Genomic DNA, 102,221 nt, shown 5'->3' with positions numbered 1-102,221 from the left:
GAAGCTACACCGTATCTGATCTCACTACCATCCCACACCTTAAGGAGTGGGCTTTCCCGTTCGTGAAAATCTGTAAGTTCCTTTACCATTTTCTATAAGCACAAGGACATGCGTAGCATTCGAAGCCGTACCTTTTAGGTTTAAGGATTGAAACTAAACAAAAAAATTAGAAAATAGTAAACTTAGAAATAACAAAAGGGGGCCTGCGGCCCCCTCTACTTTTTTCATTTAGTTGCTTTCACATTAATTGTTACTCTTCGTTTTTTCATTAAAGCACGTATACATCCAGTGTTCTCATTCATACTGTCAGTAAACATAGCAACAATTTTTTCGAAAAGAACCTTACAATTAGACAGCTTTAGTAGATTTTGACTCATCAGCTTCGTGATTTTTGTATTCCTCTTCCCAAAAATCAGCACCTTCAATACCTAACTTGCTAGGGTTAAATACTGGATCCTTACCTGCTCTTTTCTGAGTTTCATAATCTTTAAGTACTCTTAACGCTGGTTTCGTCAACAGTAATATTGCTATTATATTTAACCATGCCATACTACCAACACCAACATCACCTAAGCCCCAAGCTAAATCTGCAGTTTTTACACTTCCATAAAAGACAACAAATAACAGCGCAACTTTTAATAAATATTCAGACCAAACCCGTCGCACTTTACGGTTAAGATATGCTAGGTTTGTTTCAGCCATATAGTAGTATGCCATAATTGTTGTAAAAGCGAAGAAGAGAAGTGAAATCGAAACAAACGGTGCTCCGAAGCCAGGTATTTGTGATTCTATTGCTTGTTGTGTATATACTGGTCCTGGTTCTACATCTGCTAAATTATTGACAATCGGCGCTTCCCCTTCTGGTGTAACATTATACATACCAGTAATAATAATCATAAATGCCGTTGCTGAGCATACAAACAACGTGTCTATGTATACTGAGAACGCCTGAACAAGTCCTTGTTTTGCAGGGTGTGAAACTTCAGCTGCTGCTGCTGCATGAGGTCCCGTACCTTGACCAGCCTCATTAGAGTAAATACCTCGTTTGACTCCCCATGCAATAGCTGCACCTAAAATACCACCAAAAGTAGCATCTGTCCCAAAAGCACTGCTAAAGATAAGACTAAACACTTCAGGAACCTGTGAGATGTTTGTAATTAAGATGTACATAGAAACTAAAATATATCCTATAGCCATAAATGGTACAACTACTTGAGCAACATGGACAATACGTTTAATTCCACCGAAAATAATTAACGCTAGGAATACAACTAAAAACACACCTGTAATCGTAGGGTTTATCCCAAATGCATTGTCCATTCCTGCCGCTATACTGTTAGCTTGTACACCTGGTAAAAGCATTCCAGTTGCAATAACAGTAACAAGCGCAAATAAAATTGCGTACCATTTTATTTTAAGACCTTTTTCGATATAGAACGCTGGTCCACCACGATATTCACCATCTTGTTTCGTTTTAAAAACTTGCCCCAAGGATGATTCTACGAAAGCGGAGCCAGCACCTAAAAAGGCAATTAGCCACATCCAGAACACTGCTCCAGGCCCTCCATATGCTATCGCAGAAGCAACACCAGCAATATTCCCGGTACCTACGCGCCCAGATAAAGATAGTGCTAACGCTTGGAAGGATGATACTCCTGATTTGGAGCTTTTTCCCTCAAACATTAATTTAATCATTTCTTTAAAGTATCTGACTTGAACAAATCTCGTAGCAATCGTAAAGAATAAGCCTGCTCCTAAACATAAATAAATCAGATAATTACTCCAAATATGATCATTTAGCCATCCTACAACACTTGTCATTACATTTTATCCCCCTTGTTTTTTAGTTTAGTAGAATAATAATAAAGTTTTATTCAAAAATCTTTTCTATGAAGATTTTTATAACTAAGTAGTGTATTAGTATGATTATTCATAATTCTCAGTTTATCAAAAACAATAGGGATATTTATTCATATAATAACATTATTATTCAAATTGTAAGAAGTGTCAAATAAAAGAAAATTTTGACTATTATTAGATATTCATCCATGTTTCGTCTTGAGGATTTTCACTCCATTTCAACAGTTTCGAAATATCTTCTTGAGTTATATACCCGTTCTTAGCAGCTACTTCAGTTAAAGCCGCAAAATCTGTTAACGAATAAGCTCTTACATTAGCTTCATCTAATTTTTGCTGACCTGCAAGTAGTCCATACGTAAAAATTGAAGCGATTCCTAACACATTACAGCCTTCTGCTCTAAGTGCCTCAACAACTGTTAACGCGCTTCCTCCAGTAGAGATTAAATCTTCAACCACGACAACATTTTGGCCTTCAGACACGACACCTTCTATTTGGTTTCCTTTCCCATGGCCTTTGGCCTTACCTCGAACGTAGCACATAGGTAGATTCATTCTTTCACTTACCAAAGCAGCATGTGCAATGCCGCCTGTAGCTGCACCAGCTATGACATCTGTTTCAGGGAAATGTTCTTTAATTAATTCTACTAAGCCGTCCGCTATATCTGTTCGAACACGAGGATAAGATAACGTTAAGCGATTATCACAGTAGATCGGTGATTTCATTCCTGAAGACCATGTAAAAGGGTTATTTGGTTGTAAAAAAACCGCTTTAATTTCTAATAAATGTTCAGCTATTTTTGCTTTCATATGGAGGCTCCTTCCCATCCTGCTTTCATTTTTTTATATGCTGCTATCGGATCTTGCGCTTTCGTAATACTTCTCCCGACGACTATAGCGGTGGAACCTAACTGGCGAGCCTTTTCTGGAGTTGCAATACGGACTTGATCGTCTTGATTGTCTGTTAATTGACGAATGCCTGGTGTTACAGTAGCAAACCCTTTTCCTAGTTCTTTCTGAATCATCGGTACTTCTAGTGTTGAACAAACAATACCATCTAACCCACTTTGTTTTGCGTTACTTGCATAATGAAGCACAACATTATCAAGTGAATGATCAATAAGTAGTTGCTCACTTAACATTTGTTGTGAGGTGCTGGTCAGTTGTGTAACAGCAATACAACTCGGACGATCATTTCCAGAAGGCGTACCCGCTTCAAGACCTTCCATCGCCGCTTCCATCATTTGCTTCCCACCAGCAGCATGAACATTGATAATATCGACACCTAATCGTGCGATTCCTTTCATGGCAGACTTTACTGTATTAGGAATATCATGTAGTTTTAAATCTAAAAAGATGTTGTGACCGGCATTTTTTAACTGTGCAACAATTTGAGGACCTTCCTGATAGAAAAGTTCCATACCTACCTTGAGATAAAGGTTTTCACCATGAAAATTCGCTAAAAATTGATTTACTTGCTCCTGTTCTGCAAAATCAAGAGCAATGATTAATGGTCTTTTCACGCTCTTTCCAGCTCCTTCCTATACAGTCTGATATATGATCAATACCAAGCTTATCAAGTAATAATGGCAGTTCTTCAATGATATTTGGACATACGAATGGATCCACGAAATTTGCTGTTCCTACAGCGACAGCACTTGCACCTGCATATAAATATTCAATAACGTCCTCAGCTGTTTGCACTCCTCCCATCCCAATGATTGGTATGGAGACCTTTTGACTCACTTCGTAAATCATTCTAATTGCAACAGGTTTAATCGCTGGCCCAGACAACCCACCTGTACGATTCGCTAAAATTGGCTTAGCCGTTCTTAGGTCAAGACGCATCCCTAAAAGTGTATTAATCATCGTTAAGCCATCAGCTCCGGCTTCTTCAACTGCTGTTGCCATATCAACGATATTCGCTACATTCGGTGAAAGCTTCACATATACTGGCACAGTAGATACTTCTTTTACTTGTTTTGTTAAATCATGCGCAACCTCAGGTATTGTTCCAAATGCTATGCCACCAGTTTTCACATTTGGGCAAGAAATATTCAGTTCCAGCGCATGAACATTTTTCGCTTTAGATATCTCTTGAGCAACTTCAACATAGTCTTCGACTTGTGAACCTGCTACATTCGCAATAATTGGGACATCATATTGTTCCAACCATGGTAATTCCTCAGCTAACACTTTTTCAAGCCCTGGATTCTGTAAGCCTATGGCATTTAACATGCCTGCTGAAGTTTCAGCGACACGTGGAGTAGAATTACCAAAGCGTGGCTCGAGTGTAGTTGCTTTAATCATTATTGCTCCAAGGTTACTTAAATCATATAGATTTGCATATTCCTTACCAAAGCCAAAGCAACCGGAAGCTGGCATAATTGGATTTTTCAACTTCAGTCCTGGTAACTCTATGTTAAGTCGATTCATAATACCACCTCTCCAACCTTAAACACTGGACCATCGCTACAAACCTTCTTGTACGATGTACCTTCAGGATCTTCTTGTGTATGACAAACGCATGCAAAACATGCACCGATCCCACAGCCCATACGTTCTTCAAGAGAAATAAAGGCCTTTTTATCTTGATAGCGGTCTTCTATCACTTTTAACATTGGGGTAGGACCACATGAGAAAAGAACATCAAAAGATAATTGATATTGATCGATTACATCAGTCACAAAACCTTTTATACCTAACGATCCATCTACAGTTGCAATATGTGTTGAGCCAAGCTCTGAAAACTGCTGTTCATAAAAAGCTACCTGTTTATCTTGAAAACCTAAAACATGTATAACCTTCACACCTTTTGCAACGAGTTGCTTTGAAAGCTCATATAATGGTGGAACTCCGATACCGCCACCTACTAATAGAGCTGTGTTTCCTCGTTTAGTTTCGTTAATTGGGAAACCATTGCCCAATGGCCCTAATACATTGACTGTCCCATTGTTTATTCTAGAAAGGACTCGTGTGCCGAGTCCTTCCTTACGATAAATCATTGTAAATTGGCTATTCTTTTTATCCACATTCGCAATACTAATTGGACGACGTAGCAAAGGCTCTGCCCCTTCTGAAACTTTAATATGCACGAACTGTCCTGGCTCTCCCATTTGTGTTACCAGGTCACCTTGTAATACCAATTCAAAAATATCTTGTGCAATTTCTCTTTGAGAAACTACCTGCATGTCCTCTTGCATTATCATGAATGTGTCACCTCTTTAGCTTGCTCAAATTGAGGCATCGCTTCTGCTGAAAATGTCATCGACTCGAGAACACGTAATATTGCTTGTGCTGTATCAAGACTTGTCAAGCATGGTACATTATTTTCAACTGATTCCCTTCTAATTCTAAAACCGTCTCGAGCAGGCTGCTTACCTTTCGTTAATGTGTTAATGACAAACTGGGCTTTTCCTTGTCTAATAACATCAAGCAAATTAGGTTTATCTGTTCCGATTTTGTTAACGACAGTCACAGGAATATTTTCTTTTGCTAGAAAATCAGCAGTACCACTTGTCGCTAATACTTGATAACCTATACGGTGAAATCTTTTAGCGATCATTAAAGCTTCTTCTTTATCTTTATCTGCTACAGTTAGAAGGACCGAACCAAATTGTTGGACTCTCATACCAGCTGCAACAAGCCCTTTATACAAAGCTTTTTCTAATGTATTGTCTTTACCCATTACTTCTCCAGTTGACTTCATTTCTGGTCCTAATGTAATATCAACGCGACGTAATTTCGCAAACGAAAAGACTGGTACTTTTACAAATACCCCTTTGCTTTCCTCATGTAAACCAGTTGAATAACCAAGCTGTTCTAGTTTCGCACCTAGTATTACTTTTGTTGCGATATTAGCCATAGGCACACCTGTGATTTTACTTAAAAACGGTACCGTACGACTTGATCGTGGATTTACTTCTATGACGTATACATCTTGCTTATACACGATAAATTGGATATTCAGTAGCCCGACGATGTTTAAACCTTTAGCCAGTGACGTTGTATAATCAACTATTTTCTGTTTTACATCAGACGATAATGTTTGTGGTGGATACACAGCGATCGAGTCACCTGAGTGTACACCAGCTCGTTCAATATGTTCCATAATGCCAGGAATGTATACACTTTCCCCATCAGAAATCGCGTCAACCTCTATTTCTTTACCAATCATATACCTATCAATTAGTACTGGATGCTGTGGATTTACTTTGACAGCATTTTTCATGTAATGAAGCAGCTCTTCCTTTTTATATACAATTTCCATTGCTCTTCCACCTAAAACGTAAGATGGACGAACAAGTACTGGATAACCGATTCTGTCAGCTACTTGTACAGCTTCCTCTACAGAAGTAGCCGTTTTTCCTTTAGGTTGTGGTATACCTAACTGTGTTATTGTATGTTCAAACTTATCTCGATCTTCAGCGCGATCCAAGTCTTCTAGTGATGTTCCTAAAATTTTCACTCCACGTTTTGCTAGTTCATTCGCTAAATTAATCGCTGTTTGTCCGCCAAACTGGACAACAACACCGATAGGCTTCTCTAAGTCAATAATATGCATGACATCTTCAATCGTTAACGGTTCGAAATAGAGCTTATCTGATACACTAAAATCTGTTGAAACCGTTTCTGGGTTGTTATTAATTATGATTGATTCATATCCTGCCTCTTTAATAGCCCAAACTGAATGAACTGTTGCGTAGTCAAATTCCACACCTTGTCCGATACGTATAGGACCAGAACCTAAAACAACCACGCTCTCTTTCTCAGAAACAATTGATTCATTTTCTTCCTCATATGTTCCATAATAATACGGTGTTGTAGATTCAAATTCTGCAGCGCATGTATCAACCATTTTATATACAGGAATGATGTTCGACTGTTTTCTAAATTCATATACTTGATGTTCTGTTTGATTCCATAGTTTAGCGATTGTTATGTCTGCAAAGCCAAGTTCTTTTGATTCATGTAACACGTCTTTATCACCAATGTTATTCTGCAGAACAGTTTCAAAACGAACGATATTTTGAAATTTTTGCAGGAAAAATAAGTCAATTGCACTCCATTCATGGAGCTGCTCAATTGTAATACCACGACGGAGTGCCTCTCCTACATAAAATAACCGCTCATCGCCAGCCTTACGGATGCGTTTTTCAATCATTGCATCACTATGAGCACTTGCTTCATCTAGCTCTAGATGAAATACACCAGCTTCTAGTGAACGAACAGCTTTTAAGATCGATTCTTCAAAGTTTCTACCGATTGCCATTACTTCCCCAGTAGCTTTCATTTGTGTGCCAAGATGACGATTCGCTGATTCAAATTTATCGAATGGCCATCTAGGAATCTTTGAAACGACATAATCTAATGCAGGTTCAAAACAAGCATATGTTTTTCCAGTAACAGGGTTAATCATTTCATCTAATGTTAGTCCAACTGCAATTTTTGCAGCTAGCTTTGCTATCGGATAGCCAGTTGCTTTTGATGCCAGTGCTGATGAGCGACTTACACGAGGGTTTACCTCGATGATAAAATAGTCAAAGCTGTGTGGGTCTAAAGCGAGCTGAACATTACATCCACCTTCAATTTTTAATGCTCGAATAATTTTTAAAGAAGTATTCCTTAACAATTGATACTCACGATCACTAAGTGTTTGGCTTGGTGCTACAACAATGGAGTCACCAGTATGGATGCCAACTGGGTCGATATTTTCCATATTACATACTACAATGGCATTATCATTAGAATCACGCATCACTTCATATTCGATTTCTTTAAAGCCTGCAATACTTCTTTCCACTAAACATTGATTAACTGGACTCATCTTTATTCCGCTTGATACGATTTCATGGAGCTCTTCCTCGTTATGACAAATACCTCCACCAGTGCCACCTAACGTATATGCTGGTCTAACGATGATTGGATAACCTACTTCTTCAACAAAACTTCGTGCCTCTTCAAGCGTATGAATAATTTCACTTTGTGGTACAGGCTCATTTAATTCATTCATTAAATTACGAAACAGTTCACGATCTTCTGCTTTTTCAATTGCATCAAGCTTTGTACCTAATATCTCAACATTGCATTCATCTAACACACCTGATTTTGAGAGCTCAACAGCTAAGTTTAAACCAGTTTGTCCCCCTAATGTTGGTACTAATGCATCAGGCCTTTCTTTACGAATAATTCTGCTTACAAATTCAGTAGTAAGTGGTTCAATATAAACTTTATCTGCTATTTCTGTGTCGGTCATGATTGTAGCTGGATTAGAATTAACTAGAATAACACGGTACCCTTCTTCTTTTAACGCTAGACAAGCTTGTGTCCCCGCATAATCGAATTCTGCTGCTTGTCCAATAATGATCGGTCCTGATCCAATTACTAAAATCGTCTCAATGTCTACACGTTTTGGCATACTTTTTCTCCCTCTCTCTTGTATGTTTCAATTAGGCTCATAAATTCATCGAATAAACCGTTAGCATCTTCTGGACCCGGTGAAGCTTCAGGGTGATATTGAACTGTAAAAGCTGGATAATCTTGATGAGCTAAGCCTTCTATTGTTCCATCATTTAAAGCGATGTGAGTAACATTTAATTTTGTATTTGAAATTGACTGTTCATTTACTGTATATCCATGGTTTTGTGAAGTAATATCTACTTTTCCAGTTTCAAGATTTTTAACTGGATGATTCGATCCACGATGACCAAACTTCATTTTTTCTGTGCTTGCTCCACAAGCTAGAGCAAATAATTGATGCCCTAAACAAATTCCAAATAGCGGTACTTTGCCGATAATGCCGTTAATCATATCGATTGCTTCAGGTACATCCATCGGGTCTCCTGGTCCATTACTTAACATGACACCATCAGGGCTAAGTCTTAATATCTCTTCAGCTGTAACATTATATGGAACGACAATTACATCACAATTACGATTGTTTAATTCTCGTAAAATCCCATGTTTCATCCCATAATCCACTAATACGACCTTATAACCACGGCCTGGGCTAGGGTATGGACTTTTCGTTGATACCTTCTGTACTTGATTTGTAGGAAGTGTAGTTGAAGATAAACGCTTGATCATTTCAGCTACATCAACGTCCATGGAGCAAATAGCACCTTTTAAAGCTCCATGATGACGAATAATTCTCGTTAGTTTCCTAGTATCTATTCCTGCTATCCCTGGAATGTTTTGCTCTTTAAAAAATTCATTTATTGTATATTGATTTCTCCAGTTAGAAGGGTGTTCACTAAATTCTTTCACAATGAACCCGTTTATCGCAGGAGTAATTGACTCAAAATCATCTCGATTTATGCCATAATTTCCGATTAAAGGGTAAGTCAAAGTTACGATTTGGCCACAATATGATGGATCTGAAAGTATCTCTTGATATCCTGTCATACCTGTATTAAAAACTACCTCACCAACCGTATCTTTCTCACTACCAAATGCTCTTCCAACAAACACTGTTCCATCTTCTAAAATTAATTGTCGTTTCATATAAGAATTCATCCCTTCTGCCATACAATTTTTCCGTTAACTAATGTCATTACAGGCCAACCTTTACAAGTCCATTCAGCAAATGGCGTATTTTTCCCTTTTGAAGCAAATGTTTCAGGGTCAATTGTTTGTTCCAATTCAAGATCTATAATTGTTAAATCTGCATGGGATCCTACTTGTAAGCTTCCAAACGGAAGATTAAACACTTCTGCTGGCTTTTTAGTTAAATAATTTATTAGCTCCTCTAAGGTAATAATGCCTTTTTCAACAAAATGTGTATAAAGAAGCGGAAACGCTGTTTCTAGACCTACAATTCCAAATGGTGCAAGCTCCATTCCTTCTGATTTTTCTTCTGCAGTGTGAGGAGCATGATCTGTAGCAATAAAATCTATTGTCCCATCTAACAATCCTTCAATTAATGCTTCTTTATCAGCCTTTGATCTAAGTGGTGGGTTCATTTTATAATTTGAATCTAGCCCTGGGATATCGTCATCTGTTAACAGTAGATGATGTGGAGTCACTTCGGCTGTAACATTAATTCCAGCGCGTTTCGCATCTCTAACTACTCTTACTGATTCCTTTGTACTAATATGACAAACGTGATAATGACAATTCGCTGCCTCTGCTAATAGTACGTCTCTCGCAATATGAACTGATTCACATACTGACGGAATGCCATTCAAGTGATGTTTTGCTGAAAAATCTCCTTCGTGCACAGCACCTTTATTAATCAACGTATTTTCCTCACAATGCGCAACGATCGACATATTTAAATCGGCTGCCCTTTTCATTGCCTCAAGCATTTTATGTGCTGATTGCACGCCTACTCCGTCATCTGTGAAGGCAAATGCGCCTGCCTCTTTTAGCTGTTCAAAATCCGTTAGCTCCTCTCCAAGCTGACGAGTTGTTATAGCTGCGTACGGTAAGACACGGACATGTGCTGTTTCTTCGATTCGTTTTTGGAGCCAATTCATTTGATCTTTCGTATCAGGAACAGGACGGGTATTAGGCATCGCTGCAATCGTCGTAAACCCACCTTTAGCTGCTGCTAATGAACCTGTCTCAATTGTTTCTTTATGTTCACCACCAGGCTCACGCAAATGTACATGTAAGTCAACAAATCCTGGTGATATGACCTTACCCTTAACATCAATCACCTGTGTATTTGTCGTATCAATACCCTCGCCAATTTCCACGATTTTCCCATCTTCAATTTTTAAATTTATCGATTCTAATGCCCCATTTTCGTTGAACCACTTACCATTAGTTAGTACAATACTCATTTGTTAATCCCCCTTGTACAGATTGTAATGCTCTTTGAATAACAGCCATACGAATATATACACCATTTTCCATTTGCTTAAAGATTCTAGATCGACCACATTCCACTAATTCACTAGCTATTTCCACTCCACGGTTCACTGGGGCTGGATGTAAAATAATACTATGTGCTTGCATTTGCTTTTCTCTCTCAATTGTTAATCCGTAAGATTCATGATAGCTTTGTGAAGCATGATCATTTCCTTCTTGATGACGTTCATGTTGAATACGTAATAGCATCAATACATCACTTGTCTGTACCGCCTCATCTATGTCAACATACTTACCAAATTGATTCGTTTCATCTCGCCATTCATCTGGTGCAGAGAACATCACATGAGCTCCAAGTCTTGTTAATACTTCAGAGTTAGAACGTGCTACACGACTATGACGAATATCGCCAACGATCGCAACCTTCAACCCTTTAAATGTTCCAAACTCCTCTTTAATCGTGTATAAATCAAGCAATGATTGTGTTGGATGATGACCACATCCATCACCTGCATTAATGATAGGGATGCTGATTTGTTCACGTAATTCATCATAATATTGGTCTTCTTCGTGTCTAATGACAACCGCATTTGCTCCGATTGCTTGTAACGTTCTCACAGTATCGTATAAGCTTTCGCCTTTTTGGACACTTGTGTTTGACGCATCGAAATTTAACACATGCGCTCCAAGCTTTTTCTCTGCTACTTCAAAGCTAAACTTCGTTCTTGTGCTAGGTTCGTAAAACAAATTAGCAATAAATTTGTTCTGCGCAATATCAGTCCATTCACCACTAGAAAACCGATGCGCATCTTGCAATATCATTTCAATATCATTCGTTGATAGCTGATTCATCGCGAGTAAATGTTTCATATTATGATCCCCTTTTTGGTTTTTAGTGTTACATTTATTTAAGAAAAAACACCCTACAAATTTGTGTAGGGTGTTTGAAAGACATTTCAGCGTTATGATACGATCATGATTCATTTTGCGTATCAAATACACTTATTACCTTACACCCTTACTAGTCTCACAGGACTTATTTAAAAGGTTTAGCCGCTTATTTGTTGCTTATCTACCGATAATCCAAACATTTCATTAGTACCATAACTAGACTCTTTGCCAGGTAGTATAAGATGAAGTATAACACCACAAATTGCTGCTAATGCCATACCAGCAATTTGCAACTGATCTGTAACTTGAACAAAAGCTCCACCAACACCGATGACTATAATAACTGACGAAATGATTAAGTTTCTTGTATTTCCTAAATCAACTTTATTATCTATTAACATACGTAAGCCTGATGATGCAATAATTCCAAATAATAATATTGATACACCGCCCATGACAGGAGATGGAATTGAACCAATTAATGCTGTTATTTTACCGATAAATCCAAAACATATTGCAAACACGGCTGCGCCTCCGATAACAAATACACTGAACACTTTCGTAATTGCTAAGACACCTATATTTTCTCCGTAAGTAGTATTAGGAGGCCCCCCTAATGTTGCTGCAATCATTGTTGCAATACCATCACCTAAGATTGAGCGATGGAGCCCAGGTTTTTCTATAAAATTCCGCCCTACAACTTTACTTAAGACCATCTGATCACCGATATGCTCTGCAATTGTTACTATAGCGACTGGAACCATGATAAGAGCAATTTCCCAGTCTAAGCTTGGTGTATAGTTTACAAATGGAATATAGAAATCTGGCACTTCGAAGAGCTTTGCTTCACGAATCGGAGTGAGATCAACAATGCCCATAAAAAATGCATATGTGTACCCGCCAACAATACCTATTAAAAGGGGAATGAGTCCAAAGAAGCCTTTTAAAAACACTGAACAAATAATTGTTAATGCGAGTGTCACTATAGCCACTGAGAAATACGTTGGATTGTAAATTAACTCTTTTGATGGTGCACCTGCATTTTCATACATTGCCATTCCAACAGCAACATTCGCTAAGCCTAGACCTATTACAATGATCACAGGACCTACAACTACAGGTGGTAAGATGCGCATAATCCACTTCAAACCAAAACCTTTAATAAGTAAAGCTACAATCCCATAGACGACACCTGCTAAAAAACTTCCTAACATTGCAGCCTGTGGACCTCCGGCTGTTTTTGCTAAAATAATAGGTACAATAAATGCGAATGAGGAGCCTAAATATGCAGGTATTTGACCTCTAGTTATTAATAAGTAGGCTAGAGTTCCGAGACCACTTGAAACAAGTGCTACTCCAGGACTTAAATCGACTAAAAAGGGAACTAGTATTGTAGCTCCAAACATTGCAAATAAGTGTTGGATACTAAATATAATCCATTTACTTAAGGGTGGGACTTCATGTACATTAAGAGTTACATCCTTTTGCTTCATCTCCAACTTTGTCTCCTCCTCTGTAAAACACTCACTAGAAAAATCCATATAAAAACCCTCTTTGTTTTATATACAAAGAGGGTGTGCAAACTACTCAAGTATCCACATACTTGAGGTTGTACCCTCTTAGTTATCTCACAGGATAACCTTTAAAAGGGGATTAAATTTCATAAATACCTACTTGATCAACTTGATCAACTTCTTCTAATTTAACAACTATTTTTTCGGCATTAGAAGTTGGAATGTTTTTACCTACAAAATCTGCTCTTATCGGTAGCTCTCTATGGCCTCGATCAACTAAGACTGCCAATTGTATTTGAGCTGGCCTACCTACATCGATTAACGCGTCCATTGCTGCACGAACTGTGCGTCCAGTAAACAACACATCATCGACTAATATTACCTTTTTATTTGTAATATCTATCGGTAAATGAGAACCTTTCACAAGCGGTTCTTTATTCGATGTCGTGTTTGTTAGATCATCTCTATATAATGTGATGTCTAGTTCACCTATTGCGATTTTGTCTCCTTCGATTTGCTCAATCTTTTCTGCCAACCTATTAACAAGATATATACCCCGAGTTTTAATTCCAACGAGGACACAATCCTTGATACCTTTGTTCTTTTCAATAATCTCATGTGCAATACGAGTTAGTGCTCTGCGAATAGCTTGATTATCCAATACTACAGCTTTTTGCATCGTTATCACCTCTGATTATAAATGGTGGTCAACAGCATAAAAAAATCCTCACACCTGTGGCGAGAGGATTCATAATTGTAGTGCTACTACAATTATTCTTAAATATAATTCCGTATCCTTCTCAGCCTCACGGGACTGGGTTAAAGATCTAGTATGCAACTACATTTAGAATATATTAACGGTTAGGTAATGTCAATATTATTTTTTAATCTCATTTAATACTGTGACAAATTCTGAAGGCAAAGGAGCTTCAAATTCCATATATTTATTCGTTCTAGGATGATCAAAACCTAGAATTGCCGCATGAAGTACTTGTCCATTTGTTTTTAATGTTTTCTTTGGACCATATTTTGGGTCTCCAACTAGAGGGTAGCCAATATATTTCATATGAACACGAATCTGGTGTGTTCTTCCTGTTTCAAGTTGGCATTCAATTAGAGTGTAATTATTAAATCTTTCAAGTACTTTAAAGTGCGTAACTGCATCTTTTGAATGCTCGTCAGTTACTGTCATACTTTGGCGATCACGTTTATCTCGTCCAATTGGTGCATCAATCGTTCCCTTATCATGAGGAATAACACCATGAACGATCGCCTTGTATTTACGTGTGACAGTTTTATTTACTAACTGATTGACTAATGATTCATGGGCTACATCATTTTTGGCTACCATTAAAAGCCCTGATGTATCTTTATCAATTCTATGAACAATTCCTGGCCTTAGCACCCCGTTAATACCAGACAAATCTGTACAATGTGCTAAAAGTCCATTTACTAATGTACCTTCCATATGTCCTGGTGCAGGGTGAACAACCATTCCACTATCCTTATTAACTACGATTACATCTGCATCCTCATAGTAAATATCTAATTCCATATCCTGTGGAATCACATCTAGTTCTTCAGCTGCTGGTACAATTATTTTCACAGCGTCCTCTATATTACATTTATAATTAGGTTTAACATTCTTGTCATTAACCGTAATATTTCCAGCTTTAATCCATTGCTGTACTTGAGAACGAGACCATTCATTTTCATGCTCTGAAATTACTTTGTCAAGCCTTTCGTTACGCTGTTCATTTGTTACAATTAACTCAATAACATCCATTAATTTTTCTCCTTCTCTCGTCCATCTAGTAGTGTATGGATAATTACCAGTATGACTCCAACAACTAATGCAGCATCTGCAATATTAAAGATTGGGTAATCATAACTAAAAATATTCGTAAAATTAATAAAATCAACAACTTCTTTTCTAAACAGACGGTCAATAAAATTACCGACGGCTCCTCCAAGCATTAATGCTAGTGCAACACGTATCAACACCTGTGTTTGAGGGAGTTTTTTCATATAATAAATAATACCAATGATGACAATCGTTGTGACAATATAAAAGAACCAAAGCTGTCCTTCCAATATACCCCAAGCCGCTCCTCTATTACGATGTGAAGTTATGTATAAAAAATTTTCTATAACTGGTAGATGATCACCATACTCCATTTTTGTAACAATCATCCACTTTGTTACTTGATCCATTAAAATAACGATTAATGCTAAGATATAATAATACACAGAAGTACCTCCATGAAATATAATGTACTTCTGCATTTTAGCATATTGTCTTGAAAAGAAACAACGAATTCATAATAATATATTCACCAATAATGCTATTGTTAAAATAATACGGTAATATTTTAATGTATATAATTGTTTGGATAATTTACTTCATCAATTGTTCTAACAGTCGGGAAGATTCGCAGTTTGTCTAGGGGGATTCTTTTACCTGTTGATTCGCATAAGCCATAAAGGCCTAAATCAATTTTCGCTAATGCTCTATTTACATCATCTAGGTCTTCTTTGACATAATGAATAATCTCCATATGTTTCTCATCATTTAATGTACATTCGTCATCTTTATCTACTTGCCCTAACCTTGTTTCTAGTTCCAACTTTGCAAGCTCTAATTCTGCTTTTATCTCTGCTGTTTGTTCATACATACATAAACCTCCTAAGATACGAAGCAGTTGTTATTGATGACAATAGTATATGCTTATTTACAACATATCCTGTAAACTACATTTTTCCATTACATTAACGGACAACAAAGAAAACCTTAGCAGATAAAACACTGCTAAGGTTGTTCATTTATTCAGTATAATGTTCCTTAACTACTGTTGCGCACCTCGAGCATATCGTTGGATGATCTTTATCCTCACCTACTGTTTGTGAAACAACCCAACAGCGTTCACACGTCTCTCCTTCAGCTGGTGATACAACAATTGCAGTCTGATCAAATTTTTGTGCATTCGCAGGTGCATCTTCTAGCATTCCTGCAATGTTAAATCCTGAAACGATAAATAGTTGCTTCACATCTTCTTCAATGGCATTTAAGAGATGTTTAGTATCATCAGTAGTATATAATGCAATATGAGCATTTAATGATTTACCTATCACTTTTTCATTCCGAGCCACTTCTAATGCCTTTAACACATCGTCACGAAGAGACATAAATGCATCCCATTTCTCTTCAATTTGTGTAGCATTTTGTAATTCCATTGCTTCAGGCATGTCGACTAACTGCACACTTTGCTCTGATACTGTATTAATATGCGACCATACCTCGTCTGCTGTATGAGGTAGTATAGGTGCTACAAGCTTCGTAAGTGCTAATAAAGACTCATACATGACTGTTTGAATTGCACGACGGTTCATATCATTTGGTGCATCAATGTATAAAATATCCTTAGCAAAATCTAAATAGAATGAACTTAAATCAATCGTACAAAAATTATGAACATCGTGGAAAATACTCGCAAATTCATATGTTTCATAAGATTTCTTTACTTTGTTAATGATTTTATTGAGTTTAATGAGCATATATCGATCAACTTCTCTTAAATCTTCATATGCCACTGTGTCTTTAGTTGGTTCAAAATCGAATAAATTCCCTAATAAGAAGCGGAATGTATTACGAATTTTGCGATATACTTCAGCTACTTGCTTTAATATAGCATCTGAGATGCGAACGTCTGATTGATAATCAACTGAAGCTACCCATAAGCGTAAAATATCGCCACCTAATTGTTTCATTACTTTCTCTGGAACGACAACATTCCCGATAGACTTACTCATTTTTCTACCTTCTCCATCAAGCACAAAGCCGTGGCTCAATACACCTTTATATGGAGCATGTCCAGTAACCGCAACAGATGTAGATAAGGAAGAATTAAACCAACCGCGATATTGGTCAGACCCTTCTAAATACAAATCTGCTGGACGTTGTAGGTCGTCTCTTTCGAGAAGAACGGCTTGATGAGAAGATCCTGAATCAAACCATACATCCATAATGTCTTGTTCCTTTGAAAACTTTCCATTTGGACTAGAAGGATGTGAAAAGCCTTCTGGGAGCAAGCCTTTTGCATCTTGTTCAAACCAAATATTTGAGCCGTGCTCTCTAAATAGGTCAGATACATGATTAATCGTTTCATCTGTAATAATAGGCTCTCCGTTCTCCCCATAGAACACAGGAATAGGTACACCCCAGGCACGTTGTCTAGAAATACACCAATCCCCACGATCTCTCACCATGTTATGCAAGCGGGTTTCGCCCCATTCCGGTACCCATTTTGTTTCTTTTACTGAGTTAAGTAAATCTTCTCGTATTTTATCTATTGAAGCAAACCATTGCGCTGTCGCTCTAAATATTGTAGGCTTTTTAGTTCTCCAGTCATGTGGATACGAATGCGTGATAAAATTAAGTTTGAGTAGAGCTCCAACTTCCTCTAATTTCTCAGTAATTGGCTTATTCGCTTGATCATAGAACAACCCTTCAAAGCCTGGTGCCTCAGTAGTCATATAACCCATTTCATTTACAGGGCAAAGCACATCTAAACCGTATTTTTTTCCTACGATAAAGTCATCTTCCCCATGACCAGGTGCAGTATGGACACATCCAATACCTGCATCTGTCGTTACATGATCTCCTAACATGACAAGACTATCACGCTCATAAAACGGATGTGCAGCAACGACATTCTCTAAAAGATGTCCTTTTATGGATTTTACTGTTGTCGTATTCTCCCAGCCAATTTCATTTTGTACAACTTCTAGTAAATCAGTTGCAATAACAAATTTTTGTCCATCTGCTTGAACAATACTATAATCAAGATCAGGATGAACAGTTATGCCAAGATTTGCAGGAAGAGTCCAAGGTGTCGTGGTCCAAATAATTATTTTTTCATCACCTTGGAGTACCCCTTTCCCATCTTTCACTTCAAATGCTACATAAATAGAAGGTGATCTTTTATCTTTATATTCAATCTCAGCTTCTGCAAGAGCTGATTCACTTGATGGTGACCAATTGACAGGTTTTAAGCCTTTATAAATTAGGCCCTTTTTAGCCATTTCGCCAAATACTTTAATTTGTTGTGCTTCATAAGCAGGCTCTAATGTAATATACGGATTTTCCCAATCCCCACGAACACCTAAGCGTTTAAATTGCTCGCGTTGATTATTGATTTGTTTATACGCATATTCTTCACAAAGCTTACGAAATTCAGCAATACTCATTTCCTTACGTTTTATTTTTTTATTTTTTGTTAGTGCGGTTTCTATAGGTAAACCATGTGTATCCCAACCTGGTACATATGGCGCATTATAACCGCTCATTGATTTGTAGCGTACGATAAAATCTTTTAATATTTTGTTTAAAGCATGCCCCATATGAATATCACCATTTGCATATGGAGGGCCGTCATGTAGAACATATAATGGTCTATCTTTTGTCCGTTCTTGAACCATTTCATATATATGTTGCTCGTCCCATTGCTGTTGAATTTGTGGCTCTCGATTCGGAAGATTTCCACGCATTGGAAAGCTTGTTTTCGGCATAAGTAATGTATCTTTATACTCCATTTTCCATTCCTCCAAAACTAACATAAAATAATTATCAAAAAGCTGTTTTCCATATGTAACTGTTTTTCGCTATAAAAGCATACAACTAGCATTCGTTGTGACACCTTGTGTTCTTTAGTATGCACAATACATTACATAGATGGCTTTTTTATTAAGAAGCTGTTTCCACATTTATTGTTGCTTTTTGTAATAAGAGCTATAGTGAATATAACTAACGTAAATGATACCTTTTCTTCTCTTCAGACTATAAAAATCATATCATCCACATTAGTTAATCAAATTTAAGTAACAATAGGCAACAAAGCTAACGAAAAAAGCCTTATAATAACACCAAGTAACGGATCAGAGCCTAAAAAAAGACCTTCTCATCCCTAAATAGGGACGAGAAGGTCTCCCGCGGTACCACCCTTGTAGACTGTTACTTGTTATAATACAAAAAACAATTAGTCCGCTTTCTATTCGTAACGTGAATAAACGCCATTGCTTACTTTATAATTTCAGCTAGGAACTCAAGGGTGATGTTCATTCCTTTTGTTTATATCGAGCTTCCACCGTCCTCGATTCGCTTTTTATAATAAACTCGTTAAAGAATTACTGTCCCTATCATCGTCTACATTTAAAGTTATGACACATATTTAGAAATTATATGCTATCGTGCTTCAGTTAGTCAAGTCCAGTTTTCCTATTTCACAACCGATTGTGGATCTTCTTCATACTCCATTAAGCTATCCCAATCGTTATGTTGAAGCATATCAAGTTGAGCTTCTATGAGCATTTTAAAACGATTTCTAAATACTTTTGATTGCTTCTTCAATTCCTCTATTTCCAAGGTAATCTTACGAGATTTAGAAAGTGATTCATTAATTATTCTGTCAGCATTCTTTTCAGCTTCCTTAATAATTAACTTTGCTTCCTTTTCAGCATTTCTTTTAACTTCCTCTGCTGTCTCTTGAGCAATAATGATTGATTTATTAAGTGTTTCTTCAATACTTGTAAAATGGTTTATTCTCTCAGTTAAATCTGTAACCTTGTCTTCTAACTCTTTTTTTTGTCTAATTACAATTTCATAATCTTTAATAACCTGATCTAAAAATTCATTTACTTCATCTTCATCATAACCTCGGAATCCTTTACTAAATTCCTTATTATGAATATCTAATGGTGTTAAAGGCACATGTGCCACCTCCACAAAATCGTATGTATGTTTTATGACGAAAAACTCTTGTTATACACTACGTAAATGTTTTTTTAAGTTATTCGACATATTATTAATAATTCCTGCTCTTATCGCAATTTATTTTTGTATTCCCACAACAATTCGCCATTTTTCTTTTTTTGTCTTACCTCCAATTGACAAAAGCTTCCCTCTACCAACTCCACGTACAGAGATGATATCCCCTTCTTTACATTCAAATGAAGTTTGCTCGATCATTTTCCAATTCATGCGAACAAGACCATTTTTAATAAGCTGTTGAGCTTTTTGTCTAGAAATTGAGAATATTGTTGCGATCATAATATCTAGCCGAAGTGAGGATGCAGTGACTACATTTTCTCTCCACAATTCCTTACGGTTTACTATGCTTGAAAAATTAATTCTTTTAACTGAGACTTTACTCTTACCAACTGATTGGAGATTCAACTGTATATAGTTTTCGACCTCTTCTGCGACGATGAATTGAACTACACGATCCTGTATCATTACATCACCAAATTTAGCTCTTCTCATCCCTAGCCCCATTAGCGAACCTAACATTTGTGGATGTTCAATCGTTACAAATTTTTCAGGGTATCCAAGTTCAAAAATAGCAAGCTTGAAGTCATCATTACTAGGAACATAATAATCAGGATAGATAAGCGCTCTCTTTCTTTCGGTCCACTCAGCACCACCAAATAATTGCACGTGAACATCTTGATTCTCGCCTACAATAGATTTCGTAATTTCTTGTTCTCTAGGGTCTAAAAAGTCTGTAAGTTTATAGCTATACGTATTTTGAACTGTATTCTTCCAATCTATCACCTGATCTATAAAATTGTGCTCCTCTTTGCGAAAATGTTGGTAAATATTCATGTGCAACTCAGTCCTTATCTTGCGTAAGAAAAAGGAATCTAAGAAAGATTCCTTACATCTATACTGCTATATTAAAGTAAAAAAGAGCTAAATAAAAATTGCAAACCATAACTTGCATACCGCAATACAAGAATTGCAACGATTGGTGATATATCAATCATACCAAGAGGTGGGATTATTTTTCTAAATGGTTCTAAATAAGGTTCACAAATAGAAGTTAAAACTTGACCGATACTTGTTTCTTTTGCATTTGGAAACCAAGACATTAATATGTAAATAAAAAGAGCATAAAAATATATATCTACTGCAAATAAAATAATACTAAGTAATAGTTCCATATAAGTTTACCACCTCTGTCCTAAAGAGTCTTCATCAATTGACAACTCAGAAATTGTTCCAGAAACATCAACATTGTCAGGCGTACATAGAAAAATATTAGATCCTACCTTTTGTATATCCCCACCGAGAGCATACACTGTCCCACTTAAAAAATCAACAATTCTTTTTGCTTGGTCATGCTGGTTTCGTTGTAAATTTACTACAACAGAACGTCTATTTTTTAATTGATCAGCTATATCTTGAACTTCACTATACGCTCTTGGTTCAATTAATACGACTTTAGAAGATTTTTGTACGCTTTGTAAACTCACAATATTTTGTTTCTGATTAGCTTTTGGCTGTTTCGATACGTCTATTTCATCATCATGCTCATATTCTTCTTGCTCATCAACATAATCATATTCATCTTCAAGTGCAAAAAAGTTCTTAAACTTTGACATTATGCTCATATTGACACTCCCCTCTCACCTCGTGAACTAGCCTTTTAGACGATAATCCATATAAGCTTCCAAAATCAAACCTTTTGCTAAATACAAAAGTACTCCTCACTGTGCTCTTAATCACTGCTCATTGCCAACTAAAGAAGAACCTATACGTAAATATGTTGCCCCTTCTTCGATCGCAATTTCGTAATCATTTGACATACCCATTGATAGATCTAAACAAGGTGCATATGCTAAGGAAAGAGCTTGTACTTGTTGTTGAAGTTCTTTTAATTTATTAAAGCACAAACGAATGATTGAAACATCATCTGTATGTGGTGCCATTGTCATCAGTCCTACGATAGAAACATTTGGAAAATCTTTTATTTTTTCAATAAATGGTAATACTTCATCGGGAGACATACCATGTTTTGAGCCCTCGCCTGAAGTGTTCACCTGGATGAAACATTTAATTGGCTTCGTAGCGCGCTTTTGAATTTCTTCAGCTAACGAAAGTCTGTCTAAAGAATGGATGTAGTCAACCTTATTAATAATATTCTTTACCTTTCTCGTTTGTAACGTCCCAATAAAATGCCAGGTAACCTTTGCTCCAATTTGTTCCCATTTATCGTTGAAACCTTGATCTCTGTTCTCACCAAAATGAGTAATTCCTGCTTGTATGGCTTCTTCGACCCGTTCAACAGTTACATATTTCGTCACCGCTATGATATTAATATCATTCCTGTCACGATTAACTTTTGCAGACGCTTCGGTTATTTTTTCTTCAATAATAGCTAAATTTACCTCAACAGACAATCTGACATTATACCTCCTTCATACCAATAAAGCTCATCATTCTACCAGTCTTACCATTGTCCCGTCTGTAAGAATAAAATAACTCTTCTTGACAACTCGTACAATAAGTTGAAACTTCAATATTGTCAACTAGTATACCAGCTTCAACCAATAATTGTTGGTTTAATTGTTTTAAATCTAAACTATATTCTCCATTACCAATAAAAGTATAAGGAAGGAGATCATGATTTTGTAAGATAGCATCTACTTGCTTAATTACACGTTCATCCACTTTATAGCAGCAACTTCCTATTGAAGGTCCAATAGCAACATAAATGTCATTTCTTTTAACTTCTTCATTTTCAGTCCATTGCTGTACCATCTTTCCAACAATATTTTTCACTGAACCTTTCCATCCCGCATGTGCCACGCCTATTATATCCTTATTGTTAGCCCGAAAATAAATAGGGACACAATCTGCATAGCATAATGTTAACAATATACCGGCATCAGTAGTATATAAGCCGTCTGTACCATCTATAGATGTAGAATAGGAGTAGATGCCTTTCCCTATATCCTTCTTTGTTACTTTAGTTATGGTATGATCATGAATTTGTTCAGCACATACCCAGTTTTCAATAGGGAAATTAATTAGTTTTGCTACCGCCTCTCTATTTTTTACCACCGTATCAGGTTTATCATTAACATGTAAACCTGTATTTAACGTCTCATACGGATATTTACTATATCCACCATTTTTCGTTGTAAACCCGGCTACTACTTTAGAATTAAAAACATGCCATGGTAAATAAAGAATTTCTTCATGTTCGATTTGTTGAAAAGGTTCGTACATAACAGTCAGTCCTCACTATGAGCCTCATTACTTTTGTTTATTTTAACACAAATTGTAGTATTTCGTTAGTTTTGTTTTCACAACGTTTTACATATTTTGTATTCTTACTCTATCAGCTTAGCTGCTTCGTGTGATTGATATCTAACTAAAATAACATCCTTACCAACTTTCACAATATTTGCCCACGGTATTACTACTTCTTCCTCTCGTCCAAAAAACCCTAAAACTTTGCCATTAGCAAAAATAACAATTGACTCTATTTCTCCTGTATTTAAATTTATATCGATATCACCAATATGGCCTAAATTTGTACCATCAGCTACATTAACTACACTTTTTGCTTGAAATTCAGAGATTTTTACCATAAAAAACTCTCCCCTGTCTTCTTATTCTGGCATTCCACAAAAATTAACATCCCTTAATAGTCAATATATGTGTAAACTACTATAGTTCATGAGCAATTTTTTGTTGAACAATTAGATGACATCAAAATGTGGAATTTTTTTCATACGCTTTTGTTAATAAATTTGAAGAGTTAGGGCCTGTTCTCCGACAATAGAGATTTAAAGAAGAAGGATGCTACTACCGCTCGTAGTTTTTTGAGAGCTTATTAATTCTAAAAAGAGAAAAAATGCCACGAACGTATGATATATACGTGTTCAACTCCTATTACGAAAAGCAACCTTACGTAAAAAAGAGCTGTTCATTATTGAACAGCCCTTTGACATCAGCTTTGAATATTCTTATTCATTTGCTTTATTGCTGCTTTTTCTAATCTCGATACTTGTGCTTGAGAAATTCCAATTTCCTCAGCAACCTCCATTTGAGTTTTACCTTGAAAAAAACGTTTCCTTAAAATGAGCTTTTCTCGGTCATTTAATCTTCGCATACCTTCCTTTAAAGCTATTTCTTCAATCCATTGTGAATCTTTATTTTTTTCATCACTTAGCTGATCCATTACAAAGATTGGATCCCCTCCATCATTATAAATTGGTTCAAATAATGATACTGGGTCTTGTATTGCATCAAGAGCAAACACTATTTCCTCATAAGGAACTTCTAACACTTTGGATATTTCCTCTGCTGTAGGCTCTTTCGATGTCTTCCCCATTAATTCTTCCCTTACTTGTAACGCTTTATATGCAATATCGCGTAATGAACGTGAAACTCTAATTGGATTATTATCACGTAAATATCTCCGAATTTCACCTATGATCATCGGCACAGCATATGTGGAAAATTTAACGTTTTGACCTAAATCAAAGTTGTCGATGGACTTCATTAACCCGATGCAACCAACCTGGAATAGGTCGTCTACATATTCTCCTCTATTGTTGAATCTTTGAATAACACTTAATACAAGTCGCAAGTTCCCATTAACTAATTTTTCACGAGCTTGTATGTCCCCACTTTGCATTAAACGGAATAGTTCTCTCATCTCTACATTTTTTAGTACTGGAAGCTTTGACGTATCAACGCCACAAATTTCAACTTTATTTCTAGTCAATTCTTTCCCCCCTAACAGGAGTAGATGTCCTAAGTTAAGTATCTCCTTAGGAGGGAAAAATATGCACAACGTTCATATTGAAGAAAAAAAGTAATGATCGAAAATGCTTAAACCATTTTATTAAACTCTTTTCTAAGCCTCTTTATAATTCTTTTCTCTAGTCGAGATATATATGATTGAGAAATTCCTAACATATCAGCAACATCCTTTTGTGTTTTTTCTTCACCACCTATAAGTCCGAACCTAAGCTCCATAATCTGTTTTTCACGATCATTTAACTGATGTAAAGCTTTCAGCAATAATTTTCGGTCTACATTTGCCTCCAAATTCTTCGTGATAACATCGTCTTCAGTTCCTAATACATCTGATAACAACAGTTCATTTCCATCCCAGTCAATATTGAGGGGTTCGTCAAATGATACTTCAGAGCGTATTTTATTATTTCTTCTTAAATACATCAAAATTTCATTTTCAATACATCTTGATGCGTATGTAGCTAGCTTAATCTTTTTCTCTGGATTAAAAGTATTTACAGCTTTAATTAAACCTATCGTACCGATACTAATTAAATCCTCAATATTAATTCCTGTATTTTCGAATTTTCTAGCAATGTAAACGACTAAACGAAGGTTTCTTTCAATTAGAATAGATCTAGCAGCTTTATCGCCTTTCGTAAGTTTTTGCAATAAGAGCCCTTCCTCTTCTTTTGATAATGGGGGCGGCAAAGCTTCACTTCCGCCTATATAATAAATTTCATCAGTTTTGATACCAAGTTTCATTAATAATTTGTACCAATAATATGTAAAACGAACGGTCATATTTCTCAAAATTGTTCCTCCTTCAATTTTTACAGGGATATAGATCAAGGTCATACTAAGCTGATTGTACTGAGGATGATTGGATCATCTTAGGATGAACGATACATTGATACTCATCATCACTTGAAAGTTTGACATGATTTAGGGCAATGAGCCCTTTATTCACGTCTAACCAATTATTTTCATAACGAAGTGAAATATTATCTGGTTTGATTGCTAATAGTATTTGATGATCTTGTCCTACACCTCTATATGGAATTAGTCGAAGTCGTTTTTCCCATTGAGGATCATCAACAGTCATCTCATTCATTAACATATCAACGTTTTTTGATAGTTCAATAATTCCTGTAGGGACATGTTCAACTAAACATGTACTATCGATAATCATTACTGGTGACCGAGAAATTGGATCGTATAGCTGATTACCACTATCAATTAATCCCTTAATGGTTATTTTGATATTGGTGATAACTATAGTAACATCAATAATTTCCTCGTATTTCAGCTTATTACTTTTAATCCCATCAATTTGCGACCTTGAAAAATACCATAAAGATGGAAACGCAATAATTACAAATACCCAACTAACTGGATCACCATATCCAGTTGAAGTCGTAAGAAAGATACCATTATTTATGTTAAATTCCTTTTGTAATAAATAATGGAAAGCAATAATACCACCTCCGACTACAAACGTTGCGAAATAAAAAGTGCAAAGATTCTTGATAAAATAAGAAAAACGCTTGTATCCAAAAGCAGCCCAAATGATAATCAGTGAAAATAAAAATTTGATTAATGGATTGGATACAAAAGAAGCTAGTGGAGAAACGATTAATAGAACGAGAGATGAGCCTATTAACGAGCCAACCACAAGTCGCCAAAACTTAATTCTTCTCTTTAGAATTACTGCAGTTAGAAGCAGTAATGATCCATCAAATAACAAATTAAGAAACCATATAATGTCAATATAAATAGACACTCAAGTTCCCCTTCCTTGTAGCTCCTTCGTTAGTATATTGATTTGAAACTAGTATATATATAATGTGATGTGATGTCTGTCAATCTTTGTAGGAATTAATGAGGAATTTTTTGTTGGATTTAAGCTTATATTGTCAAACAACTGACGAATCTAGAAGCAATCACTTTTTAATGTGAGGATCTTTTCTTAAACTTTGTTGCAATCCTATTTAAATAGCACATCTATTTAGATTTTTCACACTATCATTACCATGATAAATAAGAAAAAAACATCGCACGATAGTAAACTTATTTACACCTTGCGCCAATTACAACACTCTAAGTGAAACCTAATATAAAAAAGCACGAATCAATAAATACGATTCATGCTCTCTCTTAGAAGTATAAAATATAAAGTTGTTAGCGTCTGCGGTTTCGATTACGTAAAAATGTAGGGATGTCTAATGTGTCCTCAGTCTGCTGAGGATTATAGTTCGATACATTTTCGCTTTCCTTTTCACGGCTAGTTGCTGCAGTTGCTTTTTGGGTATTCGCACCTGCTGATTGACGAATTTGTCTACCTTGAGGAATTTCGGTTTCTTTAAATCCTGTGGCAATCACCGTTACTACTATTTCGTCTTTTAAGCTCTCATTGATTACTGAGCCAAAAATCATATTAACTTCTTGATCTGATGCAGAAGCTACAATATCAGCCGCTTCTTGTACTTCGTATAAGCTTAAGTTCATGCCACCAGTTATATTCATTAGGACTCCTTGAGCACCATCAATAGGAATTTCAAGTAATGGACTTGAAATAGCCTTCTTTGCAGCTTCAGCTGCACGGTTTTCACCTGTTGCGATACCGATACCCATTAAAGCTGAACCCCTGTTTGACATTATTGTCTTAACATCAGCAAAATCAAGGTTTATTAAACCTGGCGTTGCGATTAAGTCTGAAATACCTTGTACACCTTGACGTAATACATTGTCAGCCTCACGGAATGCTTCTAACATTGGTGTGTTTTTATCAACGATTTCTAATAATCTATCATTCGGGATAACAATCAAAGTATCTACAGAGTCTTTCATTGCTGCAATACCGCCGCCAGCTTGAGTAGATCTCTTTCTACCCTCAAATGTAAAAGGACGTGTTACAACTCCTACAGTCAATGCGCCTAAATCTTTCGCAATTTGGGCTATAACAGGAGCTGCACCAGTCCCAGTGCCTCCACCCATTCCTGCTGTAACAAAAACCATATCAGCTCCGTTTAACACTTCTTCTAGCTGTTCTTTACTTTCTTCAGCTGCTTTTTTTCCTACTTCAGGATTTGCGCCTGCTCCAAGACCTCGAGTTAACTTTGCCCCGATTTGCATTTTAATCTCTGCTTTTGAAAGATTTAGCGCTTGTGCATCAGTATTTACAGCTATAAATTCAACACCTTGAACTCCATGCTCAATCATTCGATTTACGGCGTTATTTCCTCCACCACCGACACCGATTACTTTTATTGTCGCTAATTGATCAAGATTTGTCTCAAAATCTAACATCACAAATCCTCCTAATTTATCGATTTACTAAGAAGTTTTCATCCTGTTATTCCCAAAATAACCCGAAAAATTTCTTGACTTTTTCACTCAGATTTTCTTCATTTTTTTGCTTAGACTTTTGCTTTAACTGCTGAGGTTTCTTTGCTACTCTTTTTTCTGCTAGATCTATAGGGCGATTTTCCTCAACAATACTTTTCCCTTGAAGCTTGGCATTTCTATATGCAAATTGAATTAATCCTACTCCGGTAGTATATTGAGGTTCTCTTACACCAATGTAATCAGGAATTGCTACCCTCACGTTATTTGCTAAAATTTGTTGTGCCAATTCCAATGATCCAGAAATATTAACAGCACCACCAGTAAGTACATAACCTCCAGGCAATTCACGAATTCCTAATTGTCTTACTTCATTTTTAATCATGTCAAACATTTCTTCAAATCTAGCTTCAATAATGTCTGAGATTATTAGTTGATTATATTGTTCTTCTTTATCACTACCAATAATCGGAACATTAAATATTTCTTCTTCTGAGGCTGTATCATAAAAAGCATGTCCATACTTTGTTTTTATCTTTTCAGCGTCATCAGTAGAGGTTCTTAAACCAATAGAAAGGTCCTTTGTTATATTATCCCCTCCTATCGGTAAAACCGTTGTGGCTTTTAAATGTCCATTTTCAAAAAAAGCTATAGTGGTGGAGCCGCCACCGATATCAACTAGGGCTACACCAAACTCCATTTCATCCCGAGATAAAGAGATAGAACCCGCAGCGAGTGGTTGTAAACAAATAGCCGTTATTTCTAAACCTGCACGCTCTACACATCTAAGTAAATTATGTAATATCGTCTTTGATCCAGTAACAATGGTTCCTTCCATTTCAAGACGGACTCCTAACATTCCTCTCGGGTCGTTAATTTCATCAAGCCCATCGACGATAAATTGTTTTGGAATGACATCTATAATTTCTCTCTCTGGAGGGATTGATACAACTTGCGCTGCCTCAATGACTCTAGCTACATCTTGGTCATTAATTTCCCTATTTTCACTCGATACAGCTACAACACCGTGTGCATCTTGTAATTGCACACTATTAGCTGACACACCCACAACAACGCTTTGGATGGGAATACCAACCATTCTTTCGGCTTGTTCTATTGCCTTTTTAATAGAATGAACGGTTTCGTCTATATCAACAATTGAACCTTTTCTTAATCCATGAGAATTAACATTACCTACCCCAATAACATTTAAAGTATCATTTGCCATTTCACCTATGATCACTTTAACATTGGATGTACCGATGTCAAGACTAACAAAAACTTCATTGCTGTTCATTCTTTGGCACCTCCTTTTTCAAACATAAATAATAACTGTTCATGTTGAGCATATGTCCTTTATTAATCGATTCAATAAATGGTACATCAAACTTTACAAATCAATCTTCAAAGAAAGTTTAAAGGTCTGGGAAAATTGAACTCGAACAAGGTGTGCTGTGCACGTTTGCAATTGACGTGGTAGACACGATAGTGAGCCGCCTTTCTGTATCCTTACGTATGGCTTTATATGCAGTCTACAAATGAAGCAAAGGTCAGAAAGACTACTTGATACAAGGCAACAATATCGCCTTTCATATACTTGAGCTTTATTCTACCCTTCAAGGCTTCACCGCCTTGTTCTTCTCAGTCCTTTTTATCCTCCCTATTGAACACATTCTTATATGGAAAATATTCAACAAATCCTATCTATTCCCTTTAATAAAAATTAATTTTTTTCAGTTTTTTTGTGAGTAATCTTCCATTTAGACAATAAAGTTCGTCTAATCACTGCAATATTTTGAAACAATCTTACCCCAAATGCAAATACTGCCGCTAAATACAAGTCTACACCAAGATGAACACCTAGAAAAGCCAAACTTGTAGCTAAAAGTAGATTAAAGATAAAACCGGACACAAAGACTTTCTCATCGTATACATTTTGTAAGTGTGCTCGGATTCCTCCAAAGAGCGTATCTAACGCTGCAAGTATAGCAATTGATAAATAATTAGAATATTCATCTGGTATGCGTATATCTGTTAGCAAACCTAGTGTTATTCCAAGAATTAAGCCGACAAGTGGAAGCCACATGCTATTTCTCCTCCTCTTCGGCATTTACAGGCTTCATATTTTTGATACGAGGTATTTCTGAAAAAGCCGGTACTTCAATCGATGCTAATGGATCAGAAATCACAACTTGTAAATTATCATAAACGAAAGCATCAATCATGCTAGAGACCTGTAATCTGTTATATAATTTTTCTGCTCCTTCTTCACTCTTAGCAATTACTTTAATTTCAAATGGAAATCTATTAAGAGGATACCCATCTATTTTTGTGATGCCGTTAATGTCTCTAATCACTGTAGTATTTATTACCCGTTGTTCAGCTATAGAAATATTTACTGCGTTATATTGATTTAATTCATTAATCAACCTTTTTAATAGTTCTGGCGATACTGTATGAACACGTTCACCTGGCATGATTTCATCGAAAAACGGCTTCACTGTTAAAATAACACCTGGTCCACTTACATCAGTTAAACCAGCCTTTACTTTTAACTCGTCTAACGTTTCTTTAAGTACCGCATCATCTTGTCGCTCTGTTTTATATTTCTCCAACTTATCGTTATAATTTGAAATCTCTTGATGTAACTGAAATGTAAGCTCTTGCTCTTTCTTAATATCCTCACGAATTTCCCAAGTATCCCTTGTATCACGGACAACAGGCTTGTTAATACTTTGAAATTGAACTGCAATCATAAATCCAATAATTATTGTGATTATTGTTATTGAGATAACTTTTTTGTTGCCCAATGAAAATCACCTGACCTTAATAATTGCCTGTTTTCGCATTGTTATTACCTGTCTTATTTTGGCACCCACTTTGTATAATCATTAGCAACAAAGGATAAAAAATAGCCTAATAACACAACTATTGTGTACTTACACCTAAAAGGGGTTCAAACATGATGTTTTCTTTTTTGTCTATATTTACAAAAATATTATCACTCACTAATTGATCGTAAATACCACCAATAATATAAAGAGCTTCATAAAGCGTGTTTGCTTCTCCAATAGCTGTAATGACAAATGGTTCAGCATGTTGATTACCATCAACTTCAATAACAGGTCCATTACATAATATATACGAATTTCGAGAAATTCTTTGTCCGTTGATCGCAATTGCTGAAGCACCTGATATGAGTAATTCATTAATTACTTTAAATACATGCCCTTCATGTACTATGTAATTATTCACGTTCTCTTCATCAGGTACATATTCGGCATCCGACAAAGTAACTTCAATACCTTCACCTTGCACATCGATTTCTCCAACAAACATTCTATACTTTTCCACATCTTCAACTAAATTAAAATAAATACCTTCCTGTTTAGCTAATTCCTCTTCGTATTCCCTTACTTCATCTTGCTTTTCTTTAATTGTATTAAATAATTCTCGGTTTTTTTCCTCTAGTGCTATCAATTGTTCTCGATATCGAAAGTCTCTCTCCCACTGCTTGTCCGATATACGAGGAGTACCATTGTTACTTGTAGTAACATGATAAGAAAATGCGATAAGAAAACCGATAACTAAAGAAACAAAGGATAAGATGACATGTTTACCCCTGATTTTCACTCTCCTGCTCCTCCTCTGGCTGGTTGTATGGTGAAAAGAAACTCCCAACTTCAATGTCAATAATCCCCTTCACTGAAGGGTCAAGGTGATTTACAATTGATGGATAAAAATCCATTTTCCTAGAGAAATTTGTTATTGTACCACTTACCTCAAACCCGTCATTCATATAAAGGGTAATATGCAATGGGTCTGATGGTGTTGGTGTATGATGAATTTCTGAAATTGAATTGCTCACTTCATCAGATAACTGAACTAATTCTTCTATCATCCTGTCAACATCATCACTGTTCGACCAATTTACAAATACAGGAGCATCTGGGGATGATACGGATTGTTTTTCATCAGTAAGGGATTTACCATTTTCTAGAATCGGATAAAAGCGACTTTCGTTTAACATGTAACCGATCCGCTTTGTTTCTGTGACTAATATAAGTACTTTGTTTGGAAATTGCTTTTGAACAGATACATCTGCTATTTCTTCATGTGCAGAAATGGACTGTGTTATGCTGTTTTCATTGACGCTCCAAAAGCTATTTTTTGTCGAAACGCCACTCAAATCAATGATTTCTTCAGTTGAAACATGGTGATTCCCACTTACTGATATTGAAGAAACTTTACTTAAGGGGGACTGAAAATACACAATTGTAATGATCATAAGAAAAAAAAATAGAATATAATAAATAAGCCTTCTATTTACCTTTTGTTTTCGTTGCTGTTTTAGCTTGGGAACCCGATCTTCAAGTACAACAACTTTTTCTTTCCCCAAAAAAAGTCACCCCGATCTATATTAAAAGCTCATTTCATGATTTTGTTACTCATGTTACTATGTAAGAACAGAAAATAGTGGTTTTATGCAATCGCATCGTTAAAGAAGAAAATGCTAATTAAACTCTAGTTGTAGGCGTGGTGATTTCTTAAGCCAAAAAACAACGTTTTGAAGCGAAAACAGCTAATGTTAAGAAAAATTTTCGCAACGTCATTACCAACAGGGTTGGATAAGAGAAACAAAACGGCATAGGTTATATATGCCGTTTAACATTTTCAATAGTTTGTATTGTTAATTATTATATCACAATATATACTTGAAATCAGAGAAAAAACATGCTACTTTTTTCCTATTATTTCAACTTCTGTCTTCATTTCAATATCGTAAAGATCGTATATTGTTCGTTTAACATGTTGTATTAAATTCAATACATCCTCTGCTTTTGCCTTACCAGTGTTAACGATAAAGTTAGCATGTTGTTCAGAGATTTGCGCACCACCTATTGCATGCCCTTTTAGGCCAGCAACTTCTATTAGTTGTCCTGCATAATTTGGTAGAGGGTTTCTAAAAACACTTCCACAGTTAGGGAAATGAAATGGTTGTGTATCACGTCGATAATCTTTGTTTTTTTGCATCTCAGCGACAATAAGTTCACGGTCACCTGACTCAAAAGTGAACTGGGCTTCCACACAAATTCCCGGGCGCTTACTTTGCAAAATAGAGGTTCGATAGGAAAATTCCAACTCTTCACTTGATAACCATTCAATTGTACCGTCTTCAAACAGTATGCGCGCTCTTAAGAGTATTTTCGAAATATCAGATCCGTGTGCACCAGCATTCATATAAACGGCACCACCAATTGAACCTGGTATACCTCCTGCAAACTCTAAACCTGATAGACCCTTTTTACTAATGATGGTAGCTAGTTTTATAATAGAATAACCTGCTCCAACAGTAACCTTTGTACCATCTATATCCAAATGATCAAGGCCTTCTCCAAGCTTTATTACTACTCCTTCGATTCCCAAATCTGAGACCAATAAATTTGATCCCCTACCAATTGCTCGCCATGTTACTCCATATTTCTTTACTATTTCCATCGTTTTGTATAAAGCTGGTATATCTTTTGGCTCGACAAATAAGTCTACTGGCCCCCCAATTTTTATTGTCGTATGATTAGCAAGCGGTTCATTTAACCGAACTTTTCCGACATTTTCATGAAGCAACTCCGCAGCTATTTTTTCCATCTTGGTAACCTCCTTCTGTACTAGTGAATACTACTGCGTGCTTATAAACTAGCTTGATATGATTAAGTTCATTGAATATATTGTAGAATTTCGTATATACATCTATACAATTAGTCCTTTCTCTTGGTTGTTTTCGCATTGATTGTAGTTTTTCGTACTAAGAAATAAACACGTACACAACTAGAGTTCGTGGATTTTTTCTTCTGTACAGCAATTAACTAACAGTATAAAACCATTGTTTATAGTACTAATTTGATAACAATTGCAACAATGTTTACGAAAAGAGGCTATCAACCTCAGCGCTCTTTTAATTCTATTACAGCAGCAACAAAGTTTGTTATAAAGAGCCTATAATACTTTATTATACAGTTTCGTAACACCACCTGAAACAACAAGTTTTCGTTTATTTATGAAACATAATGACCTCTATTACACTATTTTATAATAAAGCTTTTTTCGAATGAGCTAAGTGCAAATATAACTACCGTTCTTGGCATCTTTTCTTCTCTAAAGACTGTAAAAATTATGTATTAGCATCTGTTACTCACGTAGGTGAAAAAGCAAAACAGTTTACAAAAAGAGCCTATAATAAAATACGAGAAACCCCGTTATATTAACAGGGTCTCTTGAAAAAATCTATTGTTAACGTCTACTCTTCGAACGTATACACTAATACCTTGAATGCTTACTCACATTAAGTAAGACACCGATAGCCATTAGCATTAAAGTTAGTGAAGAGCCACCGTAGCTTAAAAACGGCAATGTAATCCCAGTAACAGGCATTAGACCGGTTACAACACCAATATTAATAATAACTTGTAGAGCTATCATGGAGATAATTCCTATCGCAAGGAAGCTACCAAATAAGTCAGGTGCACCAAGCGCTATTCTAATACCTCTCCATAATAAGAGACTGAAAAGCAAAATGACAAATGACGCTCCAATAAAACCAAGCTCTTCAGATATAATAGCAAAAATAAAATCTGTCTGTGGTTCAGGTAGATAAAAGAATTTTTGACGACTTTGCCCTAAGCCTAAGCCAAATAACCCCCCTGGACCTATTGCATATAGTGACTGGATGATTTGAAAACCGGTACCTTGTGGGTCTTGCCATGGATCAATAAAAGAAGTAATTCTATTCATGCGGTAAGGTGCTGATATAATCAATCCAGCAAAACCTGCAATTCCTAACAAGCCAAGCCAAACGAAATGACTGATCCGAGCTCCAGCTACATAAATGATAACGATACAAGTCCCTAACATCACAGTCCCTGTTCCCAAATCAGGCTGAAGCATAATTAAAGCAAAGGCACTAAAAACTAAGGTCAGCGATGGTAAAAGGCCTCTTTTAAAAGAAGTTATCTCCTTCTGATTTTCGGAAAGATATTTTGCTAGAAATGCAATCATTGCTAATTTAGTGAACTCTGAAGGTTGAATTGAAAACGCTCCAACACCGATCCAGCTCTGTGACCCATTTCTTTCAACGCCAACGCCAGGAATTAATACGACTATGAGTAGCAAAAAGCAGAAAAGTAAAATGACTTTTGCCCACTTACGCCATGTCCAATAGTCAATACTCATGAGGAAGAACATCGCTATCACACCAATACCAGCAAATAATAGCTGCCGTTTAGCGAAAAAAAATGAGTCATTAAACTTATATTCTGCCCAAATTGCACTGGCGCTGTATACCATGATTAGACCTACTGCTAATAATGACAAAGTTACAAGAATTAAAATAAAATCCGGAGTAGCTTTTTTGGGGGACAATAGAAACACCTCAACGTCCTAAATTAAGAGCGGCCAAGCCCTTAGTTAAGCATATGCACTGCGTCTATAAAAATGTCTCCTCTTTCCTCAAATGTTGTATATTGATCCCAACTTGCACATGCAGGAGATAACAGAATGATATCGCCTTTATCGGAGTTGTCATAGGCTACAGAAACAGCCTTTTCAACATTATCGACACGAACCATGTTTTTTATTCCTGCTTCCACTCCAGCTTCTTCTAACAACTCAGCTGTTTGACCAAATGTCACTAGTGTTTTCACATTTTGTAAATAGGGAACAAGGTCTTTAAAATGATTCCCTCGATCAAGTCCACCTGCTAATAAAATGATTGGTGCTGAAAAAGCGTTGAGTGCCTTTTGTGTTGCTAAAATATTTGTTGCTTTTGAATCATTATAAAATTTCCGACCATGATATGTTTTAACATACTGTAAGCGGTGTTTAACCCCTGAAAATCTTTTCAATACATCACCTATTGCATCATTTGTTATATTCAAAAGCTTACACACAGCAACAGCAGCCAAAATATTTTCCAAGCTATGTTCACCAGGAAGTACAATTTCATCAGTACTAATAATTTCTTCATCATTAAAGAAAATCGTATGATTATTTACATACGCTCCGGTTTTTAACTTTTGCTTTGTTGAAAAAAATACTTTCTTAGCTTGAGCTGCTTTAGATAGTTCTACAAGTATATTATCGTCAGCATTAAGAACAACAAAATCTGTTGGAGTTTGCTGTTGAAATATTTTCGCTTTCGCTTTAACATAAGCTTCCTTCGTACCATGATAATCAAGGTGTGCATCAAAAATATTTAATATTACCGATATTTTGGGACGAAACTGATCAACCCCTTGCAATTGGAAGGAGGATAATTCAGTTACAATCATTTGCTCGCTTGTTGCTATTTGTGCAACATCAGAAGCAACAGTCCCGATATTTCCGGCAATGAGAGGGTTCTTCTGTGCTTGCATCATGATGTCATAAATTAATGTTGTCGTCGTTGTTTTCCCGTTCGAACCTGTGATACCAATAAACTCTGCTTCTGAAATTGAATAAGCTAATTCAACTTCGGTAATGATTGGAATAGCTCTTTTTAATGCTTCTACCACAATGGGATTTGTATAAGGAATCCCTGGATTTTTTACGATTAAATCAAAATTTTCTTCGAGCAAGTCTACTGGATGACTTCCACAAATAATGTCCACACCTAAATGTAACAAATTTCTCGTATTTTCATTTTCTTCGTAAGGCTTTTTATCGTTGATTGTTACTTCGGCACCTAGTCCTATTAATAGCTTAGCCGCAGATAAACCACTTTTAGCTAAACCTAAAACAAGTATTTTTTTATCGCGAAAACGTTCAGTATTCTTCAATTACAACCACACCTCAATATATAATCCAAGCATTGCAAATAATAAACCTACCGTCCAAAAAGTAACGACAACTCTCCATTCTGACCACCCTACTAACTCATAATGATGATGTAGGGGACTCATTTTAAACACCCTTTTACCAGTTGTTTTAAATGATATGACTTGGATGATGACAGATAGTGTTTCAATGACAAAAACACCACCTATAATTAGCAATATAATTTCAAGCTTTGTTAGAATCGCCACAGTTGCTAAAGCCCCTCCGAGAGCAAGCGAACCAGTATCCCCCATAAAAACTTTAGCTGGATGTGCATTAAACACTAAAAAGCCAAGTACCGCACCAACTACCGCAACAGCAAAAATAGCAATATCGTATTGTGTTTGATTCCAAGCTAATATTGCAAACGCTCCAAAGGCTACTGCAGCTGTACCTGAAACAAGCCCATCCAAACCGTCAGTTAAATTAACTGCATTTGAAAAGCCTACTAACCAAAAAATAAGTAGGATAATATATGCCCAAGATAAATCGATAGAAACATCAAATCCAGGAATAGCAACTGTAGTAGAAATATTATTCTGCAATAATACTACATAGAAGATTACAGCAATAATAATTTGTCCAGCTAATTTTTGTTTAGACGTTAAACCTAGATTTCTTTTCATTACTACCTTAATGAAATCATCCAAAAATCCTAACAAACCATAACCTAATGTAACAAATAGTAACAGATATGTATTTACCGTTACCTCTGTATATTTTGATGTCATAATAACAACAGTAAGTATAATGGATAGCAAAATGACAATTCCACCCATCGTAGGTGTACCAGATTTCTTTTGATGCGATTTGGGTCCCTCATCACGAATGCTCTGTCCAAATTTAAGTCTACGTAAGAAGGGAATAAAAACTGGAGATAATAATACACTTATTAAAAATGCCATCAATATTGAAAATAGCACTACTTTTTCAAGCAAGATTATCCCCCCCTTTCATTAGTTTTAATATTTTTATATTCAACTCATTTTCCTCAATTGGTATATCGCCCTTAAATACCGAACGATTAGTTTCACCTATATCTTCCAATTGCAACAAATTATCATAAAAAACAAGTAATTTCTTTAAGGCTATATACGAATCATGAACAATAAAAACAGGAAAATGATTTGGTATAAATTTTGGTAATTCCCGTTCTTCGTTCCATAATGATCCTACTGCTCCATTTTCTATTGCTGTGAATAAATCTCTGTTATCATCACCCTGGCTATTGATTGGTACATATAACCCTTTATTCACTAATATATTACAATCTGTAAAGACATATTTGAAATGGATATCATCCTCAACACCCCTAGTATGCGGGTATAATTTTTTTAGATGATGGTATCGAAGCATAGCTATAGTCGCTCCTTTATAAGTTGGAGTACGATTTCACGATCATCAAAGTCAAGCCTCTGGCCACCAATCTCTTGGTATGTCTCATGCCCCTTACCAGCGATTAAAACGATATCATCTTTATTTGCATGGCCAATCGCATAAGAAATTGCTTCCTTACGATCTATGATCGATATATAATCTTTTCCTTTTACTCCGTCTTCCATCTCCGCTAAGATTTTCTCAGGATCTTCTGAACGAGGGTTATCTGAAGTGAATATCGGCAAGTTACTATATTTTTCAGCTACCTTAGCCATTAACGGACGTTTAGTTCTATCTCTATCCCCTCCACACCCTACTACAACGTATACATCGGAGCTAGCAAATTCATTGATCGTCTTTAACACATTTTCTAAGCTATCAGGTGTATGGGCATAATCAACAATGACTGTGTAGTCTTGCCCCCCATCAACTACTTCAAAACGACCACTTACTCCTTCTAAAGTTTCTATTGTACTAATAATTGAAGTGAGGGAGATCCCTGAAACAAAACAAGCTGCTGTTGCAGCCAGCACATTGTATACATTGAAAAGACCTATTAATTTCATTGAAACTTTAAATGTTTCATAAGGGGTTATTAGTTCAAAATTCGTCCCAGAAGGAGTCATTTTTATATTTTTTGCCATAAAATCACTTTGATTTTGCACCCCATAAGTAATCACTGTTCCAGCTGTGCTTCTTCTATATTCATCACTTGCATCGTCATCAGCATTTAATATTGCATACTTAGGATTATTGTGATTATAGCTATTACCTAATTGAGCAAATAATAACCCTTTTGTACGGCGATATTCAGCCATTGTCTCGTGATAATCTAAATGATCTTGGCTTAAATTCGTAAAAACTGCCACATCAAAATCACACCCAAAAGTTCTTCCTAAATCGATGGCATGTGAAGATACCTCCATGATTGCAGTATCAACTTGATTATCAACCATTTCTTTAAATGTTTTTTGAAGCGTTAAGGCTTCTGGTGTTGTATTCTTTACGCCATAAGTTTGATTATTAATTTTTATAGTATTCGTCCCAATTAATCCAGTCTTTTGTTTAGCATGTTGGAAAACTTCCTCAATAATATGAGTAGTTGTCGTTTTGCCGTTCGTCCCCGTGACACCGATCAGCCTAAACCGTTTAGTAGGCTGTTCATAGAAGGCATCTGCAATAACTGATACTGCACGTGTTGTATCCTGTACAACGACTACCGGCACATCCACATCTAATGATTTTTCGGCAATGATAGCTACGGCACCTTTATTAATCGCTTCTTGTGCAAAATCATGTCCATCAACCGTATACCCTTTTATACAAATAAACAGACTTCCTTGCTTTACGTCACGTGAGTTCGTTTCTATTGAGGTAATCGTTGGATTTTCCGCAACCTTCTTTGGAAAATCATACAACAATGATTGCAAAGTTTGTAAGTCCATAAAACCAATTCCTCTCAGTATTATATCTATATAGATATGACTATCATCGTATTCAAAGTTATGTATATATGTATACTATATAATTTAAACACAAAAAAAATTATAAAACGAATTATCTTTTTCATCAATACTTGTTTCTAATGTATCTTAGATCACCATCTCGATCACACTTATTTGAACAACCATTACAACTTGATGATTAATGACCCCACCTTTAAAGGTGGGGAGGATAATTTCTATATTCAATAATCATAAACTAAAATGGAGTGATAGATCAAAATTTTTTTACTCTCGTTCTTTGTCTGTATCACCAAAAAACACTCTAATGGTGGAACCTTGCTTTACTTTTGCACCAGCAGCTGGAGCTTGTTGTATGACTTCATCGCCTTCCCCGCTACTGTCAATCTTTAAATTTACGAGTTGCGTATGAAGGTCCTTCTTAGTTAATCCTACAAGATTAGGTACTGTAATTTGCGGTTCATCTAACCACGTTGCTTCTTTCTCAATTTGTCCGTCTCTTTGTTTAATGTCTAAAGCCCTTAAACTATCATCCATAATATTGCCAACAATAGGAGCAGCTACCACTCCACCGAATTGAACTGTATTTTTGGGGTTATCTACTGCAATGTACACAACAATTTGTGGATCATCTGCTGGGGCAAAACCTATGAATGATACAACATAATTATTCTCTAAATAACGACCGTCTACTGCCTTTTGAGCCGTTCCTGTTTTTCCACCTACTCTATAACCATCAACATATGCACCTTTTCCTGTCCCTAGCGCTACAACACTTTCCAGAGCGTATCGTACTTGTTCTGAGACCTCTTCTGAAATGACACGGCGTTTTTCATCAGGAGTATTGCGACTTATCACATCTCCTGTGATTGGATCAATCCATTCCTTCGCGATATAGGGTGTGTACAATATTCCACCATTGACCGCAGCAGCTACTGCTGCAACTTGTTGAATAGGTGTAACAGAGACCCCTTGACCAAAAGCAGTTGTAGCGAGTTCGACTGGCCCTACCTTTTCCAAATCAAACAAAATGCCAGTCCCTTCTCCAGCCAAATCTATTCCAGTTTTTTCTCCAAAACCAAATGCAGTAATGTAAGAAAATAATTTATCTTTTCCCAATCTTTGACCCAGCTCTACAAAGCCTGGGTTACATGAATTTTGTACAACTTCCAAAAATGACTGACTGCCATGACCTCCGCTTTTCCAACACCGAAGCTTAGATCCTCCTACAGAAATTGAGCCCGAATCATAAAAATGATCTTCAATTAAATTAACTTCTTCCTCTTGTAAAGCAGCTGCTAGAGTAATAATTTTAAAGGTTGAACCTGGTTCATACGTACTCCAAACTGGCAAATTTCGGTTGTAAATTTCTGGAGCAACATTTTGAAAATTAGCTGGGTCAAAATCTGGTCTAGACGCCATACCAAGTATCTCTCCGTTGTTTGGGTCCATAGCAATTGCAATAATCCCATCTGGATTATAAGCAGCTTCAGCAATGTCTAATTCACGTTCAATGATCGTCTGAACCCTCGTATCAATGGTTAGCTTCAAATCATTTCCATCAATTGGTGGGTTGTAATCATCTGCCATATCCGGCATCCTTTTCCCTTTCGCATCAGCATAAAATTGCACAGAGCCTTGTTCACCATTTAACTGTTTGTCATAATAAAGTTCAAGACCCATTAACCCTTGATTATCAATGCCTGCAAACCCTAATACATGCGATAAATAGCTGCCAAATGGATAATGACGCTTGGAGTCTTCACCGATATATACACCTGCTAGGTCTAACTCCTGAATCTCATTTGCCTTCTCATGAGATATTTTTCTACCCTCTGGGTGAATTCTGACATTCACCTCTTCCGCAGTGACAAGTTTGTATGCTTTTTCTTTTGACATGTCTAATGCTTCAGCTAGTTTAGTAGCCGTGTGAACAGGATCTTCTATCTGTCTAGGGACAACCCAAACAGTAGGAGCACTGATGTTTGTTGCTAAAGGAACGCCATTTCGGTCTAGTATTTCGCCACGTTTAGGTTCAAATTTTATATCCCGACTCCATAAGCCTTCAGCCTTTTCAGTCAATTCATTACCTAATAAAAATTGAACATACCCTAAACGTAAATCAATGATAAAAAAGATGAGTAAACCTACTAATAATGTTAAAGTTAACCTTTTTCTTACTGTAACTTGAGACACACGCATATAAGTGAACCTCCCATAAAATTGCTCGTTCAAATATATGCTTGTACATCATTGTTTAGAACAGATCACCTTTAGTCTAACACTTCCATTGTTTCCTCATCTTCACCTTGTTCTAAATCGGCGTCTTCACCATCCATTGATGATTCATTTGCTAATTCCGCTGTTACTGCCGGTTGTTGAAGATCGATGATAAGCAAATCACCTTTCTGAACGACCGAATGAGGGAAGATATTTTGTTTCGTAACATAACCACTACCTACTATATTTGGCTGCAATTCTAATAGTTCAACAACCTTTAAGACGTCCCGTAATGACCAACCCATCATATCAGGCATTAATAATTCTCCATCGGTAACTAAAATTACTTTTTCATCAGCGATCACTTCGATTTGACTGTTAGGATATTGCGCTATAATTTTTTCCCCATTCCCAACTAATATTGGGGATAGGCCGCTTTTTTCTATACTATTAACAGCTTCCTGTGGAGACTTTCCAATATAAGATTTTATCGTAACAGCTGTGTTTTGTAGATTTCTTTGTTCGTCCTCTACTTCAGTAGGAAGTATATTTAAATATTTCAAACTACTTTCCATAACAGGATTAAATATTTTTGAAACGGGTGCTGACCCTTTTTCGTTTGGTGCTATGTTCGGCATTTTCACCGAAACATACATGATTAATTCAGGGTCTTCTTTTGGAGCCATACCGAGGAAGGAAAAAATATAATTTCCGTGTCCTTTTAGATACCCTCCGCCGTTAGGGTTAGGTATTTCAGCGGTTCCCGTTTTTCCAGCAACTTGATAGCCCTCTATATCATAAGCTGCTCCTGTCCCATGTTCACCTACAACAACTTGCTCAAGCAAATCTAATACTTCTTCTGAAGTATTGTTAGATACAGGCTTCCCCACAACTTTTGATTCACCTTGCTCTATTACTTCATTCGTACTTGAATCAACTATTCTATCGATAATATACGGCTGTAACATTTCACCACCATTAGTAATAGCAGTTGCGGCTTGAACGAGTTGGATAGGTGTTACAGTTGTTCCTTGACCAAAGGCTGTCGTTACTTGTTCAATTGGATAGTTAAACAAAATGCTACCTGCTACCTCCCCAGGTAAATCAATGCCTGTAGGCTGATCAAAATGAAAAGCTTGCAAATATTCGTAGAATTTATCAGGACCTAATTTCTCATAAGCAAGGATGGCAAAACCAACATTAGAAGATCGCCTAACCGCTTCATTAAAATTGATAACACCCCAGGTAGTGTTTATATCATTTATCGGTTTACTCCCAGGAACTGAATAGGAACCAGATTTAAATGATTCTTCGCCATCATATACACCGCCATCAATTGCGGCAGCAAGTGTAAATATTTTCATCGTCGAACCTGGTTCATAAGGGTAGGAAATAGCATCATTTAAATAGTTCTCAATATCCCTTACGTTAGGATCAAACGAAGGTCTTGTACTCATTGCTAAGATTTCACCAGTCTTTGCGTTTGCAATAACGCCAATCATTTTTTCTGGTGTATATTCTTCATTCACTTTGTTCATAGCATCTTCCAAGAAACTTTGAATCTTCCGATCAATCGTTAAATATACATCATTCCCATTTTCCGGTGGTACAATCTTAGTCTCTTTATTAGGGAGTCGGAAGCCTTGTTGATCACCTTCGTACGTAATATACCCATCTTCATCATGCAAGTAATCATTTAGTGATTGCTCAAGTCCTAACATTCCCACTGTTTGTTTACGAATTTGTGTATCGTCTTCAATTTCTTCTTTCACTGTATACCCAATCACACTGGATGCAAATACGCCATTTGGATAATAACGCTTCTCATCTCGAATAAATGTGATACCAGGTAATTTTAACTCCTCAATCTCATTTTTCAATTGATGGCTAATATTGCGACCATAACGTCCAAACTCAACTTGCTTCCTATCCAACTCTAAAATCCCTACCATCTCATGTACATTCATGCCAATTAGTGGTGCTAATTTTTCAGCAGTATCGCGTGGATCAACTACATGATTTGGCTCGTCTTCATCAGTTGTTAAGCTTTCATCAACCACAGCCGCAATTGTATAAGAAGGGATGTCTTCTGCAATTACTTCACCATTTCTATCGTAGATTGAGCCTCTTCTTGCCTCTATCGTTCTTTGTCTCTTATACTTCTCTTCAGCTTTAATCGCTAATACTTCACCGCCTGCTTCCCCTGACCATTGAATAAACACAAAACGTATCAACAACATAAAAAAGAGCAGTGTGAAAACAATACTTAACAACGCTGCTCCTTTGTTAATATTTTTTCTTTTTATCGTCATAATATCAATCCTGCACTACTTTTACATTTTTTTCGTTTAGTTGTAACCCGAGCTCCTGTGCTTTTTGCCATATCCTTTCGTATGTACTAAGCTCTTGAATTTCCACCTGTAAATCTGTGTTTACTCTTCCTTGTTCAGCTATGGAAGTCTCAGTTTGTTGAATCTCTTTATTTAAAGCGTATATCGAAGCTGTATTTGATATGATGGTTATGCCACCAACTAATATTGCAGTTGCAAACATTAGCAATATACATTTTTCACCTAATGATATCTTCGCGCTCTTCTTTTTGACTAATTTACGTTTATGTTTGACTTCGTGTTGACGCTGTTCTTGAACTCTGTGTGCTAAGTTACTCATTCATTTCTTCTCTCCTTTTTTAAAGGCTGTGATCGAATAAATTGTTGTTAATCGTACCTAAGTAACACGTATACAACAACATTTCGGGGCATCTTTTCGTTTTTATACATGTTATGAACCTCATAAAAATATACCAAGATGTTCTCACTTAGTAATTCTTTATACAAAAGTTACGAAAAGAGCCTTTTGAAAAGATAAGAAAATATAGCTTTTTAGAGGTTCTTCAATTAGTCTTGGACAAATGATATCGAAAAAGTTACATTTTTTCCGCAATTCTAAGCTTTGCTGAACGTGCTCGGTTATTTAGTTCTAGTTCGTTAGCTGATGGTAAAATAGGTTTTCGTGTAACGAGCTTTAAGGTTGGCTTATACTCATCTGGTACTACAGGTAGTCCAGGGGGAAGAGGAGGACCTTCACTTGCTTTTTTATAAGCTACTTTACACATCCGGTCTTCTAATGAGTGAAATGTAATAACAGAAATTCTGCCACCAGGCTTTAACATGTCAATAGCCTGTCCAAGTGCATCTTCAAACACTTGTAGTTCATCATTAACAGCAATTCGAATAGCTTGAAAAATTCTTTTCGCAGGATGTCCGCCAGTTCGACGTGCCGCTGCAGGAATTCCATCCTTTATAAGGTCAACTAATTGACTTGTCGTTTCAATTGGTTTCTTTTCTCGAGCAGCTTCAATCTTCCGAGCGATCTGTTTTGAAAAACGCTCCTCCCCGTATTGGAAAAATATTCTTACCATTTGTTCGTAGGGCCAATGATTTACAACATCATATGCAGATAAAGTAGCTTGATGGTCCATTCTCATATCTAATGGCGCATCGTAATTATAACTAAAACCTCTCTCAGGCGTATCCAATTGAGGAGAAGATACTCCCAAGTCAAATAAAATACCATCAACAGCATGAATATCTATTTCTGCTAGTCTTTGTTGTATGTATCGAAAATTACTCTTGATGATTGTAATCTTATCTTGATGTTTTGCTAATTTTTTTTTCGCATGTTCGATCGCTGTTTCATCTTGGTCAAACGCAATTAACCTTCCACTATTAGATAGCTTGCTCACGATTAATTCACTATGACCTGCACCACCAAGAGTACAGTCAACATATATACCGTCGGGATTAATTCGTAAGCCATCTACTGCTTCGTCTAATAAAACTGTCTTATGTTTAAACATGTCTAGCACCACCTTGAGACAAATATACTTTGCCCATATTTTCTACTTATTGAGTAGTATTTGTCTCTCTGTTCAAATTATCAATTTAGTAAATAACTATGTTACGCATAGGCCGTTTTCACATCGATTGTTGTTTTTCATACTAAGCAATGAACACGATAATAGTTAAAGTTTTTGGCAGCTTTTCTTCTATAAATTCAAGAAGATTGCATAAAACCTCTTTTAATCAGTGGCCATGTAGTAGTAGCAACAATGTTTGAAAAAAGCATCTGCTTTAAACTCGTTCATTAAAAGTTAAAATCGATCATGTTTTCTGCGATTTCAGCGAATGATTCCTCAGACTCAGAAACATATTGATCCCAACTTATCTTACTCCAAATTTCAATGCGATTAGAGACACCAATTACTACACATTCCTTTTCAATTACGGCGTATTTCCTCAGCGAAATAGGTATATTTATTCTACCTTGTTTATCAATTTCACAGTCTATAGCGCCGGAAAAAAAGAAACGAGTAAAAGCACGTGCATCTTTTTTTGTTAATGGGAGGCTTTTTAACTTCTCTTCAATAATGCTCCATTCACTCAAGGGGTAAGCAAATAAACACTGATCTAACCCTCTTGTAAGGACAAAAGAATCGCCCAGATTATCTCTAAACTTAACAGGGATAATCATTCGACCTTTTTGATCAATGTTGTGATGGAATTCTCCCATAAACATGATACACAACCCCACTTTCTAACAATAATGTACCACATCTCCCCACTTCTCTCCACCCTTTTTTTTGTAATTTAGCCATAAAAGCATATGTAGTCAAATATCGACTTTGTTTGCTTCAGTACTAAAAAAGTAAATATTTGTTATACAAGACAACAACAAGCCTTATTTCAGAAAAAAATTATGACATACAAAAAACCCCTGTATGAATACAGAGGTTTAAATTAGCTGTCATTTATTGCTCTTTAAATTAAGAATGGCCGGCAAGATGTATCTTCCTAATCCAACAATTATAAAAGTAACAAAGATGCCACGAACACATGATGTATACGTGTTTATATTCTTAAGTCTATAATACCAATTAATGCGATAAAAACCTTGATGTAGCTATAAATGTGCACTCTCTTCAAATAGCATTTCTTACATTTATAGATAAATTAATTGATGGTTCCCATTATATTTTATCGGAGCATTTACTAATTGCTGAATAAAACCAAACCCATATTTATTTAAAAAGTAAAATATATTCCATACCCTTTCTTGAGGTAAATGATTTGGTCGTAAACAGTTCTCTATCCTTTGAAACTTTTTCAATGTTACTTCATGTTTAGTCTCGATAGAACGATTAATTAAAGTTGAAACAAATTCAAACTGAGATTGTATTAATTGAGCATTTTTAACAAGGACAGAATGTAAGTTAGCATCTACTTCTGTTGCTTTTTGCCTAATTTGTTGATGAATTTGTTCAACCTCTTCTTTCGCATTGTTAATGATACTTTCAAAGTCATACTTCAGCTCGGTTTTCACCCAATCATCACGATAAGAAAGCAAATTATCTTGTAAAACATCATCTATTGGTATATTTAACTTCTCTAAATCAGATGTAATTGTTCGGTCAACAATCGTAATATTAGCTCTCGGTATAATTGGTGGCATTTTAAAATCGAACAATGAAAAGGCATTTTTAAGCTCACCCCAATAGGCAAGTTCTCCTGGTCCAGCAATAAATGCTAATGTTGGGAATAAGTATTCTTGCATGAGGGGTCTTGTAACTACATTGTTGCTCAGCAAATGGGGTGATGATTCTGCTATTTGAATAAGTTCATCAAATGATATCTTCACTTCATTATTCTTACCTTTAAAGTATCCTTCAGCCCCATCCCTTTCCAAAAGCACTCGATTTTCATTATATTGAAAAAACAAATTTGAAGAATTGATATTCACATCTAGCACTTTGTTATATCCAACTTCTTCTAACACATGTTGTTGCATAGACACCGCTTCTGCTAGTTGTGAATTGTTATAGATAAGATGATGGAAAAATTCAGATTCTATTTCACGTAGATCAGGGGAAGCTGAGTTAACAACGATAAGCCCTTCATCAGCAAATAATGTTATTAAGATTTGAGCAAAAAAGTCAACAACAGTTTCTGTATCATGTAAGCTCTGTTTAAGCATAGATAGAATTTCATGTGTATAATTTGATTCACCGTACGATTGAATGATTTCTTGTATCCATTGCTCACAAAGGTGTTTGTCTATATGTATATCTGATACCATTTGCTTATTAGTATTATGGCGATTGTACGATTTTTTCTTCATGCCGCTTTCTGTCTCTACATATTGATGATTAATTTCATCAAAGTCATGATCTTCACCAGCTATCCAAAACACAGGTAAGACTGGGACATTTAGTTCCTTCTCTTGCTGCTTTGCTGTTTGGATTATTGTCAATATTTTGTGAATAGTATACAAAGGGCCTGTTAATAATCCTGCTTGTTGACCACCGATTACAACAAGGCTATTTTGATCTAGAAGCTTTTCAATATGCTGTTTAGATTTGTCATTATGTTGAAATTTAGAGTGATAACGTAGTAGATGCTTTACGAGCCTCTCACGCTGAAACCGTCTTGATGCAAGCTCATCTTTTCTTTGTTCATACACTGTTGCATCATGAATATTGTAATGAAAAAACTGATGACACTCTTTGGAATTCCCCATGTAATCAGTTGCAAATTTATTTAATGAAGGGAGAAAAAGATCATTAACCTCCATGAATTTAACTTCCTTTCTAGCTGCTTTTATATCTACTCCCCGTAGTATAGCATTGATTTTTAAAAAATGGAAAGAACTTGCTCGTAAACTATTAAGTGTTAACAAATGCCAATACACGATCAATTAAGCCGTAAACAAACAAAATGATGTAGGCAGAAAAGAAAAACAAAAAACTAAACCGCCACGATCCTTTTAATACTTTGCGCATATCGATATCTTGTTTAATTTTCCACTGTAAAATAACAACAACCATCGCAATTAACACGATTATAAGTAGGATAAGCCAAAACATAGATTGTCCCCAAATAACCTCTGTCAAATAATATACTGACAAGATAAATAAGGCTGTTGAAATGTCGATAGCCATTAACAGAGAATTCCTTTTACGACGGGTGATCTTACATAAGATGAAATACACAAGAAACAAACCAATTATTGGAATAGTGACAACTGTTGCAAAAACACCGGCTACTAACTGTGACATGACGAATCACCTCTCTGCAATTCTTTACCTTTTATAGAATCATACAAAAATGTACTAACTGGTACACTTTTCCCCACCTTATCAGCCTCTGCTATGATATATCCTAATATTGCATCGATTTCTGTCTGTCGCCCACTCTCAATATCTCTTAGCATAGATGAGCGATTATTCTGAGTTTGTATACAAATATGTTCTAGACGTTCCCACATATTATTTGTATTAACATTCATAACGGATGTCACTTCTATAAATAGGTTCTTCATTCGCGAAAGAAAAAAACGATTGGAAAGTAAGTCTCCATTTTCCACACAATATAAGGCGGTTAATGGGTTGATTACAGCATTAACAATTAACTTTTCAGAAAGCACCTTATACCAATCTTCAGCAACTAAGACCCCAAAGTCGGAGTGTTGACCTTTTTGAAACGACTGTATTACGCCTTCTCCATTTCTAAATGAACAAATTTTCGTTATTCCAACACCAGTATGATTTACTGTATAGTCATTAATTTTTAACGCGCCATGCTCAACGACCCCAACAAGTATTACTTCATGGTTTAGTTTCTCAAATAGTGAAATATGCTTCATACCATTTTGCAAAAATAACAGTGCATTAACATTTCGAAATTGATTCGTCGTATTCAGAACACGGTCTAAGTGATACTCTTTAACCGTAACAATAATCAAATCCTCGTGTTCTAACCCATCGTCTAATACTTTTGCAGTAACCTTATACGTGGATTGAACACCGCTCTTGATCAATTGAATACCTTTGGAATTTATTTGCCTAGCTTGATCTTTGCGTCGAGTATAAATCGTAACTTGATGATATATTGAAAGGTAACACGCATATAATAGTCCAATTGAACCAGCACCAATAACCCCTATTTGCATATAAACCTCCTTTTATATCAGGTTCTTTGTATTATGAAACTATTTTAACAAAAATAGCGGAAGCAGTGTTACATAATCTCGTAAAAACTGCCTAATGTTGTTACTTTAACTAACAGCAAGTGCCAAAGTTCCTCATAATTTGGACCTAAGCAAAATTAGTACAGGCGTATTTTAACAACATTGATTCTGTAAATAAATAAACAGAGGATAACACTATAATGATCGTCATCCTCTGTTTGTTTATTTACTTTAGTACTTATATAACATTTTTGGCCTCACTTTATAGCATCGTTTAAACTGGATAAACAGGATGCTTACGTTGGACATCTGCTATCTCTTTAGTTTCATAAATTGTAAACCTATCAATTAACTCTTTTCGTAAATCATTTGGTGATACAATTGTATCTATAATCATTTCAGATCCTAATTTATATATATCTATATGCTGTTTATACTCCTCTTGCTTTTGCTGAATATATGCTATTCTTTCTTTTGGGTCTTCTATGTTACTTATTTTGTTAGAATAAACTGCATTTACTGCCGCTTCAGGACCCATTACAGCTATTTGCGCAGTTGGAAGTGCTATACAGCAATCAGGCTCAAAAGCTGGTCCCGCCATTGCATATAGCCCGGCCCCATAAGCTTTTCGAACAATAACAGAGATTTTTGGCACAGTAGCTGAACTCATTGCAGCTATAAACTTAGCACCATGTCTAATTATTCCAGCCTGTTCAACCTTTGTTCCTATCATAAAACCTGGTACATCAGCTAAGAATAATAAAGGAATATGAAAAGCATCACACAGCTGAATAAATTTAGCCCCTTTATCTGCGGAATCAACGAATAAAACTCCGCCTTTCACTTTCGGTTGATTGGCTATAATTCCAACACAGCGACCATCTATTCTAGCTAAACCAGTAATAAGTTCGGCAGCAAATAATTTCTTAATCTCAAAAAAACTATCTTTATCTACAAATGCGTTAATACAATCATACATATCAAAAGGAGCATTTTGATGCACAGGGATGATATCAGCCAAACTCTTACTATGACTCGACTCTCGTGCCTCAATATGGCGTGGTTTAGACTGGGAATTAGTAGGGAAATACGTTAAATACGTTTGAGCTAAACGAATTGCCTCTTCTTCATTTCCAGCAAGTACATCACCACATCCACTTATTGTACAATGCATGCGAGCTCCACCCATTTCTTCAAGCGTTACTTTTTCACCGATGACCTTCTCAGCCATTCGAGGGGAGCCTAAATACATTGATGCATTCTTATCGACCATTATTACAATATCACAAAAAGCTGGTATATATGCTCCGCCAGCAGCGGACGGCCCGAACAAAATACAAATTTGAGGAATGACCCCAGATAGTCGTACTTGATTATGAAATATACGACCTGCTCCACGGCGATTTGGAAACATCTCTAACTGATCAGTAATGCGTGCACCAGCCGAATCGACTAAATACAACAACGGCACCTTTTGTTTCTCTGCTGACTCTTGGATGCGAATAATTTTTTCGACTGTTCTTGCTCCCCATGAACCAGCCTTCACAGTCGAATCATTAGCCATCACACATACTGTTTGCCCATTGATTGTTCCAGTAGCTGTAACTACTCCGTCAGCGGGTAAATCCCCAGCTTGATCGTTTGCGAACATTCCATCTTCTATATATACCCCTCGATCAAAGAGCAGTTTCAATCTATCTCTAACAAATAATTTGTTCTGCTCTTTTTGTTTTTGATGATACTTTTCTGCTCCTCCACGTTCAATATTTTCTAGTTTTTCTGATAAAACTTTATCTAAATCGCTTACTTGAACCATTGTTTAAATTCTCCTTCCCTTTATCCTAATACGATGAGAACATCTCCTTCATTTACGAAATCTCCTATCTCCACTTTTATTTCATTTACAGCCCCTTCTATTGAACTCTCAATTGGTATTTCCATTTTCATTGATTCTAGAATAATAACCTGTTGGCCTTTAGTAATCTGTTCTTCCTTCTCAACTAATAAATTTAGTACAGTACCTGCCATCGATGCATATATTTCTTTCATACCATATATCCTCCCAATTCAGGTGTTTTTTTCTATTAAGCGGTCATTTCACAAACTTTTACTATTGATATAAGTTAAAACAACTAGATGAAGTTCTATGAGAGAACATCAGCGTGAATACTGCCTTGATAAAAAAGAGGTAGTATAACACCCTTCTCGAAACATCTCATTTTGAATAACCTTTTCAAGTAAAGGTAAGTTGTTTTTTATCCCTTCAACTTTCATTTCTTCAAGCAATTTTTCAGCCTTATGTAATACATCATTTCGATCAAGACCATGTATGACTAGCTTTGCGATCATCGGATCATAAAATGGGGTAACTTGGCAACCTTCATCATACCCTTTATCTATTCTGACACCCTCTGTTGATGGATAAGTTAATACATTAAGAGTACCTGGCGAGGGCAAATATGTAACTGGATCTTCTGCATATAATCGAAATTCTAGCGCGTGCCCGTTACTATTTATCTCATGCTGTAATAATGGCATATTTTCCCCACATGACAACCTTATTTGCCATTCAACTAGATCAATCCCTGTAACCATTTCAGTTATCGGATGTTCAACTTGTAACCTCGTATTCATTTCTAAAAAATAGAAATTCTCATCGTTATCTACTACAAATTCAACTGTTCCTACATTGGTATACCCTACATGTGCAGCGACTTTTAATGCACAATCAATCATTGCTCTTCTCGATTCCTCTGATAGGAACGGTGAAGGTGTTTCCTCAATCACCTTTTGATTTCTACGTTGAATTGAACAATCTCTCTCAAACAAATGAACAATATTCCCAGCTGTATCAGCACATATTTGAATTTCAATATGCCTCGCATCGGCAACATATTTCTCAATAAATATTTCATCATTCCCAAAATATGCTTTAGCACGGTTTTTAATTGACACAACCACCTTCTTTAATTCTTGCTCGTCATTACAACGTTGCATCCCAACTCCGCCACCGCCACTACTTGCTTTTATCATTACCGGGTATCCAATTTTGTCAGCTATAACGCATGCCTCTTCAACTGAACTAACAGACTCATGACTCCCTGGCACAATAGGTACTCCAGCCTTTTGCATTTCCTTTCGTGCTTGGATTTTTTCTCCCATTAAAGCAATAACGTCATGTTGTGGGCCAATAAAAGTTATACCATTATCATTAACTAACTTTGCAAACATTGCATTTTCGGATAAAAAACCATACCCTGGGTGAATACCATCTACATTTTCCTCTAAAGCTAATTTTACGATAGCATCCATAGCCATATATGATTTTTGAACAGGAGATTCCCCGATACGGATCGCTTTAGTAGCTTCATTTACGTATGGTAAATTCTTATCAGCATCAGAATAAATCGCTATTGTCTCAATCCCCATATTGTTACATGTTCGAATTACCCTAGAGGCAATCTCCCCTCTGTTCGCAATTAGTATTTTCTTCATTTGCACACTCCTGTTCTATATCTTATTTGTATATATTTCTACAAAATTTTTAATATTCCTTCTATTTATGAAAACGCTTTCTAATTATTTTCTACAGAATTTTGTGTCACTTTGTTATATAATAAAAATATAAGGTTATGTGGGAGGAAGATTATGATGGAAACTTATAAAATAGAACGATTACTCGTAAACTATAAAACAATAGAAGAATTTAAAAAATTTAAAGAATACGGGCTACAAGAATTATCTATGCTTGATGATCTTCAAACAAATATCATCGAAAACAATAGTGATTCTCCATTTTATGGAATATACTACGGTGGTAAGTTAGTCGCTCGAATGAGTTTATATAAAGTTGATGCAAAATATGATAAATACTTTGACCCACCACAAACATACCTAGAGCTATGGAAACTTGAGGTATTACCTGCATTTCAAAGGAAAAATTTTGGAACCGCTTTAGTCAATTTCGCGAAGAGTTTTAACCTACCTATCAAAACTAACCCCCGTGTAAAATCAGCAGAGTTTTGGACTAAAATGGGGTTTTCTGCTGCTACTTATGATGTAGAAAGAGACTTTGGTGAAAATCCGTTATTATGGCATCCTAATGGTGTTAAAGAACAGACTCGATAATATATACCATTTCAACACATTCAATACATGGACATAAAAAAGAAACAGTTTCTTTTAAACTAACTGTTTCTTTTTTTTATTTTTTGTAAATTACATAGGTGCTATTGATTATTTTTCAACCCTCTCTAAATTTCCATTTCTGTCCATTTGGAATTTTACTTTACTTTGCTTTTCCTCTTCTTGCAGCACAACCATCTTCCTTGCACGTTCCATAATTTCTATTAACGCTTTGTAATCATCTTCAACTTGTCGTAGATTGGTTAACAGCGATTGATTCTCCTCATCGACCTTATCCATTTTGTTTTCTAAATGCGCCACACGTTTTTTTAATTGTTTATTTTCTATAACTAATTCGTCGTATTCATTTTGAGATGAGTCGATAATTTGCAAATAAGTTATTACTTTTTTCAACGATAAATCATCAACTAAAGGTTCAGATGACTGAAAATCATTTTCTTTATGTTCAACTGTGGTAAGTGTTGATTCTTGCCCATTTTTTAATTGCTTTCTTTGTTTCTTAGCAAGCTCAATACCAGACTTATATTGTTTACGAACATACGAATTCCACCTGAAACCACAGGCGGCTGCAGTTCGTGATAACCGTCTGCCGACTTCCTCAAAAGCTGCCAATTGCGTTCCACCTTCACGAATATTCCTCAACACAACCTCAGCTAACAGTAAATCCTCATCGTTTGTCCATGCATCCTGCCGAGTCGTTGACATTACCCTACCTCCCAGTAGCTTTTTTTTAATACATATGCTGCTACTAGAAAAGATAGACTATATATAAACTATCACAATGCAAATAATTCATGTTTTATCCATATACAACACATAAATCATTAAAAAACATCTTAATTGTTATTCAAAAAAGCCTCGACTGCATGGTGATGCTCATCTCTTGCCCATAAAGATGCACATTGTTCAATTTCTGCAAACATTCTTTCCTTTAAATGATGGGCCTTCCATTTATTAATTAATACCTGTTTATATGAGGATAGTACATGTACATCTGCTTCAAGTATTGGTTTCAGAAATTCTTTACACTGTTTCACTAAGTCTTGGTTATCTAACACTTCATTAACAAAACCAATTTCATAAGCCTTCTCTGCAGAAATCATTTTTGCTGTCATTAGCAATTGAAGTGCCTTATCATAGGGGATTTTTTCATTTAATAAGGTTGCTCCACCCCAACCTGTTGTTATCGCTAATTTACTTTGTATAAATCCTAGTTTACTGCCTTGCTTAGCTAAACGAAAATCACATGCTGTTGCTAGTTCACAACCACCTCCTATTGCAAATCCATTTAATAGTGCCACAGTTGGCTTAGGAAGTGTCTGTAGCGAGTATAGTATTTCACCCATTTTTGAAAGCATTTCATATGCCTCTCTTTTTGTTTTTAATTGATGAAATACACTTAAATCACCTCCGGAACAAAATGCTTTGTCACCAGCTCCAGTAATGACGATTGCTTTAATATCAACCGTCTCTCTCACATCGTTTATAAGCGTTTCCAATTTATTCATAACATCATAATCGATCGCATTTCTTTTAGCCAAACGGTTAATTGTAGCCCATACTACGCCATTATCGTCTTTATTAATAATCATTTTCTCCACCCTTGTACCTTCCCCCCACTTATATAATGATATAGAAAAAAACACAAAGAATTTACTCTTTGTGTTTTTTAACGTCAGTAATCAACATCATTTAGTTGCTAACTACTTCTTTTCCTTTATAAGTACCACATTCTTTACAAACGCGGTGAGCAAGCTTCATTTCACCACAATTTGGGCATTCTACCATACCAGGGGCTTGTAATTTGAAATGCGTACGACGCTTTCTTTTTTTAGTTTTAGATGTTCTTCTAAAAGGTACAGCCATTATTCCCACCTCCTTAAAGAGAATTAAAATCATATGAAGGCCGGATAATGCCGGTTCTTCGTTTTGTTAATTTTCTTTATTTTTGTCAAAATATTTTGCTAATCCAGCTAAACGTGGATCTATCTGATTTTTCACATCTTCCTCAGTAATAACAGACCAATCTTTTCCAGATTGTAATACTTTATCTTCCTGTACACTTTCTGAATATATCTGCATTGGAATTTCTAGAAGAATATTTTCCTTTATGATCGGAAGAATGTCAACGACATCTCCTTCAACATTATGAACCTCATCTTCATTATCAAAATCAGATTGTTTAAATAAAAAGGTTTCCGTCGTTTTAATAGTAAACGGAAATTGTACATCAACCAATGTTCTCGAGCAAGGTAAAACCATTGAACCAGTAATTGTTAAGTGAAAAATAGCTTTAGCATGACTTACATCTGCTGCACCTGTAACTTTAACAGGTGAAATATTACGAATTGACTTCTCAATATGTTTAATGTCACTTACATCTACAGTTTCGTCAATTATTATGTCCTTGTTCTGTAATTGGTATAGTTGATGAATTGTCCATTTCAATTATATCACCTCAAGGCAACAAAGGTAATTATAGCTTTGTAAAACACATTTGTCAATATTTTTTCTTTACATCTACATTCTTAAATAGGAAGTTCCTTTAACACTATTATTCATCGAAAGCAGCTTCCTTACCCTTCTATTTTCATTAATTTAATTGAGTTAATAAATACTGTGAATTTGAGAGATGGAACTTCATTTTCATATACATTATAATAAAAGAAATCATTGTATACATTTTTCCAATATTAAACTAGAACTGAGGTGTGTAAGTGAAGGCTGCAGGTGTTATCGTTGAGTACAATCCATTTCATAATGGGCATTACGTTCATTTACAAGAAACAAAAAAGCAAACAGGCACTCATTGTGTTATAGCAGTTATGAGTGGAAATTTTCTGCAACGCGGTGAACCCGCACTAGTATCTAAATGGTCGAGGACTAAGATGGCCTTAGAAGCTGGTGTAGATATCGTTGTCGAATTACCTTACGCCTATGCATCACAAAATGCTGAAATGTTTGCAAATGGAGCAATTTCAATTTTATCTGCTTTATTATGTGAGGAAGTTTGTTTTGGAAGTGAGCATGGAGAAATAAAAGATTTTCAACATGCTGCCCAATTTTTGAAACAAGCTGCACCAACATATAATGAAAAGGTGAAGAATGCAATAGATAAAGGATATAGTTATCCGAAAGCATCATCAATTGCTTTTAATGAAGTAAAAACTACGAATGTGAAGCTTGATTTATCTAAGCCAAATAACATTCTAGGTTATCACTATGTGAAAGCAATTCATGATCAGCACAGTAGCCTAACTCCATTAACAATCACCCGAACAGGGGCTCAATATCATGATGAGGAATTTACATCTCCTTCTATCGCTAGTGCAACCAGTATACGTCAAACTTTATTCTCAAAGAGCGGTAATATAAATGACATAGATAACTACATCCCTGTATCTACAAAGAACCACTTAATTAATTATTATAATCAGTACAATCGATTTCATAGCTGGGAAGCTTATTTTCCATTATTAAAATATAAGCTATTAACTTCTAGTCTAGCAGAGCTGGAATCAATATATGAATGTGAGGAAGGCTTAGAATATCGACTTATGAAGTACATAAAAGAATCGACTTCATTTATAACTTTTATGGAAAAAATTAAGACAAAGCGTTATACTTGGACTCGACTTCAGCGACTATGTCTACATATATTAACGAATACTAAAAAGCACGACTTACTACAATTATCTACCCAATCTCCATATATCCGTTTATTAGGTATGAATACGAGAGGGCAACAGTATTTGAATGAAGTAAAGAAAAAAATACAACTACCTATCATTTCGAAAGCAGCTTCCTTTGAAGACCCATTATTCATGTTAGATATTACTGCTGCACATGTATATGCTAGTATTTTACCAGAACCTTTATGTTCAACAGCAATTAAACAAGAGTACTCAACTCCACCGATTAGGTTTGATGAAGATGCTAGGAAGTTTAAATAACTCTCTTTACATAAACTTTGGTGCTTTTATTACTAAATTAGCACCGTTAGAGAAGATTAGCTAGGGTTTTCAGCGGTATGAAAATGAAATAAAGGATGCCACGAACTATAATGAATACATGGTAAATCTATTCGTACGTAAAACAGCTATACAAATAAAGAAGGCAACCTCTGCATTTAATGTAAGAGATCTGCCTTCAGTTGCAGTTAATAAACAGCATAAGTATGTAATACTACTCTGGCTGTAAAGATTGTAAATACAATAAAGCATCTTCAAATGTATCTACAGGTACAATTTTCATTGAAGTTCCAATATCTTGAGCTGTTTTTACAGCTTCATTATAGTTTGAGTCACTAGCTCCGTTCTGATTTGGCGCAAAAAAGATTTCGGCCCCTGCCTTATCCGCCGCTACAATTTTTTGAGAGATCCCACCTATAGGTCCGACAGTACCATCATTAAAAATTTGACCAGTACCAGCGATGTCAAAGCCCTTTGTAAGATCTTCTTCAACTAATTGATTATAGATTTCTAATGTAAACATTAATCCTGCAGATGGACCACCTATTTTCTCAGAATTAATTTCCACGCTTGGGTTTACGTTAAGTTCCACATCTTCTATAAGTTGTACACCTAAACCTACTTGCTCTTTATTTTCCAATGTAATCAACTCAATATCTTGAACAACCGTCTCACCATCCCTCTCAACAACAACCTCAATTACATCGCCCTCTTGTTTTGTTGATAGATAATGAGTAAGGTCTTCATAACTTTTCACATCTTTATCGTCTACTCGTATAATACGATCAGCTGTTTTTAAAAAATCTTTAGCTGGTACATTATCTAGCACCGTAAAGACAAATAATCCATTATATTTATACTCTATACTTTTATCTGCTTGATTATATGCAACTGTTATAGCACTGTTTTTTGAGTTCTCCATATTATGTAATTGAATATATGAATATTCCTCATCGCTTCTATCTTGGAGAATATCTTGTTCAGGGTAAATCATTTGGTATTCACTCAATTTCGCCCAAATATATGAGACAACATTTGCTTTTCCCATTCTAACTGTTGTTAGCATTAATGACCCTTCTTCTTCATACCCACCATCAACTTGAACAATAGGAGCAAGCTCTTGTGCTGTTCCAGGTTTCGTAATGTAAAATGGTAGCTGTACAAAAGTAATTAGCATAGCAAGTATAATACCAATAAATAACGATCTAATATAACTTTTAGTCTTCACCTTGCTGTGACTCCTTCCACGTAGAAATAACCGTAATAATATTTTCGAGCTGTTTTCTCGTTTCCTCCTCGCCTATCTCAATAATCTCCTTTATATTGGAAAATGCTTTTGAACTAATATGTTCCACATGTGGTCGAATCATTATATCAGAAGCAATTTCCCTATGGCTAACTAGCTCTTCTTGCATGATGTCTATACTTTGCATAATCACGTCAAAAATGGATGAGATACTTTCATTTTTTTTAACATGTGATACATCAACTCCAATCACGATATCAGCACCCATTTCTTTCACGACTGATACAGGTATGCGGTCAACAACGCCTCCATCGACTAGCACTCGATTGTTTATTTTTTCTGGCACAAAAATTCCTGGAATTGCAATACTCGCACGGACAGCATCAGCAACTGGTCCCGTTCTAAAAACTACCTTTTCTCCCTTTATTAAATCGGTTGCTACAATAGCTACCGGAATATCTAAGTCTTCAATCATTTTCCCATGGGTAAATATACGAATGAGCTCTTTAACTCTATTCCCTGCCAAAAAACCCATCCTTGGAACAGTAAAATCCAAGTAATATTTTCTTTTAAATGCATAAGCCACTTTATATAGACGATTAATGTCTAGCCCAGCTCCATAAAAGGCTGCAACAACGGCACCCATGCTACTTCCAGCAATCAGGTCTATTCCAATATTCTCCTCTGTCAATACTTTAATAACCCCTAAGTGGGCAAAGCCTCTTGCACTTCCAGAACCAAGAGCTAGACCAATGATAGGATCTCGCATGAGAAATACCTCCAAAAAAATGATCTATATTCAATCTTATGGTCTAAAGAAAGGTGCTATACACGTATATTGAAATATAAGTTTGTACAACTTTTTACCATGATTTATTCGTTCTTTCATTCTAACACCTACTACATCCATTGTATAGAAAGAAGATAAAACGGGAGGCAATACTCTTGAATATAACAAAAGTAAATTCATTAATATTAGCAACAACTGCCTTATTGCTAGCTATAGCCCTTATTTCTTTTCCACAAGCATCATTTGAAGCTTCACAAAGAGGGTTACAGATTTGGTGGGGAGTCGTGTTCCCGTCGTTACTTCCCTTTTTTATTATATCTGAGTTGCTCATAGGGTTTGGAGTTGTTCGATTTATCGGTTTTTTATTGGAGCCTCTTATGAGACCATTATTCAAAGTACCCGGTGTTGGCGGATTTGTATGGGCAATGGGAATGGCATCTGGTTATCCTGCAGGTGCTAAATTTACAGCAAGATTACGCCAAGAAAATCAGTTAACTGCAATAGAAGCGGAGCGCCTAGTATCATTTACTAACTCTTCTAATCCATTGTTTATTTTTGGTGCGGTAGCTATTGGTTTTTTTCAAAATGCCAGTTTAGGTATCATCCTAGCCATATCACATTATTTAGGTAATATTTGTGTAGGATTAATAATGAGATTTCACGGCAAAGAAAATGTCATTAGCAAGCCTTCTATTAACAGAAGGAAAAGAATTATACATGAGGCACTACGTTCTGCACATGAATCTAGGCTGCAAGATAATAGGCCACTAGGAAAATTACTCGGGGATGCGATCACATCCTCAGTACATACATTATTAATGATCGGTGGTTTCATTATTTTATTTTCTGTTTTAAACAAATTGCTATCTATCGTCCATATAACAGCTGTGGTAGCTTATCTTTTGGAATATGTGTTAGCGGTTTTTGATCTTCCCGAAGAATTAGGAATACCTTTATTTTCCGGTTTATTTGAAATAACATTAGGAAGTCAATTAACTAGTGAAACACCTAATATTAGCTTGATTTACCAAGCAGTGATTACAAGCTTTATTCTTGCTTTCAGTGGCTTATCAGTTCAGGCCCAAGTTGCAAGTATTCTAGCTGAGACCGATATACGCTTTAGGCCCTTTTTTGTCGCTCGTATCTTTCACGGATTTTTTGCTGCGCTTTTTGCATATATACTTTGGAAGCCTCTATACATTAATACGATAGTAAAACCCGAGCACGGACCAAACGTCATACCTTCTTTTTCATTAAATACTAATTTCAGTATGTTTTATGATTTTTTACATATCATGTGGACTTACGGACCAATTATTACCTTGACAACTCTTTGTTGCTATGTGTTACTTTATATAAAAAAAATAAGGCTCTTTTCGTAAGGCTTTGTTGCAAACATTGTTTAAATAAGCACAAGTAATTTCTTTTAATCAAGAAAGGCACATGAATGCTAATCTTATGTTTTAGTACGGAGAACAACAATAATTAAAACGACCATCAAAGTGATGGTCGTTTGTTATGTAAGCGCAAACATTATCAAGTTATTCAATAAAAGGTATCTGTTCGCTCAGTAGGCTACACTTTATATATGTAATCAGTTAAATTTCTGACGTAACACTTTTTCTACTACATCAGGAACTAGCTCTGATACATCACCATTGTACTTGGCTACTTCCTTTACAATACTCGAACTTAAAAAGGAATATTGATTATTAGTCATCATAAAAAAAGTTTCAATATTTTCTTCTAGCACTCTATTCATAGAAGTTATTTGCATTTCATACTCAAAGTCTGAAACAGCTCGTAAACCACGTAAAATCGCTTGTGCATTCTTACTTCTTGCATAGTCAACTAATAGTCCTTGAAATGAATCAACATAAACATTATCAAAATCTTTCGTAACCTCTTCTATCAGTTCCAACCTTTCTTCCACAGTAAATAATGGTTGTTTGGATGAGTTGTTTAAAACAACAACATAGATTTTATCAAAAACCTTTCTACCCCGTTTTATAATATCTAAATGCCCATAAGTAATGGGATCAAAACTTCCAGGACAAACAGCAATATTCGCCATATTCTTCACCTCCATATTTCTAGCAATACTGATAAATCGTTATGGCAGTGATTCCGTATACCTCATGTTTTATTTGTGAAACACCACCGATTGTATTAGGTAGCTTAACATCTGTTGAATGTTCAACGACAATATGCCCGCCTTCATATAATAAACGATTATTTTCTATCAATTCAATAATATTCTTGATCTTCTGATGCTTATATGGGGGGTCTAAAAAGATTTTGGAAAATCGTAAATTTCGTTTAGTAATCGCTTTTAGCGCACGTTCTGCATCATTTCGATATATTTCTACATGATCAGTAAATTTGCAATATTCAACATTTGTTTTAATCGTTTGTATAGCCTTCACATCCCGATCAACAAATATGCAATGTTCCATCCCCCTACTTAAAGCCTCAAGCCCTAAGCCACCACTACCTCCAAACAAATCTAGAGCATAGCCACCATCAAAATATGGACCAATCATATTAAATATAGCTTCTTTTACCTTATCTGTTGTTGGACGTGTAGATTTACCCGGCACTGCCTTTAAAGGCATACCTTTACAGCTTCCTGAAACTACTCTCATTAACATCACCATTCTTACAAAATTGTAAATAAATTAAGCCTTATTTATTATAGATGATAAAAAAATATTTTGAAAGTGTATACAGTCACTTCAAATGGTCATAATTAGTAGTAACAACATCAAATTATTGATGTTGTTGCCAACCGCGGAGAAGACTTACGTTTCCCCATAAGTTCTTCCTCCGGTTTCTCCTCTCCCTTTGCCTTCTTATCTATGGGTGATATTTCGAAAATTATCCCTATGATATAGAAGGACCCTGTAGGTATCTGCAGGGTTTTTTTAATTTATAGACTTTATTCGTAAACTATGTTGCTGTAGTTCCTAAACTAGAAAATAAAAATGTCGTTTTACTCAACATTCATCGTTCAATAGAAGAACAGATGCCACGAAATTAAGTTGTTTACGTGTATATATTTCAACATGAAAACAGCCAATTATTGACCACTATGCTCACTTGCTTTGTTATTAATATGTAAGATCAATTGTTTGTTCATCCTTTTCAACCAATACTGCGAATAAATCAGTTAGCCACGTTTCATAAATGTAAACAGAATGATCAATCTGTTCCATTGGTTTAGATAATAATCCCCATTCTTCTTCATTATATATAAAATAGTTTTTATTTAAGTAAAATCTCCAAATATCTTGCCCTTTTTCAATATAAATGGTTTCTTGATCTGAAAAAAATGAAACCTTATACCCAGCATGACGTAATACATCCTCTAATGGGAACAAGAGCTGACCATTTCTGAAAATAACTGGTCGATTAACAATTTCTTTACTATTAATGAAGAAGTTTCTTTCATCAACAAAATAGAGGGAAGAAGTCTGATTCCTTTGATTAGTGTTTGCTGAAAAGAATGTTGTTTTACCTAAATCAATAGCTGATAACGACCTATCTAATAGTTCGGATGAAAGCTTCTTATTTTCATAAGTAAATATTATTTCAATAAATTCATCAAGAGCTTGTCCAGATAGCTGAGTGAACATTTCTTCAGAAAGTCTATTAGAAAATTCATCACCAACACTTCTGTTAAGAAGAATTGATTTCAGGACTTGTAAAATCCATTCATCATTTTCATCATAAGAAAAAGACTCAAATAAAACCTTATCTATATAACCTTCTTCAATAAAATTAACATCATCTTTATCATGAATGATTAAAGACGGTGTAATAACCAAATCCTCACCTGGAATATTTACTATCGTTAATGGAGATGAAGATGGCACACTTGCTAGCGATGGGGCATTTATTTTTTCAACTTGATTCCCTTCATTAACATAATATGTAATTTCTTCAACCTCTTCACTATCCAATTGTTTGTTTGTCCAAAAAATTGGTGGTGAATCCATATAGGAATATTCCCATGCATAAAAGTCAATATTCTCTTTAGAAATATATTTCTGCAGCGAGGCACCTGTCACCCAAGTCCCTCGAGGTGAATGATCTTCAATAATTTCTAAACGAGTATTTTTCAATTGTTGAGAGTGAAGGTTTATTGACCAATTTTCCATCAAGAAAGAATGTAGGGAACTATCAATTGATATTTGATATGTGAAAATGATATGTTGCTCATTACCATTCATTAAGGTAATATCATTGTCATTATAAATAATCTCGCATTGCTTTCCATTTTCTGTTTCACAAAAAATTTGCTCTTGCTCAATAACTGATGGAATCGATAATTCATACGTTGGTTGTACTAAACCATTATACGATTGTGTTACAACCAATGCGTTATCTTTCCGCACAAGCTGAATTGATTCATTTAACTGTGTATTATTATCCACCATTACTTTTTGTTCTGTATTTCCAGTATAAGAAAACCATTGCAATATGATGAGTGTCAAACTTAAAGTTATTAAAAGAAAAAGAATTGCATACAATGAACGTCTCATAACTATCTCCTAACTCGTAAAAACAACTAGAATATGATTAGTTTATCATAATCACACACTTTGTTAATAATAAAATATAGATAACCCCTTCCATGTTGGGAGGGGCTATAGTCCTAATTTATAGTCATATTCTTTAGCTTCATCAGGTTTAGAATTTTCAAATTCTATCTTCAAAAATGGCTTATGAGATACCTCGACCTTTTTCACAAATGAAAGACCATTTAATTTATTGCACATATGGTCTACTTCAGACATATCACAATACAGGACTACATACTTTAAACGTTTTGATACATAATGTACATTCCCATACTTTCTTAATAATTTAGCTTGTTTTAATGAAAAAAGCCATACTATAATCCCTTGTCTTTTGGAAAACATTACAATACTCCCCCGCTTGATTATTGATCTAGTGACAACCGCAGCTCCCACCTACACCACAACCACCTCCACAGCTTGAAGCAGCATCAAAGAATGGATTACCTGTAGGAACTTTAATTGAATCAGAGACGGTCTTTCCAATGATAATGCTTATTTCATCCAATAACACTTGAATGGAGTTTTCAGCTTTTTTAAACTCAGAAATGATTTCGTTTAAATCTACCTCACGTTTTATCTCTCTTACTTCTCGAGAGATCTTTTTGAAATCAGGATGATATTTTCCAAAACGCTGAACATCTTCGTACTGTTCCTTTATATTAACAAATTTATCAATTAACGATTGAGCATTCTCGTTCTTCTTCAATTTATTTAAACAATCATTGTAGTTTTCAAAAACTTCTGAATCAAGAATCATCTTCGATAATTCTTCAGCTCCATCAATAATTTCGACTGTTTCTAAAGTTGCAAGCATGATCACACCTCCATTCATTATCATAACATATTCTCATAACACATGTATCTTTCCGTTTATTTTTTTAGAGGCTGTTTTCAAATTAATTACATTTTCACGTACTAAGAAATAAACACATATATAACTATAGCTTCGTGGCAACCTATCTGTTATTAACCGAAGACAATGCAAGGAAGTTTAATTTCTCTGTGATCATTTTATATAATTAGCAACAAGGTTTGCGAATAGAGCCTTAATATCGTTCGTTCGCATCAAATGTTACTTTTCGTATTTGAGCCAAATACGAATTTAACCAATGTTCGGGGCATCTTTTCTTCTCTATAGACAATAACATTCATATCATACATATCAGTTACTCATATTTATGTGAAAATAAGCTAATAGTTTACGAAAAGAGCCTTACTCATCGTTCTTCTCGCATCAAATGTTGCTTTTCGTAAATGAGCTAAATACGAATATAGTCAACATTCGGAGCATCTTTTCTTCTCTATAGACAATAACATACATATCATTCACATTAGAGACTCGTATTAAAGAGAAAAAAAGCTAACAGTTTAAGAAAAGAGCCCTACTAATTGTTCTTTTCGTATCAGATGTTACTTTTCGTACTTGAGGCCAAACACGAATTTAACCATCGTTCGGGGCATCTTTTCTTCTCTATAGACAATAGCATTCATTTCATTCACATCAGAGACTCGTATTAAAGCGAAAAAAAGCTAACAGTATAAGAAAAGAGCCTTACTCATCGTCCGTTCGCATCAAATGTTCCTTTTCGTAAATGAACTAAACACGAATATAGCCAATGTTCGGGGCATCTTTTCTTATCTATAGGCAATAACATTCATATCATACATATCAGTTACTCATATTTAAGTGAAAATAAGCTAATATTTAGCGAAAAGAGCCTTACTCATCGTTCTTCTCGCATCAAATGTTGCTTTTTGTAAATGAGCTAAATACGAATATAGCCAACGTTCGGAACATCTTTTCTTCTCTCCCAAGATTATAAAAAATCATAAAATATATATTAATTACGAAAAGACTTACAAAACAACATAGTTTAAAAAAAAATTTTTTACAAGCTGTATAATTATTTTATCGTAACTTGAAATTCCTTTGTTTGTTGGTAGCTAGTAGAATCATTATGAACAAGATCTATTTTTATATTGTGTGTTCCTTTAGGTAAACCTTTAATAACAAATGCTGCTGTAGAAATTGTTTCCACTTTTTTATTATTGACAAAGACTTCAATATGTCCTTCACCATTTTTATTTGCCTTTTTTTCCTTTTGGAAAACAAAATTAGGTACATAACACTCAACGTACACATCTTGTCCTTTCACAAGGTGTGTGATAGATATCTTAGGCATTATTTGTTGTGTAGTGGCCTGAATCGCTACCTTATCTAAGCTGTTATCACGTACACTTATTACTGTAACATTCGTTTCTGGAGTAGGCTTTTCATTTCCACATGCTTGAATAATCGACATGGCTAACAATAAATATATTATTGTGAACATTTTCATGTTGTAATCACTCCTTTACAACATTATTGTTAGCTATGATTAGAGAAATTCATTCATTTTTTTGCAAAAAAAAAAACTAAGACGGAGATTAGCTACTTTGATCTGCTTGGAAAAAATTAGCTAACATAGAAAACATTTGAAAAGAGTTAGAAAATGTATCAAGTCTATGTTGAAAAGTCTTTCCATAATATGATCTAGCTTCATTTTCAAAAACTTTAATCGATTCTGGATTCCTCGAAAGTTTGCGGTACCAAATCGGTTGAGCTCGTATAAAATGCTGTAGCTCTTTGTTCGATTGTATATATTCATAAATTGTTGGTCTCATAATTTTTCCAACTCACTTTTTTAATCTTTTCGAAACGAGAAAGGAGTAAGGTCATTCGTTACCTGCTGTTGCTTTAGCTCTGGCTGAAATTGTTGTAAAACACTTTGAAGGGTAGTAATCGCCTCTCCAAATGTATTTAAATGTTGCTCAACTTGATTTAAGTCCATATTCTTTATGGAAGATAAAAAAGTTCCTAAAATCTCAGGTTTAGCTTCATTATTGTCTTCACTACTGTCATTACTATTGCTTCCTTTAAATTCATCCCACATTTCATCATCATCACCAAATAAATACCAGTCTTCAAAAAATTCCTGCCATGTCTTCTCACCACGGCGTACTTCACTGATGAGTTTAGGGTGTTGTTTAACAAATTCTTTAAACTTCTTAACATCAGGGTGGGCTCGTTTTTCCATCTTATTCACCTCATATACACTAGTACCTAATATAATGTATCAGTTTACCTATTCCGTTGTTCGCCCATTTTCCCTTAATCGTAGGTCTTTCTCTATTCCCACGATTCAATAAAATTTTGTGTATAATATTTTTTGTACACTCCAACTCCTAAATTTGTAAAATTCTCATTTAATAACGTCTCTCTGTGACTTTGGCTATTCAGCCAGCCAACCATAACGGCTATCCCATCAATATACTTTGCAGCTATATTTTCTCCAGCAGAAAAGTAATAAACATTTCCTTCTTTTAAACGTTCTGGTAATCCCCCACTTAATGGAGAAGTGTGAGAAAAATAATTTTCATCATACATTTCTTTACTATGTTTATGTGCAACGATGGCCGCTTCTTCATTCCACTGTACGGCAGGTAAATTATGCTGATTTCTAATAATATTTGTAAGGTCCAATATTTGTTTTGCGACACCTTGTTCAACTAATGCTAATTCCTCTATCGATAGCTCCTCAGAAGATAATACATCTCCCCTATATACTAGTTCATATGGTCTTTGTTTTATTAACGTATTTGCATCCATGTATCTAATACTCGATAATTTATTTGAATATCTATCAAAATATAATTGGATATAAACATCGTTTACTTTAACTAATGGACGAATTTCTAAGTCCTGTTCTGATAGTTCAAATCGATAATTATTGTTATTAGCTGTGAATGATATTGATTGCTCCAGAGAGTATGTGTTTATGATCTCATCGATAGGTTGTCCAATGATAAATGGTTCTGTGTTTAATTCCTCTCCAATTGCATATATCGTTGTCACTATATTGTTTTCAACGCCAATTTGAATATATTGTGATGGATGTTGATTATAAATCCACCAATCGTAATCATAAATGGACTTATCAACTCTTATTGGTTTCCCAAATTCTCTTTCAATAACTTCACTAGGTTTCCCTATAAACGAATCTAATCCGTTTAACGTAATTTCACGTTTTTCCACTTCAACACTACTATTCAACCGTTGATTAACTTGAATGATTTCTTCTTGATTGCTGATTTCATTTGAAGGTGAATCATTCATAAAAGTTATGATTCCAATAATTAGATAACTAGTAAATATTGCAAACCCTATTTTTCTTTTCATAGATCTACCTCCTTTCAGATTCTATAATTCTAGTAAAGTATATTGTATTTTTTTTCTAGATAGACCAATAAATTTTTATAGGACGATGTAATCAAATGAGAGTTTTCTACACTATGTTGTATTATTTCAAAATTAGATCAGTACTGCAGTTTTTTTACGATTGTTACAGTCTATAGCTAAGAAACATATGAACATGAACAAGCTATCATCGTATTTACCTCTTAGTATGCAAAGACTGTTTTATGAAAACTCTTTTCACAAACTTATTGCTTTATTTCTCTTTCATTTGAGTAACTGAATGTACAATATATTAATGTACTTTTTAGAGAAGAAAAGATGCCAAGAACGTTAATTATAATTACGTTTAACACTTTTCACCAAAAAACATTTAATGTGAAAATAACAGAGAATAAAATTCATTCTATTAACCAGGCTATTCCCGTAACCTTTTTGCTATTTTTACTAAAAATGGACAGTATGATGGACTTTTTGAGAACAACGCTAAATGTGTATATGCTGATATCTTAAAACGAAAACGAACAATCAATGTGAAAACAGCCATTAACAAAGACACTGATTAACAGTGCCTTTGTTAGTGGTGTAGTTCATCCGTTTCCGAAATCTCAGTTAGCGCATGTCCCGCACTTTCATCAGACATGTTATTAATAGCTAAATCTCCTAAAGATACAATACCTACCATATTACCATGCTCTACAACAGGTAAACGCCTAATCTGGTGTTCCGCCATGAGATTCGCTGCCTCTTCTACAGTAGTCTTAGGGTTACACGTGATCAATTGTTCAGTCATTACATTAATGACTGAATTTGAACCAGATCGTTTCTCTGCATATCCTCTAATGACTAGATCTCTATCTGTAATCATACCAATTAGTTCATCTTTATTCACTACAGGAATGGCTCCTACATCATATTCCTTCATCTTAACTGCAGCTTCATATACATTATCTAATGGGGTACAGCATTCGACTGACGTTGACATCACATCGCCTACATAATTCATTGTTGGTTCACTCCTTCTATATGGATATTACAAAATTGTTAATAACACAGAACGTTCAAATGATTGGTTATTTTTGTACTAAAATTTGTGTCCAATAATGTCCGTGACTGCCACCAGTCGTATAACCAACTCCTATATGTGTCATATCATGGTTGAGAACATTAGCTCTATGTCCTGAATTATTCATCCAAAATTTCACAACTTCTTCAGCTGAGCTATGCCCTACAGCAATATTTTCTGCCCCTGTATGAAAATGAACACCATAAGCTCTCAACATATTAAATGTCGAACCATATGTTGGGGATATATGAGAAAAGTAATTTTTATCTCGCATGTCTGCCGACTTAGTTCTAGCGATACTACTGAGAGTTGGATCTACTTTTAATGGCTGTAAACCGTTTATCGAGCGCTCAGCGTTAGTTAATTGAATTATTTTATCCTCTAAATTGGTCTTAACACCGTTTGTTGGTATATACACAACTTGCCCAGGAAATATCATGTTTGGATTCGGAAATTGTGGGTTTTCTTTAATTAATAATGACAGTTTTACTTTATATAATACTGCAATTTCCCACAATGAATCACCTGGTTGTACTTTGTACATCATAGTTCTTCCATCAGCAGCTCTAGGCATAGATGTCACGAGCAAGATCATACAGGTAATCACAGAAATTCATACTTTCTTCACTTTCATTCCTCCTTTCTAGAATAGTTTTACCAATACAGTAAAAAAATCTCTTGTATCTAAATTTTTTTATGTACTTTGTTTAATTTGTCATTTTGATAATAAATTTATTCTACTAATAAAGAAGTAAAAATCATCATATATCAAAAGGTTTATTTTCCATTAATTGTTATTTTTAGCGCAAAGCAATAAACAACGCAGCAAACTAGAGTACGTTGTATATTTTCTTCATTAAAACGATGGTTGTTGAGCCTTTACATGTTACTCTCCTAATTTAGGAACAATTGCTACAACGGATATGATGGTGCTTTTTTATAACACTAATTCAAAACACGTTAAATACGTAATGTAATAACTTCGCATTGCAACTTGCTCAATTTCATACTATTATTAACAAGAGTAAACTTATCTTTTTCAAAGATAATGGAGGGAAATACATAATGAAACTTGAAGCAGTTGGAATTCAAGAAAAATCAGTGGAGTTAGCACGGTTAAATGATGTTATGAAGGAAAATGGACTTGTTTTAGCAGGTCAATGGGATTATGAACGAGTTACATATGACCGTAAATTTGAGTTTAAAAATGAAGTTTATTATTTAAGAGTGCAAGGCTATGCAGTAGAGGGTGACGTAGGTAGTCGTCATGCAATGATAAAGCTGTTAACACCAGTACTAGGAAAGCATTATTATCCTCATGGTGTTGAATATGGTGAAGGTGAAAGTTTCCCAAAATCCTTAATTGAACAGTGTGAAAACTTATTGAATAATGTTAAGAAGAAAATTGATTCGCTTTAATAAAACCGCTGTCAAAAGGCTTTAGCAAGTTAAAAACGCATGAAAAATTCATGCGTTTTTAACTTGAATTTCATCAACCAGCACGTTAATAGCAGTTGGTCTAATTCCAGTCAATGCTTCAATCTCCGTAACCACTAATGCTTGTAACTTTTTACAAACTTGAGCTATATTTACACCATATTTCACACATACATGAATATCAATGATAATGTCATTTTTTTCATTTTTGATTAAAATTCCTTTTTGTCTTTGACCATTGTTTAAAAAAAGATATAGTTGTTCTTTTACATCATAAACAGTACCATCAATTTCTTCAATATCATTGATACAAATTGAGGTAATCACTGCAAACACATTTTCTGTAATGCTAAGGGAGCCTTTTGACAAAAATTGAGTGATCATATGTTATTACTCCTTTCAAATTCCCTTTTCTTTTAGTATATGTATACAAAATATGTTGTTGAAGTAATACTTTTCATAATATAATTTTATATATAAACAAAGTCTGACTTCATTTTGATTATCTCTATCTCACTTAGAAATAAACACCTATTTAATTGGTTTTGTGAGCCTTGTTAACGATGGCAGTCGTTAAGATCCTCATCCAGCTTTTCAACTTTATTTATATGTGCAGCAGTGCTTTGGAGAGGCACATAAAGAAATGAAAAGATGACAATAAGAAAGGAGTTAAGTCTTGTTAAATAAACAGGTTAGACGTAATTTAGTGATTGCCTTGATTCTTATCACAGTATTTATTATCGGATACTTAATATTGCCAGTATCCATTCCATTAATAATAGCGCTTGTCACTGCACTATTATTAGAACCGATTATTAAGTTATTACAAAATAAAGCAAACATTTCACGTAATTTATCTGTATTTTTTGTTTTTACTTTATTTTTAGTCTTTATTGGAGTTAGTGGATACTTTGTAACGACAAAGGTTGTAACTGAAGTGATAAAAATCGTCGAAAATGCTCCAACTTATATAAATGAAATTAGTCGTGCTTGGGAAAAGTTTGAAAAGAATTTATACAACATTGCACAGGATTTACCGCAGGAGTTTGTAGACGTAGTAACTATTGAAGTTGAATCATTTTTTTCTAACCTTAAGGAAGATGTAACTTCATCATTAACTATTGATAATGTTAAAAATATTTTTACCAATATTCCGAACTTTTTAGTTAGTCTTATCGTATACTTAATTGCACTTTTTCTTTTTCTATTAGACCTCCCACGTTTACGGGGTAGAGTAAACGCACATTTAACCGAGAAAACAGCTGATAAAGTTAATTTTATGTCATCTCGGCTATCCTATGTAATTTTTGGTTTTTTTAAAGCTCAGTTTCTTGTAAGCATTATTATATTTTTAGTATCACTTGTAGGTTTATTATTTATTACTCCAAATATTGCATTAGTGATGGCCCTAATTATTTGGGCGATTGATTTCATTCCAATTATTGGGTCAATCGTTATTTTAGGACCGTGGGCGCTATTCCATTTGTTTGCTGGGGATGTTGTATTAGGAACTAAATTAGCTATTTTAGCAATTGCTCTTCTTATTATACGTCGTACTGTTGAGCCTAAGGTAATGGGTAGCCATATTGGATTATCACCACTATCAACACTCATTGCAATGTATTTAGGCTTAAAGCTACTAGGGATTTTAGGGTTCATTTTAGGACCGCTACTCTTAATAGCTTTTAATTCAGCTCGCGAAGCAGGCATAATTAAGCTAAATTTTAAACTATAGGATGTATACTAAATTTAACGACATAAAAAAATGGAGCATCGTCATATAGACGGGTACTCCATTTTTTTATGATCAATGTTACCTCATTTGCTTGTAATTTCTCAATCTTCCCAACTAGGATTTAGGGCGTGTCTCCCCTGCTTTAAACCATTATCTATAATACTTCTAGCCAGTACAAATCATGACAACAAGATACTTTAAAACTTTTCAGCTGTAAGCCATTCTAATAACCTAGAATTGCTCTTATGACTGATGTAGTATCTCCACCTGGATAAAGCACATATAAAAGGACATATACAGCTACACCTGTAATAGCAGTAAAAAACCATATTATACTTGTAACTGGTCCGATCTTCTTATGTTTTGCGATTCGATTATTAAATCCTAGGTATAATGTAATTAAACCAAAAACCCCGCCAGTAGTAGCAAGAATAATATGGAATATTAAAAACAATGTATAATATATTTTTATATCCTCTGGCCCGCCAAAACTCGTGTTACCTATAAATATTGTTCTAGATACGTAAATGATGAAGAATGTTAAAGCAAATATAGCAGCCCATATCATAACTTTTTTATGTGCTTCAATCTTTCGCTGTTTTATGAGATACCAACCAATCGCAACAAAAATCGCACTTAGAACAATAAAGCTTGTACTAATCGTAGGTAGAATTTTTATCGTTTGTTCCATATGTCTCCCTCTCTGTATCAATTTTTATGTAAATACATAACTATTTTAGTAAAAATGTTTTACATAATCAATGGATATACTAGTCTCATATTAAAAAATAACGGGTCTGATCTACATACAGCATGAATGGTGTAGAATAAGACCCACTTAGTATTCCCCTATTTTATCGTTTGAGGTGTCATATATTTTTCAAGCTCTTTTTCCTCTTGCTCACGGTCTTTTTTAGCCCACTGGAAGAATATATGAGCTAAAATCGCTCCGTAGACAATTTCTTGGATAATTTTCATTAATACCCCACCTAGCTGCTGGTCTTCTAGCAATGGTAAAGTATTAAATAACTCAGGTCCAGTTAGCTGTATAGAAGATAGCATATCAGCGGGAACACATAATTTTAATGCATTTACCCAAGCGGTCGGATCACTATAAGTTATATATAAAGGTTCCTGGGCAAATATGATAAGTGCACAGGCAGGTGTTAACAATATCCCATCAGCAAAAATGTAACCGATCTTTTTAATTCCAGATAAGGATTGACTTTCTTCAAGTGTATTTATTAATGGCCACCACATCAACATTGCAGCAATAAATATCCCAATTGTAACAGCGGCATGTAACAAGCTATTTGTTTTCACTATATCAAAAATAACTGGTATATGGTAAAAGGAAAAAGCACCGTTAAACAAAATAAGTGCAATAAGCGGTTTCGAGAATAACGAAAAGACCGGCTTGACATATCGAACATTTAATAACCATCTGTAAAACCAATTCGGGAATGCCAAAATTAGTAATGGTGGAATAATTAAATATAATGTCGCCATTTGAACCATATGAACACTTAACATTAGATGTCCTAGTAGATCAACTGGTGATCCTTTTATAACATACAATAAAACCATTGCTGTTACAAAATAGCTTATTTGCTTTTTGGAAGCTGGGCTATCTGCTGATAACTTCTTTCGCAACGGACCCATTAATAAAAAATAACATGTAACTAATATACAAATCCAAATGAAGAAGTAGGGGCTCCACAATGCTCGAAATCCAAATACCGATAAATCCATATATTCTTCACCTCTTATTGTTCGCAAGTTTTTCTAGATTTTAATGCAATAAGAAAATCGGCAAAATGCCGATTTTCTTATTTACCACCAAACAATTGTCATGAAAGCTAAAACAGTAATTAATCCAACTAATAACCCAGAGTATAGAAATAAAGCAGGTGCTTCATGACCTTTATGATTCATGTGCATAAAATAATACAATTGAAAAATAACTTGTATTACTGCTAGTAATATAATGAACGGAACTGTAAACCAACGTGAAAACTCATAGCCAACAGCTATAAAAGCAGCAATCGTTAAAAATATCATTAAAACAAATGATATGACATGATGCTTCATCTCTTCAGCACTTTTTTTCCTCCGATAAGCTATATCGACTCTCGGGTTACTGGAATTTGAATGATTTGTCGTCATAAATTTATCCCACCACTCCCATTAAGTATACTACAGTAAAAATAAACACCCATACTACATCAATAAAGTGCCAATAAAGGCTCGCAACATAAAATTTAGGTGCATTATACAAGTCTAAACCACGTTTGCTATTACGAATCATTAACGTTAATATCCATACTAAACCAAAAGCAACGTGAGCTCCATGCGTCCCAACTAGAAAATAGAAAGCAGAACCAAATGCACTACTCGTAAACGTATGACCTTCATGCACATATTCCATAAACTCATAAATTTCTAAGCCAAGGAAAGCTGCACCAAGGAACAATGTAATACCTAGCCATAGTTGCATCTTTTTGAAATCGAAATTCTTCATGTGATACATTGCGTACACACTCGTTAAACTACTTGTCAGTAACAGCATAGTAGCGACAAAAGCTATTGGTAATTGGAATAATTCTTCTGACGAAGGTCCACCATTCGTACTATTTTTTAAAGCTAAATAAGTAGCGAACAATGTAGAGAATGTAACTGTTTCAGCACCTAAGAAAAACCAAAATCCTAAAAATTTATTCTTTCCTTCGAGGGTAGCTTTTTCCGGTGAAGCAGGAAATGTTTCGGCTGTTAATTTTTCTTCAACATGCATTATGCCTTTACCCCCTTATTATCATCTTCAACTAATTCTTCTTTATGAATGTGGAATCCATGATCGTCAATTACAGAGCGTAGGAACATCGCGCCAAACGTAATTAAACCACCTAAAATTCCAACGAATAATCCCCAACTATAATCATTTATAAATAAGATTCCGATACCAGAAATAAATAAACCTAGTGACATAACGAATGGTAAAATAGATGAATTAGGCATATGAATATCACCTAATGGCTCAGCAGGTGTCATTTCTTTTTTACCTTCCATCTTTTCAATCCAAAATGCATCTAATCCACGTACTAATGGCGTTTGTTTAAAGTTATAGAATGGTGGAGGTGAAGCTATTGCCCACTCTAAAGTTCGCCCAGTACCCCAAGGGTCATTGCCAACTTTTTCATTTTTAATACTAGTAATAATGACATTCACTAATAAAATGACAGTTGCTACGGCCATGAAGATAGCACCTATACTACTGATTAAATTCCCGGTTTCAAATCCTTTGCCTTCTGCAAATGTGTATACTCGTCGAGGCATACCCATTAAACCTAAGAAATGTTGAATAAAGAAAGTCAAGTGGAAACCAATTAAGAATAGCCAAAAAGTTATTTTTCCAAGTGTCTCATTTAGCATAGTACCAAACATTTTTGGCCACCAATAATGTGCCCCTCCAAATAATGCAAGAACTACACCACCGACAATTACGTAATGGAAATGTGCAACGACGAAATAACTATCATGATATTGATAATCGGCCGCAGCACCAGCAAGCATAATACCAGTTACTCCACCCATTACAAATGATGGTATAAATGCTACTGCATAAAGCATCGGAGTAGTGAAGCGAATACTTCCTCCCCACATTGTAAATAACCAGTTAAAGATTTTAATACCTGTTGGTACCGCAATTGCCATCGTAGCTACAGAGAATATTGCATTGGCAATTGGTCCTAAACCAACTGTAAACATATGGTGAGCCCAAACCATGAAGCCTAAAAAGCCAATTAATACTGTTGCAAAAACCATTGATGAATAACCAAATAGTCTTTTCTTCGAAAATGTTGCAAAAATCTCTGAAAAAATACCGAATGCCGGCAGTACGAGAATATACACTTCTGGGTGTCCAAAAATCCAGAATAAATGCTCCCAAATAATTGTATTACCACCCATAGCTGGATCGAAGAAATTTGCACCGAACAAACGATCAAATATCATTAAGAAAAATCCAACTGTTAATGGTGGAAACGCAAACAAAATAAGTGCTGAAGTGACAAATGTTGACCATGTAAACAACGGCATACGCATATATGTCATTCCAGGAGCACGCATAGTAATAATCGTTACAAGAAAGTTAATACCACCAATTAACGTACCAAATCCAGAAATTTGTAATCCGATGGTATAAAAGTCAATTCCATGTGTGGAGGATTCTAATGCTAGTGAAGCATATGAAGTCCAACCCGCATCTGGTGCGCCACCTAAAAACCAACTAAGGTTTAAAAAGATTCCACCAAAGAAAAACAACCAAAATCCTAGTGCATTTAAAAATGGAAATGCTACGTCACGAGCACCAATTTGGATTGGCATTACTGCGTTCATCATCGCAAAAACGAGCGGCATCGCAGCTAAGAATATCATAGTAGTTCCGTGCATCGTCAATATTTGGTTGTATAGTTCACCAACAAAAAATCCTTGATCCGGGGCCCATAACTGTATGCGGATAAATAGTGCTTCTAGTCCGCCGACAACAAAGAAAAATCCTCCGGCAATTAAGTATAGGATGGCTATCTTTTTATGGTCAACCGTCGTTAAATAATCCCATACTGTAGCACCAAACCCCTTTTTTTGAGTTAACGTACTCACAAATGTTACCTCCCTTTAATATATAAAGATCAATCCCCTAGTATTTACTCTACTTTCAGTCCCATTAAATATTCGACTAAAGCATCCATATCATTAGGTTGTAAATCCCCATATGTACCAGACATTTTATTTCCTGGTTTGAATTGTTCTGGATCCTCTAACCAAGCTCTTAAATTTTCTTCATTATGATCTATGACACCTGCAATTGTTTCACGTTCACCGAACGTAGCCAAGTTAGGTGCGATACGAGCTCCAAAAGGTCTTGTGTCTTCTGGTGAAACTGCATGACATGCAAGACAGCTGTTATTAAATATTTCCTCACCTTGGACTGCTAAATCAGTTGAAGCCACAGGGGTAGTAGCATTTTGCATTTTGCTAATCCAACTATCGAAATCATCCCTCGATAACGGCTTCACTTTGAAGTCCATTTTCGCATGTGACGGTCCGCATAATTCAGCACATTCACCCCAGAAAACGCCGCCAGCTTCTTCTGTTTTGGCAGAATCAAACTCTAAGAAAAATTGGTTTGTGTTATCCGTGTTTGTATCCATTTTCCCACCAACAGCAGGTACCCAAAATGAATGTTTAACATCTGAAGCGATTAAATTAAAATATACTCGCTCATCTGTTGGAACGATTAAATCTTGACTTGTGATAATGCCGTAATCTGGATACTCAAATTCCCACCAATATAAATTAGCAGTTACATTAACTACTACAGCATTTTCATCGCGTGTTTCCTCTAGCATTGGAGTCACGTCAGCTAGTTCAAATGTCGCTTTAACAACTGGAACAGCTAAAATTAACAATAAAATAATCGGGATAACAGTCCAGATCACTTCTAGTTTATGACTTCCTTCTACTTGCTTAGGAATTTTGTTTTCTTCCCCTTTACGTTCCTTGAAACGCAATAAGACAAAAATGAAAATAACTGTGACAACAACAATAACAAGGACCATTATTACTGCTGACAAAATCATTAGGTCATATTGCATTTCTGCTACTTCTCCCGCTGGCTGTAGTGTGGATAAAAATGGTTTTCCACAGCCTGATAAAAATAACGCTATGACTGATATTACAGAAATCAAGCGCCAATTAGGTAGCCACTTTTTCATAGCTTCTTCATACCCCTCTTTCATTTAATGTTTCTAAAATATAATAAAATAAATTCCTTCTAACAGCTATATGTTATTAGAGAAAGAACTTCTACAATTAAGAAGACAACTATACATTGACTTTAACAATTATATAATTGTCACGACAACCATTGCTACAAACAGAATGGTCAAATAGTTAAGTGAGTATACAAACATTAAGCGTGCCCATTTCACATCGTCTTGCATCTTAAAACCAGCTAACCCTAAAGCCAACCATCCTACATTGAGAACAGTAGCTAAAATTAAAAACGGGATTCCCAGTGCAAATAAATAAAATGGTAATGGTAGGAGACATGCAACCCAAACAACCATTTGTCGCTTGGTGATCGCAAATCCATGAACAACAGGGAGCATTGGAATTCCTGCAGCTCTATACTCTTCCACACGTTTCATTGCAAGCGCCAGAAAATGTGGCGGCTGCCATACAAACATGATGATAAATAAAATCCAAGCAACACTATGTAAATTAGCATCTATTGCAGCCCAGCCAATTAATGGCGGTACTGCTCCGGATATACTTCCAATTACTGTATTTAAAGTGTAAAGTCTTTTTGACCACATCGTATATAAAATAACGTATGAGATAATACCGATCAACCCAATAACAGCAGCAGTTATAGTTGTAAACGCTAATATCCCTGTGCCAATTACTGTCAACAATAGACCTAAAGCTAACACTTGTGATGGTTGAACTTTGCCTGTCACAGTAGGTCTTTGTTTTGTTCTATCCATTAAGTGATCTATATCTCGGTCAATAAAATTATTTAGACTACAAGAACCTGCAATAATTAGTGCTGAGCCTATTAAAGTTAATAGAACAACATCTATATTTTCGAAAAAACCTACACCTGAAAAATACATGGCGAGCCATAATCCGGTAAATGTCGTAATTAAATTAGAATTAACAATCCCTATTTTAATTAGAGCAAGAAAGTCCTTCCAAACGCTTGTCTCGTGTAAATGATGTTGAGTGCTTTGCTCCAACATATTTGTTTCGTCTAGCGTCCTCGTATTAGACATTCAAATTCCCCCCTTCAGTTAATTTCTAATAGTATTACTTTTCACTTCAGTATAATAATATGATGCTCAATTCTAGTAAAAACAAAGCATTTAAACTGTTATGTAGTATTACTTCGAACAGATTTAACTAAGTAGTGTGACTTTATTAACTATTAATGCACAATTTTGAGTTAGCCAAATAGTATCACTGTATATTAAATCACATTTCGAGATGGTTTTGTGAATTTTTTTTGAATAAATTTTGTTTTTTTTTTGTCTATAATAAATCAAGTAAAAAAAATTAGTAAAACGTTCACAAATTTGTGTTATTTTATCCATATTATTTACATAAAAGGTATTATAAACACTATGTGTGTAGGGTTTAACAAACTTTAAATGTTCCTATTCCATTGACAATTACCTTTTCTCTGAAACAATAAGATCAAACAATCTTTTTATGAAAGAATATGAGCAAAAACTTTTTTAATATATGAATTAACTATTTTCATTATTATATATCCCACATGTCAGAAATATTACTATGCATTTTTCCTTTGCTATTTATACATAATTTCGCTATCATAAAGTTTGGTTATTTGCTTAAGTGACCGTTATTTCATTTCTTACATATGAAGGTGATGTAGTGAACAAAAGATTAAAATTATTTGCGGTCTTAACGACCATCGGTATGCTCTTTATATTAATAGGGGGTGCCCTTGTAACAAAAACAGATTCGGGGATGGGGTGTGGAAAATCATGGCCTTTATGCGAGGGCGAACTAATCCCTAGTAATATTTCACCTGAAAAAGTCATCGAACTAAGTCATCGTGTCGTCTCAGGCACAGTAGGAATAATGGTTCTTATCCTCTCTATTTGGTCATGGAGATCGATTGGGCATATAAGAGAAACGAAGCCTTTAGCTATTATTTCATTTGTATTCTTATTAATGCAAGCTTTAATTGGTGCAGCTGCTGTCATGTGGGGACAATCATCATTTGTACTAGCCTTACATTTCGGTATATCATTAATTTCTTTTGCTTCGGTTCTATTATTAACATTGCTCATCTTTGAAGTTGATAAAAAATTTGATGCTGAAAAAATAGTCATCGCATCTAAAATGAAATGGCATATATATGCAGTAACGATTTATAGTTATTTAGTAGTATATTCTGGTGCATTAGTAAGACATAAAAGCGCAAGCCTAGTCTGTAAAGATTGGCCGATGTGTAATAATAATAATGCCTGGGGGTTGCCTACTACGAGCCATGAATGGATACAAATGGGTCACAGGTTTGCAGCAGGAATAATCTTCATTTGGATTATCTTTATTACAATGAGGGCATTAAAACACCATAAACACCAAAGAGTTATTACATGGGGATGGGTTATCGCGTGCACACTCGTAATATTACAAGTTATCACTGGTGCCATCATCATATTTAGTAAATTAAATCTGATAGTTGCATTATTACATGCATTATTTATCTCATGTTTATTCGGTGTATTAAGTTATTTAGTTTTATTAGCATCCAGAAGTACCAGGAATGAAAAGCTGCAAGATTAAATATTAATTAGAGTTTCAAAAAGGTCTGACTACACACCTACATTTCTGTATATAAGACAAGGAGAAGTCTTATATACAGAACGATAGCGTAAAGTCAGACCTTTTTTTATGTTAATATTACATAACTATTGTGATAGTTCAATTAATAAATCTTCTGTTTGAATTGCTTCACCCGATGAAACATGTATAGCCGTTACTGTACCAGCAAACGGCGCTTGTACAGTTGTTTCCATCTTCATAGCTTCAGTGATCAATAAATGGTCTCCTTTATTGACTTTCTCCCCTTTTTCAACTAACACTTTTAAAACAGTACCAGGCATAGAGGCTCCGAGGTGATTCGGATTGTTTTTATCCATTTTTGATTTAGTAGCAACCGTAGATTTTACATTTTCATCTTTGATAATTACCTCACGTGGTTGACCATTTAACTCGAAATAAACGACACGAGTTCCGTCAGCTTGTGGCTGTCCGATGGAAACTAATTTGACAATTAAAGTTTTACCTTGTTCTATCTCTACTTCAATTTCTTCTCCAAGTCGCATACCATATAAAAATGTTGGAGTATCTAGTTTTGAGACATTGCCAAACTGTTCGCCTGTTTTAATGTAATCCATAAACACTTTTGGATATAATGCATATGCGATGGCATCAAAATCAGTTACTTGCCTATTTAATGTATGAAACAGCTGTTCTTTTATCGCAAAAAAATCAACTGACTCAATATGTTCACCCGGTCTATCAGTTATTGGTTCACGTCCTTTTAGAATTAAGCGTTGTAATTCTTTCGGAAATCCACCATAAGGCTGACCTAATGACCCAGAAAACAACTCAACTACAGAATCAGGGAAATCTAACGTCTCTCCTCGTTCATAAACATCCTCTTCAGATAAGTTATTTTGCACCATATACAGCGCCATATCACCAACAACTTTAGATGATGGGGTAACTTTAACAATATCACCAAACATATCATTTACTCTTCGATACATACGTTTGACTTCTTGCCATCTTTCTCCAAGTCCCACAGCTTTAGCTTGTTGTTGTAAATTACTATATTGACCACCTGGCATTTCATGAATATATACTTCTGAATGTGGGGCTTTCATTCCGCTTTCAAAATCTTGGTAATAACTTCGGACACCTTCCCAATATTGAGATAACTGCTCTAAACCATTGATGTCTGCTGTTGGCATTCTGTCAGACCCTTCTAATGCATAACATAGCGTACTTGCACTAGGTTGACTCGTTAACCCTGCCATTGAGCCCATAGCTACATCTACAATGTCAACCCCTGCATCTATTGCTTTTGAATACATCAAAATTCCATTACCACTCGTATCATGCGTATGTAAATGGATAGGAATATCAATTGTTTCTTTCAGGGATGAAATTAGTTCATAGGCTGCCTGAGGTTTTAACAAACCTGCCATATCTTTAATGCCTAATATATGTGCACCTGATTGCTCTAACTCTTTAGCAAGGTTTTTGTAATATGTTAAATCATACTTCGTACGAGTTGGATCAGTAATATCACCTGTATAGCAAATTGCTGCTTCAGCGATCTTCCCATTTTGACGAACTGAGTCTATCGCAAGCCTCATTCCTTCTACCCAGTTTAGACTATCAAATATTCTAAAAACATCAATTCCTGCATGAGATGATTTCTCTACGAATTCACGAATTACATTATCTGGATAATTTTTATAACCAACTGCATTTGATGCTCGGAGTAGCATCTGAAATAATACATTCGGTACTTTTTCTCTTAATGTTAATAAACGTTCCCACGGATCTTCTTTCAAGAACCGATACGCCACATCGAATGTCGCTCCTCCCCACATCTCCATTGAAAATAAATCAGGAATTAAGCGAGCTGTTGGTTCGGCAATTTGCTTTAAATCATTTGTACGGAATCTTGTTGCTAATAAAGATTGATGAGCATCACGGAAAGTGGTATCTGTGAGCAACACTTGCTTTTGCTCTTGAATCCAATGAACAAGTCCGTCAGCACCAAAATCATTAAGAATTTGCTTTGTACCTGATGGCATTTGCTCTGAGCTCTTTAATTTAGGAATTAGAGGTTTATCAAATACTGGCTTCTTTCTTTTTTCTACTCCTGGGAAACCATTGACAGTCACCGTTCCGATATATGAAAGCATTTTAGTTCCTCTATCTTTTCGCTTCGGAAATACAAATAATTCTGGTGACGTATCTATAAATGAAGTGTCATATTCACCTGTCAGGAATTTTTGGTGTTTAACTACGTTTTCCAAAAACGGTATATTTGTTTTAATACCACGTATTCGAAATTCTCTTAAATTTCGAACCATTTTTGCAGCAGCTTGTTCAAAAGTTAAAGCCCACGTTGATAGCTTGACTAAGAGTGAATCGTAATGGGGCGTAATAACCGCTCCTTGAAATCCATTACCCGCATCTAAGCGTACTCCAAAGCCTCCGCCAGATCGATATGCCATAATCTTACCTGTGTCTGGCATGAAGTTATTCAATGGATCTTCCGTAGTAACACGAGATTGAATTGCAAAGCCATGAGTAATAATTTGCTCTTGACTAGGAATCCCTACTTTATCACTATGAAGCCCTTGTCCCTCAGCTATAAGAATTTGAGATTGTACAATATCAATACCTGTAATCATCTCAGTTATTGTATGCTCCACCTGCACTCTAGGATTGACTTCAATAAAATAGAACTCTCCTCCCGATACTAGAAATTCAACTGTACCAGCATTTATATAATCAACATTCTTCATTAGTTTTACAGCGGCCTGACAAATATCATCTCTTAGCTTTTCTGACAAACTAATACTAGGTGCAATTTCTACAACCTTTTGATGACGACGCTGTACAGAACAATCTCGTTCGAACAAATGAACAATATTACCCTCATGATCCCCTAGTATTTGTACTTCAATATGCTTTGGAAGTTCTATCAATTTTTCTACGTATACTTCATCATTACCAAAGGCAGCCTTCGCTTCAGATTTCGCACGGTCGTAAGATTCTTTGACTCCTGCTTCACTGCGAACAATTCTCATCCCACGTCCACCACCACCTAAGGAAGCCTTAATGATAATTGGATAACCATGGGTTTTACCAAATAACTCCACATCTTCAACACTATTAACTGGACCATCACTACCTGGGATAACAGGAATATCAGCTAAAACAGCTTGATCTCTTGCTTTTACCTTGTCTCCAAACATATCTAAGTGCTTCGATTGAGGCCCGACAAATATAATCCCTTCTTCCTCACATCGCCTAGCAAAATTAATGTTCTCAGACAAAAATCCATATCCAGGGTGAATTGCGTCAATATTGTTAGTTTTTGCAATATCAATAATGTTTTCGATATCCAGATATGCGTCAATTGGTTTTTTTCCTTCACCTACAAGATAAGCTTCATCTGCTTTATATCGATGAAAAGATCCAGTATCTTCCTTTGAATAAATCGCTACAGTACGAATGTTTAGTTCTGTACAAGCTCTAAATACTCGGATCGCAATTTCTCCACGATTTGCTACTAGTAGTTTCTTGATGCGACGATTTGTTTTCATTGTTTTCCCCCTTGACTGTGTAAGTATAATAAGTTATGAAAAAATAGTGCAACAGTGTTAGCACATATTGTGACATACGATGGATTTAATATGAAATTGGTTTTCGGAAAGTTTGTTGGTGCTTAATTGGTTGCTCATTCATTTCTTGTGGTTTATCCAATTGACGATTAACAAACATCGATATATTAACTAGAATTCCCATTGAAATCATTAATAATAAAAATGATGACCCACCGTAACTAATAAAAGGTAGTGGAACACCTGTAATCGGAATTAAGCCGGTTACCCCGCCTAAGTTAATGAAGGTTTGAATACCTATCATTGACGAAATGCCAATAGCAAGTAAACTGCCAAATGGATCGTTGCTTTTTCGAGCAATAAGAAATCCCTTTAGGATAATAAACAATAATAAAAATAACACAAAGGTAACTCCAAACAATCCTAACTCTTCTGCGATAATAGCCATAATAAAGTCTGTATGAGATTCCGGTAAATAACCAAACTTCTGAATACTTTCTCCAAGTCCTAAACCGTTTAAACCTCCTAACCCTATAGCTATGTACGAATTAACTAGCTGGTAACCACCACCAACTATATCCTCATTTGCAAACGGATCTAAATAACCATAAAGTCGCCCCAGCCTTTTTTCTGTAAAAATCTGATTCGAGAAAATAACGAATATAGGTGTAATTAAAATTAAGCCAGCAAGAGCTAACATACCTAGTTTAATTAAATTTTTTATCCCCATACCAGATGACATAATTATTGTGGTCGCAATCATTGCAATGATAGTAGCTGTCCCAATATCAGGCTGTAGAACAACCAAAATACAAATAAATCCCACAAAAATTATTGGTGGCAAAACTGCCCTATCAAATTGATTTATGTATGATTGCTTTTTTGAATATGCAGCAGCTAGATATATAATGACAGCCATCTTAGCAAACTCTGATGGTTGTAATCGAATAATACCTAACTTTAACCAACTTTGGGCATTACCAGCTGTGTGACCTAAAAAGAATACAAATATTAACAAGGCAATAATACCTAACACAATGCCTTGAAGAATCTTTTTTGATGCATACGCTTTATACGGAAAGATCATGGTCGATAGAAATGCTATAAAACCAATTATTAGCCATTTTTTTTGTTGCTGAAAAAAAAAGTCACTTTGCCCACCTGTATATTCATCATACCTTGTTACCGATATAACAGTACTGGAACTATATATCATCAATAATCCAAAGACACTCAATAGCAATACAGCAACTACAATTGAATAATCATATGATTTGAACATTTTTTTTATCATATATCCTCTTCCTAACTACATATTAATACAAAAACTTTTATAAATATTATTCTCCATTAAACTACGAAAAACCTTTGACGTTTTGTTAAAAACTGAATATTCTAAGATATGTAATGTTTATAAAAAAACTCAAACCATCTTCATAGTTTGAGTTAATGCATATTATTTTTTCGTCGATGCTTCATGTAGGGAAGAAAGCTCCTTCTCTAATTCATCCAGTAACTCTTTACCCTGTTGTTCTTCTATAAGCCTTAACCTTACTGCAAAATCTATTTCTCTAGATAAGCCAAACATTTGCGTATCTAGTACTTCTTCATATAATGGACACTGCGGCATCGTTAAGTTATCCATTTGAACTTTTATTAACTTCAGTATTTTTGCAGCATCAGCTTTTAAGAGACTGTATGCTTTTTCACGTTCATTTGTTGCAATTTCAGCCGTCAAAATTAATCCCTCCGTTCACGAGCGACTACCCCAATCCTATCTATAAATATTACCGTGAAAAAAGGAAAAAAGCAAGAAAAAAGCGATTTTTCAATACTAAAATATACTGAACTTGAATGTTGTGGAAAGTATTTCTAGCATCTTTAGTCCAGCAATGCTATTACCTTTATCATCTAAAGATGGTCCATAGATACCAATTCCAAATTTATTAGGTAACACTGCAAGAATTCCTCCAGAAACGCCACTCTTTGCAGGTAAGCCTATTTTGATTGCAAACTCTCCAGATGCATTATACATTCCACATGTAACCATAAAAGTTTTACATATTCTCGCTATTTGTGCAGGAATGATTCTCTCTCCTGTGCATGGATTGGTACCATCAAACGCAAAAACTAATGCTATTTTCGCTAATTCAATACAATTAATATTTATTGCACATTGTTTCGTGTATACATCCAATAACCGTTCAATATCTCCATTTATAATCCCATGTTCTTTCATATAGTAACCTAAAGATCGATTTAGATATGCTGTATGAAACTCTGAATCCGCAACCTCAGACGAATAGGAGATATGATCACCACCTGTAAGTTTACGGACAAATGATATAAAATTATTAATTTGTTCACTTGCTGTGTTACCGCTTATCATGTTTGTTACGGCTAAAGCACCTGCATTTATCATTGGGTTTAAAGGTTTGGAAGGAACTGTTGTTTCTAGCTTAGCAATTGAATGAAAGGGGTCACCAGTTGGCTCCATCCCCACTTTAGAAAAAACATATTTTTCTCCATGCTCCATTAGTGCTAATGCTAAACTAATTACCTTTGATATACTTTGCAAAGTAAACCTTTTATTCACATCTCCAGCAGAATTGCACGTACCATCAGGATAATATAGAGCTATAGCTAAATCTTCTTTATTAGCTTTAGCTAATGCGGGTATGTATGCTGCCACATTACCATACTGTATACATTCTCTAGCTGCATTAACAGTTCGCTCTAATTCACTAGCGGATTTACAAGCCATAATATCTCTCCTTAGTTTCTCACTGTTAGTGTATATTTATCTTGTCCAGGTCTGAACGTTTCATGATGTACTAATGACAATTATTTAAAAACACGCTATACTTTTGCTAATGAAATAAGTAGAAAGGTTGATTCTAGTGACATCAATTGTAATGATAGAAGGCAATGTAGCATATAACATCACACTTGATCCCGCAGTATGGATATTTGATGACAGACGAATTAATTTAAAATCGTTCTTTTCTTCAAATAAAGAGGAAGATAAGTCTGAAGGTAATGTAACAAATGTTTCAAAGCAATGGGAACGTGAAATCAGCGAAGGGGCGATTTCACCACCTACATTACAAACGGAAAAAAAATTTGAGAAGGAAAAAGTTTTAACTGGTTCATTCGGTATTTTACTTAAACATTTTTTAGAAAATGCACAGCCGCTACAAAATGCTACAGCATTAGATATAGTTACTCACACAGAAACCATTACAATCTCACTCTCACAAGCTGCAGATGCTATTTTAGCTTTTTCCAACAACGGAGAGCCTTTAAAAGATAATGGGCCAATACATATATATTTTGCTGATGGGTCTAACAAGGAAAGCCCGATCACACATATAAGAAAGTTCATTGTTAAATAAGACTGTTTCCTACATTTATTGAGAAGCGCAAGGTCTTACATTGAGTCCGTAGCATTTTTCCTGTTGTGCAACGATGACAATCATATATATCTTCAACAAGGTAGCATGTAAAAATGCACCTAACACAAAAGAAAAAGTGGTTAAATGATCGCTAAACACAACTGGAGCACCATCTTAATAAGATGGTGCTCCTTCATAATATATCAGCTGCTAATTGCGCTATTTTGGAACGTTCTCCTTTTATGAGTTTCACATGCCCTGCAATTCTTTCATTTTTAAACTTTTCTACGACATAAGTTAAGCCATTATTGTATTCATCCAAATAAGGATGATCTATTTGCTCAGGATCACCCATGAGCACTATCTTACTTCCTTCCCCAACTCTTGTTAAAATTGTTTTAATTTCATGCTTCGTTAAATTTTGAGCTTCATCAATAATGATGAACTGTTCTGGTATACTTCTTCCACGTATATAAGTTAGTGCTTCCACTTCAATTGATCCTAGCCCAGCAAGGATCGCATCTAATTCACCTGGTTTCTTTGTATTAAATAAGTATTCTAAATTATCAAAGATGGGTTGCATCCACGGTCGCAGTTTTTCTTGCTTTTCCCCAGGTAGAAAACCAATATCTTTACCAACAGGTACAATGGGCCTTGCAACTAATAATTTTTTATATATACATAAATCCTCTGTTTGTAAAAGTCCCGCTGCTAACGTAAGTAACGTCTTACCTGTCCCCGCTTTACCAATTAATGTAACGAGTGATATATCTTCTCTTAGCAATAATTCTAAAGCCATCATCTGCTGGACGTTACGAGGCTTTATCCCCCAGACATGTTCTTGTAAAAAGACCAATTTACTAATTTTTTGCTCTTTCTCATTGATCATCCCAACTGCAGATGCTGAACCACCAGATGAGTCCTTCATAATAATAAATTGGTTTGGATATAATTGGTTACTACTATTTTCAGCTAATGTTAGATCGCCTTTATTATAAAACTGTTGAAAATCCTCGGTACTTGCAAATAAATCAGTAAAACCTGAGTAAATATGACCAATATCAACTACTCTATCACTTAAAAAGTCTTCCGCATTTAATCCCAACACATCCGCTTTTACTCTAACTAAAGCATCTTTGCTAACTAGGATGACTGACCTGCCATTTTCTTTGTTTTGTTCCTCGATTGATAAATTTTTGGCAACTGCCAATATACGATTATCATTTGTTTTTTCTACGAAAATATCTTGTAGTTGCTGAAAAGAACGGTGATTCAATTCAATTCTAAGAACACCACCATTCTCTAATGAAATCTTTTCATGAAGTTTTCCACTTAACCGAAAGCTATCCACTAACTTAGATACTTGTCTTGCATTTCTCCCAACTTCATCCATATAGCGTTTTTTTGAATCAACTTCTTCTAAAACAACAGCTGGGATGACAACTTCATTATTTCCAAATGTAAAAATTGAATGTGGGTCTTGAAGTAAAACATTTGTATCTAACACGTAGATCTTATCCAACCCTCCGCCTCCCTGTATGGATATAATTCAGTTCTATCAGATACATCAGAACCTCTTATCGTGTGTGTTCAAAGAGTACCTTCAATATCGTGTTAAACTATTAGACGGCTTGATAAAATATATGTCTGGACGTATAAAGATAGAAGGTTAAATAAACAATAAAATCAAATTGTTTATCACAAAGAATATATAAGCTATTCAAATTCAAAACTAAGGAGTGATAACGATGACAAGAAAATTACTCATAACTATTGTTATCGCATTATTCACATTAATAGGCTGTACCATGAATCAACAAACAAATGATCATAAGAATTCACCTGAAATGATAAATGTTAAAAATACAACAAACGAAACGAAAGAAATAAAAAACGGGCAGGAAGCGGCTAAACATTTAGTGGATTTAGCTAGTAGCATACCTAATGTTAATGATGCAACAGCTATTGTATTAGGTGACTTTGCTGTCGTAGGAATCGATGTCAATTCACAATTGGATAGGTCCAAGGTTAGTACGATTAAGTATTCAGTCGCTGAAAGCTTAAAAAAAGACCCTTACGGTGCAAATGCCATTGTGATAGCGGATCCAGATACGAATGTTAGGTTAAAACAAATGGCAACAGATATAAGGAATGGTCACCCTATTAAAGGAATTATGGATGAACTATCTGCAATCGTTAATAGAGTCATGCCTGAAGTTCCCAACGACCTTATCGAAACAAATAGAAAAATAGATCCAACAAAAAAACCAAACAGAGAACTTAACGACAAAGACAAACAGGAGCTAGAAAAGGAACAAATAGAGGAGTCTGAAGAACAACAAGGCTAAACAAATTAAGCAAAAAAGCAGGGGGCGGCCGAGTGTTCCCTCCCCTGTCTACTCCGCTTCCGTACATTGCATTCTAAGTTAAGTTAGTCCTACTTTTTCAAAGCATCCATTACTTGTTTATCTAGTTTCGCAGCTGCTTTTTCATCATAGGTTTTTTCATACTTAGGTTCCTTAGTAATTTTTGAACCATAGAACATAACATCCCGAACTTCAGAAATTTGTATTTCTACTCGTGCAAGCTTTAGTGGTATACTTTCTATTTTATTTTCCTTAACAGAAGCATGCCCTGTAATAGCATACGTTGATTCATTGGCAATAACATTCATAACAACGAGTGAATTTTGGCTCATATTTTCCAACATTCTTGACCTATTATCTACCGCAAAATAAATGCGTTGTTCATCTGGAGCAAAAACCCATGAAATAGCGCTTACAATAGGGCCTCCACTTTCATGATCTACTGTCGCAATAGTCACGAAACGTTCCTTCTGTAATGCCAAAAACAAAGGTTCAATTAGCTTTGGTTCAACTTGATTTGCCATAAAACACCTCCAAAGTTATATATACAATAATCTTACCTTTTTTTGTGGTAAGATAAAACTATAATAAATTATTATTATTTAATGAGGTGCTTTAATGAAAGTGAAATGTGTACTTTGTGACCAGATAAATACAATTGATGATGATTCGATGCAGGCAAAGCGCCTGAGAAACAGACCCATTCATACATATATGTGTGACCCATGTTATGTACGCATAGAAGAAAAAACAAATATGAGGCTTGCTACTGGAAATTTTCACCTATACCGTGACAAAAAAACAGAGGACGAGTGGTAGAAAAAAAGCTTTAAAAAGTAGAACTGAATAGGGAGTCAATTCAATAAAGAGTGAAACGACCTAAAACTGATCATCCTTTGCTATACAAAACGAGCAGCATTCAGCTCTAAATAAAGCAAAGGTGACTCATAAGTAATGAGCCACCTTTGCTTTATTCATTAGGATAATTAATATACTTCTCAGGTTCTAGTTCAATTTGATCTAACATGACGTGAATTAACTCTATAGGAAATCGATTTTTGAAATCACTTCCATTTTGTGAGTAACTTATATAGTACATGATTTCATCTTTAGTAACAGAAATATTTGACAGTCCATGTTCATCCACTAATATATTTGTAAAAAGTGCGTATGTATCTTGAGCAGCAGAATCATTTTTTCTCGAATCTGCAACTACTTTTATACTTAACCAATTATACAAGGCATCTTGTAATGATTTCATGATTGCACATCCTAGGAATTAGTATTTGCTTTGTGCTTTTTTGCTTGATTTAATCTAATTTTATATATAATTAAAATAACCGCTGCAAAAAACAATCCTTCTGCCATTGGTAAAAATGCCCCGAAAAAAGTTAACACTGTACAACCTAATGCTAAAAAAGCATAAATCACAATATTTTTTAACAAAGGAAGTTTTTTAGCAAAGCCCAGCTTATATACAACAATACTTAATGCAAAAATCGTTATGTATAATAGCCACATGCCCAATTCTGGATTGTCGTCTACTTGATATAATGAGGCAAAAAATGACAGCCTTGAAGAAACATCAATTTCCATTTCAAATCCCTCCTTACATTAAGAAAGCAATATCGCCACCCTCCCCATCAAGAATAGAATCACTTAGTTTAAACATACGTTTTCTCTTTAGACTAAGGAGGCAATTACTTTGTGGGTCAAGGAATTAAGCCAAACTATAAAATTGCATAACATAAGCCAAGTGACTGATACAATTTATAATGCAATTATACCAGCCACAAGACCAATTTCATACTATATTGAAAAACGAATAACATGTTAAATATTTAGCTGTTCATTTCAGCATATTTCTTTTTCTTCGCTATTTTCTCTCGCTCATTTTTATTTAAAAGCTTCTTACGCAAACGAATAGATTCAGGTGTGATTTCACAATACTCATCATCATTTAAATACTCTAAAGATTGTTCAAGTGACATGATACGTGGTTTTTTCATCGTTGTTGTTTGATCCTTTGTTGCTGAACGTACGTTAGTCATCTGTTTTTGTTTACATATATTCACAACAAGGTCATTCTCACGGTTATGCTCACCAACAATCATACCTTCATATACTTCTGTACCTGGCTCTACGAAGATTGTGCCGCGATCTTCTACCCCCATTATACCGTATGATGATGCTTTGCCTTTTTCCATTGAAACGAGAACACCTTGGCGTCTTCCACCGACTTGTCCTTGCTGCATTGGTTGATAGCTATCAAATGAATGGTTAAGAATCCCAAATCCTCTAGTAAGAGAAAGAAACTCAGTAGTATAACCTATTAAACCTCTAGCTGGTACCATGAAAACTAACCTTACTTGACCATTCCCATTATTAATCATATCGAGCATTTCACCTTTACGAGCGCCAATTGACTCGATAATCGATCCGGTATGTTCATCTGGGACATCAATTTGTACACGCTCTACTGGTTCACATCTTACACCGTCGATTTCCCTTACGATAACTTCTGGTTTCGACACTTGTATTTCATATCCTTCTCGACGCATATTTTCAATTAAAATTGATAAGTGTAGCTCACCTCTACCAGAAATAATCCATGCATCTGGTGATTCAGTATTTTCTACACGGAGACTTACATCTGTTTGCAACTCAGCAAGCAATCGTTCTTCTATTTTCCTAGCTGTTACAAACTTACCTTCTCTTCCTGCAAAAGGGCTATTGTTCACAAGAAATGTCATCTGTAATGTCGGCTCATCAATTCGTAACACCGGTAACGCCTCTTCATGATCAAACGGACAAACTGTTTCACCTACATTGATGTCCTCCATTCCAGACACTGCAACAAGGTCTCCAGCTTTTGCTTCATTAATCTCAATGCGCTTCAACCCCGAAAAACCGAACATCTTTGTCACACGAAACTGCTTCACAGATCCATCAAGTTTCATAAGAGATACTTGTTGACCAACTTGCATAGTACCTCTAAATACTCTACCGATACCTATACGTCCTACATAGTCATTATAGTCTAATAATGCCACTTGAAATTGAAGTGGCTCATCACTATTATCAATTGGGGCAGGAATGTATTTAAGAATTCCTTCGAATAATGCCTTCATATCTTCATCTTGTTTTTCAGGGTTTGTACTTGCAGTACCATTAATCGCTGAAGCATATACCACTGGAAAATCAAGCTGTTCTTCATTTGCTCCAAGCTCAATGAATAAATCAATCACTTCGTCAACAACCTCTTCTGGTCGTGCGAAATCTCTATCTATTTTATTAACAACAACAATTGGTGTTAAATTCTGCTCAAGTGCTTTTTTCAAAACGAATCGAGTCTGTGGCATACACCCTTCGTAAGCATCTACAACGAGTAACACACCGTCAACCATTTTCATAATACGTTCAACTTCTCCACCAAAATCAGCGTGACCTGGTGTATCTAATATATTTATTCGACAATCATTATAATTAATCGCAGTATTTTTAGCTAAAATAGTTATACCACGCTCGCGCTCCAAATCATTTGAATCCATGGCACGGTCTTCAACTTGTTCATTTACTCGGAAAGTACCTGCTTGTTGTAATAATTTATCAACGAGCGTCGTTTTTCCATGATCAACATGGGCAATAATCGCTATATTTCGTATATCTTGACGAATAGTCAACGTCTTCAACTCCTAAATTTGATGTTCATATTTTACCTTGACAAAAAACCAACTAGGCTATTATATCACATTCATAGTAGAAAAGATGGATATTTTTCTGTACACTAAAGGTGTAAGTATTATTTAAGCTCAATTTGAGACTTTTAATTGGGGGTTTTTTAACGAATATGAAAAAACTCAACCTCACTATGTTATTATTCGCTATTCTCGCAACTATTTGCATCATGTCTGTCGGAATATTTATTGCTGAACAAAATATTATTGGTATTATTACAGCAAGTATTAGTTTTGTTATAGCAATGGGGTTTGGATTCGTGACAAAGAAGAAAATGCGTGAGCAAGGAAGGTTATAACGGAAGACTTATGCTCCTACTATCGGTTTTGACAAGCTTTAAACAAACCGAAATTAGAGTCCATTCCACCCAAACGACTAATAACGGAACGGGTGGAATGGAGTTGAGGCTATATGATTGAATATGTGAACGTTCAATTAACAACTAATTATTTGCAATCGTGTTAATAAGACCATTGGACAGGCCTCATTCACGTAATGTAGATTTAACCCTCATTCAGTTTATACTTTTGCAAAATTCTGTTATGTAAGTTGATACTACTTGCAAATATACTATTCTCTTCTAGAAATGAAATTTCTTCTCCTTTTACTGTTGTTACAACTCCACCTACCTCACTTAATATTACAACACCTGCAGCGAAGTCCCAAGGTGACAACCTCATTGTAATGTATCCATCTAACCTTCCAGCAGCAACATACGCCATTTCTAGCGCAGCAGAGCCATAAGAACGCGTCCCTCTTGCGTCTTTTACGATCGGAGATAGAATAGCATGATCAATGCGCCAATTTTCTGTTACCCAAGTAGCATTGATTCCAATGATTGCTTCATGGATTGGCGTGTCTTTCAACGGTGATAACAAGATGTTATTTATATATGCACCATGACCTTTTCTTGCATGAAAAAGCTCATCACTAACAACATCATAAATAAGACCGATCATACCTACGCCATTTTCATAAATGCCTATTGAGATGCAAAAATTTCTTTGCTGATGCACGAAATTAATCGTCCCGTCAATAGGATCAATAATCCAAACAGTACCATTCAATGTTTTAACTTCATTACCAAATCCTTCTTCACCTAACACATAATGAGTAGCGTATTTACTGTTAATTTTTTTAATAAAAAATTGCTCTATTTCTCGATCAATATCAGTCACTAAATCATTAGGATTTGATTTTGTATGTATACCTACTTGTTTCGTAAACGAATTGCGTATAACAATACCAGCTTCTTTGATCCACTTCTTCGCGGTTTGATCTATCTCGTCCCAATTGTTACTCATTAAGAGCTGCCTCCCTATTTCATTAGTATAACTTTTACAATTCAGCATACAGAAAACACAAGCTTCATTCAAGCTTTACTTAAACTGTACAAGAAAAACACCAACAGTTATACTAATTGGTGTTTTTCTATGGCTGTTTTTTACTTGATTGTAGCTACTCCAGCTAAGAATTAACTCGGCTAAAGCGTGTAAACTTAGCCCCTATTATTCTTTAAACACGGGAAGCCGTTTAACATTCTACTTATTTGGTTAAAAGATAACAACTGAATTTAACAACAGAGCCTTTATTTAAACCATCCTAGTGACAATAATTCTTCTCGTATTTGTTCTAGTCGCTTTAAACACTCATTTTTTTTAGGTACATTTTTTTCCACAATGGCTTCATAAAGTGTCGACAACTCATAATCTAATTCCAACCGTAAAACCGCTAATCGCTGTTCACTATCACTACGCTTCAAAGATTTCATTACTTGTTTCAAGTAAATGCACCCCCTCGGTTTTTACTGTTAGTACCCACTTCAGAATGACTATATTTGAATTTGTTGTTATATCTTTATGTTGAGCTAGATGTCTATGGAACAAAAATGTGTGTAGACCCATTATGTTAGATAGAATTTGTATACAAGATTTATGGTAAAATAAGATTTGTTATAAATTCTCGAATGAAGATATTTTTTAAGGAGTGTAATTATGAATTTTCAAGGCTTTTCAGCAGATGATTTTGATACTTTTATGATTCCTGAATTAGATGATCGAATGACAGCGATAAAGCAATTAATTAGGCCAAAATTTGAATTTATTGGCACCCATTTTGTCCCTTCTCTTACAACGCTAACTGGGAATGAGATGTTTTTTCATGTGGCCAAACATGCTCGTCGAACTAAAAACCCACCTAATGATACTTGGGTAGCTTTTTCAAGTAATGCAAGAGGATATAAAATGCTACCACACTTCCAGGTTGGCCTGTGGGGGAGTCATTTATTTATCATATTTGCAGTTATCTATGAGTACCCATACAAGGAGAACTTAGGAATAATACTTGAAGAACAATATCGTGAGCTTAAAATTCCTAACAACTTTGTCTGGTCAACAGATCATACAAAACCTACTGCCACAGCTCAAGAAAATTTAACTGATGAGCAAATACTACATATGTTTAACAGGCTACAAACGATCAAAAAGGCAGAAATATTATGCGGAGTTCATATTGACAAAGATGATGTGATAAATATGAATGACAAACAGTTACTTAACATCATTGATACCACTTTTAAAACGCTTATGCCGTTGTATGAATTAGCAACGTCATCATCCACCGTTCTTTCAAAATAATGAAGATAAAATAATAGTTTGAAGTGTGCTTGTGAACTTTTAGCTTCGGCTTTTTGCCAAACACAACTGTAGATGCTTGGCCCCATAGCAAAGTATTTATAGGGCCAGGCAATATTTACAGAAAAGGTGATAATTTTTTATAACTTTCCTAGTTGTTCCAATAAACAAAAATATTAACAACAAGAGAGAGCCTTACATTTTAATAATGGCATCATTTGTAATAGCTTCTTTCGCCTTTTTAACTGTATGGTATGAGGAGTACCCACTGATTTCTTCAAATTCTTTACATAATTTTTTTTCTTCAGCTTTACTCGGTACAACTTTTTTAAATACTCGATACGCTTCCATAAGCGTTTCTTTTGCAATGCCTTTTTCATAGGCATGTTCGATTGTCTCGAAAAACCTTACTACATCAACAATTTCATTCGTGTTCCAATCATAAGATATTGGATATTGATAATCCAATGGTATTCCCCCTTAATGTTAATCAAGTTAGCCTATATTAGTTTCCCCATGTTTTTCGAATTTGTTCTGCTTCATTAATAATACGATCAAAAAGTTCACTTACTGTGGGAGAATCGTTTATTAGACCCATCACTTGACCAGCCCATGCAAAACCTTCTTCGGTGTTCCCTTCATATATATAACGTTTATTTGCGGACCCACTTATGAAATCCTTTAATTGATCATAGTCACCATTTGCCCGCTCAAGCTCAACAATTTTTTTTGTCCAATTGTTTGAAATAGCTCGTGCTGGCGCCCCTATGGATCGTTTTATCACTGTTGTCCCATCCTCTGTTCCTTCTATGAGAGCCTGCTTATATACTTGATTAGCATGAATACATTCTTGCGTAGCAATAAATCTTGTACCCATCTCTATTCCTTCTGCACCTAAACTAAGTGCAGCCATTAATCCCCGACCATCGCCTATTCCACCCGAGGCAATAACTGGTATAGACACAGCGTTAACTACTTGTGGAATTAAAACGATCGTTCCTGTATCATTTTTCCCTAAATGCCCTCCACCCTCTTGTCCAACTACCATAACGGCATCTGCACCTAATTGCTCCGCTTTAATTGCCTGCCTTCGAGCTGCTACAAGAACAAGTTTTTTGACATCTACACCTTTTAGTTGTTCAAATATTGGTGTTGGATTTCCACCAGTCAATGAAATAACAGGTACTTTTTCGTTTATTGCCACATCAAGCATATGTGAATAACTTCTTCCGTGTTGACCAATGGCAAAATTAACTCCGAATGGTTTATCTGTTCGTTCTCTAACCTTATCTATCTCTTTCTTTAACTCTTCAGGAGTTTGTAATGACATCGCTGTAATCTGGCCTAACCCACCAGCATTACTTACAGCAGCTGCTAAGTCAGCATAAGCTAAATAAGCTAACCCCCCTTGAATAATGGGATATTTAATTCCTAATAGTTTTGTTATCTTTGTATCCCAATTCAAATGAACACCTCCTATAAATCCCTGTACAATAATTATTTCGCTTTTTATAGGGCAAAATCCTTTAACATAGCATAACTACGCAATAATATTATATTAGAAAAGTGACTTCATTAAAAAACAAAGTTTCTTTTAGTAGGGCTCTTTTCGTACACTTTGTTGTTTTGTTATCAAATTAGCATCATAAAAAGTGGCTTTACATTGCTAGTCACCGTTACACACCAGAAAAGATGCCACGAACGTTAGTAATTTCGTGTTGAATTGCTATTACGAAAAGCAACATTTGATGCGGAAAAGCCTTAAGTAGGGCTCTTTTCGTACACTTTGTTATATTGTTATCAAATTAGCATCATAAAAAGTGGCTTTACATTGCTAGTCACCGTTACACACCAGAAAAGATGCCACGAACGTTAGTAATTTCGTGTTGAATTGCTATTACGAAAAGCAACATTTGATGCGGAAAAGCCTTAAGTAGGGCTCTTTTCGTACACTTTGTTATATTGTTATCAAATTAGCATCATAAAAAGTGGCTTTACATTGCTAGTCACCGTTACACACCAGAAAAGATGCCACGAACGTTAGTAATTTTCGTGTTGAGTTGCTATTACGAAAAGCAACGTTTGATACGAAAGCAGCCTATTTAATTACAAACAAGCCTAAGCACTTTTTATGCCTTTGTGTCCTATCAAGAAAAATAACACTGTATGTGTACTATACCATTACTAAACCAGGGCTATTAACATTAAGTTTTTTGTTCAGATGGTTAACAAGTACCTTTAAATTTCTAATGACTGATAGTACTATGCAACCCTTTCATAAAGTGATATAATTCTTGTGTTTTATGTAAAAACTAATAACTTATCATTAAAAGCTCTTTTCGTAAACTTGTTGCTAATCTTTCTATAAAACAGAACAACCCAATTCATAATAGTCTATAAGAGTGCCACGACCTGCAGTTGTACATGTTTATATATATTAGTACGAACAATAACATTCCATGCGAAAATAGCTTATTAAAAGAGGTGCCATATAAAGTTGTCCCAAAATAAAACACCATTATTTACTGGTTTAGTAGATCATTCTAAAAAAAATCCTCATCAATTTCATATTCCTGGACACAAAAAAGGAAAAGGTATTGAACCAGAGTTTCGCTCATTTATAGGTGATAATGCGTTTTCCATTGACTTAATTAATATTGAACCACTTGACGATTTGCATCAGCCAAATGGAATGATTAAGCAGGCTCAACAATTGGCTGCTGAAGCTTTTCACGCAGATTACACATTTTTTTCTGTTCAAGGTACAAGTGGAGCAATTATGGCTATGATAATGTCAGTATGTGGACCAGGAGACAAAATCATCGTGCCACGTAATGTTCATAAATCAGTTATGTCAGCAATTGTGTTTTCAGGTGCTATACCGATATTTATACACCCTGAAATTGATAAGAATTTGGGTATCTCTCACGGTATAACCGTAGATGCTGTGTCAAAAGCATTGGAACAGCACCCAGATGCTAAAGGTGTCTTTGTAATTAATCCCACATATTTTGGAGTGGCTGCAGATTTACAAGGTATCGTTGAAGTGGCTCATGAACACAAAGTGCCAGTATTAGTTGATGAAGCTCATGGAGTTCATATTCATTTTCATGAAAAGTTACCCTTATCCGCAATGCAAGCTGGAGCAGATATGGCAGCAACGAGTGTTCATAAGCTTGGGGGATCAATGACTCAAAGTTCTATACTGAATATAAAATCCGGACTCGTTTCGGTGAACCGTGTTCAAGCTATTTTAAGCATGCTTACAACTACGTCAACATCTTATTTATTGCTAGCTTCTTTGGATGTTGCTAGGAAACAGTTGGCTACTGAAGGACATGGATTAATAGAAAAGTCCATCGCACTTGCAGAAAAAACCAGAGCGTCCATTAATAAGATACAGCATTTATATTGTGTCGGACATGAAATTGTCGGTACAAAAGCGACATTTGACTATGACCCTACCAAATTGATAATTTCTGTAAAAAATTTAGGGATTACTGGACATGACGTTGAAGTTTGGCTAAGAAAACATTACAATATCGAGGTTGAATTATCTGACCTATACAATATTTTATGTATTATCACTCCTGGGGATACTGAAGATGATACAGAAATATTGTTGCGAGCATTACGCCATTTAGCAGATGAATTTTACCATCAAGCAAAATCAACAATGCCAACTACGGTGTTGTTACCCGATATACCATTATTAGCGCTATCCCCTCGAGATGCTTTTTATGCAGAAACTGAAATTGTTCCTTTTGAGGAGTCTGCTGGAAGAATTAGCGCTGAATTTATTATGGTGTATCCTCCAGGAATTCCAATTTTCATTCCTGGGGAAATAATAACAAACGATAACCTTAAATACGTAATAAAAAACCTAGAGGCAGGCTTACCTGTTCAAGGCCCTGAAGATAATCATCTACATTCACTAAGAGTCATAAAAGAGCATAAAGCTATACGCTAAACTGAGGCAAGAAACACTAGCAAATGCACTATACAAACAAGCATATACAAAATAATGGGTTCGGTTGATAGGGAGAAAAATACTAAAACGAATCCATATTACAACCTAACTATCAATTTTTTTAAAGTAAATTAACCATATGAAATAGCAAATAAAAGAGGCTGGGACATAACTAGCCTCAAAAATAAAAAAGGTGAATTTGAGTGAGCTCAAATTCACCTTTTTTCTATTTAGAGTGGTAGGGCCTCTATTACCTTATTTGTTGGCAGTGATTTTGTTTAAATTCACAGCCATTAACGCAATGCCCATTTCGTTTTCCACCTTCGATTTTCCACGTACAGAAAATCGAGAGAAACACAAATTCGCCTTCAAAAATCCAAAAACTGGTTCCACATCGATTTTTCGTTTTCGATAGATGGCACTCGTTTTCTCTTCTGAAAGCTTCGCTCTTACATATTCTTTTTGCTGTTCCCATTTTTCATTCACCATTAGTTTTCGATTGTTGCCTTCTTTTGCTTTTGTACATAATGAACGGAATGGGCATGAGGAACAGTCTTCACACTCGTAGACTTTGAACTTCCGTTCAAATCCTGTACGGTCATTGCGAATAGAATGATATTGAAATTGAAGGCTCTTTTGATTAGGACATGTATATGTATCTGTTTCCTCGTCATACTCCCAATTGTCGGGATTAAATGTGTTTTGTCGGTACTTTTTCTTTTGTTCCTTTAAATATAAGTTATACGTAATAAGCGCTTCTCGTTTTCTATTAGAAAGGATATCATTATAGTTCTGTTCACTACCATAACCTGCATCTGCAACAATGTGGTTCGGTAACTCGAAATAATGTTGCTCAATTTCATCTAAAAATGGAATTAATGTACGTGTATCTGTTGGGTTTGAAAACAAACTATAGGCAAGTGTGTATTGACCTTCCGTTGCGATTTGTACATTGTAACCAGCTTTCAATTGTCCGTTTTTCATATAATCATCTTTCAT

99 protein-coding genes and 1 other annotated feature are annotated in these 102,221 nt (G+C 35.3%); of the genes, 12 read left to right on the top strand and 87 right to left on the bottom strand.

What is annotated here, in order from left to right; all coding sequences use genetic code 11:
* Positions 1-348: 348 nt before the first annotated feature.
* From JM172_RS15510 to JM172_RS15275, 48 genes are all read right to left on the bottom strand, one after another.
* The gene (locus JM172_RS15510) at positions 349-1,821 is read right to left on the bottom strand and encodes an alanine/glycine:cation symporter family protein (RefSeq protein WP_214483277.1); all 1,473 of its coding nucleotides are present in this window, start codon (positions 1,819-1,821) and stop codon (positions 349-351) included.
* Positions 1,822-2,034: 213 nt separating this feature from the next.
* Complete coding sequence (gene pyrE, locus JM172_RS15505) at positions 2,035-2,667, bottom strand: orotate phosphoribosyltransferase (RefSeq protein ID WP_214483276.1); 633 nt, start codon at positions 2,665-2,667, stop codon at positions 2,035-2,037.
* The gene (gene pyrF, locus JM172_RS15500) at positions 2,664-3,380 is read right to left on the bottom strand and encodes an orotidine-5'-phosphate decarboxylase (protein WP_214483275.1); all 717 of its coding nucleotides are present in this window, start codon (positions 3,378-3,380) and stop codon (positions 2,664-2,666) included. The genes pyrE and pyrF overlap by 4 nt, the downstream gene beginning before the upstream one ends.
* Positions 3,352-4,293: a dihydroorotate dehydrogenase gene (locus tag JM172_RS15495; protein ID WP_214483274.1), complete on the bottom strand. Its 942-nt coding sequence runs from the start codon at positions 4,291-4,293 to the stop codon at positions 3,352-3,354. Before JM172_RS15495 ends, pyrF begins: the two co-directional genes overlap by 29 nt.
* On the bottom strand, positions 4,290-5,066 hold the full coding sequence (locus JM172_RS15490; protein ID WP_214483273.1) for a dihydroorotate dehydrogenase electron transfer subunit: 777 nt from the start codon (positions 5,064-5,066) through the stop codon (positions 4,290-4,292). The genes JM172_RS15495 and JM172_RS15490 overlap by 4 nt, the downstream gene beginning before the upstream one ends.
* Complete coding sequence (gene carB / locus JM172_RS15485; RefSeq protein ID WP_214483272.1) at positions 5,063-8,275, bottom strand: carbamoyl-phosphate synthase large subunit; 3,213 nt, start codon at positions 8,273-8,275, stop codon at positions 5,063-5,065. The genes JM172_RS15490 and carB overlap by 4 nt, the downstream gene beginning before the upstream one ends.
* Positions 8,260-9,360, bottom strand: coding sequence for a carbamoyl phosphate synthase small subunit (locus JM172_RS15480; protein WP_214483271.1), 1,101 nt, complete (start codon positions 9,358-9,360; stop codon positions 8,260-8,262). The genes carB and JM172_RS15480 overlap by 16 nt, the downstream gene beginning before the upstream one ends.
* An 8-nt stretch (positions 9,361-9,368) precedes the next feature.
* Entirely contained in the window at positions 9,369-10,643 is a 1,275-nt protein-coding gene (locus tag JM172_RS15475) for a dihydroorotase (protein ID WP_214483270.1), read from the bottom strand.
* Entirely contained in the window at positions 10,624-11,541 is a 918-nt protein-coding gene (locus JM172_RS15470) for an aspartate carbamoyltransferase catalytic subunit (protein ID WP_214483269.1), read from the bottom strand. Before JM172_RS15470 ends, JM172_RS15475 begins: the two co-directional genes overlap by 20 nt.
* Positions 11,542-11,720: 179 nt before the next feature.
* The gene (locus tag JM172_RS15465; protein WP_214483284.1) at positions 11,721-13,055 is read right to left on the bottom strand and encodes a solute carrier family 23 protein; all 1,335 of its coding nucleotides are present in this window, start codon (positions 13,053-13,055) and stop codon (positions 11,721-11,723) included.
* 160 nt (positions 13,056-13,215) lie between these two features.
* A complete protein-coding gene (gene pyrR, locus JM172_RS15460) occupies positions 13,216-13,755 on the bottom strand; it encodes a bifunctional pyr operon transcriptional regulator/uracil phosphoribosyltransferase PyrR (protein WP_214483268.1) in 540 nt (179 codons plus the stop codon).
* Positions 13,756-13,953: 198 nt separating this feature from the next.
* On the bottom strand, positions 13,954-14,862 hold the full coding sequence (locus JM172_RS15455) for an RluA family pseudouridine synthase (RefSeq protein ID WP_214483267.1): 909 nt from the start codon (positions 14,860-14,862) through the stop codon (positions 13,954-13,956).
* The gene (gene lspA, locus JM172_RS15450) at positions 14,862-15,326 is read right to left on the bottom strand and encodes a signal peptidase II (RefSeq protein WP_214483266.1); all 465 of its coding nucleotides are present in this window, start codon (positions 15,324-15,326) and stop codon (positions 14,862-14,864) included. The genes JM172_RS15455 and lspA overlap by 1 nt, the downstream gene beginning before the upstream one ends.
* Before the next feature lie 122 nt (positions 15,327-15,448).
* Positions 15,449-15,751, bottom strand: coding sequence for a TraR/DksA family transcriptional regulator (locus JM172_RS15445; RefSeq protein WP_214483265.1), 303 nt, complete (start codon positions 15,749-15,751; stop codon positions 15,449-15,451).
* A 148-nt stretch (positions 15,752-15,899) separates the two neighbouring features.
* Positions 15,900-18,668, bottom strand: coding sequence for an isoleucine--tRNA ligase (gene ileS, locus JM172_RS15440; protein WP_214483264.1), 2,769 nt, complete (start codon positions 18,666-18,668; stop codon positions 15,900-15,902).
* Between the two features lie 374 nt (positions 18,669-19,042).
* Positions 19,043-19,284: a binding site (T-box leader), on the bottom strand.
* A 66-nt stretch (positions 19,285-19,350) separates the two neighbouring features.
* Positions 19,351-19,842 carry a DivIVA domain-containing protein gene (locus JM172_RS15435; RefSeq protein ID WP_214483263.1) on the bottom strand — a complete coding sequence of 164 codons (492 nt, stop codon included), beginning with the start codon at positions 19,840-19,842 and terminating at the stop codon, positions 19,351-19,353.
* A 120-nt stretch (positions 19,843-19,962) separates the two neighbouring features.
* Positions 19,963-20,736: a YlmH family RNA-binding protein gene (locus tag JM172_RS15430; RefSeq protein ID WP_214483262.1), complete on the bottom strand. Its 774-nt coding sequence runs from the start codon at positions 20,734-20,736 to the stop codon at positions 19,963-19,965.
* A gap of 71 nt (positions 20,737-20,807) precedes the next feature.
* Positions 20,808-21,074: a YggT family protein gene (locus tag JM172_RS15425; RefSeq protein WP_214483261.1), complete on the bottom strand. Its 267-nt coding sequence runs from the start codon at positions 21,072-21,074 to the stop codon at positions 20,808-20,810.
* 6 nt (positions 21,075-21,080) lie between these two features.
* Positions 21,081-21,524, bottom strand: coding sequence for a cell division protein SepF (locus JM172_RS15420; protein ID WP_214483260.1), 444 nt, complete (start codon positions 21,522-21,524; stop codon positions 21,081-21,083).
* Positions 21,525-21,635: 111 nt separating this feature from the next.
* Entirely contained in the window at positions 21,636-22,313 is a 678-nt protein-coding gene (locus JM172_RS15415; protein ID WP_214483259.1) for a YggS family pyridoxal phosphate-dependent enzyme, read from the bottom strand.
* 7 nt (positions 22,314-22,320) lie between these two features.
* On the bottom strand, positions 22,321-23,145 hold the full coding sequence (gene pgeF, locus JM172_RS15410; RefSeq protein ID WP_214483258.1) for a peptidoglycan editing factor PgeF: 825 nt from the start codon (positions 23,143-23,145) through the stop codon (positions 22,321-22,323).
* A gap of 104 nt (positions 23,146-23,249) precedes the next feature.
* Positions 23,250-23,510 (bottom strand): YlmC/YmxH family sporulation protein, encoded by a 261-nt coding sequence (locus JM172_RS15405; protein ID WP_214483257.1) that lies wholly within the window; start codon positions 23,508-23,510, stop codon positions 23,250-23,252.
* A 362-nt stretch (positions 23,511-23,872) separates the two neighbouring features.
* On the bottom strand, positions 23,873-24,652 hold the full coding sequence (gene sigG / locus JM172_RS15400) for an RNA polymerase sporulation sigma factor SigG (RefSeq protein WP_214483256.1): 780 nt from the start codon (positions 24,650-24,652) through the stop codon (positions 23,873-23,875).
* A gap of 107 nt (positions 24,653-24,759) precedes the next feature.
* Positions 24,760-25,470, bottom strand: coding sequence for an RNA polymerase sporulation sigma factor SigE (gene sigE, locus JM172_RS15395; protein ID WP_410629464.1), 711 nt, complete (start codon positions 25,468-25,470; stop codon positions 24,760-24,762).
* Between the two features lie 55 nt (positions 25,471-25,525).
* On the bottom strand, positions 25,526-26,449 hold the full coding sequence (gene spoIIGA / locus JM172_RS15390; RefSeq protein WP_214483254.1) for a sigma-E processing peptidase SpoIIGA: 924 nt from the start codon (positions 26,447-26,449) through the stop codon (positions 25,526-25,528).
* Positions 26,450-26,847: 398 nt separating this feature from the next.
* Positions 26,848-27,975, bottom strand: a complete 1,128-nt coding sequence (gene ftsZ / locus JM172_RS15385; RefSeq protein ID WP_214483253.1) for a cell division protein FtsZ — start codon at positions 27,973-27,975, stop codon at positions 26,848-26,850.
* Between the two features lie 46 nt (positions 27,976-28,021).
* Positions 28,022-29,308, bottom strand: a complete 1,287-nt coding sequence (ftsA, locus tag JM172_RS15380; protein WP_214483252.1) for a cell division protein FtsA — start codon at positions 29,306-29,308, stop codon at positions 28,022-28,024.
* Between the two features lie 426 nt (positions 29,309-29,734).
* Positions 29,735-30,097, bottom strand: coding sequence for a small basic family protein (locus tag JM172_RS15375; RefSeq protein ID WP_214483251.1), 363 nt, complete (start codon positions 30,095-30,097; stop codon positions 29,735-29,737).
* Between the two features lies 1 nt (position 30,098).
* Entirely contained in the window at positions 30,099-30,821 is a 723-nt protein-coding gene (locus JM172_RS15370) for a DUF881 domain-containing protein (protein WP_214483250.1), read from the bottom strand.
* 118 nt (positions 30,822-30,939) lie between these two features.
* A complete protein-coding gene (locus JM172_RS15365) occupies positions 30,940-31,644 on the bottom strand; it encodes a DUF881 domain-containing protein (RefSeq protein WP_214483249.1) in 705 nt (234 codons plus the stop codon).
* Positions 31,628-32,410 carry a cell division protein FtsQ/DivIB gene (locus JM172_RS15360; RefSeq protein WP_214483248.1) on the bottom strand — a complete coding sequence of 261 codons (783 nt, stop codon included), beginning with the start codon at positions 32,408-32,410 and terminating at the stop codon, positions 31,628-31,630. Before JM172_RS15360 ends, JM172_RS15365 begins: the two co-directional genes overlap by 17 nt.
* Positions 32,411-32,748: 338 nt before the next feature.
* Entirely contained in the window at positions 32,749-33,657 is a 909-nt protein-coding gene (gene murB, locus JM172_RS15355; RefSeq protein ID WP_214483247.1) for a UDP-N-acetylmuramate dehydrogenase, read from the bottom strand.
* 669 nt (positions 33,658-34,326) lie between these two features.
* Positions 34,327-35,427, bottom strand: coding sequence for a stage V sporulation protein E (gene spoVE / locus JM172_RS15350; protein WP_214483246.1), 1,101 nt, complete (start codon positions 35,425-35,427; stop codon positions 34,327-34,329).
* A 41-nt stretch (positions 35,428-35,468) separates the two neighbouring features.
* The gene (gene murD, locus JM172_RS15345) at positions 35,469-36,821 is read right to left on the bottom strand and encodes a UDP-N-acetylmuramoyl-L-alanine--D-glutamate ligase (protein WP_214483245.1); all 1,353 of its coding nucleotides are present in this window, start codon (positions 36,819-36,821) and stop codon (positions 35,469-35,471) included.
* The gene (mraY, locus tag JM172_RS15340; RefSeq protein WP_214483244.1) at positions 36,822-37,796 is read right to left on the bottom strand and encodes a phospho-N-acetylmuramoyl-pentapeptide-transferase; all 975 of its coding nucleotides are present in this window, start codon (positions 37,794-37,796) and stop codon (positions 36,822-36,824) included.
* The gene (locus JM172_RS15335; protein ID WP_214483243.1) at positions 37,789-38,214 is read right to left on the bottom strand and encodes a hypothetical protein; all 426 of its coding nucleotides are present in this window, start codon (positions 38,212-38,214) and stop codon (positions 37,789-37,791) included. Before JM172_RS15335 ends, mraY begins: the two co-directional genes overlap by 8 nt.
* 2 nt (positions 38,215-38,216) lie before the next feature.
* On the bottom strand, positions 38,217-39,680 hold the full coding sequence (locus JM172_RS15330; protein ID WP_214483242.1) for a UDP-N-acetylmuramoyl-L-alanyl-D-glutamate--2,6-diaminopimelate ligase: 1,464 nt from the start codon (positions 39,678-39,680) through the stop codon (positions 38,217-38,219).
* Between the two features lie 285 nt (positions 39,681-39,965).
* Entirely contained in the window at positions 39,966-41,900 is a 1,935-nt protein-coding gene (locus tag JM172_RS15325; RefSeq protein WP_214483241.1) for a stage V sporulation protein D, read from the bottom strand.
* 71 nt (positions 41,901-41,971) lie between these two features.
* Complete coding sequence (locus tag JM172_RS15320; protein WP_214483240.1) at positions 41,972-44,230, bottom strand: penicillin-binding protein; 2,259 nt, start codon at positions 44,228-44,230, stop codon at positions 41,972-41,974.
* 4 nt (positions 44,231-44,234) lie between these two features.
* Complete coding sequence (ftsL, locus tag JM172_RS15315; RefSeq protein WP_214483239.1) at positions 44,235-44,588, bottom strand: cell division protein FtsL; 354 nt, start codon at positions 44,586-44,588, stop codon at positions 44,235-44,237.
* A gap of 256 nt (positions 44,589-44,844) precedes the next feature.
* Positions 44,845-45,777 carry a 16S rRNA (cytosine(1402)-N(4))-methyltransferase RsmH gene (gene rsmH, locus JM172_RS15310; protein WP_214483238.1) on the bottom strand — a complete coding sequence of 311 codons (933 nt, stop codon included), beginning with the start codon at positions 45,775-45,777 and terminating at the stop codon, positions 44,845-44,847.
* A 287-nt stretch (positions 45,778-46,064) separates the two neighbouring features.
* Positions 46,065-46,496 carry a division/cell wall cluster transcriptional repressor MraZ gene (gene mraZ, locus JM172_RS15305; protein WP_214483283.1) on the bottom strand — a complete coding sequence of 144 codons (432 nt, stop codon included), beginning with the start codon at positions 46,494-46,496 and terminating at the stop codon, positions 46,065-46,067.
* A 423-nt stretch (positions 46,497-46,919) separates the two neighbouring features.
* Positions 46,920-48,548: a bacillithiol biosynthesis cysteine-adding enzyme BshC gene (gene bshC, locus JM172_RS15300; RefSeq protein WP_214483237.1), complete on the bottom strand. Its 1,629-nt coding sequence runs from the start codon at positions 48,546-48,548 to the stop codon at positions 46,920-46,922.
* A 91-nt stretch (positions 48,549-48,639) separates the two neighbouring features.
* Entirely contained in the window at positions 48,640-49,032 is a 393-nt protein-coding gene (locus tag JM172_RS15295; protein WP_214483236.1) for a DUF3397 domain-containing protein, read from the bottom strand.
* Positions 49,020-49,925, bottom strand: a complete 906-nt coding sequence (locus tag JM172_RS15290; RefSeq protein WP_214483235.1) for a 2-dehydropantoate 2-reductase — start codon at positions 49,923-49,925, stop codon at positions 49,020-49,022. Before JM172_RS15290 ends, JM172_RS15295 begins: the two co-directional genes overlap by 13 nt.
* A gap of 292 nt (positions 49,926-50,217) precedes the next feature.
* Positions 50,218-51,759 (bottom strand): acyl-CoA carboxylase subunit beta, encoded by a 1,542-nt coding sequence (locus tag JM172_RS15285; RefSeq protein ID WP_214483234.1) that lies wholly within the window; start codon positions 51,757-51,759, stop codon positions 50,218-50,220.
* Between the two features lie 20 nt (positions 51,760-51,779).
* Complete coding sequence (locus JM172_RS15280; protein WP_214483233.1) at positions 51,780-51,992, bottom strand: biotin/lipoyl-containing protein; 213 nt, start codon at positions 51,990-51,992, stop codon at positions 51,780-51,782.
* A gap of 108 nt (positions 51,993-52,100) precedes the next feature.
* The gene (locus tag JM172_RS15275) at positions 52,101-53,438 is read right to left on the bottom strand and encodes an acetyl-CoA carboxylase biotin carboxylase subunit (RefSeq protein ID WP_214483232.1); all 1,338 of its coding nucleotides are present in this window, start codon (positions 53,436-53,438) and stop codon (positions 52,101-52,103) included.
* A 156-nt stretch (positions 53,439-53,594) separates the two neighbouring features.
* Between JM172_RS15275 and JM172_RS15270 the strand changes: the two genes are divergently transcribed.
* Positions 53,595-54,071 carry an N-acetyltransferase gene (locus JM172_RS15270; protein WP_214483231.1) on the top strand — a complete coding sequence of 159 codons (477 nt, stop codon included), beginning with the start codon at positions 53,595-53,597 and terminating at the stop codon, positions 54,069-54,071.
* Positions 54,072-54,179: 108 nt separating this feature from the next.
* Here the strand turns inward: JM172_RS15270 and JM172_RS15265 are convergent, their stop codons facing one another.
* The 4 genes from JM172_RS15265 to JM172_RS15250 form a co-directional block, all read right to left on the bottom strand.
* Positions 54,180-54,794: an RsfA family transcriptional regulator gene (locus JM172_RS15265; protein WP_214483230.1), complete on the bottom strand. Its 615-nt coding sequence runs from the start codon at positions 54,792-54,794 to the stop codon at positions 54,180-54,182.
* A 131-nt stretch (positions 54,795-54,925) separates the two neighbouring features.
* Positions 54,926-55,681, bottom strand: coding sequence for an enoyl-CoA hydratase/isomerase family protein (locus tag JM172_RS15260; RefSeq protein WP_214483282.1), 756 nt, complete (start codon positions 55,679-55,681; stop codon positions 54,926-54,928).
* A gap of 100 nt (positions 55,682-55,781) precedes the next feature.
* Positions 55,782-55,955, bottom strand: a complete 174-nt coding sequence (gene rpmF / locus JM172_RS15255; protein WP_214483229.1) for a 50S ribosomal protein L32 — start codon at positions 55,953-55,955, stop codon at positions 55,782-55,784.
* Positions 55,956-56,021: 66 nt separating this feature from the next.
* Positions 56,022-56,537: a YceD family protein gene (locus JM172_RS15250; protein ID WP_214483228.1), complete on the bottom strand. Its 516-nt coding sequence runs from the start codon at positions 56,535-56,537 to the stop codon at positions 56,022-56,024.
* Positions 56,538-56,806: 269 nt separating this feature from the next.
* On the opposite strand from JM172_RS15250, the gene JM172_RS15245 reads away from it, so the two are divergent.
* Positions 56,807-58,042 carry a nucleotidyltransferase gene (locus tag JM172_RS15245; RefSeq protein WP_214483227.1) on the top strand — a complete coding sequence of 412 codons (1,236 nt, stop codon included), beginning with the start codon at positions 56,807-56,809 and terminating at the stop codon, positions 58,040-58,042.
* Between the two features lie 232 nt (positions 58,043-58,274).
* Here JM172_RS15245 and JM172_RS15240 read toward each other — a convergent pair whose 3' ends face one another.
* Positions 58,275-59,288, bottom strand: coding sequence for a SepM family pheromone-processing serine protease (locus tag JM172_RS15240; protein ID WP_214483226.1), 1,014 nt, complete (start codon positions 59,286-59,288; stop codon positions 58,275-58,277).
* The gene (locus tag JM172_RS15235; protein WP_214483225.1) at positions 59,278-60,075 is read right to left on the bottom strand and encodes a patatin-like phospholipase family protein; all 798 of its coding nucleotides are present in this window, start codon (positions 60,073-60,075) and stop codon (positions 59,278-59,280) included. The genes JM172_RS15240 and JM172_RS15235 overlap by 11 nt, the downstream gene beginning before the upstream one ends.
* 176 nt (positions 60,076-60,251) lie before the next feature.
* Here JM172_RS15235 and ylbJ point away from each other — a divergent pair, with 176 nt between their 5' ends.
* A complete protein-coding gene (gene ylbJ, locus JM172_RS15230; RefSeq protein ID WP_214483224.1) occupies positions 60,252-61,478 on the top strand; it encodes a sporulation integral membrane protein YlbJ in 1,227 nt (408 codons plus the stop codon).
* 212 nt (positions 61,479-61,690) lie between these two features.
* On the opposite strand, the gene coaD is transcribed toward ylbJ, so the two are convergent.
* From coaD to JM172_RS15175, 11 genes are all read right to left on the bottom strand, one after another.
* Complete coding sequence (gene coaD / locus JM172_RS15225) at positions 61,691-62,170, bottom strand: pantetheine-phosphate adenylyltransferase (RefSeq protein WP_214483223.1); 480 nt, start codon at positions 62,168-62,170, stop codon at positions 61,691-61,693.
* A gap of 19 nt (positions 62,171-62,189) precedes the next feature.
* A complete protein-coding gene (gene rsmD, locus JM172_RS15220) occupies positions 62,190-62,741 on the bottom strand; it encodes a 16S rRNA (guanine(966)-N(2))-methyltransferase RsmD (protein WP_214483281.1) in 552 nt (183 codons plus the stop codon).
* A gap of 465 nt (positions 62,742-63,206) precedes the next feature.
* Positions 63,207-64,640, bottom strand: coding sequence for a stalk domain-containing protein (locus JM172_RS15215; RefSeq protein WP_214483222.1), 1,434 nt, complete (start codon positions 64,638-64,640; stop codon positions 63,207-63,209).
* A 105-nt stretch (positions 64,641-64,745) separates the two neighbouring features.
* A complete protein-coding gene (locus tag JM172_RS15210) occupies positions 64,746-65,021 on the bottom strand; it encodes a YlbG family protein (protein ID WP_214483221.1) in 276 nt (91 codons plus the stop codon).
* Between the two features lie 28 nt (positions 65,022-65,049).
* The gene (locus JM172_RS15205; RefSeq protein ID WP_214483220.1) at positions 65,050-65,493 is read right to left on the bottom strand and encodes a YlbF/YmcA family competence regulator; all 444 of its coding nucleotides are present in this window, start codon (positions 65,491-65,493) and stop codon (positions 65,050-65,052) included.
* A gap of 1,090 nt (positions 65,494-66,583) precedes the next feature.
* Positions 66,584-67,018, bottom strand: a complete 435-nt coding sequence (locus JM172_RS15200) for a hypothetical protein (RefSeq protein ID WP_214483219.1) — start codon at positions 67,016-67,018, stop codon at positions 66,584-66,586.
* A gap of 88 nt (positions 67,019-67,106) precedes the next feature.
* The gene (locus JM172_RS15195) at positions 67,107-67,343 is read right to left on the bottom strand and encodes a YlbE-like family protein (RefSeq protein ID WP_214483218.1); all 237 of its coding nucleotides are present in this window, start codon (positions 67,341-67,343) and stop codon (positions 67,107-67,109) included.
* Between the two features lie 20 nt (positions 67,344-67,363).
* Positions 67,364-67,756, bottom strand: coding sequence for a YlbD family protein (gene ylbD, locus JM172_RS15190; protein WP_214483217.1), 393 nt, complete (start codon positions 67,754-67,756; stop codon positions 67,364-67,366).
* Positions 67,757-67,848: 92 nt separating this feature from the next.
* Positions 67,849-68,898 carry a CAP domain-containing protein gene (locus JM172_RS15185; RefSeq protein WP_250886692.1) on the bottom strand — a complete coding sequence of 350 codons (1,050 nt, stop codon included), beginning with the start codon at positions 68,896-68,898 and terminating at the stop codon, positions 67,849-67,851.
* A gap of 592 nt (positions 68,899-69,490) precedes the next feature.
* Positions 69,491-69,919 (bottom strand): CBS domain-containing protein, encoded by a 429-nt coding sequence (locus JM172_RS15180; RefSeq protein ID WP_214483216.1) that lies wholly within the window; start codon positions 69,917-69,919, stop codon positions 69,491-69,493.
* A gap of 67 nt (positions 69,920-69,986) precedes the next feature.
* On the bottom strand, positions 69,987-70,574 hold the full coding sequence (locus JM172_RS15175) for a CAP domain-containing protein (protein WP_250886691.1): 588 nt from the start codon (positions 70,572-70,574) through the stop codon (positions 69,987-69,989).
* 470 nt (positions 70,575-71,044) lie between these two features.
* Here JM172_RS15175 and JM172_RS15170 point away from each other — a divergent pair, with 470 nt between their 5' ends.
* A complete protein-coding gene (locus tag JM172_RS15170) occupies positions 71,045-71,398 on the top strand; it encodes a YugN family protein (RefSeq protein ID WP_214483215.1) in 354 nt (117 codons plus the stop codon).
* Positions 71,399-71,446: 48 nt separating this feature from the next.
* On the opposite strand, the gene JM172_RS15165 is transcribed toward JM172_RS15170, so the two are convergent.
* The gene (locus tag JM172_RS15165) at positions 71,447-71,800 is read right to left on the bottom strand and encodes an Asp23/Gls24 family envelope stress response protein (protein WP_214483214.1); all 354 of its coding nucleotides are present in this window, start codon (positions 71,798-71,800) and stop codon (positions 71,447-71,449) included.
* Positions 71,801-72,092: 292 nt separating this feature from the next.
* On the opposite strand from JM172_RS15165, the gene ytvI reads away from it, so the two are divergent.
* Positions 72,093-73,151 carry a sporulation integral membrane protein YtvI gene (ytvI, locus tag JM172_RS15160; RefSeq protein WP_214483213.1) on the top strand — a complete coding sequence of 353 codons (1,059 nt, stop codon included), beginning with the start codon at positions 72,093-72,095 and terminating at the stop codon, positions 73,149-73,151.
* A 223-nt stretch (positions 73,152-73,374) separates the two neighbouring features.
* Here ytvI and JM172_RS15155 read toward each other — a convergent pair whose 3' ends face one another.
* The 7 genes from JM172_RS15155 to cyoE all read right to left on the bottom strand — a co-directional run bounded on the left by JM172_RS15155 (position 73,375) and on the right by cyoE (position 79,954).
* The gene (locus JM172_RS15155; protein ID WP_214483212.1) at positions 73,375-73,842 is read right to left on the bottom strand and encodes a DUF420 domain-containing protein; all 468 of its coding nucleotides are present in this window, start codon (positions 73,840-73,842) and stop codon (positions 73,375-73,377) included.
* Positions 73,843-74,000: 158 nt separating this feature from the next.
* On the bottom strand, positions 74,001-74,903 hold the full coding sequence (ctaG, locus tag JM172_RS15150; RefSeq protein ID WP_214483211.1) for a cytochrome c oxidase assembly factor CtaG: 903 nt from the start codon (positions 74,901-74,903) through the stop codon (positions 74,001-74,003).
* An 81-nt stretch (positions 74,904-74,984) separates the two neighbouring features.
* Complete coding sequence (ctaF, locus tag JM172_RS15145) at positions 74,985-75,317, bottom strand: cytochrome c oxidase subunit IVB (protein ID WP_214483210.1); 333 nt, start codon at positions 75,315-75,317, stop codon at positions 74,985-74,987.
* A gap of 4 nt (positions 75,318-75,321) precedes the next feature.
* Positions 75,322-75,942 carry a cytochrome (ubi)quinol oxidase subunit III gene (locus JM172_RS15140; protein ID WP_214483209.1) on the bottom strand — a complete coding sequence of 207 codons (621 nt, stop codon included), beginning with the start codon at positions 75,940-75,942 and terminating at the stop codon, positions 75,322-75,324.
* Positions 75,942-77,810 (bottom strand): cytochrome c oxidase subunit I, encoded by a 1,869-nt coding sequence (gene ctaD / locus JM172_RS15135; protein ID WP_214483208.1) that lies wholly within the window; start codon positions 77,808-77,810, stop codon positions 75,942-75,944. The genes JM172_RS15140 and ctaD overlap by 1 nt, the downstream gene beginning before the upstream one ends.
* A 44-nt stretch (positions 77,811-77,854) precedes the next feature.
* Positions 77,855-78,925 carry a cytochrome c oxidase subunit II gene (coxB, locus tag JM172_RS15130; protein WP_214483279.1) on the bottom strand — a complete coding sequence of 357 codons (1,071 nt, stop codon included), beginning with the start codon at positions 78,923-78,925 and terminating at the stop codon, positions 77,855-77,857.
* A gap of 129 nt (positions 78,926-79,054) precedes the next feature.
* Positions 79,055-79,954: a heme o synthase gene (cyoE, locus tag JM172_RS15125; RefSeq protein WP_250886696.1), complete on the bottom strand. Its 900-nt coding sequence runs from the start codon at positions 79,952-79,954 to the stop codon at positions 79,055-79,057.
* Between the two features lie 655 nt (positions 79,955-80,609).
* On the opposite strand from cyoE, the gene JM172_RS15120 reads away from it, so the two are divergent.
* On the top strand, positions 80,610-81,530 hold the full coding sequence (locus tag JM172_RS15120; protein WP_214483206.1) for a COX15/CtaA family protein: 921 nt from the start codon (positions 80,610-80,612) through the stop codon (positions 81,528-81,530).
* Positions 81,531-81,655: 125 nt separating this feature from the next.
* Here JM172_RS15120 and pyc read toward each other — a convergent pair whose 3' ends face one another.
* The 4 genes from pyc to glsA form a co-directional block, all read right to left on the bottom strand.
* Complete coding sequence (pyc, locus tag JM172_RS15115; RefSeq protein WP_214483205.1) at positions 81,656-85,102, bottom strand: pyruvate carboxylase; 3,447 nt, start codon at positions 85,100-85,102, stop codon at positions 81,656-81,658.
* Positions 85,103-85,187: 85 nt separating this feature from the next.
* The gene (locus JM172_RS15110) at positions 85,188-86,414 is read right to left on the bottom strand and encodes an FtsW/RodA/SpoVE family cell cycle protein (protein ID WP_214483204.1); all 1,227 of its coding nucleotides are present in this window, start codon (positions 86,412-86,414) and stop codon (positions 85,188-85,190) included.
* 162 nt (positions 86,415-86,576) lie between these two features.
* The gene (locus JM172_RS15105; protein ID WP_214483203.1) at positions 86,577-86,858 is read right to left on the bottom strand and encodes an Fpa/YlaN family protein; all 282 of its coding nucleotides are present in this window, start codon (positions 86,856-86,858) and stop codon (positions 86,577-86,579) included.
* A gap of 96 nt (positions 86,859-86,954) precedes the next feature.
* Positions 86,955-87,884 carry a glutaminase A gene (gene glsA, locus JM172_RS15100; RefSeq protein WP_214483202.1) on the bottom strand — a complete coding sequence of 310 codons (930 nt, stop codon included), beginning with the start codon at positions 87,882-87,884 and terminating at the stop codon, positions 86,955-86,957.
* Positions 87,885-88,020: 136 nt separating this feature from the next.
* On the opposite strand from glsA, the gene JM172_RS15095 reads away from it, so the two are divergent.
* Positions 88,021-88,515: a molybdopterin-binding protein gene (locus tag JM172_RS15095; RefSeq protein WP_214483201.1), complete on the top strand. Its 495-nt coding sequence runs from the start codon at positions 88,021-88,023 to the stop codon at positions 88,513-88,515.
* Positions 88,516-88,708: 193 nt separating this feature from the next.
* Here JM172_RS15095 and JM172_RS15090 read toward each other — a convergent pair whose 3' ends face one another.
* Positions 88,709-90,037: a PhoH family protein gene (locus tag JM172_RS15090; RefSeq protein WP_214483200.1), complete on the bottom strand. Its 1,329-nt coding sequence runs from the start codon at positions 90,035-90,037 to the stop codon at positions 88,709-88,711.
* Positions 90,038-90,263: 226 nt separating this feature from the next.
* On the opposite strand from JM172_RS15090, the gene JM172_RS15085 reads away from it, so the two are divergent.
* Positions 90,264-90,863 carry a YhcN/YlaJ family sporulation lipoprotein gene (locus tag JM172_RS15085; RefSeq protein WP_214483199.1) on the top strand — a complete coding sequence of 200 codons (600 nt, stop codon included), beginning with the start codon at positions 90,264-90,266 and terminating at the stop codon, positions 90,861-90,863.
* An 89-nt stretch (positions 90,864-90,952) separates the two neighbouring features.
* Here JM172_RS15085 and JM172_RS15080 read toward each other — a convergent pair whose 3' ends face one another.
* Positions 90,953-91,405 (bottom strand): pyridoxamine 5'-phosphate oxidase family protein, encoded by a 453-nt coding sequence (locus tag JM172_RS15080; protein ID WP_214483198.1) that lies wholly within the window; start codon positions 91,403-91,405, stop codon positions 90,953-90,955.
* A 94-nt stretch (positions 91,406-91,499) separates the two neighbouring features.
* Here JM172_RS15080 and JM172_RS15075 point away from each other — a divergent pair, with 94 nt between their 5' ends.
* Positions 91,500-91,700, top strand: coding sequence for a YlaI family protein (locus JM172_RS15075; RefSeq protein ID WP_214483197.1), 201 nt, complete (start codon positions 91,500-91,502; stop codon positions 91,698-91,700).
* A 151-nt stretch (positions 91,701-91,851) separates the two neighbouring features.
* Here JM172_RS15075 and JM172_RS15070 read toward each other — a convergent pair whose 3' ends face one another.
* The 3 genes from JM172_RS15070 to typA form a co-directional block, all read right to left on the bottom strand.
* On the bottom strand, positions 91,852-92,142 hold the full coding sequence (locus tag JM172_RS15070; RefSeq protein WP_214483196.1) for a hypothetical protein: 291 nt from the start codon (positions 92,140-92,142) through the stop codon (positions 91,852-91,854).
* A gap of 11 nt (positions 92,143-92,153) precedes the next feature.
* Entirely contained in the window at positions 92,154-92,471 is a 318-nt protein-coding gene (locus tag JM172_RS15065) for a YlaH-like family protein (RefSeq protein WP_214483278.1), read from the bottom strand.
* Between the two features lie 251 nt (positions 92,472-92,722).
* Positions 92,723-94,564 carry a translational GTPase TypA gene (gene typA / locus JM172_RS15060; RefSeq protein WP_214483195.1) on the bottom strand — a complete coding sequence of 614 codons (1,842 nt, stop codon included), beginning with the start codon at positions 94,562-94,564 and terminating at the stop codon, positions 92,723-92,725.
* A gap of 167 nt (positions 94,565-94,731) precedes the next feature.
* Between typA and JM172_RS15055 the strand changes: the two genes are divergently transcribed.
* Positions 94,732-94,917 carry a YlaF family protein gene (locus JM172_RS15055; RefSeq protein ID WP_214483194.1) on the top strand — a complete coding sequence of 62 codons (186 nt, stop codon included), beginning with the start codon at positions 94,732-94,734 and terminating at the stop codon, positions 94,915-94,917.
* A gap of 205 nt (positions 94,918-95,122) precedes the next feature.
* Here the strand turns inward: JM172_RS15055 and JM172_RS15050 are convergent, their stop codons facing one another.
* Entirely contained in the window at positions 95,123-95,923 is an 801-nt protein-coding gene (locus JM172_RS15050; protein WP_214483193.1) for an inositol monophosphatase family protein, read from the bottom strand.
* 284 nt (positions 95,924-96,207) lie between these two features.
* Positions 96,208-96,402 (bottom strand): hypothetical protein, encoded by a 195-nt coding sequence (locus JM172_RS15045; RefSeq protein WP_214483192.1) that lies wholly within the window; start codon positions 96,400-96,402, stop codon positions 96,208-96,210.
* 211 nt (positions 96,403-96,613) lie between these two features.
* Here JM172_RS15045 and JM172_RS15040 point away from each other — a divergent pair, with 211 nt between their 5' ends.
* Entirely contained in the window at positions 96,614-97,255 is a 642-nt protein-coding gene (locus tag JM172_RS15040) for a YktB family protein (protein ID WP_214483191.1), read from the top strand.
* Between the two features lie 192 nt (positions 97,256-97,447).
* Here JM172_RS15040 and JM172_RS15035 read toward each other — a convergent pair whose 3' ends face one another.
* Positions 97,448-97,720, bottom strand: coding sequence for a UPF0223 family protein (locus tag JM172_RS15035; protein WP_214483190.1), 273 nt, complete (start codon positions 97,718-97,720; stop codon positions 97,448-97,450).
* Positions 97,721-97,757: 37 nt separating this feature from the next.
* The gene (locus JM172_RS15030) at positions 97,758-98,717 is read right to left on the bottom strand and encodes an NAD(P)H-dependent flavin oxidoreductase (protein ID WP_214483189.1); all 960 of its coding nucleotides are present in this window, start codon (positions 98,715-98,717) and stop codon (positions 97,758-97,760) included.
* 1,032 nt (positions 98,718-99,749) lie between these two features.
* On the opposite strand from JM172_RS15030, the gene JM172_RS15025 reads away from it, so the two are divergent.
* Complete coding sequence (locus JM172_RS15025) at positions 99,750-101,222, top strand: aminotransferase class I/II-fold pyridoxal phosphate-dependent enzyme (RefSeq protein WP_214483188.1); 1,473 nt, start codon at positions 99,750-99,752, stop codon at positions 101,220-101,222.
* 255 nt (positions 101,223-101,477) lie between these two features.
* On the opposite strand, the gene JM172_RS15020 is transcribed toward JM172_RS15025, so the two are convergent.
* Positions 101,478-102,221 (bottom strand): transposase (locus JM172_RS15020; RefSeq protein ID WP_214483187.1); only part of this gene is annotated, 744 nt, incomplete at its 5' end.

Source organism: Bacillus sp. SM2101, assembly GCF_018588585.1.
Taxonomy (GTDB): domain Bacteria; phylum Bacillota; class Bacilli; order Bacillales; family SM2101; genus Nanhaiella; species Nanhaiella sioensis.
Note: the sequence above shows the minus strand (reverse complement) of the source record. Positions and strands in the feature narration are given on the sequence as shown.

What these genes read in the sequence shown, in the direction of transcription:
- JM172_RS15510 (WP_214483277.1), bottom strand. Translation starts at nt 1,821, where the DNA reads ATGACAAGTGTTGTAGGATGGCTAAATGATCATATTTGGAGTAATTAT.
- pyrE (WP_214483276.1), bottom strand. Translation starts at nt 2,667, where the DNA reads ATGAAAGCAAAAATAGCTGAACATTTATTAGAAATTAAAGCGGTTTTT.
- JM172_RS15495 (WP_214483274.1), bottom strand. Translation starts at nt 4,293, where the DNA reads ATGAATCGACTTAACATAGAGTTACCAGGACTGAAGTTGAAAAATCCA.
- JM172_RS15490 (WP_214483273.1), bottom strand. Translation starts at nt 5,066, where the DNA reads ATGATAATGCAAGAGGACATGCAGGTAGTTTCTCAAAGAGAAATTGCA.
- carB (WP_214483272.1), bottom strand. Translation starts at nt 8,275, where the DNA reads ATGCCAAAACGTGTAGACATTGAGACGATTTTAGTAATTGGATCAGGA.
- JM172_RS15480 (WP_214483271.1), bottom strand. Translation starts at nt 9,360, where the DNA reads ATGAAACGACAATTAATTTTAGAAGATGGAACAGTGTTTGTTGGAAGA.
- JM172_RS15475 (WP_214483270.1), bottom strand. Translation starts at nt 10,643, where the DNA reads ATGAGTATTGTACTAACTAATGGTAAGTGGTTCAACGAAAATGGGGCA.
- JM172_RS15470 (WP_214483269.1), bottom strand. Translation starts at nt 11,541, where the DNA reads ATGAAACATTTACTCGCGATGAATCAGCTATCAACGAATGATATTGAA.
- JM172_RS15465 (WP_214483284.1), bottom strand. Translation starts at nt 13,055, where the DNA reads ATGAAGCAAAAGGATGTAACTCTTAATGTACATGAAGTCCCACCCTTA.
- pyrR (WP_214483268.1), bottom strand. Translation starts at nt 13,755, where the DNA reads ATGCAAAAAGCTGTAGTATTGGATAATCAAGCTATTCGCAGAGCACTA.
- JM172_RS15455 (WP_214483267.1), bottom strand. Translation starts at nt 14,862, where the DNA reads ATGGATGTTATTGAGTTAATTGTAACAAATGAACAGCGTAACGAAAGG.
- JM172_RS15445 (WP_214483265.1), bottom strand. Translation starts at nt 15,751, where the DNA reads ATGTATGAACAAACAGCAGAGATAAAAGCAGAATTAGAGCTTGCAAAG.
- ileS (WP_214483264.1), bottom strand. Translation starts at nt 18,668, where the DNA reads ATGGAGTATAAAGATACATTACTTATGCCGAAAACAAGCTTTCCAATG.
- JM172_RS15430 (WP_214483262.1), bottom strand. Translation starts at nt 20,736, where the DNA reads ATGAATATTTACCAACATTTTCGCAAAGAGGAGCACAATTTTATAGAT.
- JM172_RS15425 (WP_214483261.1), bottom strand. Translation starts at nt 21,074, where the DNA reads ATGGAACTATTACTTAGTATTATTTTATTTGCAGTAGATATATATTTT.
- JM172_RS15420 (WP_214483260.1), bottom strand. Translation starts at nt 21,524, where the DNA reads ATGAGCATAATGTCAAAGTTTAAGAACTTTTTTGCACTTGAAGATGAA.
- pgeF (WP_214483258.1), bottom strand. Translation starts at nt 23,145, where the DNA reads ATGTACGAACCTTTTCAACAAATCGAACATGAAGAAATTCTTTATTTA.
- JM172_RS15405 (WP_214483257.1), bottom strand. Translation starts at nt 23,510, where the DNA reads ATGGTAAAAATCTCTGAATTTCAAGCAAAAAGTGTAGTTAATGTAGCT.
- sigE (WP_410629464.1), bottom strand. Translation starts at nt 25,470, where the DNA reads ATGACCGTTCGTTTTACATATTATTGGTACAAATTATTAATGAAACTT.
- ftsZ (WP_214483253.1), bottom strand. Translation starts at nt 27,975, where the DNA reads ATGTTAGATTTTGAGACAAATCTTGATCAATTAGCGACAATAAAAGTA.
- ftsA (WP_214483252.1), bottom strand. Translation starts at nt 29,308, where the DNA reads ATGAACAGCAATGAAGTTTTTGTTAGTCTTGACATCGGTACATCCAAT.
- JM172_RS15375 (WP_214483251.1), bottom strand. Translation starts at nt 30,097, where the DNA reads ATGTGGCTTCCACTTGTCGGCTTAATTCTTGGAATAACACTAGGTTTG.
- murB (WP_214483247.1), bottom strand. Translation starts at nt 33,657, where the DNA reads ATGGAAAAAATAGCTGCGGAGTTGCTTCATGAAAATGTCGGAAAAGTT.
- JM172_RS15335 (WP_214483243.1), bottom strand. Translation starts at nt 38,214, where the DNA reads ATGCTTCGATACCATCATCTAAAAAAATTATACCCGCATACTAGGGGT.
- JM172_RS15330 (WP_214483242.1), bottom strand. Translation starts at nt 39,680, where the DNA reads ATGGACTTACAAACTTTGCAATCATTGTTGTATGATTTTCCAAAGAAG.
- JM172_RS15325 (WP_214483241.1), bottom strand. Translation starts at nt 41,900, where the DNA reads ATGCGTGTGTCTCAAGTTACAGTAAGAAAAAGGTTAACTTTAACATTA.
- JM172_RS15320 (WP_214483240.1), bottom strand. Translation starts at nt 44,230, where the DNA reads ATGACGATAAAAAGAAAAAATATTAACAAAGGAGCAGCGTTGTTAAGT.
- ftsL (WP_214483239.1), bottom strand. Translation starts at nt 44,588, where the DNA reads ATGAGTAACTTAGCACACAGAGTTCAAGAACAGCGTCAACACGAAGTC.
- rsmH (WP_214483238.1), bottom strand. Translation starts at nt 45,777, where the DNA reads ATGTTTAAACATAAGACAGTTTTATTAGACGAAGCAGTAGATGGCTTA.
- mraZ (WP_214483283.1), bottom strand. Translation starts at nt 46,496, where the DNA reads ATGTTTATGGGAGAATTCCATCACAACATTGATCAAAAAGGTCGAATG.
- bshC (WP_214483237.1), bottom strand. Translation starts at nt 48,548, where the DNA reads ATGGAGGTTAATGATCTTTTTCTCCCTTCATTAAATAAATTTGCAACT.
- JM172_RS15295 (WP_214483236.1), bottom strand. Translation starts at nt 49,032, where the DNA reads ATGTCACAGTTAGTAGCCGGTGTTTTTGCAACAGTTGTCACTATTCCA.
- JM172_RS15290 (WP_214483235.1), bottom strand. Translation starts at nt 49,925, where the DNA reads ATGCAAATAGGGGTTATTGGTGCTGGTTCAATTGGACTATTATATGCG.
- JM172_RS15285 (WP_214483234.1), bottom strand. Translation starts at nt 51,759, where the DNA reads ATGGTTCAAGTAAGCGATTTAGATAAAGTTTTATCAGAAAAACTAGAA.
- JM172_RS15280 (WP_214483233.1), bottom strand. Translation starts at nt 51,992, where the DNA reads ATGAAAGAAATATATGCATCGATGGCAGGTACTGTACTAAATTTATTA.
- JM172_RS15275 (WP_214483232.1), bottom strand. Translation starts at nt 53,438, where the DNA reads ATGAAGAAAATACTAATTGCGAACAGAGGGGAGATTGCCTCTAGGGTA.
- JM172_RS15270 (WP_214483231.1), top strand. Translation starts at nt 53,595, where the DNA reads ATGGAAACTTATAAAATAGAACGATTACTCGTAAACTATAAAACAATA.
- JM172_RS15265 (WP_214483230.1), bottom strand. Translation starts at nt 54,794, where the DNA reads ATGTCAACGACTCGGCAGGATGCATGGACAAACGATGAGGATTTACTG.
- JM172_RS15260 (WP_214483282.1), bottom strand. Translation starts at nt 55,681, where the DNA reads ATGATTATTAATAAAGACGATAATGGCGTAGTATGGGCTACAATTAAC.
- rpmF (WP_214483229.1), bottom strand. Translation starts at nt 55,955, where the DNA reads ATGGCTGTACCTTTTAGAAGAACATCTAAAACTAAAAAAAGAAAGCGT.
- JM172_RS15235 (WP_214483225.1), bottom strand. Translation starts at nt 60,075, where the DNA reads ATGCGAGATCCTATCATTGGTCTAGCTCTTGGTTCTGGAAGTGCAAGA.
- coaD (WP_214483223.1), bottom strand. Translation starts at nt 62,170, where the DNA reads ATGGCGAATATTGCTGTTTGTCCTGGAAGTTTTGATCCCATTACTTAT.
- rsmD (WP_214483281.1), bottom strand. Translation starts at nt 62,741, where the DNA reads ATGAGAGTAGTTTCAGGAAGCTGTAAAGGTATGCCTTTAAAGGCAGTG.
- JM172_RS15215 (WP_214483222.1), bottom strand. Translation starts at nt 64,640, where the DNA reads ATGAGACGTTCATTGTATGCAATTCTTTTTCTTTTAATAACTTTAAGT.
- JM172_RS15210 (WP_214483221.1), bottom strand. Translation starts at nt 65,021, where the DNA reads ATGTTTTCCAAAAGACAAGGGATTATAGTATGGCTTTTTTCATTAAAA.
- JM172_RS15205 (WP_214483220.1), bottom strand. Translation starts at nt 65,493, where the DNA reads ATGCTTGCAACTTTAGAAACAGTCGAAATTATTGATGGAGCTGAAGAA.
- JM172_RS15200 (WP_214483219.1), bottom strand. Translation starts at nt 67,018, where the DNA reads ATGAAAATGTTCACAATAATATATTTATTGTTAGCCATGTCGATTATT.
- JM172_RS15195 (WP_214483218.1), bottom strand. Translation starts at nt 67,343, where the DNA reads ATGAGACCAACAATTTATGAATATATACAATCGAACAAAGAGCTACAG.
- ylbD (WP_214483217.1), bottom strand. Translation starts at nt 67,756, where the DNA reads ATGGAAAAACGAGCCCACCCTGATGTTAAGAAGTTTAAAGAATTTGTT.
- JM172_RS15185 (WP_250886692.1), bottom strand. Translation starts at nt 68,898, where the DNA reads ATGAAAAGAAAAATAGGGTTTGCAATATTTACTAGTTATCTAATTATT.
- JM172_RS15180 (WP_214483216.1), bottom strand. Translation starts at nt 69,919, where the DNA reads ATGAATTATGTAGGCGATGTGATGTCAACGTCAGTCGAATGCTGTACC.
- JM172_RS15175 (WP_250886691.1), bottom strand. Translation starts at nt 70,574, where the DNA reads ATGATCTTGCTCGTGACATCTATGCCTAGAGCTGCTGATGGAAGAACT.
- JM172_RS15170 (WP_214483215.1), top strand. Translation starts at nt 71,045, where the DNA reads ATGAAACTTGAAGCAGTTGGAATTCAAGAAAAATCAGTGGAGTTAGCA.
- JM172_RS15165 (WP_214483214.1), bottom strand. Translation starts at nt 71,800, where the DNA reads ATGATCACTCAATTTTTGTCAAAAGGCTCCCTTAGCATTACAGAAAAT.
- JM172_RS15155 (WP_214483212.1), bottom strand. Translation starts at nt 73,842, where the DNA reads ATGGAACAAACGATAAAAATTCTACCTACGATTAGTACAAGCTTTATT.
- ctaG (WP_214483211.1), bottom strand. Translation starts at nt 74,903, where the DNA reads ATGGATTTATCGGTATTTGGATTTCGAGCATTGTGGAGCCCCTACTTC.
- ctaF (WP_214483210.1), bottom strand. Translation starts at nt 75,317, where the DNA reads ATGACGACAAATCATTCAAATTCCAGTAACCCGAGAGTCGATATAGCT.
- JM172_RS15140 (WP_214483209.1), bottom strand. Translation starts at nt 75,942, where the DNA reads ATGCATGTTGAAGAAAAATTAACAGCCGAAACATTTCCTGCTTCACCG.
- coxB (WP_214483279.1), bottom strand. Translation starts at nt 78,925, where the DNA reads ATGAAAAAGTGGCTACCTAATTGGCGCTTGATTTCTGTAATATCAGTC.
- cyoE (WP_250886696.1), bottom strand. Translation starts at nt 79,954, where the DNA reads ATGTTGGAGCAAAGCACTCAACATCATTTACACGAGACAAGCGTTTGG.
- pyc (WP_214483205.1), bottom strand. Translation starts at nt 85,102, where the DNA reads ATGAAAACAAATCGTCGCATCAAGAAACTACTAGTAGCAAATCGTGGA.
- JM172_RS15110 (WP_214483204.1), bottom strand. Translation starts at nt 86,414, where the DNA reads ATGATAAAAAAAATGTTCAAATCATATGATTATTCAATTGTAGTTGCT.
- glsA (WP_214483202.1), bottom strand. Translation starts at nt 87,884, where the DNA reads ATGGCTTGTAAATCCGCTAGTGAATTAGAGCGAACTGTTAATGCAGCT.
- JM172_RS15085 (WP_214483199.1), top strand. Translation starts at nt 90,264, where the DNA reads ATGACAAGAAAATTACTCATAACTATTGTTATCGCATTATTCACATTA.
- JM172_RS15080 (WP_214483198.1), bottom strand. Translation starts at nt 91,405, where the DNA reads ATGGCAAATCAAGTTGAACCAAAGCTAATTGAACCTTTGTTTTTGGCA.
- JM172_RS15075 (WP_214483197.1), top strand. Translation starts at nt 91,500, where the DNA reads ATGAAAGTGAAATGTGTACTTTGTGACCAGATAAATACAATTGATGAT.
- JM172_RS15070 (WP_214483196.1), bottom strand. Translation starts at nt 92,142, where the DNA reads ATGAAATCATTACAAGATGCCTTGTATAATTGGTTAAGTATAAAAGTA.
- JM172_RS15055 (WP_214483194.1), top strand. Translation starts at nt 94,732, where the DNA reads ATGAAAAAACTCAACCTCACTATGTTATTATTCGCTATTCTCGCAACT.
- JM172_RS15050 (WP_214483193.1), bottom strand. Translation starts at nt 95,923, where the DNA reads ATGAGTAACAATTGGGACGAGATAGATCAAACCGCGAAGAAGTGGATC.
- JM172_RS15040 (WP_214483191.1), top strand. Translation starts at nt 96,614, where the DNA reads ATGAATTTTCAAGGCTTTTCAGCAGATGATTTTGATACTTTTATGATT.